The organism is Pseudomonas sp. GW821-FHT05H12, from assembly GCF_059419385.1.
In genome coordinates this window covers 104,639-187,572 of sequence record NZ_JBWKRS010000006.1, presented here as the reverse complement: position 1 = coordinate 187,572, position 82,934 = coordinate 104,639, and the positions used below count along the sequence as shown (strand labels likewise).

General features: G+C 60.9%; 80 protein-coding genes (1 of these 80 cut by a window edge). 22 read left to right on the top strand and 58 right to left on the bottom strand.

Translation table 11 applies throughout. The features are described from left to right. Positions 1 to 93 precede the first annotated feature (93 nt). Positions 94 to 1,803, bottom strand: coding sequence for a single-stranded-DNA-specific exonuclease RecJ (gene recJ, locus AC07SU_RS07785; protein ID WP_494996668.1), 1,710 nt, complete (start codon positions 1,801 to 1,803; stop codon positions 94 to 96). A 174-nt stretch (positions 1,804 to 1,977) separates the two neighbouring features. After that, positions 1,978 to 2,520, bottom strand: a complete 543-nt coding sequence (locus AC07SU_RS07780; RefSeq protein WP_494996667.1) for a YaeQ family protein — start codon at positions 2,518 to 2,520, stop codon at positions 1,978 to 1,980. 148 nt (positions 2,521 to 2,668) lie between these two features. On the opposite strand from AC07SU_RS07780, the gene AC07SU_RS07775 reads away from it, so the two are divergent. Beyond that, positions 2,669 to 3,868, top strand: a complete 1,200-nt coding sequence (locus AC07SU_RS07775; RefSeq protein ID WP_494996666.1) for a CaiB/BaiF CoA transferase family protein — start codon at positions 2,669 to 2,671, stop codon at positions 3,866 to 3,868. Beyond that, positions 3,868 to 4,755 (top strand): TIGR02285 family protein, encoded by an 888-nt coding sequence (locus AC07SU_RS07770; RefSeq protein WP_494996665.1) that lies wholly within the window; start codon positions 3,868 to 3,870, stop codon positions 4,753 to 4,755. The genes AC07SU_RS07775 and AC07SU_RS07770 overlap by 1 nt, the downstream gene beginning before the upstream one ends. Positions 4,756 to 4,925: 170 nt before the next feature. On the opposite strand, the gene AC07SU_RS07765 is transcribed toward AC07SU_RS07770, so the two are convergent. Next, positions 4,926 to 5,210 (bottom strand): DUF3509 domain-containing protein, encoded by a 285-nt coding sequence (locus AC07SU_RS07765; RefSeq protein WP_176994382.1) that lies wholly within the window; start codon positions 5,208 to 5,210, stop codon positions 4,926 to 4,928. A gap of 312 nt (positions 5,211 to 5,522) precedes the next feature. Here AC07SU_RS07765 and AC07SU_RS07760 point away from each other — a divergent pair, with 312 nt between their 5' ends. Beyond that, on the top strand, positions 5,523 to 5,723 hold the full coding sequence (locus AC07SU_RS07760; protein ID WP_176994383.1) for a hypothetical protein: 201 nt from the start codon (positions 5,523 to 5,525) through the stop codon (positions 5,721 to 5,723). A gap of 88 nt (positions 5,724 to 5,811) precedes the next feature. Here AC07SU_RS07760 and thrC read toward each other — a convergent pair whose 3' ends face one another. The 10 genes from thrC to ffh form a co-directional block, all read right to left on the bottom strand. Then, positions 5,812 to 7,221 carry a threonine synthase gene (gene thrC, locus AC07SU_RS07755; protein WP_494996664.1) on the bottom strand — a complete coding sequence of 470 codons (1,410 nt, stop codon included), beginning with the start codon at positions 7,219 to 7,221 and terminating at the stop codon, positions 5,812 to 5,814. A 67-nt stretch (positions 7,222 to 7,288) separates the two neighbouring features. Then, on the bottom strand, positions 7,289 to 8,593 hold the full coding sequence (locus AC07SU_RS07750) for a homoserine dehydrogenase (protein WP_010207988.1): 1,305 nt from the start codon (positions 8,591 to 8,593) through the stop codon (positions 7,289 to 7,291). 129 nt (positions 8,594 to 8,722) lie between these two features. Then, complete coding sequence (locus AC07SU_RS07745; RefSeq protein WP_010207987.1) at positions 8,723 to 9,454, bottom strand: thioredoxin fold domain-containing protein; 732 nt, start codon at positions 9,452 to 9,454, stop codon at positions 8,723 to 8,725. Positions 9,455 to 9,596: 142 nt separating this feature from the next. Continuing rightward, positions 9,597 to 10,493 carry a site-specific tyrosine recombinase XerD gene (gene xerD / locus AC07SU_RS07740; protein ID WP_494996663.1) on the bottom strand — a complete coding sequence of 299 codons (897 nt, stop codon included), beginning with the start codon at positions 10,491 to 10,493 and terminating at the stop codon, positions 9,597 to 9,599. 472 nt (positions 10,494 to 10,965) lie between these two features. Continuing rightward, positions 10,966 to 11,379 (bottom strand): acyl-CoA thioesterase, encoded by a 414-nt coding sequence (locus AC07SU_RS07735; RefSeq protein WP_494996662.1) that lies wholly within the window; start codon positions 11,377 to 11,379, stop codon positions 10,966 to 10,968. 81 nt (positions 11,380 to 11,460) lie between these two features. After that, complete coding sequence (gene rplS / locus AC07SU_RS07730; RefSeq protein ID WP_003175895.1) at positions 11,461 to 11,811, bottom strand: 50S ribosomal protein L19; 351 nt, start codon at positions 11,809 to 11,811, stop codon at positions 11,461 to 11,463. A 45-nt stretch (positions 11,812 to 11,856) separates the two neighbouring features. Then, positions 11,857 to 12,630: a tRNA (guanosine(37)-N1)-methyltransferase TrmD gene (trmD, locus tag AC07SU_RS07725; protein ID WP_016977714.1), complete on the bottom strand. Its 774-nt coding sequence runs from the start codon at positions 12,628 to 12,630 to the stop codon at positions 11,857 to 11,859. Then, a complete protein-coding gene (gene rimM, locus AC07SU_RS07720; protein ID WP_003175898.1) occupies positions 12,612 to 13,148 on the bottom strand; it encodes a ribosome maturation factor RimM in 537 nt (178 codons plus the stop codon). The genes trmD and rimM overlap by 19 nt, the downstream gene beginning before the upstream one ends. A 5-nt stretch (positions 13,149 to 13,153) precedes the next feature. After that, positions 13,154 to 13,405 (bottom strand): 30S ribosomal protein S16, encoded by a 252-nt coding sequence (gene rpsP / locus AC07SU_RS07715; RefSeq protein WP_003209587.1) that lies wholly within the window; start codon positions 13,403 to 13,405, stop codon positions 13,154 to 13,156. A gap of 250 nt (positions 13,406 to 13,655) precedes the next feature. Continuing rightward, a complete protein-coding gene (gene ffh / locus AC07SU_RS07710; RefSeq protein WP_003193965.1) occupies positions 13,656 to 15,032 on the bottom strand; it encodes a signal recognition particle protein in 1,377 nt (458 codons plus the stop codon). 220 nt (positions 15,033 to 15,252) lie between these two features. On the opposite strand from ffh, the gene AC07SU_RS07705 reads away from it, so the two are divergent. The 3 genes from AC07SU_RS07705 to AC07SU_RS07695 all read left to right on the top strand — a co-directional run bounded on the left by AC07SU_RS07705 (position 15,253) and on the right by AC07SU_RS07695 (position 18,989). Continuing rightward, a complete protein-coding gene (locus AC07SU_RS07705; protein ID WP_372339912.1) occupies positions 15,253 to 16,065 on the top strand; it encodes a cytochrome C assembly family protein in 813 nt (270 codons plus the stop codon). Positions 16,066 to 16,077: 12 nt separating this feature from the next. Next, positions 16,078 to 17,316 (top strand): transporter associated domain-containing protein, encoded by a 1,239-nt coding sequence (locus AC07SU_RS07700; protein ID WP_176994387.1) that lies wholly within the window; start codon positions 16,078 to 16,080, stop codon positions 17,314 to 17,316. 362 nt (positions 17,317 to 17,678) lie between these two features. Then, on the top strand, positions 17,679 to 18,989 hold the full coding sequence (locus tag AC07SU_RS07695; RefSeq protein WP_494996661.1) for an MFS transporter: 1,311 nt from the start codon (positions 17,679 to 17,681) through the stop codon (positions 18,987 to 18,989). A 93-nt stretch (positions 18,990 to 19,082) separates the two neighbouring features. On the opposite strand, the gene purT is transcribed toward AC07SU_RS07695, so the two are convergent. The 5 genes from purT to AC07SU_RS07670 form a co-directional block, all read right to left on the bottom strand. Then, a complete protein-coding gene (gene purT / locus AC07SU_RS07690) occupies positions 19,083 to 20,264 on the bottom strand; it encodes a formate-dependent phosphoribosylglycinamide formyltransferase (protein ID WP_017139720.1) in 1,182 nt (393 codons plus the stop codon). Between the two features lie 69 nt (positions 20,265 to 20,333). Beyond that, positions 20,334 to 20,801, bottom strand: coding sequence for a preQ0 transporter (locus tag AC07SU_RS07685; RefSeq protein ID WP_494996660.1), 468 nt, complete (start codon positions 20,799 to 20,801; stop codon positions 20,334 to 20,336). Positions 20,802 to 20,952: 151 nt separating this feature from the next. After that, the gene (locus tag AC07SU_RS07680) at positions 20,953 to 21,168 is read right to left on the bottom strand and encodes a DUF1289 domain-containing protein (protein ID WP_178921668.1); all 216 of its coding nucleotides are present in this window, start codon (positions 21,166 to 21,168) and stop codon (positions 20,953 to 20,955) included. Next, the gene (locus AC07SU_RS07675; RefSeq protein WP_259174681.1) at positions 21,165 to 21,689 is read right to left on the bottom strand and encodes a gamma carbonic anhydrase family protein; all 525 of its coding nucleotides are present in this window, start codon (positions 21,687 to 21,689) and stop codon (positions 21,165 to 21,167) included. Before AC07SU_RS07675 ends, AC07SU_RS07680 begins: the two co-directional genes overlap by 4 nt. A gap of 35 nt (positions 21,690 to 21,724) precedes the next feature. Further along, complete coding sequence (locus tag AC07SU_RS07670) at positions 21,725 to 22,327, bottom strand: CoA pyrophosphatase (protein WP_016971944.1); 603 nt, start codon at positions 22,325 to 22,327, stop codon at positions 21,725 to 21,727. Between the two features lie 146 nt (positions 22,328 to 22,473). Here AC07SU_RS07670 and AC07SU_RS07665 point away from each other — a divergent pair, with 146 nt between their 5' ends. The 7 genes from AC07SU_RS07665 to nagE all read left to right on the top strand — a co-directional run bounded on the left by AC07SU_RS07665 (position 22,474) and on the right by nagE (position 30,979). After that, entirely contained in the window at positions 22,474 to 23,022 is a 549-nt protein-coding gene (locus AC07SU_RS07665) for an NUDIX hydrolase (RefSeq protein ID WP_176994392.1), read from the top strand. A 28-nt stretch (positions 23,023 to 23,050) separates the two neighbouring features. Beyond that, positions 23,051 to 23,554 carry a L,D-transpeptidase family protein gene (locus tag AC07SU_RS07660; RefSeq protein WP_494996659.1) on the top strand — a complete coding sequence of 168 codons (504 nt, stop codon included), beginning with the start codon at positions 23,051 to 23,053 and terminating at the stop codon, positions 23,552 to 23,554. A gap of 263 nt (positions 23,555 to 23,817) precedes the next feature. Beyond that, entirely contained in the window at positions 23,818 to 24,576 is a 759-nt protein-coding gene (locus AC07SU_RS07655; protein ID WP_176994394.1) for a GntR family transcriptional regulator, read from the top strand. 10 nt (positions 24,577 to 24,586) lie between these two features. Next, positions 24,587 to 25,693: an N-acetylglucosamine-6-phosphate deacetylase gene (nagA, locus tag AC07SU_RS07650; RefSeq protein WP_494996658.1), complete on the top strand. Its 1,107-nt coding sequence runs from the start codon at positions 24,587 to 24,589 to the stop codon at positions 25,691 to 25,693. Next, on the top strand, positions 25,674 to 26,696 hold the full coding sequence (locus AC07SU_RS07645) for an SIS domain-containing protein (RefSeq protein ID WP_494996657.1): 1,023 nt from the start codon (positions 25,674 to 25,676) through the stop codon (positions 26,694 to 26,696). The genes nagA and AC07SU_RS07645 overlap by 20 nt, the downstream gene beginning before the upstream one ends. A 36-nt stretch (positions 26,697 to 26,732) precedes the next feature. Continuing rightward, positions 26,733 to 29,246: a phosphoenolpyruvate--protein phosphotransferase gene (gene ptsP / locus AC07SU_RS07640; RefSeq protein ID WP_494996656.1), complete on the top strand. Its 2,514-nt coding sequence runs from the start codon at positions 26,733 to 26,735 to the stop codon at positions 29,244 to 29,246. 26 nt (positions 29,247 to 29,272) lie between these two features. Next, the gene (gene nagE, locus AC07SU_RS07635; protein ID WP_494996655.1) at positions 29,273 to 30,979 is read left to right on the top strand and encodes an N-acetylglucosamine-specific PTS transporter subunit IIBC; all 1,707 of its coding nucleotides are present in this window, start codon (positions 29,273 to 29,275) and stop codon (positions 30,977 to 30,979) included. 373 nt (positions 30,980 to 31,352) lie between these two features. Here nagE and AC07SU_RS07630 read toward each other — a convergent pair whose 3' ends face one another. The 4 genes from AC07SU_RS07630 to purL all read right to left on the bottom strand — a co-directional run bounded on the left by AC07SU_RS07630 (position 31,353) and on the right by purL (position 36,459). Beyond that, positions 31,353 to 31,640 carry a HigA family addiction module antitoxin gene (locus AC07SU_RS07630; protein ID WP_494996654.1) on the bottom strand — a complete coding sequence of 96 codons (288 nt, stop codon included), beginning with the start codon at positions 31,638 to 31,640 and terminating at the stop codon, positions 31,353 to 31,355. A 14-nt stretch (positions 31,641 to 31,654) separates the two neighbouring features. Further along, on the bottom strand, positions 31,655 to 31,933 hold the full coding sequence (locus tag AC07SU_RS07625; RefSeq protein ID WP_494996653.1) for a type II toxin-antitoxin system RelE/ParE family toxin: 279 nt from the start codon (positions 31,931 to 31,933) through the stop codon (positions 31,655 to 31,657). A gap of 313 nt (positions 31,934 to 32,246) precedes the next feature. After that, on the bottom strand, positions 32,247 to 32,558 hold the full coding sequence (locus AC07SU_RS07620) for an NGG1p interacting factor NIF3 (protein ID WP_494996652.1): 312 nt from the start codon (positions 32,556 to 32,558) through the stop codon (positions 32,247 to 32,249). 4 nt (positions 32,559 to 32,562) lie between these two features. Further along, positions 32,563 to 36,459 (bottom strand): phosphoribosylformylglycinamidine synthase, encoded by a 3,897-nt coding sequence (gene purL / locus AC07SU_RS07615; protein ID WP_494996651.1) that lies wholly within the window; start codon positions 36,457 to 36,459, stop codon positions 32,563 to 32,565. A gap of 287 nt (positions 36,460 to 36,746) precedes the next feature. Here purL and mltF point away from each other — a divergent pair, with 287 nt between their 5' ends. Next, a complete protein-coding gene (gene mltF / locus AC07SU_RS07610) occupies positions 36,747 to 38,207 on the top strand; it encodes a membrane-bound lytic murein transglycosylase MltF (RefSeq protein ID WP_176994401.1) in 1,461 nt (486 codons plus the stop codon). Between the two features lie 123 nt (positions 38,208 to 38,330). On the opposite strand, the gene AC07SU_RS07605 is transcribed toward mltF, so the two are convergent. The 5 genes from AC07SU_RS07605 to treP form a co-directional block, all read right to left on the bottom strand. After that, positions 38,331 to 38,609: a PTS sugar transporter subunit IIB gene (locus AC07SU_RS07605; protein WP_176994402.1), complete on the bottom strand. Its 279-nt coding sequence runs from the start codon at positions 38,607 to 38,609 to the stop codon at positions 38,331 to 38,333. Between the two features lie 2 nt (positions 38,610 to 38,611). Continuing rightward, the gene (gene ptsP, locus AC07SU_RS07600; RefSeq protein WP_494996650.1) at positions 38,612 to 41,137 is read right to left on the bottom strand and encodes a phosphoenolpyruvate--protein phosphotransferase; all 2,526 of its coding nucleotides are present in this window, start codon (positions 41,135 to 41,137) and stop codon (positions 38,612 to 38,614) included. Between the two features lie 163 nt (positions 41,138 to 41,300). Then, positions 41,301 to 42,521, bottom strand: a complete 1,221-nt coding sequence (locus tag AC07SU_RS07595; RefSeq protein ID WP_494996649.1) for a maltoporin — start codon at positions 42,519 to 42,521, stop codon at positions 41,301 to 41,303. Positions 42,522 to 42,653: 132 nt separating this feature from the next. Continuing rightward, positions 42,654 to 44,300 carry an alpha,alpha-phosphotrehalase gene (gene treC, locus AC07SU_RS07590; protein WP_494996648.1) on the bottom strand — a complete coding sequence of 549 codons (1,647 nt, stop codon included), beginning with the start codon at positions 44,298 to 44,300 and terminating at the stop codon, positions 42,654 to 42,656. 117 nt (positions 44,301 to 44,417) lie between these two features. After that, on the bottom strand, positions 44,418 to 45,860 hold the full coding sequence (gene treP / locus AC07SU_RS07585; protein WP_176994406.1) for a PTS system trehalose-specific EIIBC component: 1,443 nt from the start codon (positions 45,858 to 45,860) through the stop codon (positions 44,418 to 44,420). A 271-nt stretch (positions 45,861 to 46,131) separates the two neighbouring features. Between treP and treR the strand changes: the two genes are divergently transcribed. From treR to AC07SU_RS07570, 3 genes are all read left to right on the top strand, one after another. Continuing rightward, positions 46,132 to 46,836 carry a trehalose operon repressor gene (treR, locus tag AC07SU_RS07580; RefSeq protein WP_176994407.1) on the top strand — a complete coding sequence of 235 codons (705 nt, stop codon included), beginning with the start codon at positions 46,132 to 46,134 and terminating at the stop codon, positions 46,834 to 46,836. Positions 46,837 to 46,953: 117 nt separating this feature from the next. After that, entirely contained in the window at positions 46,954 to 47,241 is a 288-nt protein-coding gene (locus AC07SU_RS07575) for a DUF1120 domain-containing protein (RefSeq protein WP_494996647.1), read from the top strand. 3 nt (positions 47,242 to 47,244) lie between these two features. Further along, positions 47,245 to 47,577, top strand: a complete 333-nt coding sequence (locus AC07SU_RS07570) for a hypothetical protein (RefSeq protein WP_494996646.1) — start codon at positions 47,245 to 47,247, stop codon at positions 47,575 to 47,577. A gap of 85 nt (positions 47,578 to 47,662) precedes the next feature. On the opposite strand, the gene guaA is transcribed toward AC07SU_RS07570, so the two are convergent. The 4 genes from guaA to AC07SU_RS07550 form a co-directional block, all read right to left on the bottom strand. Then, on the bottom strand, positions 47,663 to 49,240 hold the full coding sequence (gene guaA, locus AC07SU_RS07565; RefSeq protein ID WP_028617834.1) for a glutamine-hydrolyzing GMP synthase: 1,578 nt from the start codon (positions 49,238 to 49,240) through the stop codon (positions 47,663 to 47,665). Positions 49,241 to 49,321: 81 nt separating this feature from the next. Beyond that, a complete protein-coding gene (guaB, locus tag AC07SU_RS07560; RefSeq protein WP_494996645.1) occupies positions 49,322 to 50,791 on the bottom strand; it encodes an IMP dehydrogenase in 1,470 nt (489 codons plus the stop codon). Positions 50,792 to 51,012: 221 nt separating this feature from the next. After that, positions 51,013 to 51,561: a sugar ABC transporter ATPase gene (locus AC07SU_RS07555; RefSeq protein ID WP_494996644.1), complete on the bottom strand. Its 549-nt coding sequence runs from the start codon at positions 51,559 to 51,561 to the stop codon at positions 51,013 to 51,015. A gap of 142 nt (positions 51,562 to 51,703) precedes the next feature. Continuing rightward, the gene (locus tag AC07SU_RS07550) at positions 51,704 to 52,471 is read right to left on the bottom strand and encodes a sulfite exporter TauE/SafE family protein (protein WP_494996643.1); all 768 of its coding nucleotides are present in this window, start codon (positions 52,469 to 52,471) and stop codon (positions 51,704 to 51,706) included. 99 nt (positions 52,472 to 52,570) lie between these two features. On the opposite strand from AC07SU_RS07550, the gene AC07SU_RS07545 reads away from it, so the two are divergent. The 4 genes from AC07SU_RS07545 to leuA all read left to right on the top strand — a co-directional run bounded on the left by AC07SU_RS07545 (position 52,571) and on the right by leuA (position 57,783). Further along, positions 52,571 to 53,461 carry a LysR family transcriptional regulator gene (locus tag AC07SU_RS07545; RefSeq protein WP_494996642.1) on the top strand — a complete coding sequence of 297 codons (891 nt, stop codon included), beginning with the start codon at positions 52,571 to 52,573 and terminating at the stop codon, positions 53,459 to 53,461. Positions 53,462 to 53,471: 10 nt separating this feature from the next. Further along, positions 53,472 to 54,851: an exodeoxyribonuclease VII large subunit gene (xseA, locus tag AC07SU_RS07540; RefSeq protein WP_494996641.1), complete on the top strand. Its 1,380-nt coding sequence runs from the start codon at positions 53,472 to 53,474 to the stop codon at positions 54,849 to 54,851. Between the two features lie 3 nt (positions 54,852 to 54,854). After that, positions 54,855 to 55,676, top strand: coding sequence for a peptidoglycan DD-metalloendopeptidase family protein (locus tag AC07SU_RS07535; protein ID WP_176997032.1), 822 nt, complete (start codon positions 54,855 to 54,857; stop codon positions 55,674 to 55,676). A gap of 427 nt (positions 55,677 to 56,103) precedes the next feature. Next, positions 56,104 to 57,783 carry a 2-isopropylmalate synthase gene (gene leuA / locus AC07SU_RS07530; protein ID WP_494996640.1) on the top strand — a complete coding sequence of 560 codons (1,680 nt, stop codon included), beginning with the start codon at positions 56,104 to 56,106 and terminating at the stop codon, positions 57,781 to 57,783. Between the two features lie 159 nt (positions 57,784 to 57,942). Here the strand turns inward: leuA and AC07SU_RS07525 are convergent, their stop codons facing one another. The 21 genes from AC07SU_RS07525 to trmJ all read right to left on the bottom strand — a co-directional run bounded on the left by AC07SU_RS07525 (position 57,943) and on the right by trmJ (position 76,737). Next, the gene (locus tag AC07SU_RS07525) at positions 57,943 to 58,734 is read right to left on the bottom strand and encodes an amidohydrolase (protein ID WP_494996639.1); all 792 of its coding nucleotides are present in this window, start codon (positions 58,732 to 58,734) and stop codon (positions 57,943 to 57,945) included. Continuing rightward, positions 58,722 to 59,870, bottom strand: coding sequence for a pyridoxal phosphate-dependent aminotransferase (locus AC07SU_RS07520; protein WP_494996638.1), 1,149 nt, complete (start codon positions 59,868 to 59,870; stop codon positions 58,722 to 58,724). The genes AC07SU_RS07525 and AC07SU_RS07520 overlap by 13 nt, the downstream gene beginning before the upstream one ends. Before the next feature lie 115 nt (positions 59,871 to 59,985). Beyond that, entirely contained in the window at positions 59,986 to 61,455 is a 1,470-nt protein-coding gene (gene der, locus AC07SU_RS07515; protein ID WP_178921631.1) for a ribosome biogenesis GTPase Der, read from the bottom strand. Between the two features lie 134 nt (positions 61,456 to 61,589). Beyond that, positions 61,590 to 62,741: an outer membrane protein assembly factor BamB gene (bamB, locus tag AC07SU_RS07510; RefSeq protein ID WP_494996637.1), complete on the bottom strand. Its 1,152-nt coding sequence runs from the start codon at positions 62,739 to 62,741 to the stop codon at positions 61,590 to 61,592. After that, positions 62,734 to 63,375, bottom strand: a complete 642-nt coding sequence (locus AC07SU_RS07505) for a YfgM family protein (RefSeq protein ID WP_176997026.1) — start codon at positions 63,373 to 63,375, stop codon at positions 62,734 to 62,736. Before AC07SU_RS07505 ends, bamB begins: the two co-directional genes overlap by 8 nt. A gap of 41 nt (positions 63,376 to 63,416) precedes the next feature. After that, complete coding sequence (hisS, locus tag AC07SU_RS07500) at positions 63,417 to 64,706, bottom strand: histidine--tRNA ligase (RefSeq protein WP_494996636.1); 1,290 nt, start codon at positions 64,704 to 64,706, stop codon at positions 63,417 to 63,419. 23 nt (positions 64,707 to 64,729) lie between these two features. Beyond that, a complete protein-coding gene (ispG, locus tag AC07SU_RS07495; protein WP_025859271.1) occupies positions 64,730 to 65,839 on the bottom strand; it encodes a flavodoxin-dependent (E)-4-hydroxy-3-methylbut-2-enyl-diphosphate synthase in 1,110 nt (369 codons plus the stop codon). A 2-nt stretch (positions 65,840 to 65,841) separates the two neighbouring features. Then, positions 65,842 to 66,849: a RodZ domain-containing protein gene (locus AC07SU_RS07490; RefSeq protein ID WP_494996635.1), complete on the bottom strand. Its 1,008-nt coding sequence runs from the start codon at positions 66,847 to 66,849 to the stop codon at positions 65,842 to 65,844. Further along, positions 66,849 to 67,607, bottom strand: a complete 759-nt coding sequence (gene pilW / locus AC07SU_RS07485; RefSeq protein WP_494996634.1) for a type IV pilus biogenesis/stability protein PilW — start codon at positions 67,605 to 67,607, stop codon at positions 66,849 to 66,851. Before pilW ends, AC07SU_RS07490 begins: the two co-directional genes overlap by 1 nt. Before the next feature lie 12 nt (positions 67,608 to 67,619). Next, entirely contained in the window at positions 67,620 to 68,768 is a 1,149-nt protein-coding gene (gene rlmN / locus AC07SU_RS07480) for a dual-specificity RNA methyltransferase RlmN (protein WP_176997022.1), read from the bottom strand. Between the two features lie 29 nt (positions 68,769 to 68,797). Next, positions 68,798 to 69,223, bottom strand: a complete 426-nt coding sequence (gene ndk / locus AC07SU_RS07475; protein ID WP_060754319.1) for a nucleoside-diphosphate kinase — start codon at positions 69,221 to 69,223, stop codon at positions 68,798 to 68,800. 88 nt (positions 69,224 to 69,311) lie between these two features. Further along, on the bottom strand, positions 69,312 to 69,512 hold the full coding sequence (gene iscX, locus AC07SU_RS07470) for a Fe-S cluster assembly protein IscX (protein WP_494996633.1): 201 nt from the start codon (positions 69,510 to 69,512) through the stop codon (positions 69,312 to 69,314). Positions 69,513 to 69,526: 14 nt separating this feature from the next. Next, positions 69,527 to 69,868 carry an ISC system 2Fe-2S type ferredoxin gene (gene fdx / locus AC07SU_RS07465; RefSeq protein WP_017736823.1) on the bottom strand — a complete coding sequence of 114 codons (342 nt, stop codon included), beginning with the start codon at positions 69,866 to 69,868 and terminating at the stop codon, positions 69,527 to 69,529. A gap of 3 nt (positions 69,869 to 69,871) precedes the next feature. After that, complete coding sequence (hscA, locus tag AC07SU_RS07460) at positions 69,872 to 71,734, bottom strand: Fe-S protein assembly chaperone HscA (protein ID WP_176997021.1); 1,863 nt, start codon at positions 71,732 to 71,734, stop codon at positions 69,872 to 69,874. 53 nt (positions 71,735 to 71,787) lie between these two features. Then, entirely contained in the window at positions 71,788 to 72,309 is a 522-nt protein-coding gene (gene hscB / locus AC07SU_RS07455; protein ID WP_038848811.1) for a co-chaperone HscB, read from the bottom strand. A gap of 8 nt (positions 72,310 to 72,317) precedes the next feature. Beyond that, entirely contained in the window at positions 72,318 to 72,641 is a 324-nt protein-coding gene (iscA, locus tag AC07SU_RS07450; protein ID WP_003175963.1) for an iron-sulfur cluster assembly protein IscA, read from the bottom strand. Between the two features lie 28 nt (positions 72,642 to 72,669). Then, positions 72,670 to 73,056: a Fe-S cluster assembly scaffold IscU gene (gene iscU, locus AC07SU_RS07445; protein ID WP_028617851.1), complete on the bottom strand. Its 387-nt coding sequence runs from the start codon at positions 73,054 to 73,056 to the stop codon at positions 72,670 to 72,672. A 99-nt stretch (positions 73,057 to 73,155) separates the two neighbouring features. After that, positions 73,156 to 74,370: an IscS subfamily cysteine desulfurase gene (locus AC07SU_RS07440; RefSeq protein ID WP_176997020.1), complete on the bottom strand. Its 1,215-nt coding sequence runs from the start codon at positions 74,368 to 74,370 to the stop codon at positions 73,156 to 73,158. A 50-nt stretch (positions 74,371 to 74,420) separates the two neighbouring features. After that, complete coding sequence (gene iscR / locus AC07SU_RS07435; RefSeq protein ID WP_003194020.1) at positions 74,421 to 74,912, bottom strand: Fe-S cluster assembly transcriptional regulator IscR; 492 nt, start codon at positions 74,910 to 74,912, stop codon at positions 74,421 to 74,423. A gap of 269 nt (positions 74,913 to 75,181) precedes the next feature. Then, positions 75,182 to 75,964: a serine O-acetyltransferase gene (gene cysE / locus AC07SU_RS07430; protein ID WP_176997019.1), complete on the bottom strand. Its 783-nt coding sequence runs from the start codon at positions 75,962 to 75,964 to the stop codon at positions 75,182 to 75,184. Positions 75,965 to 75,966: 2 nt separating this feature from the next. After that, positions 75,967 to 76,737: a tRNA (cytosine(32)/uridine(32)-2'-O)-methyltransferase TrmJ gene (gene trmJ, locus AC07SU_RS07425; protein WP_494996632.1), complete on the bottom strand. Its 771-nt coding sequence runs from the start codon at positions 76,735 to 76,737 to the stop codon at positions 75,967 to 75,969. Between the two features lie 145 nt (positions 76,738 to 76,882). On the opposite strand from trmJ, the gene suhB reads away from it, so the two are divergent. Then, on the top strand, positions 76,883 to 77,698 hold the full coding sequence (suhB, locus tag AC07SU_RS07420; protein WP_003175971.1) for a type III secretion system regulator SuhB: 816 nt from the start codon (positions 76,883 to 76,885) through the stop codon (positions 77,696 to 77,698). A 197-nt stretch (positions 77,699 to 77,895) separates the two neighbouring features. On the opposite strand, the gene AC07SU_RS07415 is transcribed toward suhB, so the two are convergent. The 6 genes from AC07SU_RS07415 to queA all read right to left on the bottom strand — a co-directional run. Beyond that, positions 77,896 to 78,438, bottom strand: coding sequence for a glycine zipper 2TM domain-containing protein (locus AC07SU_RS07415; RefSeq protein ID WP_176997017.1), 543 nt, complete (start codon positions 78,436 to 78,438; stop codon positions 77,896 to 77,898). 123 nt (positions 78,439 to 78,561) lie between these two features. Continuing rightward, positions 78,562 to 79,476, bottom strand: coding sequence for a protein translocase subunit SecF (gene secF, locus AC07SU_RS07410; RefSeq protein ID WP_176997016.1), 915 nt, complete (start codon positions 79,474 to 79,476; stop codon positions 78,562 to 78,564). A gap of 9 nt (positions 79,477 to 79,485) precedes the next feature. Next, positions 79,486 to 81,354 (bottom strand): protein translocase subunit SecD, encoded by a 1,869-nt coding sequence (secD, locus tag AC07SU_RS07405; protein WP_176997015.1) that lies wholly within the window; start codon positions 81,352 to 81,354, stop codon positions 79,486 to 79,488. A 62-nt stretch (positions 81,355 to 81,416) separates the two neighbouring features. After that, positions 81,417 to 81,755 carry a preprotein translocase subunit YajC gene (gene yajC / locus AC07SU_RS07400; protein ID WP_003175975.1) on the bottom strand — a complete coding sequence of 113 codons (339 nt, stop codon included), beginning with the start codon at positions 81,753 to 81,755 and terminating at the stop codon, positions 81,417 to 81,419. Between the two features lie 43 nt (positions 81,756 to 81,798). After that, positions 81,799 to 82,914 (bottom strand): tRNA guanosine(34) transglycosylase Tgt, encoded by a 1,116-nt coding sequence (gene tgt, locus AC07SU_RS07395; RefSeq protein WP_032803964.1) that lies wholly within the window; start codon positions 82,912 to 82,914, stop codon positions 81,799 to 81,801. Positions 82,915 to 82,919: 5 nt separating this feature from the next. Next, positions 82,920 to 82,934, bottom strand: the final stretch of a protein-coding gene (queA, locus tag AC07SU_RS07390; protein WP_494996631.1) for a tRNA preQ1(34) S-adenosylmethionine ribosyltransferase-isomerase QueA. It continues 1,035 nt past the right edge of the window; only the last 15 of its 1,050 coding nucleotides appear in the window; its start codon lies off the right edge, out of view — the gene reads right to left on this strand; its stop codon occupies positions 82,920 to 82,922.

The following is an 82,934-nucleotide window of genomic DNA, read 5'->3' as shown; positions in this document are numbered from 1 at the left end:
ACGCCCCCCCCCCCCCCCCCCCCCCCCCCCCCCCCCCCCCCCCCCCCCCCCCCCACCCCCGCTCCCACATTTGTTTTGTGGTGTTGCTGAGATCTAGCGTGGCTCGATGTGGGCAATCAGCAACTGCACGGTTTCATTCCCGCGAAACTCGTTCACATCCAGCTTGTAGGCCAATTCCACCCACTTCACCGTCGGGTTCGGCCAGACCTCGCGGTCCACCCCAAACGCAATCCCGTCCAGCTTCACCGACCCGCACTCGGTCTTGAGTACCACTTTGAGGTGGCGCTCCCCCACCACACGCTGCTCCACCAACTGGAACACCCCGTGAAACACCGGCTCGGGAAAGTGCTGGCCCCAGGGACCTGCGTGGCGCAGTGCGCGGGCCAGTTCCAGGTGAAACTCTTCCACGGCCAGGGTGCCATCGGACAGCAGGCGCCCAGTCAGGTCTTCTTCACGCAGTTGGCGACGCACTTCAGCATCAAAGGCTTCGGCAAACAGTGGGAAGTTTTCCTCAGCCAGCGTCAGACCTGCCGCCATGGCGTGGCCGCCGTATTTGGCGATCAGGTTGGGATGCTGGCTAGCGACCACCGCCAGCGCGTCACGGATGTGAAAGCCCTGTACCGAGCGCCCAGAACCCTTGAGCAGGCCGTCACCGGCGTCGGCGAAGGCGATCGTCGGGCGGAAATAACGCTCTTTCATGCGCGACGCCAAAATCCCGATCACGCCCTGGTGCCATTCCGGATCGAACAGGCACAATCCATAAGGCATTGACTCCACCGGCAGGTCCTTGAGCTGGGCCAAGGCCTCGCGCTGCATGCCTTGCTCGATGGATTTACGGTCCTGGTTCATGCCGTCCAGTTGCGCGGCCATTTCACGCGCGGCAGCAAAATCCGTGGTGAGCAGGCATTCAATGCCCAGGCTCATGTCATCCAGGCGCCCGGCTGCGTTCAGGCGCGGCCCGAGGATAAAACCGAGGTCGGTAGAAGTGATGCGCGCCGCATCGCGCTTAGCCACTTCGAGGATCGCCTTGATCCCCGGCCGCGCACGCCCGGCGCGAATGCGCTCCAGGCCCTGGTGCACGAGGATGCGGTTGTTCGCGTCCAGGGGCACCACATCGGCCACGCTGCCCAGGGCGACGAGGTCGAGCAGTTCGCCAATGTTGGGCTGCGGCTTGTTCTCGTACCAACCCAGGCTGCGCAGGCGCGCACGCAGGGCCATCAGCACGTAGAAGATCACGCCCACGCCGGCCAGGGCCTTGCTGGGGAACTCACAGCCGGGCTGATTCGGGTTGACGATAGCGTCGGCCAGCGGCAGTTCGTCGCCGGGCAAGTGGTGGTCCGTCACCAGCACGCTCAACCCCGCGGCTTTCGCCGCCGCCACGCCTTCGACGCTGGAGATACCGTTGTCCACGGTGATCAGCAACTGCGGCCTGCGCTGCAGGGCCACGGCGACGATTTCGGGGGTGAGGCCGTAGCCGTATTCGAAGCGGTTCGGCACCAGGTAATCGACATGGGCCGCGCCGAGCAGACGCAAGCCCAGGGTGCCCACTGTGCTGGCCGTGGCGCCGTCGGCGTCGAAGTCACCGACGATCAGGATGCGCTGGCGCTGCTCCAAGGCGGTCACCAGCAAGTCCACGGCAGCATCAATGCCCTTGAGTTGCTGATAGGGAATCAGCCGCGCCAGGCTTTTATCCAGCTCGGCTTCCGACTGCACCCCGCGTGCGGCATAGAGACGGGTCAACAGCGGCGGCAATTCACCGAGAAACGGCAGGACAGCAGGCAAGGGGCGGGGATCGATACGCATGGGGTGAAAGGTGCTTCTCTTCTAATACAGCGGTTAAACAGCAATTCTGAATACAACACAAATCAACTGTGGGAGCTGGCTTGCCTGCGATAGCGGTGGGTCAGTTGGCACATCTGCTGCCGATACACCGCTATCGCAGGCAAGCCAGCTCCCACACAAAGAGTTCCTGCCCGTTCAGTCGCGTCCGCCGACAAGCCATTGCAATTGCACTTCATGCTGGCCACGGTCGTCGGTGACGAAGATCGTGCCTTCGCTGATCATCACGTCCCACTTGATCACCCGAGGCATGTCCTTGGCCAGTGTCTCGAGGACTTCCTGCGGTACGGCGGCGATGTGCACGTTTTTCAGGTTGTTCGCCACTGGCACGACCTTGCCTTCCCACACACGCAGGCTGCCGTAGGCCAGCAGGCTGGTGCGTTCGGTACGACGCGAGCACCAGGTCAGGCGGTCGGCGTCGGGTTGGCCGACTTCGATCCAGTGCAGCACCCGGTCATCCAGGCTTTTTTCCCACAGGGCGGGTTCGTCTACGTCCGACAGGCCACGTCCGAACGATAGCTGCTCGTTGTACCAGAGGGCGTAGGCCAGCAGGCGCACGGTCATGCGTTCTTCGGTTTCCGAAGGATGGCGGGCGATGGTCTGTTTGACACTCTCGTACACCGAGCGGTCGAGGTCGGTGAGGTTGAGTTCGAATTTATAGGTCGTGGACGGCTGGGCCATGAACGGGCTTCTAGAGACAGGGAAAGGCGGCCAGTCTAACCGATGGCGAGGTCATTCAACGAATACTGAGCTGCATCATCCTTATCACTGGGCCCCTCGCCTATGTTAAAAGGCATTCCACCACAGCCCTGCACAGACAAGGATCCTCATGTCGTTTAACGCCAAACCGCTTGCCGGCCTGAAAGTCATCGAACTGGGCACCCTGATTGCCGGGCCGTTCGCCTCGCGTATCTGCGCCGAATTCGGCGCCGAGGTGATCAAGGTCGAATCCCCGGATGGCGGCGACCCGCTGCGCAAATGGCGCAAGCTGTATGAAGGCACTTCGCTGTGGTGGTTCGTGCAGGCCCGTAATAAAAAATCGCTGACGCTGAACCTCAAGCACCCGGACGGCCTGGCGATTCTCAAGCAACTGCTGGCAGACGCCGACATCCTGATCGAGAACTTCCGCCCTGGCGTGCTGGAAAAGCTCGGCTTGAGCTGGGAAACCCTGCATGCACTGAACCCGAAATTGGTGATGGTGCGGCTGTCGGGCTTTGGCCAGACCGGGCCGATGAAAGACCAGCCCGGGTTCGGCGCCGTGGGCGAGTCCATGGGCGGGTTGCGCTACATCACCGGGTTCGAGGATCGCCCGCCCGTGCGCACGGGCATTTCCATCGGCGATTCGATTGCGGCCTTGTGGGCGGTGATCGGTGCGCTGATGGCGTTGCGTCACCGCGAGGTCAACGGCGGGCTCGGCCAGGTGGTGGATGTGGCACTGTACGAAGCCATTTTCGCCATGATGGAAAGCATGATTCCGGAGTTCGACGTGTTCGGTTTCATTCGCGAGCGCACCGGCAACATCATGCCCGGCATCACGCCCTCTTCCATCCACACCAGTGCCGACGGCAAGCACGTGCAGATCGGCGCCAACGGTGATGCGATCTTCAAGCGTTTCATGAGCGCCATCGGCCGTGACGACCTGGCCAACGACCCCGCGCTGGCCAGCAATGATGGGCGTGACAGCCGCCGTGATGAGCTATACGGCGTGATCGATCGCTGGGTCAATTCGTTGCCGCTGGAGCAGGTGGTCGAGCAACTCAACAAGGCCGAGGTGCCCGCCAGCCGTATCTACAGCGCCGAAGACATGCTGGGCGACCCGCAGTTTCTGGCCCGGGAAATGTTCCTCAAGGCGCAATTGCCAGGCGGCAAAGATTTCAAGATGCCCGGTATCGTGCCCAAGCTTTCCGATACGCCCGGCAGTTGTGAATGGGTGGGCCCGCAATTGGGGGAACACAACAGCGTGGTGCTCAATGAGCTGGGCTACGACGCCCTGGCCATCACCCGCTTGCGTGAGGCTGGCGCGATCTGATGACTCGCCGCGCCAGGCGCTGGTTCAGGCAAGTGTGCCTCGCCATGGTCATGCTCTGCAGTGGGTGGCCACTCTTGGCCAACGCCGAGGACACCTTGATCTGGCTGCTGCGCGACTTGCCGCCACTGACCATTTTCGAAGGACCACAGAAAGGCCAGGGCGCGCTGGACGCGCTGTTGCCGATGCTCAAGGAGCGGCTGCCGGAATATCGGCACCAGATCCTGCACGTCAATCGCGCCCGTGGCACGCAAATGCTGCGCGAGCCCTCGTTCACCTGCGACCCTTCGCTGCTGTGGACACCTGAGCGGGCCAGCTACGTGGTGTTTTCGGACCAGGCCTTTGTGGTGGTCAGCAACGGGGTGATGATCCGCCGCAGCAAAGAGCAAGCGATGGCGCCCTATATCGTCGACGGCCAGTTTGACCTGCAGGCGTTTCTCGAAGCGCGCAATGCACGCCTGGGGGCAATTGCCGAGCGCAGCTATGGCCCGGCCATCGACGAGCGGCTCAAGCACGCCGCGCCTCATCGACTGGCCCTGCATTACGGTAACGACGCGCTCGGTAGCCTGTTGCAGATGCAGCGTCTTGGCCGACTGGAGGCGGTACTGGGCTATTGGACGGAAATTCGTTACCACGCTCAGCAGCAGGGTATCGACCCCCAGGATCTGGTGTTCTTCCCGATCAAAGGCTCCGCGACCTACCAGCGCACTTACATTGGCTGCTCCAACACCGCCCAAGGGAGACAGGCCATCGAACGCATCAATGCGGTACTGCGAGATATCCCACAAGGGGAAGTACAGCAGTCTTACGCTTCCTGGCTGGACCCTGCCACACGCGAGCGTTACCTGTTGGATAACCCGAGCTTTTTCCAGGAAGCCCCTGCGCCCTGACAAATCCCAGGCAAAAAGAAACCCCGAAGAGTGGGGAGACACTTCGGGGTTAAACGTGGCCTACAAAGACCAGTACGACAAGCCACAAACACCGGAGCACAATGCTTGCTCTTGCCGTTATAAAATCTGACCGGCCATGGTGTAGGAAGTTTCCTCGGATAAACTTTTCTTCATGCCACGGCAGCGTTGCGTGTTTGGGCAGCGTTTCTCAGGGCAGCGATGACGGAAGGTTCCAGGCGCCCTTCGGCGATTTTCAGGTCTCGCAGCAAGCAGTCCACTACATCCACCAGCACGCGCTTGTCCATCAATTGCGCCCGGTCGACTTCACGCTCGACGACGATAGCGCCAGCAGGATTCTTCACGGTCACCAGGCACTCGCCCTGCACACCTGAGGTGGTCAGCGTAACCTGATAAGGGCTCAGTGCTTCTTCGAGCAATAGGCTGATACTTTCCATCTCGATCACCACTCAATAGTTCGGGAACAATCGGTTCAACGGGAGCTGCATCTATCCTAAGTGACTGTTTGTGACGTAGGAAAGTTCGCTTTATCGTCTTTATGGGGTCGTCAGGGGTGACGGATTCCAGCATGCGCTTGCAACATGACAACGAAAAAACGGCGCACATACCTGCTTACGCAATGGGCGGCTGTTTTGGGGTTTGCCGAAGGCTGCTAGCTGAGGTGAATCCTATACTCGGTGAGCGCTGAACAGGCTGTTATGCCGATAAAAGCGCATGTCAAAAGGCCCTTATTGCGAAGGATGAAGACAATGCTGGAACACGACAAAGAGCAAGCGGCGTTAGAGAAGATTCACGCCGACATATCACGCATCTATGCGGAGCAACGCAAACTCACGGCTGAAACACACAAGATAACCCGTGAAAATTTCTGGTACCCCCTGGGGGTGGTAATGGCCATGTTTACGGCGTTCAGCACCGTGTTGGCCATCGCGCAGAAACTTCTAACGTAGCCGCTCACGCCAAGCCGGGCCTGCCAGAAACAAAAAACGCCGCTGCCCCAAGGAAGGGACAGCGGCGTTTTTGTCTACGTGGCTTGCCTTACAGCGGCTTGCCCCGGTTGCCATGCTGGCTCACAAACGCCTGCACCGCCTTCAGGTCACTGGCCAGCACTGTGCAGCGCTCTTCACGCTCGAACAGGTCAGCCAGGTGCACCGGCAATTCCAGTGCCTTGCCAACACCAGCCTTCTCCACGGCCTCCGGGAATTTCACCGGGTGCGCAGTGCCCAGGATCACCATCGGGATATCCAGGCTGCGACGGCATTCGCGGGCGGCCTTCACACCGATGGCGGTGTGCGGGTCGAGCAGTTCGCCGGTCTGGGCATAGACTTCTGCGATGGTTTCGCAGGTCTGCGCATCGTCCACGGCCAGCGAGTCGAACAGCTTGCGGGTTTCGGTCCAGCGCTCTTCATCCACGCTGAAGCCGCCGCCGCTCTTGAAGGTGTCCATCAAGCCGGCAATCGCCGCACCGTTGCGACCGTGCATGTCGAACAGCAGGCGTTCGAAGTTCGACGAAACCATGATGTCCATGGACGGCGACAGCGTGGCGTGCAGGGTTTCCTTGACGTACTGGTTGCCGCTCATGAAGCGGTGCAGGATGTCATTGCGATTGGTGGCGACGATCAACTGGTTGATCGGCAGGCCCATGTTGCGCGCCAGGTAGCCGGCGAAGATGTCACCGAAGTTACCGGTTGGCACCGAGAACGACACCGAACGCGCCGGGCCGCCCAACTGCAGGGAGGCGTGGAAGTAGTAGACGATCTGGGCCATGATCCGTGCCCAGTTGATCGAGTTCACCGCCACCAGTCGCGTGCCCTTCAGGAAGCTCTGGTCAGCGAAGCTGTTCTTGACCATTTCCTGGCAGTCATCGAAGTTGCCTTCGATGGCGATGTTGTGGATGTTGTCACCAAAGATGGTGGTCATCTGGCGACGTTGTACTTCCGACACGCGCTTGTGCGGGTGCAGGATGAAGATGTCGACGTTTTCGCAGTGCTTGCAGCCTTCGATGGCGGCCGAACCGGTATCACCGGAGGTGGCACCGATGATCACCACGCGCTCGCCGCGTTTTTGCAACACGTAGTCCAGCAGGCGACCCAGCAGTTGCAGGGCGAAGTCCTTGAACGCCAGGGTCGGGCCGTGGAACAGTTCCAGCACCCACTCGTTGCCGTTCAGCTGGCGCAGAGGCGCGATGGCGTTGTGGGAGAACACGCCGTAGGTCTCTTCCAGGATCTTCTTGAAGTCTGCATCCGGAATGCTGCCGGTGACGAACGGGCGCATCACGCGGAAAGCCAGTTCGTGGTACGGCAGGCCGGCCCAGGAGGCGATTTCTTCCTGGGTAAAGCGTGGCAGGTTTTCCGGCACGTACAGGCCGCCGTCAGTGGCAAGGCCTGCCAGCAGGACGTCTTCGAAATTCAGGGCCGGTGCCTGGCCGCGGGTACTGATATAACGCATGACTGGCTCCTCTAGAGCATTCTTGAACAAGGGCCGCCGAACCTGCGGGGCCCTTGCAGCAAAACCATTAGTTCAGGTGTTCGACGCGGATCCGCACCACCGGGCCGACCACGCCTTGCAGGGCTTCGAGGGCGGCGATGGCGTCGTTGATGTGCTGCTCGAGCACGCGGTGGGTCAGCAGGATCATCGGCACCTGGCCGTTTTGCTCCTCGACTTCCTTCTGCATGATCGACTCGATATTGATGCCGCGCTCCGACAGGATGCTGGCGACCTGGGCCAATACGCCCGGGTGGTCCTGGGCCTGGATGCGCAGGTAGTAGGCGCTCTCGCAAGCTTCGATCGGCAGGATCGGATGGGCCGACAGCGAGTCCGGCTGGAAGGCCAGGTGCGGCACGCGGTTTTCCGGGTCGCTGGTCATGGCGCGGACCACGTCCACCAGGTCGGCGATGACCGACGAAGCCGTTGGCTCCATGCCGGCGCCGGCGCCGTAGAACAGGGTGGAACCTGCCGCATCACCGTTGACCATCACCGCGTTCATCACGCCATTGACGTTGGCGATCAGGCGGTCGGCCGGGATCAGCGTCGGGTGCACACGCAGTTCGATACCGGCCGGTGTGCTGCGCGCCACGCCCAGGTGCTTGATGCGGTAGCCCAGCGCTTCGGCGTAGTTCACGTCGGCAGTGGTCAGTTTGGTGATGCCTTCGGTGTAGGCCTTGTCGAACTGCAGCGGAATACCAAAGGCGATGGAGGCCAGGATGGTCAGCTTGTGCGCTGCGTCGATGCCTTCCACGTCGAAAGTCGGGTCGGCTTCGGCGTAACCCAGGGCCTGGGCTTCGGCCAGCACGTCTTCGAACGTACGGCCCTTCTCGCGCATTTCGGTGAGGATGAAGTTACCGGTGCCGTTGATGATGCCGGCCACCCAGTTGATACGGTTGGCGGACAGGCCTTCACGGATCGCCTTGATCACCGGGATGCCACCGGCCACGGCGGCTTCGAATGCCACGATCACGCCCTTCTCGCGGGCCTTGGCGAAGATCTCGTTGCCGTGCACGGCGATCAGCGCCTTGTTGGCGGTGACCACGTGCTTGCCGTTCTCAATGGCCTTGAGCACCAACTCACGGGCCACGGTATAGCCGCCGACCAGTTCGATGACGATATCGATCTCAGGGTTGGTGGCAACAGCGAACACATCGTTGGTAATCGCAATACCGGTCGTTTCGAACTGAGGCTTTGGCGAACGTGTGGCAATTTGTGCCACTTCAATCCCGCGACCTGCACGGCGGGAAATTTCCTCAGCGTTACGCTGAAGTACGTTAAAGGTGCCGCCACCGACGGTCCCTAACCCACAGATGCCTACTTTGACCGGTTTCACTGAAGAACTCCCCATGAAACGGCCGACACGAGGTCGGCCGTGGAAAACAGCCGCACGACTGCGGCTTTCAATTAGTGGCCCGCCGACTCATCAGCGGGCCATGATCGTCAAAGGTTCGACGATGCTGGTTTATTTGGCACTCAGCGCCAGTTTGGCAACTTGTGGTGCCGGCTGGTAGCCCGGAATCACTTGGCCGTCAGCCAAAACGATGGCCGGTGTACCGTTCACGCCAATGGACTGGCCCAGGGCGAACTGCTTGGAAACCGGGTTGGCGCACTTGGCTGCCTTGATTTCCTTGCCATCGACCATCTTGTCCATGGCCGCTTTCTTGTCGGCCGAGCACCACACGGCTTGCAGCTGCTCGTCACCCGGCGAGCCCAGGCCCTGGCGCGGGAACGCTACGTAGCGCACTTCCACACCCAGCTTGTTCAGCGCAGGCACTTCGGCGTGCAGCTTGTGGCAGTACGGGCAAGTGGTGTCGGTGAACACGGTGATGTGGGTCTTGGTCTCGCCGATGGCCGGGTAAACCACGGTTTCAGCCACCGGGATGCCGTTGATCAGCTTGGACACGCCCAGGCGCTCGGCTTTCTCGGTCAGGTTGACCGGCTTGCCGTCCTTCAATTGGAACAGGTAGCCCTGGACGATGTACTGGCCATCGGCACTGGCGTACAGCACACGGCTGCCCTTGAGCTTGACTTCATACAGGCCGGCCATGGGGCTGGCGCTGATGCTTTCGATCGGGGTATCGAGCTGCAGGTTGGCCAGGCTCTTGCGGATGGTCTGCTCGGCAGCGTCATCGGCAAACGCAAAGGTGGAAACCAACGCAATGGCTGCGGCGGCAATAATCTGGGTCAAGCGCATGGGAACTCCTGAAGGCAGATGCAGGGACGGAAGCAGTTGCACCGATGTGGAAACCCGGGCATGGGCCGTCCCCTTTGCTAACCGGCAAAGCCTACCACAGTTGGGCCGCAGGGCAGCCCGTGGCGGGATAAATTGGCGGTTTTCAGCCTCGTGGGTGATGTTTGGCGTGCATATCCTGCAAACGTGCGCGGGCCACATGGGTATAGATCTGGGTTGTGGATAAATCGCTGTGGCCGAGCAGCATCTGGACCACACGCAAATCCGCACCGTGGTTGAGCAAATGCGTGGCAAAGGCATGGCGCAACGTGTGGGGCGACAGTGCCTTGCCGATCCCGGCGACCTTGGCCTGGTGCTTGATGCGGTGCCAGAAGGTTTGGCGCGTCATCTGCTCGCCGCGCAGGCTCGGAAACAGCACATCACTGGGCCGCCCACCCAGCAGTTCGCTACGCGCATCGCGCATGTAGCGCTCGACCCACACAATCGCCTCCTCGCCCATGGGCACCAGGCGCTCCTTGCTGCCCTTGCCCATCACCCGCAACACGCCCTGGCGCAGGTTGACTTGCTCCAGGGTCAGGCTGATCAGCTCGGTGACGCGCAGGCCACAGGCGTACAGCACTTCGAGCATCGCGCGGTCACGCTGGCCGATGGCTTCGCTCAGGTCAGGGGCAGCGAGCAAGGCGTCGACGTCGGCTTCTGACAGGGATTTGGGCAATGGCCTGCCAAGCTGCGGCATATCGACCTGCAGGGTGGGGTCGAGGGCGATCAGCTTTTCGCGCAGCAGGTAGCGATAAAAGCCACGCACGCCAGAGAGGAATCGTGCGGTAGAGCGGGGTTTGTAGTTCTGCTCCAGGCGCCAGGCCAGGTGGTCGAGGATCAACTCGCGACCGGCATTGACCAGTTCCAGGTTTTTTTCCTGCAGCCAGCCGTTGAACAGGGCCAGGTCACTGCGGTAGGCCTGACGGGTGTTGTCGGACAGGCCTTTTTCCAGCCACTGGGCGTCGAGGAATCGGTCGATCAAGGGGTGGTCAATGGCGGGCATGGGGGCTCAGACGCTGAAAAGAATAGGCAGATGCTACCGCATGTGGGCGCTGGCTTGCCGGCGATGGCAGTTTCAAATATTGCGGCGCTGTTGCGGGCCTCATCGCCGGCAAGCCGGCTCCTACGGGGGTTTTGTGTGTGGCCGCTGATGGGTGACCGACACTGGGCAAATGTGGGAGCTGGCTTGCCTGCGATGGCGGTTTCAAATATTGCGCCGTTGTTGCGGGCCTCATCGCCGGCAAGCCGGTTCCTACAGGGGGTTTGTGTGTGGCCGCTGATGGGGGACCGACACCGGGCACATGTGGGAGCTGGCTTGCCTGCGATGGCGGTTTCAAACGTTGCGGCACTGTTGCGGGCCTCATCGCCGGCAAGCCGGCTCCTACAGGGGTTTTGTGTTTGGCCGCTGGTGTGTGATCGACATCGAGCACATGTGGGAGCTGGCTTGCCTGCGATAGCCACGACCCGGTTTCAGATCAGTCAGCAAAGCCTGGCAGCACCGGAACGGGGCGCTTGTCGGCATCGATGGCCACAAAGCTGAACACACCCTGGATTGCCTTCTCGCGACCATCGGCACTCATGCTCTCAACGAACACTTGCACTTCAACCTTGAGGCTGGTGTTGCCGACCTTGATCACTCGGCCGATCAGTTCAACGATGGAGCCGGCAGGAATTGCGTGGTTGAAGTCGATGCGGTCGGTAGACACGGTCACCAACGGCAACCGGCAAAAACGCGTGGCCGTAATGAACGACACTTCATCCATCCAGGCCAGGGCGGTGCCGCCGAACAGGGTGTTGTGGTGGTTGGTGGTCGGCGGGAACACGGCCTTGGTCACGTGGGTGACGGAGAGGTCGGTGCGGCGCTGGATTTCTTCAAGGCGGGTGGTCATAAACAAATACCGGGACTAGACAAATTTCAGGCACAAAAAAGCAGCCCGTAGGCTGCTTTTTTCTGCATCGGGAAGCTGGACTTAAGCCAGTTTTTCCTTGATGCGAGCTGCTTTACCGGACAGGTCACGCAGGTAGTACAGCTTGGCTTTACGTACGTCACCGCGACGCTTGACGGCCATGCTGTCGATTTGCGGGCTGTAGGTCTGGAAAGTACGCTCTACGCCAACACCGTTGGAGATTTTACGAACAGTGAAAGCACTGTTCACACCACGGTTACGCTTGGCGATTACCACGCCTTCGAACGCTTGCAGACGCGAACGGTCGCCTTCCTTCACTTTCACCTGAACGACAATGGTGTCGCCCGGGGCAAAGGTAGGGATCTCTTTGGTCATCTGCTCTGCTTCGAGTGCAAGGATGATTTTGTTAGTCATGCTGTGCTCCTAAGGTAAGTCAATGGACCTACCATCGATACGTTGTTAACTATCGTCCCGCGCGAGGATGTATTCCTCGAGCAGCTTCTTCTCTTCTCCAGAAAGCGAGCGGCTTTCCAGAAGATCGGCGCGTCGTTCATAGGTCCTACCAAGGGACTGCTGTAAACGCCAACGCCGGATGTGTGCGTGATTGCCACTTAGCAATACGTCGGGAACACGCTGATCCGCATACACCTCCGGTCGGGTGTAGTGCGGGCAATCCAGCAAACCATCCGTGAAGGAATCTTCCTCCGCGGAGTCCGCATGCCCTAAAGCTCCAGGCAGCAGTCGTGTAACCGCATCTATCAGGACCATCGCCGGCAGCTCGCCGCCAGACAGGACATAGTCCCCAATCGACCACTCTTCATCGACATGAGCTTCAATAAACCGCTCGTCAATGCCTTCATAGCGACCGGCAATCAGGATCAGTGCTTCCTCATTCGCCAGTTCGCGGACCCCAGCCTGTTTCAGCTGACGGCCTTGAGGGGACAGGTAAATTACCTTCGCCTTCTCCCCGGCAGCTGCCTTGGCCTGAACCAACGCGTCTTCCAGGGGCTTGATCTTCATCACCATGCCCGGGCCACCGCCAAATGGGCGATCGTCCACAGTGTGATGTCGATCCGTCGTGTAGTCTCGCGGGTTCCAACAGGTGAGCTGCAAGAGCCCCTGTTTCACCGCCCGACTGGTGATGCCGTACTCGCTGATGGCGGAAAACATCTCGGGAAACAAACTGATCACTTCAATGCGCAAATTAGCCACGCTTAGAAGTCCGCGTCCCATTCCACCTTCATCTCGCCCGCGGCCAGGTCGACGGCCAACACGCATTGCTCGGTATACGGCAACAGGCGTTCGCGATCATCCAGGCTGCCAGCGCAAGGCTTGACCACCATTACATCATTGGCGCCGGTTTCCAGAAGATGATCGATTTTCCCGAGCAATTGCCCCAGTTGATCAATAACCTTCAGACCTTCCAGCTGGTACCAGTAGTACTCGCCGTCGGTCAATTCAGGGAACAGGTTGCGCGGCACGCAGATCTCATAACCAGCCAGAAGACGAGCTTCTTCACGATCATCAAGACCCTTGAGCTTTGCGACCAGGAACTTATCGCTCCCGCGTCCACTGACCAGCTCGACCTGTTTCACACTCCCTTCGCGCTTGAGCGTCCAGGTCTTGTACTGCAACAGGTTTTCAGTCGGATCAGTAAAGGAATACACCTTCACTTCGCCGCGAACGCCATGAACAGAGTAAATCTTGCCGATAACGATCAAATCATCAGCAACAGCTGGCGTCGCGTTCATATCGCTCAGGCCGCAGCCTTAGAAGCGTCCTTCAGCAACTGAGCAACGCGCTCAGAAGGTTGTGCACCAACGCTCAGCCAGTAGGCTACGCGCTCTTGGTTCACGGACAGACGAACTTCTTGACCACGAGCGATCGGGTTGAAGAAGCCAACTTGTTCCTTGTGAGAGCCGTCACGTGGGTTGCGGCTGTCAGTTACGGTCAAGTGGTAAAACGGGCGCTTTTTGGAGCCGCCAAGGGCAAGACGGATTGTTAGCATGTGAACATCGTTCCTGTAGTCGGTGCTGCAAATCTAAATGCACAGCGGGCATAGGTGCCCGAAAGGCCGCATATTCTAAGGAATATCCGGACTTTTGCAAATGTCTTTTTCTGGCGCCTATCGGCATGCCATTCAGATCTGCTATAGAGCCGTCGGTTAAAACGGCGAGTCAGCCCCCGCCAACGGCGGGTTTGCTGGAGATCCCACATCCCTGTGGGTCGGAGCGCAAGCGGGCTTGCGCTCGAATTCTTTACATCTTGGGCATGCCGCCGCCGGGCAACATACCGCCCATGCCGCGCATCATCTTGGCCATGCCGCCTTTGGCAGAGAATTTCTTCATCATCTTCTGCATCTGCTTGTGCTGCTTGATCAAGCGGCCGATGTCCTGCACCTGGGTGCCGGAGCCCATGGCGATCCGACGTTTGCGCGAACCGCTGATCAGCTCAGGGTCGCGGCGCTCGGCCGGGGTCATGGAGTTGATGATGGCTTCCATCTGCTTGAACTGCTTCTCTGCCGCGCCCTGGGCATTGCCCATCTGCGCCAGGTTCACACCGCCGATGTTCGGCAGCTTGTCCATCAGGCCGCCAAGGCCGCCCATGTTCTTCATTTGCTGCAGCTGGTCGCGGAAGTCTTCGAGGTCGAAGCCCTTGCCCTTCTTCAGCTTCTTGGCCAGCTTGTCGGCCTTGTCCTTGTCGAGCGTGGCTTCGGCCTGCTCGATCAGGCTGAGCACGTCGCCCATGCCAAGAATGCGCGAAGCAATACGCTCAGGGTGGAACGGCTCGAGCGCTTCGCTCTTCTCGCCCATACCGATGAACTTGATTGGCTTGCCGGTGATGGCACGTACCGACAGCGCCGCACCGCCACGGGCATCGCCGTCGACCTTGGTGAGGATCACACCGGTCAGTGGCAGTGCGTCGCCGAATGCCTTGGCGGTGTTGGCGGCGTCCTGGCCGGTCATGGCGTCGACCACGAACAGCGTCTCGACCGGGTTGATCGCGGCATGCAGCGCCTTGATCTCGCCCATCATCTCTTCGTCGATGTGCAGGCGACCGGCGGTATCGACGATGACCACGTCGATGAACTTGAGCTTCGCTTCTTTAATAGCAGCGTTGGCGATATCAACCGGCTTCTGGCTCAGGTCGGACGGGAAGAAGGTCACGCCCACTTCGCCTGCCAGCATTTCCAGCTGCTTGATCGCGGCCGGACGGTAGACGTCAGCCGACACCACCATCACGGACTTCTTCTTGCGCTCTTTAAGGAAGCGCGCCAGCTTGCCGGCGGTGGTGGTCTTACCCGCACCCTGCAAACCTGCCATCAATACGACGGCCGGTGGCACGGCGCTGAGGTTCAGGTCTTCGTTCGCTGCGCCCATCAGGCTTTCGAGTTCGGCCTGGACGATCTTCACAAAGGCCTGGCCCGGGGTCAGGCTGCGGGACACTTCGGTGCCCACCGCGCGCTCTTTGACCGAATTGACGAAGTCCTTGACCACAGGCAAGGCCACGTCGGCTTCCAGCAACGCCATGCGCACTTCGCGCAGGGTGTCTTTAATATTGTCCTCGGTCAGCTTGGCCTTGCCGGTGACATGGCGCAGCGTCTGCGAGAGACGGTCAGTCAGATTTTCAAACATGCGCGATCCTTTCAGGCCCTATTCATAGACCGAGGTAATGGCGGCCCAGGCTGTGGTAAATCGCTATTAAAAACAGCGCTCGGCGAGCCTGCGGCGTGGGCAGGTCGCGGATTATAGCGAAGACTGCGCCAGTGCACACCCGCTGTCTGGCCCGGGAGTCTTTCGTGGAACGCAGGGGTATGCCAAACTCAGCGCCTTTCGGGCTTGTCTATCAGGATTTATGGTCCCCTTGTCACCCAGTTTGCTACCCAGCCTCGCCGCCGCCATTCTGTACGCCGCTGCGACCCTCTATCAGGGCACTCGTCTGGCCCAAGGCACCAAAGCGGACAAACGTCTGCTGGTGGGCCTTGGCGTCCTCGCCCTGCTGGCCCATGCCACGAGCCTGTTCACCCACCTGATGACACCGGTCGGCCTGGGCCTGGACTTTTTCAGCGCCGCCAGCCTGATCGCTGCCGCCGTCATCGCGCTGACCCTGCTGGCCTGCTACCGCATTCCCGTCGAGAACCTGCTGGTGCTCCTTTTCCCACTGGGCATGTTGACGGTACTGCTGGCGCATTTCACCCCGACCGGCACCGTGCAGGTCATTGATGAAGAGCCAGGCATCCTCGCGCATATCCTGCTGTCGATCCTCGCCTACGGCATGTTCACCATCGCGGTGTTCCAGGCGCTGCTCCTGCTGCTGCAGGACCACCAGCTCAAAAACAAACACCCGTCCGGGCTGATCAAGAACTTCCCACCGCTGCAAACCATGGAAAGCCTGCTGTTCGGTTTCCTGTGGGCCGGCTGGACGCTGCTGTCGCTGTCGCTGATCTCCGGCTGGCTGTTCGTCGAAAACCTGTTCGCCCAGCACCTGGTGCACAAAACCTTGCTGGCGTGCCTGGCCTGGGTGGTGTTCAGCGTACTGCTGTGGGGCCGCAACCGCCTCGGCTGGCGTGGGCACAAGGCGATCCGCTGGACCCTGGCCGGTTTCTGCCTGCTGATGCTGGCCTATTTCGGCAGCAAGCTGGTTCGCGAATACATCCTGCATATCTGACGGGCAGCGATCATGGACAACTTGCCCCTAGGGCCGATGCTCGCCGTAATTGCCTTGCTGGTGTTATGGGCCGCGCTGTTTACTGCCATCGAAGCCGCACAGCAGCACCTGCTGGCCCTGCGCCCCGGTACACGCCAGGGCGACAAGGCAGCCGCACGCCTGAGCTTTCCGCGCAACAGCCTGATCTTGTGCAACAGCCTGTGCCGCGCCGCCGTGGTGATTCTCTGCACTCTGCTGGCCATCTACGCCTGGGCCCAGAACGGCCCGTGGCTCGGCTGGCTGATCTCCTGCGCGATCCTGCTGATCCTGGCCGACTACCTGCCCCGCACCCTGGCTACTCGCCACCCGCAAGCCGTGCTGGGTTTCGGCAATACGCTGCTGGGCGTGCCGCTGAAAATCCTCTACCCCTTGGCCTGGCTGCTCAATGGCACCAGCCTGCTGTTGCTGCGCCCGTTCACGCGCACCTCCGGCGTGGTGAAAAAGAGCGACGAGCCGCTGCCCGAGCATGACGACGAGCCGGAACCCGAGGCCGATGCAGGCCGCACTCCTGGCATGCCCGGTATCCATGCCCTGGACAACATCACCGTCAATGACATCCTCGTGCCGCGCAGCGAAGTGGACGGCATCAACCTGGACGATTCGGTCGAGGAAATCATCGAACAACTGCGCACGTCCCAGCGCACGCGCCTGCCGGTGTTCCACAGCGATATCAACCAGGTCGAAGCAGTGCTCAACACCCGGCAGATCCAGCACCTGCTGCCGGATGCCAGCCTGACCAAAGAAGCATTGCTTGCGGCCTGCCACGAGCCCTACTTCGTGCCGGAAAGCACGCCGCTGCAGTTGCAACTACTCAACTTCCACAAGCAGCAGCGGCGCCTGGGCATGGTGGTGGACGAATACGGCGAAGTGCTGGGCATCGTCACCCTGGAAGACATCCTCGAAGAAATCGTCGGCGAATTCGAAAGCGAGCAGAGTGCAGACAACCCGCACATCGAAGCGCAACCCGACGGCCGCTACATCATCGACGGCGCCGCTTCGATCCGCGAGCTGAACAAAAGTCTGGGCTGGCACCTGCCCAGCGACGGCCCCAAGACCCTCAACGGCCTGGTCACCGAAGCACTGGAGACCATTCCCGACTGTGCGGTGTGCCTGAAAATCGGCCGCTACCGCCTGGAAATCCTCGAAACCGAGGACAACCGGGTGAGCAAAGTGCTGATCTGGCACACCAGCCGAATGCCCGTCGCCGCCTGACCCCTCTGTAGGCGCTAGCTTGTGTGGGAGCTGGCTTGCCTGCGATAGCATCGCCTCGGTGCAACTCATCAACCGAGTCGCCTGCATCGCGGGCGAGCCCGGCTCCCACACAAGCCGGCTCTTACAAAGATCCGCAGCCAGCCCCTTGTTGGATCCGCAAACCCCTTCCTATAATCGCTGCGGCTTACCAGAGCCCCGCCCGACCGCGTGCTACCCGCACCCAGCGTGTCCAGGCACCGTTTTACCGTGTCTGACCGGTGTTTGCTCCCATCCCGAGCCGCCCCGCGCACAACCCTGATCCATGGGTGTTCGACCAATAACAATCCGCGTCCTAACGCGCACTGACCATCAGGGATACCCGCATGAGCACCACCTATAACGAGGCTGCGACCGCCGCCCCGACCAACTCGACCGCACGGGTCGCCACGGCGAGCATCGTCGGCACCGCCATCGAGTTCTACGACTTCTATATCTACGCCACCGCCGCCGCGCTGGTGATCGGCCCGGTGTTCTTCCCACAGACGTCCGGCACGGCGCAGATGCTCGCGTCGTTCCTGACCTTCGGCATCGCCTTTATCGCCCGCCCGCTGGGCTCGGCGCTGTTCGGTCACTTCGGCGACCGCATCGGGCGTAAATCCACGCTGGTGGCTTCCTTGCTGCTGATGGGCGTGTGTACAACGCTGATCGGTTTACTGCCCGGCTATGACAGCATTGGGGCCTGGGCGCCGATCCTGTTGTGTGTGCTGCGCTTCGGCCAGGGCCTGGGCCTTGGCGGGGAATGGGGCGGCGCTGCGCTGCTGGCCACCGAGAACGCGCCAAAGGGCAAACGCGCCTGGTTCGGCATGTTCCCGCAATTGGGCCCATCGATTGGGTTCCTGGCGGCCAACGGCCTGTTCCTGATCCTGGCCATGAGCCTGAGCGATGAGCAGTTCCGCAGCTGGGGCTGGCGTATCCCGTTCATCCTCAGCGCAGCCTTGGTGATGGTTGGCCTGTATGCACGCCTGAAACTGCATGAGACCCCGGTGTTCGCCAATGCTGTCGCCAAAGAAGCCCCGGTGAAGGTGCCGCTGGTGGAACTGTTCAGCCAGCATTGGCTGCCGGTCTTGCTGGGCGCAGCATCGATGGTGGTGTGCTACGCGCTGTTCTACATCACCACCGCGTTTTCACTGAGCTACGGCGTGTCGACGCTGGGCTACAGCCGCGAAACCTTCCTCGGCCTGCTGTGCTTTGCCGTGCTGTTCATGGGCCTGGCGACACCACTTGCCGCCATGGCCAGTGATCGCTACGGGCGCAAGCCGGTGCTGATCGTAGGGGCGGTCCTGGCGATTCTGTCGGGCTTTACCATGGAGCCGTTGCTGACCCACGGCACTACTTGGGCAGTTGCGCTGTTCCTGGCGTTGGAGCTGTTCCTGATGGGCGTGACCTTCGCGCCAATGGGCGCGATGCTGCCGGAATTGTTCCCGACCCGCGTGCGTTATACCGGCGCATCGGCGGCATATAACCTGGGTGGGATTGTGGGCGCGTCGGCGGCACCGTTCTTCGCGACCAAGCTGGTGGCGATGGGTGGGCTGAGTTATGTCGGTGGGTATGTGTCGGCGGCAGCGTTGCTCAGCTTGATTGCGGTGCTGTGCCTGAAAGAAACGCGTAACAACGATTTGAATCGAGTCGCCTGATAGATCGAATCGCCGGCAAGCCGGCTCCTACAGGTTGAATTGTGAATACCTTCAAATGTGGGAGCTGGCTTGCCTGCGATAGACGCGCCGCGGTTACAGCTCTACTACAACAGCCTTCGAAGCACGGGTCGCCTTGGCACGAGCCGCTTCAATCGACTCATCCCGCGCCAACGCCACACCCATGCGGCGCTGACCATTCACTTCCGGCTTGCCAAACAGGCGCAACGCCGTGTCCGGCTCGCTCAAGGCTGCACCCAGGTTGGCGAACGCCGTCTGGGTCGACTGCCCTTCCACCAGAATCACCGCCGAGGCCGAAGGCCCGAACTGACGGATCAATGGGATCGGCAAGCCGAGGATGGCGCGCGCGTGCAGGGCGAACTGCGACAGGTCCTGGGAAATCAGGGTCACCAAGCCGGTGTCATGCGGACGCGGCGACACTTCGCTGAACCACACCTGGTCACCCTTGATGAACAGCTCCACGCCAAACAGGCCACGGCCGCCCAAGGCTTCGGTCACCGCCTTGGCAACGCGCTCGGACTCAGCCAGGGCAATCGGGCTCATGGCCTGAGGCTGCCAGGATTCCTGGTAGTCGCCCTTCTCCTGACGGTGACCCACCGGCGCGCAGAAGGTGGTGCCGCCAATATGGCGCACGGTCAGCAGGGTGATTTCGTAGTCGAAGTCGATAAAGCCTTCGATGATCACCCGGCCCTTACCGGCACGGCCACCTTCCTGAGCGTAATCCCAGGCTTTCTGCACATCATCGGCGCTGCGCAGCAGGCTCTGGCCCTTGCCCGACGAGCTCATCACCGGCTTGACCACACACGGGAAGCCCAGGTCCTGCACGGCCTTGCTGTAGTCTTCGAAGGTGTCGGCGAAGTGGTACGGCGACGTCGGCAGGTCCAGCTCTTCGGCGGCCAAGCGACGGATGCCTTCGCGGTTCATGGTCAGCGAAGTAGCGCGGGCGGTCGGGATCACGGTGAAGCCTTCGGCTTCCAGTTCCACCAGGGTGGCGGTGGCGATGGCTTCGATTTCCGGCACGATAAAGTGCGGTTTCTCGGCTTCGATCACCGCACGCAGGGCGGCGCCGTCGAGCATGTTGATCACGTGGCTACGGTGCGCCACCTGCATGGCCGGCGCGTTGGCGTAGCGATCCACGGCAATCACTTCAACGCCCAGGCGTTGCAGTTCGATTACCACTTCCTTGCCCAGCTCACCGCAGCCACACAGCAAAACGCGGGTCGCGGTTGGCGACAATGGAGTTCCGATTCGGGTCATCTCAGGTCCTCAGGGGAGCGGATCATGTGGAGAAAGGCCGGCATTTTACATGAACTGTAAAAATTGGCCTCAGTTGGCGACGGCTCGCTTGCGGATACGCCAGGCCATGACCAGCCACACCACCGTGACTCCGGCGAATTTGGACACCAATGCAGTGCCGGCCACCGCAGGCGTCAGCGCGCCGATCAGGCCGAAGAAGATAAAGGTGTCGAGGGGAATGCTCAGCGCCGAACTTATCCACAGGCGGTCGTGGAGCGGGCGCTTGGTGATGCTGAACACCAGCCAGTCAATGCACTCGGACACCGCGAAGGCCGTGGCGCTGGCCAAGGCAATGGCCGGGTCGGAGGTGACGTACGACAGCACCAGCGCCGCCAGCATCGCGACGATTGCGCCGTGGCCGAAGCGGGTTTGCACCATGTCGCGCAGGATGAAGACCAGGCCACCCCAGGCGGACCAGATGACGTCCAGGTGCGGGGCGGTGGAGAAGGCGAAGTTGATCAGCACGACGCTGCTGATGTAGGCGATCAGGAAGAGCATGGGAGTGTGGGCCTGTGGACAAGGGGCACAGGGTACTTCACATTTGGAAATATGTCGTCTGGACGGGCCCTATCGCAGGCAAGCCAGCTCCCACAGTTTGAATTGTGAATACCTTCAATGTGGGAGCTGGCTTGCCTGCGATAGCGATCTATCAGGCGCCCGATTTCCCAGGAATCATCCACACCAACCCACTGGCCTTCGCCCGCTCATGACACAACCCCAACACCACCCGGCGCTCGGCATTGTCCATGCGGCTCCAGCGCGTGATCTCATCCACCGTGCGCTGGCAGCCGGTGCAAATGTCGTCGTCATCCAAGGCGCAAATGCTCACGCACGGCGACGCGACGGGGCGTTCAATCGGGTTCATTCTTCCTGCTCAGCCAGGTCGCGCGCATAGCGCTGGGAGTTATGCACATAGTGCGCGGCACTCGCTTCCAGCATGCGTTTTTGCGCATCGGTCAGCTCACGCACCACTTTGCCCGGCGAGCCCATCACCAACGAACCGTCAGGGATTTCCTTGCCTTCGCCGATCAGCGAATTGGCGCCGATGATGCAGTGCTTGCCGATCTTGGCGCCGTTGAGGATCACCGCGTTGATGCCGATCAGGCTGTAGTCGTCGACGGTGCAACCGTGCAGCATCGCGTTATGGCCGATGGTCACGCCGGTGCCCAGGGTCAGCGGGTAGCCCATGTCGGTGTGCATCACGCTGCCATCCTGCACGTTGCTGTTTTTGCCGATCAGGATCAGTTCGTTATCGCCACGCAATACCGCGTTGAACCAGACGTTGGCTCCCTCCTCCAGCTTGACCTTGCCCACCAGCGTGGCATTGGGAGCCACCCAGCTCTGTGGATGAGTCTCGACGCGGGCGTCGCCCAGGCGGTATTTCATGGTTTTTCCTCACGGCTGGCCATTCAAGCGATGGCTTAGATATTGATGAAGCTCTTGGGCGGCTGGTGCAGGCTGATCTTGGCATCGTCATAGAGCAGGTTGATCAGCTCGACGATCATGATTGCCGTCAGGCCCCAGATCTTGTATTCGCCGAACCGATAGCTGGGCACGTACCAACTGCGGCCCTGGTAATCGATCCGGTGGGTATGTTCGCGCGGGTCCTGGCGGAAAAAATCCAATGGCACGCTGAAAACAGCCGCGATTTCTGCATCGTTGGCCAGATATTCGACATAATCGGGGATCACGCCCACATACGGCGTCACGCGGATACCGTGCAGGGAGATCAGCGGGCTCAAGGGGCCGATCACCTCGACCAGCCCGGGAGGCAGGCCGATTTCTTCTTCGGCTTCGCGCAGCGCGGTGAAGATCAGGTCCGGGTCTTCGGGGTCACGTCGCCCGCCCGGGAACGCCACTTCGCCACCATGGGTCGACAGGCCACTGGCGCGCAGGGTCAGGATCAGCTCAGGTTCGTCACTGCGGGTAATCGGCACCAGCACGGCGGCCTCGGGGAAACGCCCGTCAGTCTCCAGTGTATGGGGGGTGTGATTGCTTACCCGGCGAAGTAGCTCGTCCAGCATGAGTCATCTCGGTCTGTTGGCTACCTTGCATCATGCACCAAAGCGTGCGGGTGCCCAACCCCAAAACCTTGGCCGTGTCGCGAAACGACAACTTGCAGGGCCCTGCCCGCCAAGCCAAGATAGGCCCACTCTCCAGGAACCCCAGCATGAACTTCTGCAGCCAGTGCGGTAAACCGGTTACCCAGCGCATTCCCGAAGGCGACGGCCGCCTGCGCTACGTGTGTGATCACTGCTCGACCATCCACTACCAGAACCCCAATATCGTCGCCGGCACCGTACCGGTGTGGGGCGACAAAGTGCTGCTGTGCCGCCGCGCCATCGAACCGCGCCTGGGTTACTGGACCCTGCCCGCAGGCTTCATGGAAAACGGCGAGACCGTGGAACAGGCCGCCGCCCGCGAAACCCTGGAAGAAGCCTGCGCCCGCGTGCGCAACCTGAGCATCTACACCTTGATCGACGTACCGCACATCAGCCAGGTGCATATCTTCTACCGCGCCGAACTGGTCGACCTCGACTTTGCCGCAGGCCCCGAAAGCCTGGAAGTGAAGCTTTTTGACGAAGCCGACATCCCTTGGTCAGAGCTGGCTTTCCGCACGGTCGGGCGTACCTTAGAATACTTTTTCGCCGACCGTCGGCAGCAGGCGTACCCCGTGCGCAGCGAAGCCGTCCCCCCCATGGGCAAGCCCACCCAATAAAAACCCGGCACACAGGGATACCGTTTTAATGCGTTGGTTGCTTGCTCTTATCTGCTTGTCGTTCGCTACCCTGTCTTGCGCCTCCACGGTGGAAATCATCGGCGGCAAACCCGTCGAGAAAATCCTGGTGCTCAAGTCCGCCCGTCAGCTACAACTGATCAACGACGGCAAGCCCCTCAAGACCTATCGCATCTCCCTGGGCAAGAACCCCAAGGGCGCCAAGCTGATCGAAGGTGATCGCCGCACGCCAGAAGGCTTCTACTGGATCGACTGGCGCAAGACCAGCGACCGCTTCAACTTGGCCATGCACATCTCCTACCCCAATATCAGCGACGCCGCCCGCGCCCGCCGCGAAGGCGTGAAGCCGGGCAGCATGATCATGATCCATGGCACCCCCGACACCGAAGACTACCCGGAGCAGTGGTTCCACACCCTGGACTGGACCGACGGTTGCATCGGCATGCGCAACGTCGACATGCGCGAAGTCTGGAACCTGGTCAAGGACGGCACCATGATCGAGATTCGTCCGTAATCCTCGACCGTTCGTAAAATAATCCAAAAAAAATTCCTGCCGTGTGCAGCGCCTGCCGGTGAATACCAGTTCACCGCGCCGGGCTGCGCTGTTCTGCGCGCAATAAAGACCTCTCTAATACCACTTGATACCAGGCCCCATTACAGCGCCCTGAAACGGCTATTTGCACCGTTTTGGCTGCATTGACATGGTATTTAAGTGGTATTAATTTCCGGCCCATACCGGGCGACAACACTCCAATAACCGCATCGGAAACCTGAACGATGAACCCGATACTGGCCTTGCGCCCTGACGACAAACAATCCACGCCGCTGTACTTGCAATTGGCGCGCAAACTGGAAGCGGCGATCCACGCCGGCCAGTGGACGTCCGAGCAGGCGCTACCGTCGGAACGCGCGCTCAGCGAGCAATTGAGCATTTCCCGGGTCACCGCCCGCAAAGCACTGGAAGTGTTGTTCGACCAAGGCTTGATCCGTCGCAGCCAAGGCTCGGGCACCTTTATCACGCCACGCCTGGAACAACCGTTGTCGCGCCTGTCGGGCTTCAGCGAGATGTTGCGCCTCAAGGGTTTCGTGCCCAGTTCCCTGTGGCTGGAGCGTGACATCACCCCACCGACCCACGAAGAACTGATCCGCCTGTGCCTGTCCACCAGCGACAAAGTGGCCCGGCTCAAGCGCCTGCGCAAAGCCGACGACACGGTGATGGCGATTGAAATGACCGTGGTCCCCGCCTCGGTGCTGCCGCAACCCCAGGCCTTGGGCAGTTCGCTGTACGAATACTTTGAAAGCATCGGCAAGCCTATCGTCCGCGCCCTGCAGCATGTGCAGGCGATCAACGCCTCGGACGAGTTCGCGCGCCTGGTGGGCATCGCCCCCGGCACCGCGATGCTGCTGATGACGCGGGTCGGCTACACCGCCGACAACACGCCGATTGAAATCACCGACACCTACTGCCGCAACGACTACTACGACTTCGTCGCAGAGCTGCGCCGTCACGACTATTCCGCTGAACTGCGAATTTAGAGAACTGCCCATGTCCGAAGACAACATCCTCACGCCCAGCGGCTGGATTCGCGGCCGCCTGGTGCACGCGCACGGCAAGGTCATCGCCGTCGAAGGCACGCCTTGCGACCCGGCTGACAATGACCTGCCTTATTTGCTGCCCGGCTTCATCGACCTGCACGTACACGGCGGCGGTGGCGCCGACATCATGGAAGGCCGTGAAGCGTTCGAGACCATCACCCGCACCCACGTGCGCTTTGGTACCACCTCCCTGCTGGCCACCACCATGACCGCGCCGGTGGAGGAAATTTCCCGCGTGCTCGGCCAGCTCGGCACCTTCTGCGAACAGCGTCCTGCCGGCAGCGCCCGCGTACTCGGCGTGCACCTGGAAGGCCCTTACATCAACCCAGGCAAGCTCGGCGCCCAACCCAACTTCGCCCACACCGCGTTGATGGCAGAAGTAGAAGCCTACCTGCGCCTGGCGCCGATCCGCGTCATTACCATCGCGCCGGAAATCGCCGGCCATGGCGCCCTGATCCGCGCCCTCAGCGAACGCGGCGTGCGCATGCAGATCGGCCACACCCTTGGCAGCTATGAAGAAGGGGTCGCCGCGATGGCCGCCGGGGCCACCAGTTTCACCCATTTGTACAACGCCATGAGCCCGCTGCATCACCGCGAACCCGGCATCGTCGGCGCGGCGTTGGCCCATGCCAAATACGCGGAATTGATCCCCGACTTGCTGCACGTGCACCCCGGTGCGATGCGCGTGGCCTTGCGCTCGATTCCTTGTCTGTACTGCGTCACCGACTCCACCGCCGCCGCCGGCATGCCCGACGGTGAATACAAGTTGGGCAGCCACACCGTGACCAAATGCCTGGGCGGCGTACGCCTGGCCGACGGCACCCTGGCCGGCAGCACGCTGACCATGGACCAGGCGCTGCGCAACCTGGTGAAGATCGGCCTGCCCATCAGCGAAGCCTCACAACGCCTGTCGCAGTTTCCTGCGGACTACCTGGGCTTGGAAGAACGCGGCCGCCTGCAACCGGGCAGTTTTGCCGACTGCGTACGCCTGGACCGCTCCCTGACACTCACCGACGTAATGGTCGAAGGAGAAACCATTGACTTCAAAAATGCTTGAAGAGGCCCTGGCCTCCTGCGACGCCGTCGCCGCCCAACTGCAACGCCTGGACCCGTTGCTGGAAGAGGTCGCCGGCCGCCTGCGCCGCCAGCCGCCGCAAGTGGCGATGACCATCGCCCGTGGCAGCTCCGACCATGCTGCCAGCTATTTTGCCTACCTGACCATGCAGCATGTGGGTGTGCCGGTGGCGTCGTTGCCGATGTCGGTGGTGACCTTGCTGCAAGCGCCGTTGAAAGTCAGCGGCCAGGTGGCGTTCGGTTTTTCGCAATCGGGGCAAAGCCCGGACCTGGTCAACAGCCTGCGCCTGCTGCGCAAACGTGGCGCGCTGAGCATTTCTATGGTCAACGCCGAAGACTCGCCGCTGGAAGCCGCCTGCGAATTCCATGTGCCGCTGTGCGCCGGGCCGGAACAAAGCGTCGCGGCCACCAAGAGCTTTATTGCCACCCTCAGCGCCAGCGCGCAATTGATCGGCCACTGGAATCAGGAAGCCGAGTTGCTGCAAGCCTGCCACGCCCTGCCCGATGACCTGCGCGCCGCCGCCAAACAGGATTGGAGCAGTGCCATCGAAGCCTTGCGCGGTTGCCAGCAACTGATGGTGATCGGCCGTGGCGCCGGGTTTGCCATCGCCCAGGAAGCCGCGCTCAAGCTCAAGGAAACCTCGGCGATCCAGGCCGAAGCCTTCAGCAGCGCCGAAGTGCGTCATGGCCCCATGGCCTTGATCGACAAGAACTACCCGCTGCTGGTGTTCGCCCCACGCGGCGCCGAGCAGGCCGGCCTGTTGAGCCTGGCGGCCGACATGCGCCAACGCGGCGCCCGCGTCTTGCTGGCCGCACCCGACGACATCGCCGAACGCGACCTGACCTTGAGCCGCGCCGAACACCCGAGCCTGGACCCGATCCTGGCGATCCAGAGCTTCTACGTGATGGCCGCCGGTTTGGCGCACGCTCGGGGCATGGACCCGGACCAACCGCGCCACCTGAGCAAAGTCACCCGCACTCACTGAGTCGATTGCTGTGTTTTCCTGATGAGTACCGTGCCCATGTCCAACAACAATAATGCATTGACCCTCAGCGCCCCGTTAAGCGGGCCGCTGCTGACCCTGGGCAACGTTCCCGATGAAGTGTTCGCCAGTGGTGCCATGGGCGACGGCATTGCCATCGACCCGCTGAACGATTGCCTGCACGCGCCCTGCGACGGCGTGATCATCCACGTCGCACGTACCGGCCATGCGCTGACGATCCGCGCCGAGAACGGTGCCGAAGTGCTGATGCATGTGGGCATCGACACGGTTGAACTCAATGGCGAAGGCTTTGCCTTGCTGGTCAAGGACGGCGCCCGGGTGAGCAAGGGCCAGGCCCTGGTGCAGTTTGACCTGGACCGCATTGCGCGCCAGTGCAAGAGCCTGGTCAGCCTGATCATCCTGACCAATGGCGAACGGTTTGAGCTGCGGCCGGTGGCCGGGAACAGCGTCAAGGTCGGCGAGCCGTTGTTGCAGATCGTGACGCGTTCGACGGCGCAAGCCCAGACAACTGTGGATAACTCGGTCGCGGAAGCCAGCGCCCGTGTGCGCATCACTCACCGTGGCGGTTTGCATGCACGCCCGGCCGCCTTGGTGCGCAAGGCCGCCCAGGATTTCAGCAGCCAGGCGTGGTTGCACTACGGTGACAAATCCGCCTCGTGCGACAGCCTGATCGGCTTGATGGGCCTGGGGATTGGCGAAGGCGATGAGGTGCGCGTGACCTGCCGCGGCAAAGACGCCGACGCCGCCGTGCAGGCGTTGGTGGCCGCCTTGTCCGCCGCCATCCAGGAAGAACACCACGCCCCCGTCACCGCCGTTGCGCCGCGCAAGGCCAGTACCGAAGTTGGCGTGTTGCAAGGCGTATGCGCCGCACCGGGATTGGTCTGCGGGCCGCTGTTCCGCCTGACCGGCATTGAACTGCCAGCCGACGCCGGCAACCACGCCGCCGACGAACAACTGCAACGCCTGGACACCGCGCTGGAGCAAGTGCGCAGCGAGATCCGCAAGACCCTGGACCACGCTCGCCAGCGCAAGAACATCGAGGAAGAGGACATCTTCGCCGCCCACCTTGCCCTGCTGGAAGACCCTAACCTGCTGGAAGCCGCGACCGGTTCCATCGAACAAGGCAGCGCAGCGACGCACGCCTGGCGCGATGCCATCCAGGCGCAGTGCGCGGTATTGCTGGCCCTGGGCAAACCACTGTTTGCCGAGCGCGCCAACGACCTGCGCGACCTGCAACAACGGGTACTGCGCGTACTGCTCGGGGAAGCCTGGCATTTCGAGTTGCCAGCCGGCGCAATTGTCAGTGCCCATGAACTGACCCCGTCCGACCTGTTGCAACTGAGTGCGCAGCAGGCCGTCGGTATCTGCATGGCCGAAGGCGGCGCCACGTCTCACGTGGCTATTTTGGCCCGTGGCAAAGGCCTGCCGTGTGTGGTCGCGCTGGGCGCCGAAGTGCTTGACGTGCCCCAAGGCCAACGCGTGGTGCTCGACGCCGCCAACGGCCGTTTGGAACTGGCCCCTAGCGAGGCGCGTCACGCCGAGGTGCACCGGATTCGTGATGCACAGACACTGCGCCGCCAACAGCAACATGCCCAGGCCCAACAGCCGGCGCGCACCACCGATGGCGTGACCATCGAAATCGCTGCGAATGTCGCCTCCAGCGCCGAAGCCCGAGTGGCCTTTGAAAACGGCGCCGATGGCGTCGGCCTGCTGCGCACCGAATTCCTGTTTGTCGACCGCCGTACCGCGCCGGATGAACAAGAGCAGCGCCAGGCCTATCAAGCCGTGCTGGATGCGATGGGCGACAAGTCGGTGATCATCCGCACCATCGACGTGGGTGGCGACAAACAGCTTGATTACCTGCCGCTGCCCGTCGAGGCCAACCCGGTGCTCGGCTTGCGTGGCATTCGCATGGCCCAGGTGCGCCCCGAACTGCTCGACCAGCAACTGCGTGCGCTGCTGCAAGTCAGCCCGCTGGAGCGCTGCCGCATCCTGTTGCCGATGGTCAGTGAGGTGGATGAGTTGCTGCAGATCCGCCTGCGCCTGGATGAACTGTGCGCCGAGCTGGAACTGACCTTGCGCCCCGAACTGGGGGTGATGATCGAAGTGCCTGCCGCCGCGCTGATGGCTGAACAGTTGGCCAAGCATGCGGACTTCCTGTCCATCGGCACCAATGACCTGTCCCAGTACACCCTGGCCATGGACCGCGACCACGCCGGCCTCGCCGCGCGGGTCGACGCCCTGCACCCGGCACTGCTGCGACTGATCGCCCAGACCTGCGCCGGCGCTGCGAAACACGGGCGTTGGGTCGGCGTGTGTGGAGCCCTCGCCTCCGACCCGTTGGCCACGCCGGTACTGGTGGGCCTGGGCGTCAGCGAGCTGTCGGTGAGCCCGCCACAGATCGGAGAAATCAAGGACCGCATCCGCCACTTGGACGCGGCGCAATGCCGGCAACTGAGCCAAGGCCTGCTCGACCTGAGCAGCGCCAAGGCCGTTCGCCAAGCCTGTCAACACCACTGGCCGCTGAGCTGACAACAACAAGAAAAGGGAGACTCGCCATGTACCAACATTTCATCGAAGGCCTGCAACGCCTGGGCCGTGCACTGATGCTGCCGATCGCGATCCTGCCGATCGCCGGCCTCCTGCTGCGCCTGGGCGACACTGATCTGCTGAACATCGCGGTGATGCACGACGCGGGGCAAGCAATCTTCGCCAACCTGGCGCTGATCTTCGCCATCGGCATTGCCGTGGGTTTTGCCCGCGACAATAACGGCACCGCAGGCCTGGCCGGGGCGATTGGTTACCTGGTGATGGTCTCCACCCTCAAGGTGATGGACAGCACCATCAACATGGGCATGCTCGCCGGTATCGCCAGCGGCCTGATGGCGGGCGGGCTGTACAACCGCTTCAAGGACATCAAGCTGCCGGAGTACCTGGCCTTCTTCGGCGGGCGGCGGTTTGTGCCGATTGTCACCGGTTTCTCGGCGGTCGCCTTGGGTGTGATCTTCGGCCTGATCTGGCCGCCGATCCAGCACGGCATCAACAGCTTCGGCGTGCTGCTGATGGAAAGCGGCAGCTTTGGCGCCTTTGTGTTTGGCGTGTTCAACCGCCTGCTGATCGTCACCGGGCTGCACCACATCCTCAACAACATGGCCTGGTTTGTGTTCGGCAGCTTCACCGACCCGGTGACTGGCGCGGTGTTGACAGGTGACCTGACCCGCTACTTCGCTGGCGACCCGAAAGGCGGCCAGTTCATGACCGGCATGTTCCCGGTGATGCTGTTCGGCCTGCCGGCCGCGTGTTTGGCGATGTATCGCAATGCGCTGCCGGAGCGCCGTAAAGTGATGGGCGGGATTTTCCTGTCGATGGCGTTGACCTCGTTTTTGACCGGGGTGACCGAGCCGATTGAATTCGCGTTCATGTTCCTCGCGCCGTTTTTGTACCTGATCCACGCGGTGCTGACCGGCCTGTCGATGGCCGTCACCAACATGCTGAACATTCACCTGGGCTTTACCTTCTCCGGTGGGTTTATCGACATGGTGCTGGGCTGGGGCAAGTCCACCAATGGCTGGCTGGTGTTCCCGGTGGGCCTGGCGTACGCGGTGGTCTACTACAGCGTGTTCAACTACTGCATTCGCCGCTTCAACCTGAAGACGCCGGGGCGGGAAGATCTCCAGGTGGTGCAGGCTGAGGCCATGAGTGATAACCAGCGCGCCACGGCCTACATCCAGGCCCTGGGTGGCGCAGAGAATCTACTGAGCGTCGGTGCCTGCACCACACGCCTGCGCTTGGACATGGTGGACCGCAACAAAGCAGTGGATGCCGAGTTGAAAGCACTGGGCGCCATGGCCGTGGTTCGGCCGGGGAATGGCGGGAGTTTGCAGGTGGTGGTGGGGCCGATGGCCGATAGCATTGCTGATGAGATTCGCTTGGCCATGCCGTCGTTTGTTGCCAGTGCGCCTGTCGCCGTTGCGCCTGTGGATAAGCCGGTTGCAGTGAATGTGCAGGAAGCCGAGAAATGGCTGAGCGCCTTGGGTGGCCGGGGAAATGTGCGGCAACTGGAAGCCGTGGCGATGACTCGGTTGCGGGTGGAGTTGGGGGATGATTCGGTGTTGTCGGAAGCGGACCTGACTGCGCTGGGTTGCCAAGGTGTGAGTCAACTGGATAGCGGTGTTTGGCACTTGTTGATTGGTGACAAGGCATCCGGGTTGGGTGAGGCTATGGAGCGGTTGGTCAGCGGCCGTGAGGTCGGGGCCAGGGTTTAAATCATCCCTGTCTGAGCTGCTCCCATCGCAGGCAAGCCAGCTCCCACTTTTGACCTGTGAATACATTCAAAATGTGGGAGCTGGCTTGCCTGCGATTGGCCTTAACTGACTGGTCGCCTGTCATCTGGGACATGGTTTCAGAGGTACTTGATTAAGGTCATACGTTTTCGTGGATCATCGTAAAACTCCATGCGGAAAAGGCTCCTGGTGAGAATTTCAGGCTTGCAGTCCCGGTCACCACATAGATGGCGACCCGGGAAGACTAGTGACGCCAGTTCCGAGGGACAACCTGAAAGGCTTGTCGGAAATCTCCGAGACTTGGAGATATCGCAGACAACAAAAACCCGGCCTAAGCCGGGCGCTTTAATCGCACTTATTCAACCCGAGCAAACCGCTCAATCACAGGCTGCTCTCGATGCTCTGCCTGCCAAAGGTCATAGCTGCTCTGCATGGAGAGCCACATCCGGGCCTTGCTGATGCCAGCACGCTCAAGCCGTACAGCCAGATCAGGGCTGACCGGCGCATGCCCGTGGAGAATTCTTGAAAACGTCTCCCTGGCAAAACCCAAACGCCGCGCCACTTCAGTGATCGTCATTCCCAGCCCGGGAATAACATCCTCAAGCAGTATTTCCCCTGGGTGAGGAGGATTGTGCATATCCATAAACAGACCCCTTCTCAGTGGTAATCCAGATAGTCGACCAGCTCGACTTGATCGTCATACATGCGAAAAATGATGCGCCAGTTACCACTGATGCTCACTGACCAGTAGTCAACCAGGTCTCCCTTCAAGCGATGGAAGTGCCAACCTGGCAGCTCTAGATCGCTCCAATGACTCGCGCTGTTTAAAATCAGCAGAACACGGCGCAGGCGATTTGCATGGTTGGCCCAAATCCCTTTTGTAGAGCCAGTCTCATAAAAAACACGAAGGCCTTTATGCTTCCAGCTAATAATCATGGCGCGATTGTGATGCGATACATCACGCCCTGCAACAGCCGCATATCGGTTCTGGATGTCAGATTCATATCATTCCATCGCCGAGAGAATTCGAAGCGGGAAGGCTAGGAAGGCAGGTTCCGAGGGACAACCTGAATGGTTTGTCGGAAAGGTCCGAAGCGCCTGTATGGATGCCATCGCCGGCAAGCCGGCTCCTACAGTTGATCGCGTCCCTCTGTAGGAGCCGGCTTGCCGGCGATGAGGCACTGACAGGCAACAAAAAACCCGCTGACCAAACGGGCCCAGCGGGTTTCTTGTTTTTGCAGCGTGCGAATCAGAAATCCGCCAACTGCCACACCTCATACGCCGGTGTCTCGTACGGGTGGCTCAGTTTGAGCGCAGCCACGACAGCCACGATCAATTCATCCGCCACCACCAGCTCAACCTTCCATTCCTCAACCACTTCAACCTGGCCAATCTGCCCGAGAAACGGCTGGCTGCCGTCCAACGCGCGGAATTGGCCTTGACCCAGCACTTGCCAGGCGCAGCTGTCGTAGTTGCCGATACGCCCGCCGCCGGCTGCGAAGACGGCGGTTTTCACCGTCTCCACGTGGCTTGCGGGCACAAAGAAGGCGAGCTTGTACACCGTCTTAGTTCACCCACACGCGAGCGTTACGGAACATGCGCATCCACGCGCCGTCTTCGTTCCACTCTTCCGGGCGCCACGAGTTCTGCACGGCGCGGAACACGCGCTCCGGGTGCGGCATCATGATGGTCACGCGGCCGTCGCGGCTGGTAAGGCCAGTGATCCCGCGCGGCGAGCCGTTCGGGTTGGCCGGGTAGGTCTCGGTGACTTTGCCGTGGTTGTCGACAAAACGCATGGCCACGCAACCGGACAGGTCGGCTTCCAGCAACGCTTCTTCGCTGGCGAACTCGGCATGGCCTTCACCGTGGGCGATGGCGATTGGCATGCGCGAACCGGCCATGCCTTGCAGGAAGATCGAGTTGGACTCCTGCACCTGCACCATGGCGACACGGGCCTCGAACTGCTCGGAACGGTTGCGCACAAAGTGCGGCCAGAACTCGCTGCCCGGGATCAGTTCGCTGAGGTTGGACATCATCTGGCAACCGTTGCACACACCCAGGGTGAAGCTGTCGTTGCGCTCGAAGAACCCTTGGAACGCGTCGCGGGCACGGCTGTTGAACAAGGCCGATTTGGCCCAGCCTTCACCGGCACCCAGCACGTCGCCGTAGGAGAAACCACCGCAGGCCACCAGGCCTTTGAATTCGTTGAGGTCAACGCGACCGGCGAGGATGTCGCTCATGTGCACGTCGATCGCATTGAAACCGGCGCGGTCGAACGCGGCCGCCATTTCCACCTGGCCGTTGACGCCCTGCTCACGCAGCACGGCAACTTGTGGGCGGATGCCTTTCTTGATGTAAGGCGCGGCAATGTCCTGGTTGACGTCGAAGCTGAGCTTGGTGCTCAGGCCCGGGTTGTCTTCTTCCAGGATTACGTCGAATTCCTGCTCGGCGCAGTCGGCGTTATCACGCAGGCGTTGGATCTGGTAGCTGGTTTCAGCCCACTGGCGTTGCAGCAGGCGGCGCTGACCTTCGAACACGGTGTCGCCGTTGAAGACGATGTCGATCTGGCCGTTGTTGATCGGCTGGCCGATCACCGCCACGCAGTCGCCCAGGCCAGCGGCGCTGAATTGTGCGAGTACGTCTGGCGTTGCGTCCTGGCGAACCTGGATCACCGCGCCCAACTCTTCGTTGAACAGGATGCCGTTGATTTCGGACGCATCCTCGGCAACGCTGTCGAGCACGATGTTCAGGCCGCAGTGACCGGCGAAGGCCATTTCCACGACGCTGGTCAGCAAGCCACCATCGGAACGGTCGTGGTAAGCCAGCAGGTGGCCGTCGGCGTTGAGGCCCTGGATCACGGCGAAGAAGGCTTTGAGGTCTTCGGCGTCATCGACGTCCGGTGCCTGCTTGCCCAACTTGCCATGGGTCTGCGCCAGGATCGAGGCGCCCATGCGGTTCTGGCCACGGCCCAGGTCAATCAGGATCAGGTCGGTGGTGCCCTTGTCCATGCGCAGTTGCGGGGTCAGGGTCTGACGGATGTCGGTGACCGGCGCAAAACCGGTGACGATCAGCGACAGCGGCGAAGTGACGCTCTTGTCCGAACCGTCTTCGTTCCAGCGCGTGGCCATGGACATGGAGTCCTTGCCCACCGGAATGGTCAGGCCCAGCTCAGGGCACAGCTCCATGCCGACCGCTTTAACGGTGTCGTACAGGCGGGCGTCTTCACCCGGATGGCCAGCAGCGGACATCCAGTTGGCCGACAACTTGATGTCGGACAGCTTGCCGATGCGAGACGCCGCGATGTTGGTGAGGGTTTCACCAATGGCCATGCGGCCCGACGCCGGGGCGTCCAGCAAGGCCAGCGGGGTACGCTCGCCCATGGCCATGGCTTCACCCGTATAGACGTCGAAGCTGGTGGCGGTGACGGCAACGTCGGCCACCGGCACTTGCCATGGGCCCACCATTTGGTCACGGGCCACCAGGCCAGTGATGGTGCGGTCGCCGATGGTGATCAGGAAGCTTTTGCTCGCCACGGCCGGGTGGTGCAGCACGCGTTCGATGCTGTCGGCCAGTTCCAGTGTGCTTGGGTCGAAGTCGTCGCCCAGCTCGGTTTCACGTACCGCCGAACGGTGCATGCGCGGGGCTTTGCCCAGCAGCACTTCGAGCGGCATGTCCACCGGGCTGTTGCCGAAGTGGCTGTCGGTCACGGTCAGTTGCGGCTCGGCAGTGGCTTCGCCGACCACGGCAAACGGGCAGCGCTCGCGTTCGCAGATGGCCTGGAAGCGCGCGAAGTCCTCTGGGCCGACGGCCAGTACGTAGCGTTCCTGGGATTCGTTGCTCCAGATTTCGTGCGGGGCCATGCCCGGCTCGTCGTTTGGAATGTTGCGCAGTTCGAAACGGCCACCACGGTCGCCGTCGTTGACCAGTTCCGGGAAGGCGTTGGACAGACCGCCCGCGCCGACGTCGTGGATGAAGCTGATCGGGTTCTTGTCACCCAACTGCCAGCAACGGTCGATGACTTCCTGGCAGCGACGTTCCATCTCCGGGTTTTCGCGCTGTACGGAAGCGAAGTCCAGGTCTGCCGAGCTGGTGCCGGTGGCCATGGAGGAAGCCGCGCCGCCGCCCAGGCCGATCAACATCGCCGGGCCGCCGAGCACGATCAGCTTGGAGCCGACCAGGATCTCGCCTTTCTTGACGTGTTCTTCACGGATGTTGCCCATGCCGCCAGCCAGCATGATCGGCTTGTGGTAGCCGCGTACTTCATCGCCACGGGGGGTGGTGATGGACTGCTCGAAGGTACGGAAGTAGCCCGTCAGCGCAGGACGGCCGAATTCGTTGTTGAATGCAGCGCCGCCCAGCGGGCCTTCAATCATGATGTCCAGTGCAGTAACGATGCGCTCAGGCTTGCCGTACGGCACTTCCCATGGCTGTTCAAAGCCCGGGATCTGCAGGTTGGACACGGTGAAACCGGTGAGGCCCGCCTTTGGCTTGGCGCCACGGCCGGTGGCACCTTCGTCACGGATTTCGCCGCCCGAACCGGTGGCGGCGCCCGGGAACGGGGCAATCGCGGTCGGGTGGTTGTGGGTCTCAACCTTCATCAGGATGTGCACCGGCTCCTGCACCGCGCCGTACTGGCGGGTTTCCGGGTCCGGGAAGAAACGGCCGGCGACGGAGCCGACGATCACCGAGGCGTTGTCCTTATAAGCCGACAGAACACCTTCGCTGTGCATCACGTAGGTGTTCTTGATCATGCCGAACAGGCTTTTTTCCTGGCTTTCGCCGTCGATATCCCAACTGGCGTTGAAGATCTTGTGACGGCAGTGCTCGGAGTTGGCCTGGGCGAACATCATCAGTTCGATGTCGTGCGGGTTGCGCTTCAAGCCATTGAAGGCGTTGACCAGGTAGTCGATCTCGTCTTCGGCCAGGGCCAGGCCGAGTTCGGTGTTGGCCTTCTCGAGGGCGGCGCGGCCACCGCCGAGCACATCAATCGCGGTCAGCGGTTTAGGCTCGGCGTGGCTGAACAGGCCGGCAGCCTGTTCCAGCTGGCTGACGATGATCTGGGTCATGCGGTCGTGCAGGCTGCTGGCGATCAGCTCGGCTTCGGCGTCGCTGAACTGGCCGGCGACGTAGAAGGCGATACCCCGCTCCAGGCGCTGGATTTTTTCCAGGCCGCAGTTGCGGGCGATGTCGCTGGCCTTGCTCGACCAGGGCGAGATGGTGCCGAACCGTGGCAGAACCAGGAACAAGCGGCCAGTCGGCTCTTGAACGGGAACGCTTGGGCCGTACTTCAGAAGGCGTGCCAGCACTTGCTGTTCGTCGGCGGTCAATACGCCGGTAACGTCGGCGAAGTGAGCAAATTCAGCGTACAGGCCAGTAACAGCTGGAACCTTCTGGCTCAGTTGCTCAAGGAGTTTGCTGTGGCGAAAGGCAGAAAGGGCAGGAGCGCCGCGCAGGATCAACATCTTCGGGACAGCCTCGGGAAGGGGGTGTGCTTTGAGGCCGTGCATTCTAGCGTAAACCATCGCCAACGGCACCCGAAACGGCACCGGTGGCCGCTGCCGGGCGTCAGTTGGCACGGATTGCACGGTATCGGGGCGTTATCCCGGACATTCCGCGCAGTTATTTTAACCGTCACAATTGCCCGCCAAGCCCCATTTCTGCGGGCTGCAGCACGCTTTTGCGGTGGCTAGCAGACAAGTCCCACGCTGTCGAGATATGGCGCCGTGGGCCGTTTGCGTATACTGCGCAGATGTTCTCCCCTACTGCTTTGCGCCCGCGATGCGCCAAATGGCTCTTCGCCACCGGACTCTTCCTGTTGCTCAGCGCCTGTGTTGATAAACCCAGCACGCTCGAGCGAATCAAGGAGGATGGCGTATTGCGCGTGGTAACCCGCAACAGTCCGGCCACTTATTTCCAGGACCGCAACGGTGAAACCGGTTTCGAATACGAACTGGTCAAGCGTTTTGCCGATGACCTGGGGGTCAAGCTGGAGATCGAGACCGCCGACAACCTTGATGACCTGTTCGGCCAGTTGGGCAAGCCCAACGGCCCGGTGCTGGCGGCTGCAGGCCTGGTGAGCAGCGAGCAGCGCCAGCAGCAGGTGCGTTTCTCCCATCCTTACCTGGAAGTGACCCCGCAGATCATCTACCGCAACGGCCAGTCCCGCCCGACCAACGCGGCAGACCTGGTAGGCAAGAAGATCATGGTGCTCAAGGGCAGCACCCACGCCGAGCAATTGGCGGAGCTTAAAAAGCAGAATCCTGCGATCGAATACGAAGAGTCCGACGCCGTTGAAGTGGTCGACCTGCTGCGTATGGTGGACGAGGGCCAGATCGACCTGACCCTGGTGGACTCCAACGAAGTGGCGATGAACCAGGTGTACTTCCCCAACGTGCGCGTGGCCTTCGACCTCGGCAACGCCAGCAACCAGAGCTGGGCCGTGGCGGCAGGTGAAGACAACAGCCTGCTCAACGAGATCAACAGCTACCTGGACAAGGTCGAGAAGAACGGCACCCTGCAGCGTCTCAAAGACCGCTACTACGGGCATGTCGATGTCCTCGGTTATGTCGGCGCCTACACGTTCGCCCAGCATTTGCAGCAGCGCCTGCCCAAGTACGAGAAGCACTTCAGGGCTTACGCCAAGGAAGAGAAGGTCGACTGGCGGTTATTGGCGGCCATCGGCTATCAGGAATCGCTGTGGCAACCAGCCGTCACCTCCAAGACCGGCGTGCGCGGCCTGATGATGCTGACCCAGAACACCGCCCAGGCGATGGGCGTGTCCAATCGCCTGGATGCCAAGCAAAGCATCATGGGGGGCGCCAAGTACCTGGCCAAGATCAAGGACGAACTGGACGACAGCATTGCCGAGCCGGATCGTACCTGGTTCGCCCTCGCCGCCTACAACGTCGGCACCGGCCACCTTGACGACGCCCGCACCCTGGCCAAGCGCGAAGGCTTGAACCCGAACAAGTGGCTGGACGTGAAGAAGATGCTGCCACGCCTGTCGCAGAAGCAGTGGTACAGCAAGACCCGCTACGGCTACGCGCGGGGTGGTGAACCGGTGCACTTTGTGGCGAACATCCGGCGTTACTACGACATCCTCACCTGGGTGACCCAGCCGCAGCTGGAAGGCAACCAGGTGGTGGAAGGCAACCTGCATGTGCCGGGCATCGACAAGACCAAGCCGCCGGAAGATAACCCGCAGCTCTAAGAACACTGCAGAACCCATGTGGGAGCGGGCTTGCCCGCGAAAGCGGTGGATCAGTCAGCATATATAGCGACTGACACTCCGCATTCGCGGGCAAGCCCGCTCCCACATTTTGTCCGCGTCGCCTTATAGACCTGTGATCAGGTGGACGACGCCGCCTGCCAACACCATCACGCCCGGCACGCCGGCTGCCTTCAATGCCTGTTCATCCAACCGCCCCGCATCCTGCAACTGCACCCGCACCCGTGTCAGCGCCACACGCTGCTGCGACTTAAGATTATCCGCACCACCCAGCGCATTCAGCACCCCTGCCGACAACTCATTCTGCACCGGCGCGGCAACCGTCTCGGCAATCAGATCCGGCGTCAGCGCTTTCCAAAACGCTCGCTGCAATTTCTCGAACATGCTCAGTGCTCCAAAACAGGTGAGGATTCAACGGTGGCCGCGTGGTATTGGCTCAAGGCCTCACGCACTTGGGCGGCTTCTTCCAGGCCCAGGATCTGGCGGGCGATGATCTGGCAGTCGGCCAGGTCCAGCTCACGCACAGTGGCCTTGATGGTCGGAATCAGCGGCACGCTGACCGACAGCTCATCCACCCCCAGCCCGATCAACACCGGTACGGCCAAGGCTTCGGACGCCAACGCGCCGCAAACGCCCACCCACTTGCCATGGGCATGGGCGGCCTTGACGGTGGTGGCGATCAGGCGCAGCACCGCAGGGTGAAAGCTGTCGGCCTGGCTGGCCAGGCGCGGGTGATCGCGGTCCATGGCCAGGGTGTATTGGGTGAGGTCGTTGGTGCCGATGGAGAAGAAATCCACATGGGGTGCGAACACATCAGCCATCAGCGCGGCGGATGGTACCTCGATCATGATGCCCAGCTTCGGCAACTCGCTGAGCCCGAGCGCTGCCGCCTCTTCTTCCAGAATCTTGCGCGCCAAATGCAGCTCCGACAGCAGGCTGACCATCGGCAGCATAATGTGCAGCCGCGCAAAACCGGCGCTGGCGAGGATGGCGCGGAACTGCTCGCGCAGCAGTTCAGGACGCTCAAGGCACAGGCGAATGCCGCGTAGCCCGAGGAAAGGATTGGTTTCAGCCTCCATGGGCACATAGGCCAACGGCTTGTCGCCACCCACGTCCAGGGTGCGCACCACCAGGTTGCGCTCGGAGCCCAGGGCACGGGCGATGGCGGTGTAGGTGCCAGCCTGCTCCTCGGGGCTTGGCGCACGATTGCGGTCCAGGTAGAGGAACTCCGAACGCAGCAGGCCGACGCCTTCGCCGCCGAGGGTCAGGGACTGCTCCACCTCTTGCAGCGAGGCGACGTTGGCCGTGACTTCAACGTGATGACCGTCGCGGGTCGTGGCGGGCAAGGATGCCTGGGCGACTTCACGCTGACGGCGCAGCGTCTGCTGTTGGCGTGCGGTTTCAAGCCTCTCGATTTCGGCCAAGTCCGGGTCCAGGTGCAGTTCGCCTTTGTCGGCGTCCAGCAATACCTGTTTGCCGTTGGCCAGCGACAGCACCTGCAGGGGCACACCGCAGATGGCGGGTAGGCCGAGGGCCCGGGCGAGGATCGCCACGTGGCTGGTGGCGCCGCCGCCGACCGTGACAAAACCCAGCACTTTACGCGTATCGAGGCTGGCGGTTTGTGACGGGGTCAGTTGCTCGGCGACCAGGATCGCGCGTTCCGGCAAATCCCAGGCACTGTCTTGAATGCCCAGAATCAGTTTCAGCACACGCTGGCCCACATCGGCCAGGTCTGCCGCGCGTTCGGCGAGCAGTGCATTGCCCAATTGCGTGAACTGCTTGGCGGTGGCGACCGTGGCGCTGTTCCAGGCAAACGCAGCGCTTTTGCCTTCGGCCAGCAGGCCGTGGGCGTGTTCAAGCAGGGTCGGGTCTTCGAGCAATTCCTGATGGGCGCGGAAGATCTCGGCTTGGGCGCTGCCGACGGCCTTGGCTTGCAGGGCTTGCAACGCCTCGTTTGCCGCCAGCAACCCACGCTGCAGCGCAGCGCGTTCGGCGGTTTCACCGGCGCCCTGCTCAGTGATCGCAAGCTCAGGTTCTGCCACCTGAACCACCTGGCCAAAAGCCGAACCCGGCGAAGCACAGACACCGCGCAGCAAGGTTGCCGAAGACTCCGGCGCAACCGCTTCAACCAGCTCACCCACTGCCGCGACCGTCTCGCCGCAACCTTCGGCCAGCAAGGTGACCAGCGCCTTGATCGCCGCCTCGGCCTCCTCACCCGCCGCGCTCACCTGCAAGGTGTCGCCCTGCACGGTTTGCAGCGCCATGATCGCCACCAGGGATTTCGCGTTGGCGCTCTGGGTTTGCTTGTGCAGGTAAATACTCGCGTTGAAGCCTTTGGCCGCCTGGGCAAACACCGCCGCAGGCCGCGCGTGCAAGCCGTTGGCATTGGGCAACGTCAGTGGCTTGGAGAACAGTGCGTCACCCTCCTCCTCATCTGTCGCTTCAATCGCTTCACCCGGAGAAACCTGCATCAGCGGCTGGCCCACGTCCACAAGGCCGTTCGCCAACACCGTGAACGGCTCGCCGCTGACCACCAGCACCAGGGTCAACAGGCTGCGGGCATTGAGCGCCACATAGTCGGCATCGAACTCGATCAGCGGTTGGCCCACCTCCACCCGCTGGCCTTCCTGCACCAGCCGGGTGAAGCCCTGGCCGGCCAGATTCACGGTGTCCAGGCCGATGTGCATCAGGACCTGCACGCCATTGTCATCGGTAACGCTGACCGCATGACCACTGTCCTGGATATTGCTGATCACCCCGGCCAGCGGCGCGCACAGCGTCTGCGACGTGGGGTCGATGCACAGGCCATCGCCGATCAGGCGGCTGGAAAACACCGGATCGGGCACCGTGTCCAGCGCCAGCAGCACACCGGACAAGGGCGCCAGCAGTTCCAGGGGTTGCGTTGCGGTCATGACTTCACCTGCTGTTTTGTTCTGTAAAAATCATAGGGCGAACAACGATCCAATGTGGGAGCTGGCTTGCCTGCGATGGCATCACCTCGGTCCTGATGAAAAACCGAGTCGCCTGCATCGCAGGCAAGCCAGCTCCCACATTAGTCCGCGTACACCCACATTCTTATTTCCACCAATATTCGACTTGCACACCAACGTTGGAGCCATGCCGCGCCGTGCCGTAGGAGCCGGTGTCGGACAACGCCGAGCCTGCCGCCAGTTCATTCGCCGCGCGTTTGGCCGCTTCGTTCCACGTTGCATAGGTGTAGTACAAACGTACTTCCGGCCGCGCCCAGAAATCCGGGCCTTTGGGCGACCAGGTCGGGGCGAAGGTAAATTTGCTCAGTTTGCGCGTGCCGCCGGTAGCGTCGACTTGATCGTGCCCGAGTTCAGTGACGAGCTTGAACTGTTCGCTGATGGCATACGCAGGGCGCACCCCGATGGACATCCATGTCTGGTCCTGGCTGCCTGGGCGAATGTCTTTCTGGTACACCGCCTCGATCTGCCCGCCAAAGCGCGGGGTCACCTGCCAGTCGAAAAACTCCACGGCGCGGTAGCTTTTGCTGCTGTTGTCCAGGGTGGTGTCGCCGGTGTAGCCCAGCCCAGTGCCGGGGCCTTCACCGTATTGCAGGGCGAATTTGTTCTTACCGCCCAGGAAAGGTTTTTGCACATGCTGCGCCGTGATCGCCCAACCGCTGTTGGTGTCGCGGCCACCGGCTTTTTCGATGTAGCTCAAGCCGAACTCCAGCTCACCGCCGGGGTTGGTCTTGAAGCCCGCCACGTTGAAGTCGTGACGGGTGGCGTATTCCTTCTGGTACAGGTTGTCCTTGCGGGAAATGGCGTAGCTGTATTTGAGGTCGCCGATCAACACGTCCTCAATACCACCGCCCGTGGCGCTCTGGTTCCAGTAGTAGAAGTCGGAGATATGGATGTCATTACGTTTGTAGTAACGCCGACCGGCCCACACCGAGCCGCCATTGAGGCTGGGCAGGTTGGACCACTGCGCATACATCTGCGGCATGCGCGCCGAGCCGTTGTCGTCGCCCTGGAACTTAAGGGCACGGTCGTATTTGTTGTAGAGGGACGCCATGGCGTCGACGCTCAGCACCGAGCCATCGTCGAGGGTCAGCAGGTCCTGACGCAGTTCCAGCTCGGCATACTGTTCGCATTCGTTGCCCAGACGGTACTTGGATTGCGCCCCCGGCAACTGGAAGCATTGCTGCTTGCCACTGCCCGTTGAGGTACCCGCGCCGCTGCGCAGGTAACCGGCAAATTCCAGGGCCTGAGCGCCCAGTGGCAGGCTCAGACAAGATGCAACGAGGCCCAGCTTTATTGTTGTTTTCATGAAGCACTCCTAATGTTTTTCTTATTGTTATTGCGTGGTGCACGCCCCCCTTGTAGGAGCCGGCTTGCCGGCGATGGCGATTCAACTGACGCTATCGCCGGCAAGCCGGCTCCTACAGGGGGTAGCGGTGTTTCAGTCCTTGAGGTGCAGGACGAAGGATTCGTAAGGGCGCAACGTGATCGTGGCGTTGCGCTGCGGGCAGTCGGGGTAGTTGCTGATCAGAAGGCGTTGCTCGGCGGCCGGGTTGATCACGTTGTCCGGCAGCTGGATTTCACAAGGCGTGCCGTAGAAGTTGTTCAGCACCAGCAAGCGCTCACCGTGGCCTTCGCGCAGGTAGGCCCAGACCTGTAAGTGGTCTTGCAACAGCTCGCGGTAAACACCTTCCTGGATCAGCGGTTCACGGCGGCGCAAGGCAATCAGCGCGCGGTAGTGATGCAGCACCGAATCCGGGTCATCCAATTGGCTTTCGACGTTGATCTGCGCCGCGTTGGCCGGGATGCCGATCCACGGTTCGCTACGGCTGAAACCCGCGTTGGCCTGGGTGTTCCACTGCATCGGTGTGCGGCTGTTGTCCCGCGATTTCTGTTTGATCGCCGCCATGCTCGACGCTTCGGGCTCGCCCGCATCACGCTTGAGACGGAAGATGTTGAGCGTCTCCACATCGCGGTACTGCGCGATGCTGTCGAAGCCCGGGTTGGTCATACCCAGTTCTTCGCCCTGGTACACGTACGGTGTGCCCTGGAGGAAGTGCAGCGCGGTGCCGAGCATCTTGGCCGAGACCACACGGTGTTCACCGTCGTCACCAAAGCGCGAGACCACCCGTGGCTGGTCGTGGTTACACCAGAACAATGCGTTCCAGCCGCCACCGGCCTGCATGCCCAGTTGCCAGTCCGAAAAAATCTGCTTGAGTTGCAGGAAATCGAAGTCGGCCTTCACCCACTTCTGCAGGTTCGGGTAATCGACTTTCAGGTGATGAAAGTTGAAGGTCATCGACAGCTCTTTCGATTCCGGCCGCGAGTAGCGGATGCAATGTTCAAGGCTGGTGGATGACATCTCGCCAACGTTGATCAGGTCATGCCCTTCGAAAACTTCGCGGTGCATTTCCTGCAGGTACTCGTGCACGTTCGGACCGTCGGTGTAGAAGCGGCGGCCGTCGGTGTTGTCTTCCGGGAAATCGGCGGGCTTGGAAATCAGGTTGATCACGTCCAGGCGGAAACCGCCCACGCCCTTGTCGCGCCAGAAGCGCATCAGCTTGAACACCTCGGCACGCACCTTGGGGTTGTCCCAATTCAGGTCGGCCTGGGTGTGGTCGAACAGGTGCAGGAAATACTGGCCGGTTTGCGCTTCGTATTCCCAGGCCGAGCCGCCGAACTTGGATTCCCAGTTGTTCGGCTGGTCGCGCCAGATGTAGAAGTCGCGGTACGGGTTATCGAGGCTGCTGCGCGCCTGTTGGAACCATTCGTGTTCGATGGAGGTGTGGTTGACCACGATGTCGAGCATCAGCTTGATGCCGCGCTTGGCTGCTTCGCTGATCAGCAGTTCACAGTCGGCCATGGTGCCGTAGCTGGGGTCGATGGCGTAGTAGTCGCTGATGTCGTAGCCGTTGTCACGCTGCGGCGAGCGCAGGAACGGGGTGATCCACAGGCAGTCGACGCCCAGCCATTGGAGGTAGTCGAGTTTGTCCACGATCCCCAGCAGGTCACCGGTGGCGTTACCCGCGTGGCTGTGGAAGCTTTTTGGGTAGATCTGGTAGATCACCGAGTGTTGCCAGGTTTGCATGGGGGGTTCCTTCAGTAGAATTTTGTGCGGGCCTTGAGGGCCTCATCGCCGGCAAGCCGGTTCCTACGGTTGACCGCACTCCTCTGTAGGAGCCGGCTTACCGGCGATAGCGGTCGATCAGGCGACCCGATAACCCGGCCGAACAATCTTCATGCTCAACGCACAGGTCAGGACGAACGGCACGACCATCGCGATGACCATCCCGATCACAAAGCTTGGGATGTACTGCGGAATGATCGAGATGAATCCAGGCAAGCCACCGACGCCGATGGCCGACGCCTGCACCTTGTTCAGCGACAGGAAAATACTGCCCAGCGCCGAGCCCAGCAGCGCGGCATAGAACGGGAACTTGAAGCGCAGGTTCACGCCGAACATCGCCGGCTCCGTGATGCCGAAGTACGCGGAAATCGCCGAGGTGGACGCCATGCTTTTGTCCCGCGCGTTGCGGGTCATGTAGAACACACCGAGGGCGGCACTGCCCTGGGCCAGGTTGGACATGACGATCATCGGCCAGATAAAGGTGCCGCCCTGGGTGGAGATCAGTTGCAGGTCCACCGCGAGGAACATGTGGTGCATGCCGGTGATCACCAGCGGCGCGTACAGCAGGCCGAAAATCGCCCCGCCGAGCATTGGCGCCAGGTCGAACAGGGTGACCACGCCTTCGGTGATCAGGATGCCGAGGTGACGCGTGACCGGGCCGATGATCGCCAGGGCCAGCACGCCGGTCACCACGATGGTGGTGATGGGCACCACCAGCAATTGAATGGCATTCGGCACCCGCGCCCGCAGCCATTTTTCGATAACGCTCATCACGTAGGCGGCCATCAGGATCGGCAGGATCTGCCCCTGGTAGCCCACTTTCTCGATCTTGAACCAGCCAAAGATGTCGAAGTACGGCAGGCTCTGGCCGTCCAGCCCCGCCACGGCCTTGCCGTAGTTCCAGGCATTGAGCAGGTCCGGGTGTACCAGCATCAGGCCCAGCACGATGCCGAGGATTTCACTGCCGCCAAAGCGCTTGGCCGCCGACCAGCCCACCAGCGCCGGCAGGAACACGAACGAGGTGTTGGCCATCAGGTTGATCAGGCTCCACAGGCCATCCAGGTTCGGATACGCCTCCAGCAGCGTCTTGCCCTCGATGAACATGCCCTTGGCGCCCATCAGGTTGTTCACGCCCATCAACAGGCCGGCGATGATCAGCGCGGGCAGGATCGGCATGAACACATCGGAAAATACGCGCACCAGACGCTGCATGGCGTTGGTCTTGTCGGCGCCCTTCTGCTTGACGTCGGCGATGGTCGACACCGCAAGGCCGGTGGCTTCACGCAGGGCGGCGTAGACCTTTTCTACCTCGCCCGGGCCGATCACGATTTGAAACAGGCCGCCGGTAAAAAACGAACCCTTGACCAGATCAACCTGGTTCAACGCGGCGCTGTTGACCCGGCTCGGGTCCTTCAGCGCCAGGCGCAGGCGCGTCACGCAGTGGGCAGCTTGCTCAAGGTTGTCGCTGCCCCCGAGGTTCTCGAGAATCTCGCGGGCGATAGCTGGGTAGTCGTGGCTCATGCTTGTTTTCCACTTTGGTTTTTTTTATTGGGGGGGGCAGTCATTGGCAGCACGCCGAGGGCAAAAGTACTCGTCTGTACGAGTTAATGCAACAACTCGTCTGTACGAGTTGAAAATTGTTGGCCCTGGCTTGCTGGCGATGCTGTTCGTGAGGCCCCCATCGCCGGCAAGCCGGCCCCTACAAGGGCGTTGATATCCGTGGGTCTAATGGACAAACCCCACCCGTGCCACTATGGTTCCTGCCTGAACGCAAAGGCACAGAGCCATCCCCATGAGCAAATACAACCAGATCTATACGGATCTGCTTGCCAGCATCACCACCGAACGCCTGCAACGCGGCACGCGCCTTCCCTCCGAAACAGAATTGATGGACAGCTACCAGGCCAGCCGAGGCACCGTTCGTCGTGCCATCGAGCAGTTGCAAGAGCGCGGGTTTGCGCAAAAGATCCACGGCAAAGGCACCTTCGTGCTGTCACCCAACCCGATCGAATTCCAGTTGGGCGGCATCGTCAGCTTCCACGAAACCCACGCCGACCTGGGCGATGACGTACGCACCGAAGTGGTCGAATTTACCCAGTTCCCGCTGGAAGGTTCACTGCTGCAACACATCGAAGCCGAACCCGGCACCCTGATCACCCGCATCAAACGGGTACGGCGCATCGGCGGCAAACGCGTGATCCTCGACATCAACCACTTCGTCGCAGACCTGATCCCCGGCCTGGACCGCGACATCGCCGAGCAGTCGATCTACGCGTTTATCGAACAGACCTTGCAGTTGCAGATCAGCTACGCCCAACGCACCATCGAAGCCCTGCCCCGCAGCAAGGACGACCAGGCACACCTGGACCTTGACGGGCAAAGCCATGTGATCGTGGTGAGTAACCAGACGTTTTTGCAGGACGGGCGGCAGTTCGAGTACACCGAGTCGCGGCATACGTTGGACAAGTTTTACTTTTCGGATATTGCGCGGCGGTGAAGGTAAGGCGCCGCCGTTATTGTCGTAACTGTTACATTCCGGTAGCCGGTACCTGGCGCTAAGGTTCTGCCCCACCCAGAGGGGCATTATCGCCCCCTTGCCGATACCGAGCCGACCATGAAAAAACTATTCCCCCCCCTCCTCGCGAGCCTGCTGCTGAGCGAGAGCGCCCTTGTGTTCGCAGCCTCTGCCACCGATCTGAGCGTCAAAGGCCGTATCACCCCAAGTGCCTGCCAGCCCAGCCTCACCAATGGCGGGTCTATTGATCACGGTAAATTGCCGGCCAAGGATCTGAATGTTGAAACCAACACGGCGCTGTCCCAACACCGCCTGCGATTGAGCATCCGCTGCGAAGGCGCCACACTGCTCGCCTTGACCACCATTGATAATCGAGCTGGCTCCTAAATTGTGCCCGGTCTCCACGGCCTGGGCCTGATCAACGGTAACGAGAAGCTCGGCTACCTCGTCTTCAGCCTGGAGGACCCCGTCAGTGACTCCGGACAGATGAGACCCATCATGTCCACCAACAACGGCGCTAGCTGGCTCCCCGGCAGCAACTTGACCTATGCGGCACTGGTCGCCGTGACCGGCATGAACAACCCCAGCAACGTGCCTGCCGCCTTCACCACGCTGGATGCTACCGTGGCGTATTACACCTACATCGCCCCCGCCAACACCCTGACCCTCACCCAGGAAGTGCCCATCGATGGCCACGCTACGTTGCAGCTGAAATACCAATAGGCCCGCACCGGACGCGCATAAAAAAGCCGCTTGTCCTCAACAGACAAGCGGCTTTTTTGCCTTGGCGGTTAACCCTTGGAAAGGATCATTCCCACTCAATCGTCGCTGGCGGCTTGCTCGACACGTCATACGTCACGCGCGAGATGCCTTCGATTTCATTGATGATCCGGCCGCTGACGGTTTCCAGCAATTCGTATGGCAGGTGCGCCCAACGGGCGGTCATGAAGTCGATGGTTTCTACGGCACGCAGGGCCACGACCCACGCGTAACGACGGCCATCGCCGACAACGCCAACGGACTTCACTGGCTGGAACACCACGAACGCCTGGCTGACTTTGTGGTACCAGTCGGCTTTGCGCAGTTCTTCGATGAAGATATGGTCGGCGCGACGCAACAGGTCGGCGTATTCCTTCTTCACTTCACCCAGGATGCGCACGCCCAGGCCCGGGCCCGGGAATGGGTGGCGGTAGACCATGTCATACGGCAGGCCCAGTTCCAGGCCCAGACGGCGGACTTCGTCCTTGAACAGTTCGCGCAGCGGTTCTACCAGCTTGAGGTTCATTTCCTCCGGCAGGCCACCCACGTTGTGGTGGGACTTGATCACGTGGGCCTTGCCGCTCTTGGCGCCAGCCGACTCGATCACGTCAGGGTAGATGGTGCCCTGGGCGAGGAACTTGATGTTGTCCAGTTTGTTGGACTGGGCATCGAACACGTCGATGAAGGTGCGGCCGATGATCTTGCGCTTCTTCTCCGGGTCGGACTCGCCGGCCAGGTTGTTCAGGAACTGATCCTCGGCGTTGGCGCGGATCACCTTGACGCCCATGTTCTCGGCGAACATGGCCATCACTTGCTCACCTTCGTGCAGGCGCAGCAGGCCGTTGTCGACGAAGACGCAGGTCAGTTGGTCGCCGATGGCCTTGTGCAGCAGCGCAGCAACCACGGAGGAGTCAACACCACCGGACAGGCCCAGCAGCACGTTGTCGGTACCGACTTGGGCACGGACTTGGGCGATGGCGTCTTCAGCGATCTTCGACGGGGTCCACAGGGCCTCACACTCGCAGATGTCGAGGATGAAGCGCGACAGGATGCGGCCGCCTTGCTTGGTGTGGGTCACTTCCGGGTGGAACTGCACGCCGTAGTAACGACGCTCGTCGCTGAACATGCCGGCGATCGGGCAGCTCGGGGTGCTGGCCAGGATGTGGAAGTCTTCCGGCATCTTGGTGACTTTGTCACCGTGGCTCATCCACACGTCGAGGCCGAACAGGCCGTCGGCGTCGACGTGGTCTTCGATGCCGTCCAGCAGGCGGCTCTTGCCGACCACGTCCACACGGGCATAACCGAATTCACGCAGCTCGGAACCTTCAACCTTGCCGCCCAGTTGCTCGGCCATGGTCTGCATGCCGTAGCAGATACCGAAGACGGGCACGCCCAGGTCGAACACGGCTTGCGGGCAACGCGGGCTGTTGGCTTCGTGCACGGACTCTGGGCCACCGGCGAGGATGACGCCTTTGGGTGCGAATTCGCGGATCGCTTCGTCGTCCATGTCGAACGGATGCAGTTCGCAGTACACGCCGATTTCACGCACGCGGCGGGCGATCAGCTGGGTGTACTGGGAACCGAAGTCGAGGATCAGGATGCGGTGGGCGTGAATGTCGAGGGCCATGAAGTCAGTCTCGTCTAATGAATCAGAAACAACTCGGGGCTGAAAGAACAGCCCCGGTTACTTAACGTTTTGCTGGAAGCCTCAACCTACGCGGTAGTTTGGCGCTTCCTTGGTGATCTGCACGTCGTGGACATGGGATTCAGCCATGCCGGCGCCGGTGATCCGTACGAACTCTGGCTTGGTGCGCATTTCTTCGATGTTGGCGCTACCGGTGTAGCCCATCGAGGAACGCAGGCCGCCCATCAGCTGGTGGATGATGGCGCTCAGGGTGCCCTTGTAAGGAACACGGCCTTCGATGCCTTCCGGTACGAGCTTCTCGGCGCCTGCCGAAGAGTCCTGGAAGTAACGGTCCGAAGAACCTTGAGCCTGGGACATGGCGCCCAGCGAACCCATGCCACGGTAAGCCTTGTACGAACGGCCCTGGAACAGTTCGATCTCGCCCGGCGCTTCTTCGGTACCGGCGAACATCGAGCCCATCATCACGCAGGAAGCACCGGCGACGATGGCCTTGGACAGGTCACCGGAGAAACGGATGCCGCCGTCGGCGATCAACGGAACGCCCGTGCCTTCAAGGGCAGCGGCGACGTTGGCGATAGCGCTGATTTGCGGCACGCCCACACCCGCAACGATACGCGTGGTGCAGATCGAGCCAGGGCCGATACCGACCTTGACCGCATCCGCGCCCGCTTCGGCCAGGGCCTTGGCAGCAGCGCCGGTGGCGATGTTGCCGCCGATCACTTGCACTTCAGGGAAATTCTGTTTGACCCAACGCACGCGGTCGATCACGCCTTTGGAGTGACCGTGGGCGGTGTCGACCACCACCACGTCAACGCCGGCAGCGACCAGGGCCGAAACGCGGTCGCCAGTGTCTTTACCGGTGCCGACCGCCGCGCCAACGCGCAGACGACCTTGGTCATCCTTGCTGGCCAGCGGGTAAGCCTTGGCTTTTTCGATGTCGTTGACGGTCATCATGCCCTTGAGGGCGAATTTGTCGTCAACGATCAGCACGCGTTCGATACGGTGCTTGTGCAGCAGCTCGCGCACATCGTTCTTGTCGGCGCCTTCCTTGACAGTGACCAGGCGCTCTTTCGGCGTCATCACTTCACGGACGGTCACTTCAAGACGGTTTTCGAAACGCACGTCACGGGAAGTGACGATGCCAACCAAGTCGCCATCGTGCAGCACAGGAACACCAGAGATGTTGTGCAGGCGGGTCAGGTCGAACAGGTCACGCACGGTGGCGTCGGCCTCGATGGTGATGGGATCTTTCACCACACCGGCTTCGTAACGCTTGACCTTGCGCACTTCGGCAGCTTGCTGCTCGATGGTCATGTTCTTGTGGATGATGCCGATGCCGCCTTCCTGAGCCATGGCGATGGCCAGACGGGCTTCAGTGACGGTGTCCATGGCAGCAGAAACAAGGGGAATATTCAGCTCGATGCCACGGGTTAGGCGGGTCTTGAGACTGACTTCGTTAGGAAGCACCTCGGAATAACCGGGCACTAGGAGAATGTCGTCGAATGTCAGAGCTTCTTGGCTGATACGCAGCATCGCGGGGGCTCCCGAGCGGGAAAATGGAAGCGCGCCATTATATACATGCACCCTGCCCGGCTCAATGTAAAACTCTGACAAACTTGGTAATACTGATAGATGGAGAAAAACAGGCCCTTGTAGGAGCCGGCTTGCCGGCGATGAGGCCCTTGAGCCTTGTGCCAAACCAGAGAACGCCATCGCCGGCAAGCCGGGCTCCTACAGGGTTGGGTGGCAGAAGATTAGAGCTCGACTTTGACCCAGCTCATCTTCTGGTCCAGCCAGTCGGCAAATTCGTCGATAAAACTTTGCTTGAAGCCCGCTTCAGCCCAATTGTTGAAGATGAAGCCCAGGTTGGAGAAGCCGCACTCCTGCAGGAACAGGAAGCCGTTGATGTCATCTTCATGCCCGCACAACGGGCAGGTGAAGTTGTCGGTGTAGCCGGGCATCCAGTCTTCCAGGCTTTCGAACAGCGCTTCACCGACTTCCTTGCGGCACTCCGGGCAGCCGGCTTCTTCGAGAAAGCCTTTGGCCGGGGTGTAGATGCAGCGCTTGTAGATGATCTCCAGGCCATTGATCGGCTCGTTGAACGGCAGCGCCTGGGGGTGCAGCACCACGGCGCGGGCGCCGTCGGCCAGGGCGTAGCCCATGCGGTTGCCGGTACGGCCGCAGGTGGTCAGTTCTTCCTTGATGATGTTCTTGCGCACCAGCCAACGCACGATCGCCCGGGCGCGGGGTTCGTGGACGGGCAAGGTGGAGATTTTCGGGACAAGGATACTTTGGGAATTCATGAGACCTGAGAGTCCTGCGGTGTGGCCACTGGCGCCATCGCTGGCAAGCCAGCTCCTACAGGGGATCGCATTCCAATGTGGGAGCGGGCTTGCCCGCGAAGGGGCCCTAAAGGCTGGCAGCTTAATCCCTACCCCACACAGGTCAAGTACTCAAGTACCGCCCTATCAACGCAACCCCGCTGGCCAACACCAACCACGTCACCAACCGCACAAACGCCTCCCGCGACATACGCATCGTCAGCCTGCGCCCACACCACAACCCCACTGCCATCGCCGGCAGCAGGCACAGCGCCAGCATCAACAACGGCAAATCCGCATACACCCCAGCGATCAGGAACAGACTCAGGCGCACCACCGTGCTGCAACTAATCAACGCGCTTTGCGTGGCGCGCGCCGCGTCCTTGGGCAGGCGACTGTTCAAATAGATGGCATATAAAAAGCCGCCACTGCCGAACAACGCGCCAAACAAGCCGCCCACCGTCCCCATGGGGATCGACCACCCGGCCGCCAGTTGTGTCGGCCGAGCCTTCACCGCCAGGCTATAGAGTGCGTAGGCACTGATGAACAGGCCCATCAACAGCAGCAACAGGTCCGAATGCAGGTTCAACAAAAACACCACGCCAAGTGTGCAACCGATGGCCATGCACGGCAGCAAGCGCAGCAATTCCGGCTTGTTCACCTCCCGCCGTGATTGCAGCAGGTTGCCGAACGCCGCGACAAAATCCAGCAGCACCAGCAATGGGATGATCTTCGACAACGGCATGAACAGGATCAGCACCGGCCCCGCCACCAGCGCCGTGCCAAAGCCGGCAATGCCGAACACCACATACGCCACGATGATGCCCAGGCCGATCACCAGCCACTCCATACCACCAAACGACCACTGACTCATCAGCTCAACCGGGCTCATGGGCGATTCCTTATTCGAGATGGCGATCACTTTAGCCATCGGCGAGTGTTGCGACTAATATCTTCAAAGCCCTCCACCCATCTCGAAAAGGCATGACGTGTGATCTCAACCCGCCAACTGCGCTACTTCGTTGAAATCGCCGACAGCGGCAGCTTCAGTGCCGCCGCCGAACGCCTGTTCGTGGCGCAATCGGCCCTGAGCCGGCAGATCAAGGAGCTGGAAACCCAACTGCAAACCCCGCTGTTCGAACGCACGGCACGCCAACCCCGGCTGACCGCGGCGGGCGAGGCCTTTTACCCCCGCGCACGCAACCTGCTGAGCGAGTTGCTCAAGGCCAGCGAAATGGCAACGCAAGTGGGCAATGGCGAACGGGGCACGCTGCGCCTTAGCCACTCCAGCACAGTGCCGATGAGCGGCCCGTTGTTGCAAGGCATCAGCACCTGGCTGGAGCGCTGCCCGGGGGTGTCGATGGATATCGTCAAACTGTCCTCCGAGGCGCAGCTGGAGGAAATCGCCGACGGGCGCCTGGAAGTCGGGCTGTTGCGCCTGCCCGTGTTGCGCCAGCGTGAAGGCGTGCGGATCGTGCCGTTATACAGCGAACAACTGCTGCTGGCAGTGCCGCCCTACCATCGGCTGGCGCACAGCGACACACCGGTCGAACTGGCGCAGCTCAAGGATGAGGCGTTTATCTCGATCCCTCATCCCCAGCGCGGAGGTCTGAGCTACCTGTCAGCCGAGTTGTGCATGCGCGCAGGATTTTTCCCCAAAGCAGCGCGGGTCATGTCGCGCAAGACCACGCAGCTGCAGTTGATCCAGGCCGGCTTCGGAATTGCCTTGTTACCAAAATCCATGCAGGACATCGCCCCGGCCAATGTGCACTTTTTGCCCCTGGCCGACCCGGAGTGCCTCAGCACCGTTGCCCTGGCATGCGCACAGACACCCAGTGCGCTGGTAGAGCAGTTCTGTCAAACCTTGCACGATTGCCTATAAACTGCCGCCCATGATTAAAGATCCTTTTGCCCGCCTGGGCCTGGACCGCGAAGTCCTGACTGTCAGCCAGCTCAACGGCCGCGCGCGGGTGTTGCTGGAAGACGTGTTCACCAATATCTGGGTCGAAGGCGAGATCTCCAACCTCGCCCGCCCGGCCTCCGGCCACGTGTATTTCACCCTCAAGGACAGCGGCGCGCAGGTGCGTTGTGCACTGTTTCGCAACAACGCCGCGCGGGTACGCCAGGCGTTGAAGGATGGCCTGGCGGTGAAGGTGCGGGGCAAGGTCTCGCTGTTCGAAGGCCGGGGTGATTACCAACTGATCCTCGATACCGTGGAGCCGGCCGGTGATGGCGCGCTGCGCCTGGCGTTCGATGCGCTGAAGGAAAAACTCAGCGCCGAGGGCCTGTTCAGCGCCGAGCGCAAGGTGCCACTGCCGGCGCACCCTCGCCGCATCGGCATCATCAGTTCGCCGACCGGCGCGGTCATCCGCGACATCATCAGCGTGTTCCGCCGCCGTGCACCGAACGTTGAACTGACCCTGATCCCCACCGCCGTGCAAGGCCGCGAAGCGATCCCGCAGATTGTGCGCGCCTTGAAACTGGCGGATGCGCGGGGCTTTGATGCGCTGATCCTGGCCCGTGGCGGCGGCTCGCTGGAAGACCTCTGGTGTTTCAACGAAGAAGCCGTGGCCCGTGCGGTGGACGCCTGCGTCACGCCAATCGTCAGCGCCGTCGGGCATGAGACCGATGTGTCCATCAGCGACTTCGTCGCCGACGTGCGCGCCCCTACGCCTTCCGCCGCAGCTGAACTGCTCGCGCCAGACGCTAGCCATCTGGTGCGCCAGGTCGAAAACCTGCACCGCCGCCTGGTGATGCTGATGCGCAATCGCCTGAGCCACGACCGCCTGCGCCTGGAGGGCATGGCCCGTCGCCTGCGTCACCCTGGCGAACGCCTGCGCCAACAGGCCCAGCGTCTGGATGACCTGGACATGCGCCTGCGCCGTGCGTTCGAGCGCAGCCTCAATACCCGCCGCGAGCGGTTGATCCGCCTGGAAACCCGCCTCGCCGGCCAACACCCGGGCCGCCAGTTGGCCCTGCTGCGCCAGCGCCTTAACAGCCTCGCCGAACGCCTGCCCCGCGCCATGCGCGAGGGCCTCAAGGCGCGCCGCCTGCAACTGCAAAGCCAGGTGCAGACACTGCACGTGGTCAGCCCCTTGGCGACCCTGGGCCGTGGCTACAGCATCTTGCTGGACGAGCGTGGCCAGGCCATCCGCAATGCCGCGCAGACCCACACCGGCCAGCGTCTCACTGCACACCTGGGTGAAGGCCAATTGCAGGTGCGGGTGGAAGACAACCACCTGACACCCGTCACCCTTTCGTTACTGGATTGATCGATGCCACGTTTTCTCGGTTTGTTGATGCTCGCTTGCCTGACCTTCAATGCCCACGCCGACAGCTACATCACCCGCCTGCTGAACAAGCCGGTGCCCGGTGGCGTGGCGGTGGTCGACCTGGGCACGGCGGCGACCGCCCCCAAGGCCACGTACCTGAACCGGCCCGTGCTGGTGGTCAAGGAGCAGAACAACTGGCTGGCGATCGTCGGTATCCCGCTGACCGTCAAGCCCGGCACCCAGCGCGTTATCAGCGGCACGCAGAACCTGCCGTTTGTGGTGGGTTTCAAGAAGTATCCCGAACAGCACATCACCCTGAAGAACAAAAGCCAGGTGAACCCGGACCCGGCGCAGCTCAAGCGCATCGAGGGTGAATTGGCGGTGCAGCTCAAGGCCTACCGCAGCTTCAGCCCGAACACACCGAGCAACCTGCTGCTGGATAAACCGGTCAACGGGCCGCTGTCGAGCAAGTTTGGCGTGCGCCGGTTCTTCAACGGCGAAGAGCGCAACCCGCACTCGGGCCTGGACTTCGCGGTCGGCGCCGGCACGCCGATCAAGACCCCGGCAGCCGGCAAGGTGATCCTGACCGGCAACTACTTCTTCAACGGCAACACCGTGTTTGTCGACCATGGCCAAGGCTTTATCAGCATGTTTTGCCACATGTCCAAGATCGACGTGAAGGTCGGCGATCAACTGGCCCGCGGCACAGTGGTGGGCAAGGTCGGCTCAACGGGTCGCGCCACCGGGCCGCATATGCATTGGAACATCAGCCTTAACGATGCACGGGTCGACCCGGCGATCTTCATCGGCGCGTTCCAGCCTTGATATGAAGGGTGAGGCTACTGGCCTCATCGCGGGCAAGCCCGGCTCCCACAAGGGAACACCCCCCGACTGTGGGAGTTGGCTTGCCTGCGATGGCGTCAGACCTGTCGCCCCTATTGCGCGGCTAACAAATGCAGCGCAAACAAAACATAACCCCTTGCAAAAAACAGCAATAAAATCTCGTGCAAGGCGCAGATAGCAGAACTTCTCTCAATTTTTCTCGACTGCTTGCCATCTTTCACCTCGGCGGTTAGGGTTGGGCTTATGAAAACCTCTCACACCCTCATTCAGCTCCGCCAGCACCGCAGCCTGTGCCTCGTCAGCGCACGACTGCCAGGCTGAATCGATCTGCCTCGCCCCACGTTTTATCCCAAACAATAGTTACTCGGCAGGCCGCCTTTTCTCGGCCCCTACTACAAAGGATTTCCCGATGAGCATGCTCAAAGACCCTTCTTCGAAGTACCGCGCGTTCCCGACCATCGATATTCCAGACCGCACCTGGCCGTCGAAAACCATCACCGAGGCGCCGATCTGGTGCAGCTCCGACCTGCGTGATGGCAACCAGTCGCTGATCGAACCGATGGATGCGGCGAAAAAGCTGCGCTTCTGGAAAACCCTGGTGGCCGTGGGCGTTAAGGAAATCGAAGCGTCGTTCCCGGCGGCTTCGCAAACCGACTTCGACTTCGTGCGCACCCTGATCGAAGACAACCACATCCCCGAGGACACCACTATCCAGGTGCTGACCCAGGGCCGTGAAGACTTGATCGCACGCACTTTCGAATCCCTGCGCGGTGCCAAGAAGGCCATCGTGCACTTGTACAACGCTACCTCACCGTCCTTCCGCCGCATCGTCTTCAACCAGGACAAGGACGGTATCAAGGCCATTGCGGTCAACGCGGCCAAGCTGTTCGTCAAGTACGCAGCACAACAGCCAGAAACCCAGTGGACCTTCGAATACTCCCCGGAAACCTTCAGCGCCACCGAGCTGGAGTTCGCCAAGGAAGTCTGCGACGCGGTGATCGAGGTATGGAACCCGACGCCTGAGCACAAGGTGATCCTCAACCTGCCGGCCACCGTTGAATGCGCCACGCCGAACATCTATGCCGACCAGATCGAGTGGTTTGGTCGCCATATCAACCGCCGTGACAGCGTGATCATCAGCCTGCACACCCACAACGACCGTGGCACTGGCGTGGCCGCCACCGAGCTGGGCCTGATGGCCGGCGCCGATCGCGTCGAAGGTTGCCTGTTCGGCAACGGCGAGCGTACCGGTAACGTCGACCTCGTCACCGTGGCACTGAACATGTACACCCAGGGCCTGGACCCACAACTGGACTTCTCCGACATCGACGGCGTACGTAAAGTCGTCGAAGAGTGCAACCAGATCCAGGTGCACCCACGTCACCCGTATGTCGGTGACCTGGTCCACACTGCCTTCTCCGGCTCTCACCAGGACGCGATTCGCAAGGGCTTTGCCCAGCAGAAGGACGGCGCGCTGTGGGAAGTGCCGTACTTGCCGATCGACCCGGCCGATATCGGTCGCAGCTACGAAGCGGTGATCCGCGTGAACAGCCAGTCGGGCAAGGGTGGAATCGCCTACCTGCTGGAGCAGGAGTACGACATCAGCTTGCCGCGCCGCATGCAGATCGAATTCAGCCAGGTGGTACAGGCTGAAACCGACCGTGTGGGCCTGGAAATGACGGCGCCGCAGATCTACGCCTTGCTGCAGCGTGAATACCTGCAAGCCAACACCCCGTACGCGCTGGTCAGCCATCGCCTGCAGGAAGAGAACGGCAACAGCTTTGTCGAGGTGGAAGTTTCCGGCAAAGGCCAGGGCGAAACCAACCTGCACTGGAAAGGCAAAGGCAACGGCGCCCTGGAAGCACTGGTGGCCGGCTTGCCGATTGGCGTGGAGATCATGGACTACAACGAACACGCCATCGGTGCGGGTACCAACGCCAAGGCCGCGGCGTACATCGAACTGCGTGTGAACGGCGAACGCCCGGTGCATGGTGTAGGTATTGATGAAAACATCACGACTGCCAGCTTCAAGGCGCTGTTCAGCGCTTTGAATCGCTCGCTGAGCCAGCAGGAAGCCAAGGCGGCGTAAGCTGACGGCTGAAATGCGAAAGGCCCCTGGGTGTGAATCCAGGGGCCTTTTTTTGTTTGGGGTCTTGGGTGATGCTGATGGCCTCTTCGCGGGCAAGCCCGCTCCCACAGGGGAATGCATTCCAAATGTGGGAGCGGGCTTGCCCGCGATTGCGGTGCGTCAGACAAACTGAAAGCTATCAGCATCCAGGTTCGCCGGAAATTTAGTGCGATAGGCCGCCAACTCCGCCGAATTCAGGCTCACCTGAAACACCCCATCCGCCTCCCCCGCACTCAGCAACGTCTCGCCCTGGAAGTCCAGCACCTGGCTGTCGCCGGTGTAGGCAAAGCCCTTGCCGTCGGTACCGACCCGGTTCACCGCCGCCACGTAGCACAGGTTCTCGATGGCGCGCGCGGGCAACAGTCGATTCCAGTGCTGGCGCCGCGCACCGGGCCAGTTGGCGGTGTACAGCAGCAGGTCGGTGTCGTGAGCGTCGCGGCTCCACACCGGGAAGCGCAGGTCGTAGCAAATCAGCGGGCGAATGCGCCAGCCTTTCAATTCGAACTGCACTTGGCGCTCGCCCGGCGTGTAGTGGTCGTGCTCCCCTGCCATGCGGAACAGGTGACGCTTGTCGTAATGCAGCACTTCGCCATCCGGCCGTGCCCACAACAGGCGGTTGCGGTGGCTGCCGTCGGCGGCCTGGATAATCACGCTGCCGGTGATCACCGCGTTGTACTTGGCAGCCTGGGCCTGGAGCCAATGGTGGGTCGGGCCGCGCTCCGGCTCGGCCAGGGTTGCCGAGGCCATGGAGAAGCCGGTGGTGAACATCTCCGGCAACACGATCAGGTCAGCGCCCCTGGCCTGCTCCAGCAGCCCCTCGAAATGCTCGAGGTTGGCCTGGCGGTCGTGCCAGGCCAGGGTGGTCTGGATCAAGGCGATGTTCAGGTCGGGCAGTGCATTCAGATCACGCATAGTTTTTCCGCTGCCTGCTGCAGCGTCTCCTCGCATTTGGCAAAGCACAGGCGCACCAGGCGCTGGCCTTGGGGCGGGCTCTGGTAGAACACCGAGACCGGGATGGTCGCCACGCCGTGCTCGCGGGTCATCCACAAGGACATGGCGACATCGTCCAGGTCTGGGCGAATCTGTGAGTAATCCACCAATTGGAAATAGGTGCCGGTCACCCGGGTAAAGCTGAACCGCGATGGCGCCAGCAAGTCGCAGAACAGGTCACGCTTGGCCTGGTAGAACGCCGGCAGTTCCTCGACGTGTTCCGGGTGTTCGGCCATGAAGTCGGCCAACGCATATTGCAGCGGAGTCACGCCGCAGAAGTTGACGTACTGGTGCACCTTGCGCAGCTCGGCCGTGAGGGCCGGTGGGGCGACTACATAACCGGTTTTCCAACCCGTGACATGGTAGGTCTTGCCGAACGAGCTGACCACGAACGCCCGCTGGTACAGCTCTTCATGGGCCAGCACGCTGACGTGGGCTATGCCATCAAAGACCAGGTGTTCGTAGACTTCATCACTGACCAGGTAAATATCGCGGTCACGGATCAAGTCGGCCAATTGGTCCAGTTCGGCACGGCTGATCAGCGCGCCGGTGGGGTTGTGCGGCGAGTTGAGGATGATCATGCGCGTGCGTGGTGACAGCGCCGCCTTGATCTTCTCAAAGTCCAGCGCGAAGCCATCAAGGCTCAGTTGCACGTGCACGCAGCGGCCACCGGCCAGCTCGACCGAGGGCTCATAGCTGTCGTAGCTGGGGTCAAACACGATGACTTCATCACCGTTGCGAATCACCGCCTGGATCGCGCAGAAGATCGCCTCGGTGGCGCCCGGGGTGATGGTCACTTCACTGTCGGCATTGACCGTGGCGCCATAGCTACGGGCGATCTTGGCAGCCACCTGCTGACGCAATACGGGCAGGCCGGTCATGGGCGCATATTGGTTGTGGCCGAGGGCGATATGCTTGCCCACTGCATCGAGCAAGCCTTGGGGGCCATTGAAGTCAGGAAAGCCCTGGGACAGGTTGAGCGCGCCGGTTTCGGCGGCCAATTGCGACATGGTGGTGAAAATGGTCGTGCCGACGTTCGGCAGCTTGCTGGTGATCATCGAAAGGCCCCTGCAGGTGAACTCCAAGTTTTAAGCTGCCGGCCGCACGGGGTCAAGGCACAAACCTTCGCGCACAAAAAAGGGCTCATCAAGAGCCCTTTTTGCGAGGTCGAAATCAGCGCTTGTCGCGGCGCTTCTTGTCGGCCTTCTTGTGGTGAGTCATCAAACGACGCTTCTTGTTCACCTGGCGGTCAGTCAGCGTGTTTTTGTTGCCTTCGTACGGGTTGTCACCGCCTTTGAACTCGATGCGGATCGGCGTACCGACCAGCTTCAAGACGCGACGGTAGGTGTTTTCCAGGTAACGCACGTAGGACTTTGGCACCTTCTCGATCTGGTTACCGTGGATCACGATAATCGGCGGGTTGGCACCACCCAAGTGGGCGTAACGCAGTTTGATCCGGCGGTTGTTGACCATCGGCGGTGCGTGCTCGCCCACCGCGTCTTCCAGGATCTGGGTGAGACGGTTGGTCGGCCAGCGGGTGACCGCTGACTTGAACGAGTTCTGGACGGACGCGTAGAGGTTGCCCACGCCGGTACCGTGCAGGGCCGAGATGAAGTGGATATCGGCGAACTCGACGAAGAACAGCCGGCGCTGCAGCTCGATCTTGACGAAATCACGCTCGCTCGGCGTCATGCCGTCCCACTTGTTGATCGCGATCACCAGTGCCCGACCTGCCTCCAGGGCAAAGCCCAGCAGGTTGAGGTCGTGATCCACCACGCCTTCGCGGGCGTCCATCACAAAGATCACCACGTTGGCGTCTTTGATCGCTTGCAGGGTTTTCACCACCGAGAACTTTTCAACTTCCTCGTGGATCTTGCCGCGCTTGCGTACACCGGCGGTGTCGATCAGCGTGTACTTCTCGTCGTTACGTTCGAACGGGATGTAGATACTGTCGCGGGTGGTGCCTGGTTGGTCGTACACGATAACCCGGTCTTCACCGAGCATGCGGTTGACCAGCGTGGACTTGCCGACGTTGGGGCGGCCGATGATGGCGATCTTGATACCGTCTTTTTCGCTCGGGCCAGGAATGCGCTTGGCTTCCTCACCTTCGGCAACGATTTCTTCTTCGCCCTCTTCTTCCTCGACGTCATCCTTCGGGAAACTGCTCAGGGCAATTTCCAGCATCTGGGTAATGCCGCGACCGTGTGCACCGGCGATCGGGATCGCATCACCCAGGCCCATCGGGCTGAATTCGGCGCGGGCCAGTTCAGGATCGATGTTGTCGATCTTGTTGGCGACCACGTAGGAACGCTTGTTGCGCTTGCGCAGGTGCTCGCCAATCATCTGGTCAGCAGCGGTGTAGCCCGCGCGGGCGTCCACCAGGAACAACACGACATCGGCTTCTTCAATGGCCAGCAGCGACTGCTCGGCCATCTTTTCGTCCATGCCATGCTCGTCACCGGAGATACCACCGGTGTCGACAATAATGTAGGAGCGCCCTTGCCACTTTGCCTCACCGTATTGGCGATCACGGGTCAGACCGGACAAGTCGCCAACGATGGCGTCACGAGTCCTGGTCAGGCGGTTGAACAAGGTGGACTTGCCGACGTTAGGTCGGCCCACCAGGGCGATTACGGGAACCATGCGGCTCTCCACTTCGTTATTTCAGAAAATACAAAAGCCGCTGCAAGGCAGCGGCTGGTGCTCGGGGCAGCATCGTCAGATGCCGCATGCCCCGCCGAAGCGGGGCCGCCTGGGTGTTACCCCAAGCATAGTTCTTACTTGATGGTCAGCGCTTCCAGCTTGCCGCTGTTGCCAAACACATAAAGCATGTTACCCACGACCAGCGGACGAGCACGCAGGCCGTCGCTGTCGATACGCTCGCGACCGACAAAGCGACCGTCCACCTGGCTCAGCAGGTGCAGGTAGCCTTCGAAGTCACCCACGGCGACGTAGCTGGAGAAGACTTCCGGTGCCGACAGTTGACGGCGAGCCAGGGAGTCGTTGCTCCACAACGCAGTGGTGGAACGCTCGTCGACACTTTCAACGGTGCCCGACGCCAGGCTCACATAGACGCTGCCAAACCCTTGGGCGACACCGGCATAGCTGGAAGCATCACGCTGCCAGTTGATGCGGCCGCTCTGCAGGTCCAGCGCAGCCACGCGGCCCTGGTAGGTCGCGACGTAGATGGTTTCACCCGACAGCAGCAGGCCGCCGTCGATGTCCACTACGCGGTCCAGTTCGGAACGACCTTGAGGGATGGCCACACGGGTTTCCCAGGCCGGCACGCCGTTCTGGGTGTCCAGGGCGACCACTTTACCGGTCGACAGGCCTGCAACGGCCAGATTATTGGTCACAATCGGACCACTGGTGCCGCGCAACGTCAGGACCGCAGGGGTGCTGTCGTACAACCAGCGCTGGGTGCCGGTAGAGGCATCCAGGCCGATCACGCGGTCATCCTGGGTTTGCACCACAACGACGTCGCCGTTGGTAGCCGGTGCAGCCAGTACTTCGCTGGTCACGCGAGCGCGCCACTTTTCTTCACCGCTGCTGGAGTCCAGGGCAATCACATCACCCTTGAGCGTGCCCACCAGCACCAGGCCGTAGCCGACGCCCACACCACCGGAAACCGGCAGTTCGAGGTCTTTTTTCCACTTCACGTCGCCGTTCATGCGATCCATGGAGATGATCACACCCGTGGAGTCAGTGGCGACAATGTTGTCGCCATCGATCGCGGGTTGCAGCAGGTTGTAGAGGTCACCCTGACCATCACCAACCGAGCGGCTCCACTGCTTTTGCAGGATCACTTCTTCCTTGAAGCTGGTCAGCTCGGCAGGAGGCAGTTCTTTTTTGCTGTTGCTGCTGCAACCCGCGGCCAAAACGGCCAGAGCCAGCAATGCTGCATGTTTCCAACGGATCACGTCACGCATCCCCTTTGGCCAAGTCGTCCAGCTTGATTTGTAAGCCACCGACCGCCGCTTCATCAGACAGCGCCGCCTTGGCTTTTTTGTACGCAGCATTGGCTTCGTCGTTACGACCCAGTTGGACCAACAGGTCGCCCTTGAGCTCTTCACGAGTGGCTACGAATGCCTTGTCAGCATCGCCGTCGAGCAGTTTGAGTGCTTCGTCAGCCTTGTTCTGTGCTGCCAATACCTGAGCCAGGCGCTGACGTGCGATTTCACCCAGAGTCGGGTTGGTCGGTTTGTCGGCGATGGCTTTCAGCTCAGCTGCAGCGTCATCCAGCTTGCCGGTGTCGACCGCGACTTTCGCGACGAACAGGCTGCCGTACTGGGCGTAGGTGCTACCGCCGAATTCGCTTTTCAGCTTGCCGGCCAGGTCTGCCACTTGCGCAGGGTCAGGCTTGCCGTCCGGCGTCAGCGTGGTTTCCAGCAATTGCTGATAGAGGATCGAGGCGCCTTGGGACTGGTTGGCCTGATACTTGTGCCAGGCTTGCCAGCCGAACACCACCACTAAAGCCAGCAGGCCGCCAGTTACCAGGGGCTTGCCGTTACGCTGCCACCAGTCCTTCAGCTCGGCCAGTTGCTCATCATCAGTACTCGACACCCCAATACTCCTTAATCGCTAAATTCGGCTGTTCGACAGCTTCAACCCTGCACGACGCAGGTGGCCAAGTGCGCGGCGAGCGCATCAAAGGCAATGTTCTGTTGCTCGCCCTGGCCACGCAGGGGTTTGAAACCTATCACTTGCTGGGCCAGTTCGTCATCGCCCAGGATCAGCGCATACAACGCGCCGCTCTTGTCGGCCTTCTTGAACTGGCTCTTGAAGCTGCCGGCGCCGGCATTGACCTGCAGGCGCAGGTTCGGCAGTTGGTCGCGCACTTTTTCGCTCAAGGCCAGGGCTGCCAGTTCGGCGGCCTCGCCAAAGGCGCACAGGTACACGTCCACCTGACGGGAGATCTCTTCCGGGACCTTCTCCAGGGTTTCCAGCAGGAGGATCAGCCGCTCGATGCCCATGGCAAAGCCCACGCCCGTGGTCGGCTTGCCGCCCATCTGCTCGACCAGGCCGTCGTAACGACCACCGGCACAGACGGTGCCCTGGGCACCGAGTTTGTCGGTGACCCACTCGAACACGGTCTTGCTGTAGTAATCGAGGCCACGCACCAGCTTGGTGTTGATCACGAACGGAATACCGGCCGCGTCCAAACGAACCTTGAGGCCCTCGAAGTGGATACGGGATTCGTCGTCCAGGTAATCGGCCATTTTCGGTGCATTGACCAGCACAGCCTGGGTGTCAGCGTTCTTGGTATCCAGCACGCGCAACGGGTTGGTTTTCAGACGGCGCTGGCTGTCTTCGTCCAATTTGTCCAGGTGGGCCGACAGGTACTCGACCAAGGCCACTTTATAGCGGCCACGGGATTCACTGGTGCCCAGGCTGTTGAGTTCAAGCTTGACCGCGTCACGGATGCCCAACAGGCCCCACAGGCGCCAGGTCAGCACGATCAGCTCGGCGTCGATGTCCGGGCCATCGATGTTGAACACTTCCAGGCCGATCTGGTGAAACTGGCGATAACGGCCTTTCTGTGGACGTTCGTGACGGAACATCGGGCCGATGTACCACAACTTCTGCGGCTGGCCAGCACCGGTAAGACCATGCTCAAGCACAGCACGCACGCACGCCGCGGTGCCTTCCGGACGCAGGGTCAGGGAGTCGCCGTTGCGGTCTTCAAAGGTATACATCTCTTTTTCGACGATGTCGGTCACTTCACCGATGGAGCGCTTGAAGAGTTCGGTGAATTCCACGATCGGCATGCGGATCTGCTTGTAACCGTAGTTATCCAGCAGGCGCGCGACGGTGCTTTCGAAGTAACGCCACAACGGCGTCTGCTCCGGCAGGATGTCGTTCATGCCACGAATGGCTTGCAGAGACTTGCTCACATCAAATCCTTAAATTCGTTCAATCAGCCGCGCGCGATCAGCGCTGCGTCAGCCGCGACCTTCTCGGCCGCTTTCTCGCGGATCAGTCTTTCGAGCTCATCCACCAGATTATCATTCGTCAACTTCTGCGACGGCTTGCCATCGATGTAGATCAGGTTCGGTGTACCGCCGGTTAACCCGATGTGTGCCTCTTTGGCTTCACCCGGGCCGTTGACCACGCACCCGATGACCGCAACATCCAGCGGCACCAGCAGGTCTTCGAGGCGCCCTTCCAGTTCGTTCATGGTTTTCACCACGTCGAAGTTCTGCCGCGAGCAGCTCGGGCAGGCAATGAAGTTGATGCCACGGGAACGCAAATGCAGGGATTTGAGAATGTCGTAACCGACTTTCACTTCCTCTACAGGGTCTGCCGCCAGGGAGATGCGGATGGTATCGCCAATCCCTTCGGCGAGCAGCATACCGAGACCCACCGCAGATTTCACTGTGCCTGAGCGCAAACCGCCCGCTTCAGTGATACCCAGGTGCAGGGGCTGCACGATTTCCTTGGCCAGCAGGCGGTAGGCTTCCACCGCCATGAACACGTCGGAGGCCTTTACGCTGACCTTGAAGTCCTGGAAATTCAGGCGTTCAAGGTGCTCAACGTGGCGCAACGCCGATTCAACCAGCGCAGCCGGCGTCGGCTCGCCGTATTTTTTTTGCAGGTCTTTTTCCAGGGAGCCGGCGTTCACGCCGATTCGGATTGGAATACCGCGATCACGGGCGGCATCCACCACCGCACGCACGCGGTCTTCACGGCCGATGTTGCCCGGGTTGATCCGCAGGCAATCAACGCCCAGTTCGGCTACACGCAACGCGATCTTGTAGTCGAAGTGGATGTCGGCAACCAGTGGCACCTTGACCAGTTGCTTGATGCGACCAAAGGCTTCTGCAGCGTCCATGTCCGGCACGGATACCCGCACGATGTCCACGCCGGCCGCTTCCAGACGGTTGATCTGGGCAACGGTGGCAGCCACATCATTGGTGTCGCTGTTGGTCATGCTCTGTACCGCGATGGGGGCGTCGCCACCCACCGGCACCGAGCCGACCCAGATCTTGCGCGATACGCGACGTTTGATTGGAGATTCGCCGTGCATGACTATTGTCCCAACTTCAGGCGAGCGGTCTCGCCACTGGTGAACGGCGCTACGTCCACAGGCTGGCCGTTGTAGGCCACTTGCGCGCCACGGGCAAAGCCCAGACGCAGCGTCAAAGGAGGCTTGCCGCCCTGGTCGAGCGTATCTCCCTTACGCTTCAGTCCGCTAAACAGCACTTTGCCATTGCCATCGGTGACTTGCGTCCAGCAGTCCGCGATGAAGGTAATCTGGATACGTCCGTCCCCCGCAATCAATGCTGGGGTGGTGGGTGGCGAAATCGCTGGTGCAGCCGGGGTGGCTGGCGCAGGGGTCGCTGGCGCTTGAACCGGCGCGGCAGGCGTGTGGGCCTGGGCAACGGGAGCCGCCGGGGTATGGGCCGGTGCAGCCGGTGTTGCCGGGGCGGGCACGGCTGCGGTGGTGGCAGGCGCGGTTTCAGGCGCTGGCTGCTCGGTGGCAGCAGGTGCTTCAGGCGCGGCTTGGCTCTCGGCCACGGCCTGGTCTTCCGGCTCGTCCAGCGGGTGAATCTGGGTGGTGCCGTCGGCGCTTTCGACTTCGACGTGCTCCATGGCGTTGCTGGTCAGGTCCTTGTTGCGCTGGGACGTCTGGTCTTGCCACCAGACGAAACCGCCGCCGATCACGGCGATCAGCAGCAACAGGCTGACGATTCGCAAAATGGTGTGGGAAACCCGCACAGGCTCTTCGATACGGCCCAGGCCATGCACATTGCTGCCCTGGGAGTCGGTGCCGGTGAACTGGTCGAATTCCTGGACAAGAACAGTCTGGTCAATGCCCAACAGCTTGGCATAAGCGCGGATATAGCCGCGGGCAAAGGTATGCCCTGGCAGCTTGTCGAACGCGCCGGCTTCCAGGTTGGCCAGGGATGTGCTGGTCAAATTGAGCTTGAGGGCCACTTCTGCCAGCGACCAACCATTGCTTTCGCGGGCCTGACGCAAGGTCTCGCCTGGGTTTACGCGATTAGCTGCTACAACTTCCGGGTGCGCCGCTTTCATCATTGCTCCGACAGGTATTGCTGATATTCCGGCGTACCGGGATAGAGTCGTTCGAGTTGCTGGCCAAAACGTGCGGCCGTGTCGCGTTCTTCATGAACCGTCGCCAGGCGCACACCGAGCAATAGACTACGTGCATTTTGCCCGCTGAGCAGGCTAAAACGCTCGTAATAGTCACGTGCCGGCACATAATGCCTGTCTTCGTAAGACATCTCAGCCATTTCGAGCAATGCGCGTGGCTGGCGACTGTTCAAATGCAGGGCTTTTTCCAGCTGCTGGCGGGCGCTGTCGCGCTGGCCGAGGCGCATCGAGGTTATCCCAAGGTTCTCGAATACCCGCGACCGCTCTGGGTAGAGAGCGTCGGCGCTGGCTTGTTGGAAATACTGGGAGGCCTGGTCATAACGTTTCTGCGCGAATAAAAAGCTGCCGTAGTTGTTCAGCAGCCGCGCATCGGCGGGACGGGAGGCCAGGGCCTTCTGGAAATACTGATCGGCCAATTCAGGCTCGGCCTGGGCCTGGAACACCAAGGCCAGCGCCGCATTGGCGTCGGCATCGTCGCTGTCCAGCTCAAGGGCCTTCTTCAACGGCACCTTGGCCTGCTCGCTCATGCCTTGCTGCAGGTAACCCAAACCCAGTTGCACATAGGCAACTCGCGCCTCGTCACGGCCTTTACCGGTTTGCAAAGGGCGGTCATGGCCCGATGAAACACAACCAGCCGACAGGCCGGTAACAAGCAAAAGCAGCGCAAGGCGCAAGGGCATAGAGATCCTCTCTCAGATTCGATTCACAGCAATCAGCGGTAAATCGTCGGCGGCGTTCTGTTCGCGTCCGGCGATATAACGTTCGCTGCGGCGGGTGCGGTCCATCACCTGCCCTACCAATTGGCCACAGGCGGCGTCGATGTCTTCACCACGGGTGGTGCGGACGGTGACGTTGTAGCCAGCCTGGTGCAGTTGATCCTGGAAACGGCGGATGGCGTTGTTGCTCGGCCGCTCGTAGCCAGAATGGGGAAACGGGTTAAACGGAATCAGGTTGATCTTGCACGGCGTGTCCTTGAGCAACTCGATCATCTCGACCGCGTGCTCGACCTTGTCGTTGATGTCCTTGAGCAGTGTGTACTCAATGGTCAACACACGCTTTTCGCCGAGGGTTGCCATGTAGCGCTGGCAAGATTCGAGCAGCATCTTAAGCGGATACTTCTTGTTGATCGGCACCAATTGGTTACGCAATGCGTCATTGGGTGCGTGCAGCGACAGCGCCAGAGAGACGTCGATGTGCTTGGCCAGCTCATCGATCATCGGGACCACGCCGGAGGTCGACAGGGTTACACGGCGCTTGGAGATGCCGTACCCCAGGTCGTCCATCATCAGGTGCATGGCCGAAATGACGTTGTCGAAGTTCAGCAGCGGCTCACCCATGCCCATCATCACCACGTTGGTGATGGCACGGTCGACGGTCGCCGGGACGCTGCCAAAGGATTTGTTGGCAATCCACACCTGGCCGATCACTTCGGCGGCAGTGAGGTTGCTGTTGAAGCCTTGCTTGCCGGTGGAGCAGAAACTGCAGTCCAGGGCACAGCCTGCCTGGGACGAAACGCACAAGGTGCCGCGCTTGCCCTGGGGAATGTACACGGTCTCGACGCAGCTGCCGGACGCCACGCGCACCACCCACTTACGGGTGCCGTCGCTGGAGATGTCTTCGCTGACCACTTCGGGACCACGGACCTCAGCAATGGCCTTGAGCTTGTCGCGCAGGGCCTTGCTGACGTTCGTCATGGCGTCGAAATCGTCGACGCCAAAGTGGTGAATCCACTTCATTACCTGACCGGCACGGAAACGCTTCTCCCCGATTGAGTCGAAGAATTTCTCCATTTCCGGCTGAGTCAGACCCAGCAGGTTGGTTTTAACAGTCGATGTAGTCATGGATTCACCCTCACTCTTTAAGCCGATGCTTAGCGAGCGGTTACTTCAGTAGCAGCGAAAAAGTAAGCGATTTCGCGAGCAGCAGCGGCTTCGGAGTCCGAACCGTGAACAGCGTTGGCGTCGATGGACTCAGCGAAGTCAGCACGGATGGTGCCAGCAGCTGCTTCTTTAGGGTTGGTAGCGCCCATCAGCTCACGGTTCAGAGCGATAGCGTTTTCGCCTTCCAGAACCTGAACAACAACAGGACCGGAGATCATGAAGGCAACCAGGTCGCCGAAGAAACCACGAGCGCTGTGCTCAGCGTAGAAGCCTTCAGCTTCAGCTTTGGACAGTTGCTTGAGTTTCGAAGCTACAACCTTCAGGCCGGCTTTTTCGAAACGAGTGGTGATCTCGCCGATGACGTTTTTTGCAACAGCGTCAGGCTTGATGATGGAGAAAGTACGTTGAACAGCCATGGTGTAACTCCAGAAACGGTAATTTACGAAAAATTAAACCCGCGAATTATACGCGGGTTATTGGGTATTGCCTAACCTGCCGGGATGATCAGTCGATTTCTTCGATCCAGAGTGCCTGGACCGCTTCCAAGACCTTCTCGCCACAGCGGCCAGAAGTATTGTCAAAATCAGGCAGCTCCATGATCCAGTGCTGCAGATCAACGAAGTTGACCGTCAGCGGACTCACGTCCGGCTTGGCTTCAGCGAGTTCTTCAGCAATACGCTGTACATCATTCCAACCATAACTCATGACAGTTCTACCAATCAGTGCGGCGCTTCGGCGGCATGGTTGAGCGAATACTTCGGAATTTCGACAGTGATATCTTCAGTCCCGACCTTTGCCTGACAGCTTAGGCGCGAATGAGCTTCCAGGCCCCATGCGCGATCAAGAAAGTCCTCTTCCAGCTCGTCAGCTTCTTCCAGGGTATTGAAACCCTCACGAATGATGCAGTGACAGGTGGTGCAGGCGCAGACACCGCCGCAGGCACTCTCGATCTCGATGTGGTTGTCATGGGCAACTTCGAGGATGGACTTGCCGGTCTCAGCCTCCACGACCATACCGTCCGGGCAATGCTCGGCGTGTGGCAGAAAAATGACCTGCGGCATTAATTATTCCTCGATTTCATTCAGGTTGCGTCCCGCCAGGGCGGCTTTTACCGTCTGGTCCATACGACGGGCGGCAAAGGCATCGGTCACTTGCGACAGGCGCTTGGTCTGTTGCTCGATGGCGTAACCATCGGAGCCTTTCATCAGTTCGGCCAGTTCCTGCATCTGCAGGTCGATGACCATGCGTTCTTCGGCATCCAGCAGGCGCTCGCCATCAACATCAAGGGCGCCCTGCACCGCTTCAAGCAGGCGCTGAGCATCCACTTGCTGCTCACGCAACACGCGGGCGACCTTGTCGTCACCGGCGTATTGGAAGGAGTCCTTGAGCATCTTGGCGATTTCACCGTCGGTGAGGCCGTAGGACGGCTTGACCTGGATGCTGGCTTCAACGCCCGAACCCAGCTCGCGCGCCGCCACATTCAACAGGCCGTCAGCGTCGACCTGGAAGGTCACGCGAATCTTTGCTGCGCCCGCGACCATGGCCGGGATACCGCGCAATTCAAAGCGCGCCAGGGAGCGACAGTCGCTGATCAGCTCGCGCTCGCCTTGCAGCACATGGATCATCATGGCCGTCTGGCCATCTTTGTAGGTGGTGAAGTCCTGGGCACGGGCGACAGGGATGGTGGTGTTGCGTGGAATCACCTTCTCCATCAGGCCGCCCATGGTTTCCAGCCCCAGGGACAACGGAATCACGTCGAGCAGAAGCAGTTCGCCACCATCGCGCTTGTTGCCGGCCAAGGTATCGGCCTGGATCGCAGCACCAATGGCCACCACTTGATCCGGGTCGATTTCAGTCAACGGCTGACGGCCAAAGGCTTCAGCCACCGCCTCGCGAACGCGCGGCACGCGTGTGGAACCACCGACCATGACCACGGCACCGACGTCTTCCAGCTCGATACCGGAGTCACGCACGGCACGGCGACAGGCTTTCAGGCTACGGGCGACCATCGGCTCGATGAGCGAATCGAAAGCTTCACGAGTCAGCTGAGCCGACCAATTGCCGTAGGAAACCTCGACAGAAGCAGCATCCGTCAGCGCTTCCTTGGCGGCGCAGGCGGTTTGCAGCAGGTTACGCTGTGCGCCCGGGTCCAGGTCAGCCGACAAGCCGGCGCTGCTGATGATCCAGCCTGCAATGGCGTGGTCGAAGTCATCGCCGCCCAGGGCGCTGTCGCCACCGGTGGCCAGCACTTCGAAGACACCGCCGGTCAGGCGCAGGATCGAAATATCAAAGGTGCCGCCGCCCAGGTCATAGATAGCGACCAGGCCTTCGGCGTGCTGGTCCAGGCCATAGGCCACAGCCGCCGCAGTCGGCTCATTGAGCAGGCGCAGCACGTTCAGGCCGGCGAGTTTCGCCGCATCCTTGGTGGCTTGGCGCTGAGCGTCATCGAAGTAAGCAGGCACCGTGATCACCGCACCGACCAGTTCGCCACCCAAGGTGTTCTCCGCACGCTGGCGCAGCACCTTGAGGATATCGGCCGACACTTCCACCGGACTTTTCGGGCCCTGGACAGTGTCGATGAACGGCATATGGGATTCGCCACCGACAAAACGGTACGGCAACTGGTCACCCAATTGCTTGACGTCGGACAGACCACGACCCATCAAACGCTTGACCGACAGTACGGTGTTCAACGGGTCGGTAGAGGCTGCCAGCTTGGCCGACTCACCGACTTCGGTGCGATCGGCGTGGTAGCGCACGGCAGACGGCAGGATCACCTGGCCATCAGCGTCGGGCAACGGCTCGGACAGGCCGCTGCGCAAGGCAGCAACCAGGGAATTGGTGGTGCCCAGGTCAATCCCGACCGCCAGGCGACGCTGGTGCGGTTGAGGGCTTTGGCCGGGTTCGGCGATTTGCAGTAGGGCCATGGTAATCAGGTCTTATCTGTCTATCAGGCGTGCATCACGGGCAGCACACTGGGTTAATCGTCGAGGCGCTCTTCTAGCTGGCGCACTTCGTAGGTGAGCTTGTCGAGGAACTGCATGCGCCGCATCAGGCGCTCGGCCTGCTCGCGTTGCGCTGCATCATCCCAACAGGCTGCGAAGCTTTCGTTGAGCTCATCCTGGGCCGTTTTCAGACGACGCTTAAAGACTGCGACACCCGCCAGGTCGGCTTCGTCCTGCAGGTCTTCGAGCTCTTCGCGCCATTGCATCTGCTGCATCAGGAAGTCCGGGTCGTGCACCGTGACTTCAAGCGGCAACTCCCCACCGTTCATTGCGAGCAGATAGCGCGCACGCTTGGGTGGGTTTTTCAGCGTCTGATAGGCTTCGTTGAGGCTGGCCGACTTCTCCAGCGCCACGCGCTGCTCACGCTCGGAAGCGTCAGCGAAGCGGTCTGGATGCACGCCACGCGCCAATTCTCGGTAGCGCGTGGCAAGCTGCTCGAGGTCCAGGCGAAAGCTCGGCTGCAGCTCGAATAAAGCGAAATGACAAGGAGTACCCACGAATAGCCTCAGATGTTGAAGCTTTCGCCGCAGCCACATTCACCGCGCACGTTGGGGTTGTTGAACTTGAAGCCTTCGTTCAACCCTTCCTTGACGAAATCGAGTTCGGTGCCGTCCAGGTAGGTCAGGCTTTTAGGGTCGATGATCACTTTTTCGCCGTGACTTTCGAACACCTGGTCTTCCGCAACCACCTCGTCGACAAACTCCAGCACGTAGGCAAGGCCGGAACAGCCCGTGGTGCGAACACCCAGACGAATCCCCTCACCTTTACCGCGCCCATTCAGGGAGCGGCGAATGTGCTGCGCAGCCGCTTCTGTCATGCTGATAGCCATCGTTGACTCCTTACTCGTCGCCAAATGCTTAGATCAAGCCTTTCTTCTGCTTGTAGTCGCGAACAGCTGCCTTGATGGCGTCTTCTGCGAGTACCGAGCAGTGGATTTTCACTGGCGGCAGGGCCAGTTCTTCGGCCAGCTGGGTGTTGCTGATAGTGACAGCCTCATCCAGGGTCTTGCCTTTCATCCATTCGGTCGCCAGGGAGCTGGAGGCGATGGCCGAACCGCAGCCGTAGGTCTTGAACTTGGCGTCTTCGATAACGCCCGCGTCGTTGACCTTGATCTGCAGGCGCATCACGTCGCCGCACGCCGGGGCGCCGACCATGCCGGTGCCGACATCTGGGTCTTCCGCGTCCATCTTGCCGACGTTACGCGGGTTTTCGTAGTGGTCGATGACCTTTTCGCTATAAGCCATGGTACTGAATCCTCACTCATCAGGGCCGCTCTGGAACCCTGTAGAAACGCCTGCGTTTTCCGCCACGTTCCTACAGAGCTGGGGTGGCGGCTTCTATAGTTAGTGTGCCGCCCACTCGATCTTGGAAATATCGACACCGTCTTTGTACATGTCCCACAGCGGCGACAGAACGCGCAGCTTGTTGACGGCTTCGCAGACTTTCTGCGCGGCGTAGTCGACTTGCTCTTCGGTGGTGAAACGGCCGAACGTAAAGCGGATCGAGCTGTGTGCCAGTTCGTCGTTGCGGCCCAGGGCGCGCAGTACGTACGAAGGCTCAAGGGATGCCGAGGTGCAGGCCGAACCGGACGAAACCGCCAGGTCCTTGAGCGCCATGATCAGCGACTCGCCTTCGACGTAGTTGAAGCTCAAATTCAGGTTGTGCGGTACACGGGCGGTCATGCTGCCGTTGATGTACAGCTCTTCAAGGCCTTCGACCTGCTTGTAGAAGCGGTCGCTCAGGGCTTTGATGCGGATGTTTTCGGCAGCCATGTCTTCCTTGGCTACGCGGAAGGCTTCGCCCATGCCGACGATCTGGTGGGTCGCCAGGGTGCCCGAACGCATGCCGCGCTCGTGACCGCCGCCGTGCATGGTGGCTTCGATGCGCACACGTGGCTTGCGGCTCACGTACAGCGCGCCGATGCCTTTAGGGCCGTAGGTCTTGTGGGCAGAGAACGACATCAGGTCGACTTTCAGCTTCGACAGGTCAATGTCGACCTTGCCGGTGGACTGGGCAGCGTCGACGTGCAGCAGCACGCCCTTGGAGCGGGTCAGCTCGCCAATGGCCGCGATGTCGTTGATGGTGCCGATTTCGTTGTTCACATGGATCACGGAAACCAGGATGGTGTCTTCACGCAGGGCTGCTTCGATCATGGCCGGGGTGACGATACCGTCGGTGGTTGGCTCGAGGTAGGTGACCTCGAAACCTTCACGCTCCAGTTGGCGCATGGTGTCGAGGACAGCCTTGTGCTCAATCTTGGTGGTGATCAGGTGCTTGCCTTTGGTCGCGTAGAAATGCGCCGCGCCCTTGATTGCCAGGTTGTCGGACTCGGTAGCACCGGAAGTCCAGACGATTTCGCGTGGGTCGGCATTAACCAGGTCGGCGACTTGACGACGAGCGTTCTCGACCGCTTCCTCGGCTTTCCAGCCGAATACGTGGGAACGGGAGGCTGGGTTGCCGAAGTTTCCGTCAACCAGCAGGCATTCGCTCATCTTTTGCGCGACACGCGGATCAACCGGGGTGGTCGCAGAGTAATCAAGGTAAATCGGCAATTTCATGGACTTTCTCCTAAATCAGGCTGGCTGGCGTGCCGTTAGCTCTTCGGCTGTCACTCGACGGCGGACGCTTCAATCTTGTCCAGACGCGGCGCCTTGGTGTTGCAACGGCGCTGGTCCTGACGCTGGGCTACTTCTTGCACCTCACGGCGAGTCACAAGATCAGCCAAGCTGATACCACTCAAAAACTCATGGATCTGCAGGCTCAAGTCACACCACAGGTGGTGCGTCAGGCAGGTGTCGCCGGCGTGGCAATCACCCAAACCCTGGCATTTGGTGGCATCGACGGATTCGTTGACCGCATCGATCACCTGCGCTACCTGGATGCCCTGCATGTCGCGGGACAACTGATAGCCGCCACCCGGCCCACGCACACTGGAAACCAGATTGCTACGGCGCAATTTGGCGAACAGTTGCTCGAGGTAGGACAGGGAAATGCCTTGGCGCTCGGAGATATCGGCCAGGGACACCGGCCCAGTTTGCGCGTGCAAGGCCAGGTCAAGCATGGCGGTCACCGCGTATCGGCCTTTTGTAGTCAGTCTCATGGACAAGTACCAAGGTGTTTCAGAATGGGAGCAAGTATGCGATTCCCGAGTATTTAAGTCAACTATAAGACCTAGTACTTTAGTCAGGATTACCCGTAAAAAGGGCGCGCGAATCATAGCAGGGTGCGAGGGGTAATGGCACATTCAACATCATGTGGCCGATAAAGCGTACGCCTTGTAGGAGCCCGGCTTGTCGAATCGTCGCACCGCGGCGATTGCGACCCTGAAGATGCCATCGCCGGCAAGCCGGACTCCTACAAGGGAGTATTTCAGCTGGCTTGCTGATTGGTTTCGGCCTTGATCTCGGCGAAATCTTCTTCGCGCAGCTCAGGCAGATCTTTCGCACAGTAAGGACTGCCGAGATCCTTCAACGCACCGCACATGCCGTCCAGCTTGCCATCCACGGCCTGCAAATGATCGAGCAGCTGGCCGATGGCCCGGGCCACCGGGTCAGGCATGTCTTCGCTGACGCCATAGGCATCGAAGCCGATTTTCTCGGCCATGGCCTTGCGCTTGGCTTCCTGCTCATCACCTGCTTCGGGCTTGACGATAATTCGACCCGGGATACCGACAACGGTAGCGCCGGGCGGAACCGCCTTGGTCACCACCGCATTGGAGCCGACCTTGGCACCCGCACCGACAGTAAACGGGCCGAGCACCTTGGCGCCCGCCCCCACCACCACGCCATCACCCAGCGTCGGGTGGCGCTTGCCTTTGTTCCAGCTGGTGCCGCCCAGGGTCACGCCCTGATAAAGGGTCACGTCATCGCCGATCTCGGCGGTTTCGCCAATCACGATGCCCATACCGTGATCGATAAAGAAGCGGCGACCCACCTTGGCACCCGGGTGAATCTCGATCCCGGTCAGCCAGCGTCCGAAGTTCGAGACCAGCCGCGCCATCCATTTCCAGCCCATGCCCCACAGGGCACCGGACAACCGGTGAATCCAGATCGCGTGCATGCCCGGGTAGCAGGTCAGCACTTCAAAGGCGTTGCGCGCCGCCGGGTCACGGTGGAAAACACTCTGGATATCTTCTCGCAAACGCTCGAACATTTTTAATCCTTCCGCTTAAGCAGCTCGCCACGGGCCGCTTTCTGGGTTTCCGTGAGGATGCCACGCAATATATTCATTTCTGCCCGGCTGACCGAGCTGCGTCCGTAAAGGCGACGCAGGCGTGCCATCAAGTGCCGTGGTTTTTCCGGATCGAGGAACTCGATGGCCACCAGGGTTTGTTCCAGGTGCTCATAGAATCGCTCCAAATCGTCCATGGTGGCCAACTCACCACTCTTGGTCGACGCAACCTCTTCCTTCTCTACCTTGCTCGGCTGGCCAGCCGCGGCCAACCAGGCCATGCGCACTTCGTAGGTCAACACCTGCACCGCCGCCCCAAGGTTCAGCGAGCTGAACCCTGGGTCCGATGGGATATGCACGTGGTAATGACATCGCTGCAGCTCTTCATTGGTCAGGCCGGAGTCCTCACGACCAAAGACCAAGGCGATTTCAGCGCCGCCTGCGGCCTCCTCGACCACTTTGGTCCCGCATTCACGCGGATCCAGCAGCGGCCAGGGGATGCGACGGTCGCGAGCACTGGTGCCTAGCACCAAATTGCAGCCGACCAAGGCATCTTCCAAGGTGGCGACGACCTGGGCTTTTTCAAGCAGATCATTGGCACCCGATGCACGGGCATCAGCCTCGTGGTGCGGGAACACGCGCGGGTCGACCAGCACCAGGCGCGTCAACCCCATGTTTTTCATGGCTCGCGCCACCCCGCCGATGTTGCCGGGATGACTGGTATTGACCAAGACGACACGAATGTTTTGCAGCAAGGGAGGCGCTCTCGGACACGGGAAAGGGGAGCAAATCTTACAGAACAGCCTAAGGTTATGCCATGAAAGCTAACGTCGTCCTTCACCTGAAGAAAGTTTCTGCTAGAATGCTCGGCTTTCTTTAACAACCTTAGGTGACACATCCATGCAGCCCATGCTGAATATCGCGCTGCGCGCCGCCCGCAGCGCCAGTGAATTGATCTTCCGCTCCATCGAGCGCCTGGATACCATCAAGGTCGACGAAAAAGACGCCAAGGATTACGTATCCGAGGTGGATCGCGCCGCCGAACAGAAAATCATCGACGCCCTACGCAAGGCCTACCCTACCCACGGGATCCTCGGCGAAGAAACCGGCCTGCACAAAGGCAGCGGTGAAGGCGAAGACTACCTGTGGATCATCGACCCACTGGATGGCACCACCAACTTCCTGCGCGGCATCCCGCACTTTGCCGTGAGCATCGCGTGCAAATACCGTGGCCGCCTGGAACACGCCGTGGTTCTGGACCCAGTTCGCCAGGAAGAATTCACCGCCAGCCGTGGCCGTGGCGCCCAACTGAATGGTCGTCGCCTGCGCGTCAGCGGTCGCACCAGCCTGGACGGCGCCCTGCTGGGCACCGGCTTCCCATTCCGTGATGACCAGATGGACAACCTGGAAAACTACCTGGGCATGTTCCGCGCCCTGGTTGGCCAGACCGCTGGCATCCGTCGCGCTGGCGCTGCAAGCCTGGACCTGGCTTATGTGGCCGCAGGTCGCTTCGATGCGTTCTGGGAGTCGGGCCTGTCCGAGTGGGACATGGCAGCAGGCGCTCTGCTGATCCAGGAAGCGGGCGGCCTGGTGAGCGACTTCACCGGTGGTCATGACTTCCTTGAGAAAGGCCACGTGGTTGCCGGTAACACCAAATGCTTCAAGGCAGTACTGACGGCGATCCAGCCGCACCTGCCGGCCTCGCTGAAGCGCTAAGCGAGCGGGCACAAAAAAGCACCCTTCGGGGTGCTTTTTTTATGCCTGGGCTTTAGGAAAACCTAAAAACTACTGAGCAACACACAATTCACTGTAGGAGCCGGCTTGCCGGCGATGGCGATCTATCTGTCAGCGCTCTTAATACTGACCTACCGCTATCGCCGGCAAGCCGGCTCCTACAAGTATTGTGGTGTCAATTACTGCTGGTTCTGACCGAGAATCAGGCGACCTTCTTTGTCGACCGGAATCTGGTTGCCCGGATCACGCTCCATGCGCACCGAGCCCTCTTTGCCATCCAGGGTGTAACGCACGTCATAACCGACCACCTTGTCGCTGATGTCGTTGACGGTGTTACAACGGGTTTGTGTGGTGGTATAGGTATCGCGGTTCTGCATGCCTTCCTGAACCTTGTTACCGGCATAACCACCGCCCACTGCACCGGCCACGGTGGCCAGCTTCTTGCCATTACCGCCACCGACCTGGTTGCCCAACAGGCCACCTGCCAGCGCACCGACCACGGTGCCGATGATCTGATGTTGATCTTCTACCGGCTTCTGCCGGGTCACGGCGACATCCTTGCAGACCTCGCGCGGGGTTTTGATCTGGGTCTTGACCGGCTGCACCGCCAGCACTTGCGCATACTCAGGGCCGCTTTTTACCAGGCTGTAGGTGGCAACAGCACCCCCGGCAGTCACACCGACAGCACCCAATACCGCACCAACCAGCAACGACTTGTTCACGTGAACCTCCTGACCATCACAAACGGACCGAAACGTCCGCGCTATACCCAGCCTTGGAGCAAAAAAAAAGGCACGAGTTCAATACTCGTGCCTTCTTTGTAACAGCAGATCAACAAGCACCCATCAAGGGCGGTCGTCGACCTCCTTGCCAGTTGCAGCAGGAGGGATCAGGTCTTCGCTGTTGAGGTTCAGCCAGATCAACACCACGTTGGCGATGTAGATCGACGAGTAGGTACCCGCCAGAACGCCGATGAACAGCGCCAGGGAGAAGCCCCACAAGTTGTCGCCACCAAAGATCATCAGGGCCGCGATCGCCAGCAAGGTGGAGATCGACGTCGCCATCGTCCGCAACAGGGTCTGGGTGGTGGAGACGTTGATGTTCTCGATCAACGACGCCTTGCGCAGTACGCGGAAGTTCTCACGAACCCGGTCGAATACCACGATGGTGTCGTTGAGGGAGTAACCAATGATCGCCAGCACAGCCGCCAGTACGGTCAGGTCGAAGGTCACCTGGAAGTACGCCAGGATACCCACGGTCACGATCACGTCGTGGATCAGCGATACAATGGCGCCGACACCGAACTTCCACTGAAAGCGGAAAGCCAGGTAGATCATGATGCCGACCAGCGCCATCAGCATGCCCAGGCCGCCTTGGTCGCGCAGCTCCTCACCCACTTGCGGGCCGACGAACTCGACGCGCTTGACCGACGCCGGATTGTCGCCGCCGACCTTCTGCAAGGCCTCGGCCACCTGGTGACCCAGTTGAGGGTCTTCGCCAGGCATACGCACCAACAGGTCGGTGGTTGCACCAAAGCTCTGCACGATGGCTTCGTGATAGCCGGCCTTGACCAGCTCGCTGCGCACCAAGGTAACGTCGGCCGGCTTCTCGTAGGTCAGCTCGATGAGCGTACCGCCGGTGAAGTCCAGGCCGTAGTTCAGGCCCTTATGGAACCAGCTGAACAACGCCAGAACGGTAAGGAGCACGGTGACGCCGAACGCAACGTTGCGAACGCCCATGAAGTTGATTGTACGTAACATGGCAGCCCCTTAAATCCACAACTTCTTGAAGTCACGCCCGCCAAAGATCAGGTTGACCATTGCGCGGGTCACCATGATGGCCGTGAACATCGAGGTAAAGATACCGAGGGACATGGTCACCGCAAAACCTTTGACTGGGCCGGTGCCCATGGCAAAGAGAATCCCGCCGACCAGCAAGGTGGTCAAGTTGGAGTCGAGAATCGCGGTAAATGCCCGGCCGAAGCCTTCGTTGATTGCGCGCTGTACGGTCATGCCCGCCGCGATCTCTTCACGGATCCGCGAGAAGATCAGTACGTTGGCGTCTACCGCCATACCCATGGTCAGTACGATACCGGCGATACCTGGCAAGGTCAGGGTAGCGCCCAGCAGCGACATCAGGGCCAGCAGCATCACCATGTTGCCCGCCAGGGCCACGGTGGCAATGATGCCGAAGAAGCGGTAGATGGCGATGATGAACAGGGAAACGAACAGCATGCCCCACAAGGCCGCGTCGATACCCTTGGTGATGTTGTCAGCACCCAGGCTTGGGCCAATGGTACGTTCTTCAGCGAAGTACATCGGGGCAGCCAGGCCACCGGCACGCAGCAGCAGCGCCAGCTCGGACGACTCGCCCTGGCCGTTCAGGCCAGTGATGCGGAATTGAGCACCCAGCGGCGACTGGATGGTCGCCAGGCTGATGATCTTCTTCTCTTCCTTGAAGGTCTGCACCGGCACGTCTTTCTCGACGCCGTCGACCACTTGCTTGGTGTAAGTGGTGACCGGACGCTGTTCGATAAAGATTACCGCCATGCTGCGACCGACGTTGCTGCGCGTGGCGCGGCTCATCAGCTCACCGCCGTGACCATCCAGGCGGATGTTCACTTCAGGCGTGCCGTGCTCGCCAAAACCCGCCTTGGCATCGGTGACCTGGTCACCGGTGATGATCAGGCTACGCTCGATCAGCGCTGGAGGACGGTTGCCTTCGCGGAACTCGAATTCCTCGGCAGTGGCGCGGGTAGCACCCGGCTCAGCGGCCAATCGGAATTCCAGGTTGGCGGTTTTACCCAGGATACGCTTGGCTTCAGCGGTGTCCTGTACGCCCGGCAGCTCAACCACGATGCGGTTAGCACCCTGACGCTGAACGATCGGCTCGGCCACACCCAGCTCGTTGACGCGGTTACGTACCGTGGTCAAGTTCTGCTTGATGGAGTATTCACGGATTTCCGCCAGCTTGGCCGGGGTCATCGCCAGACGCAGTACAGGTTGACCGTTCAGGTCGGCCGGTACGATGTCGAAATCGTTGAAGTTCTTGCGCACCAGCGCACGGGCCTGTTCGCGGGACGCTTCATCAGAGAAGCCCAGCTGGATGGCACCGTTGAGCTGCGGCAGGCTGCGATAACGCAACTTCTCTTTGCGCAGCAGGCTCTTCACGTCGCCTTCGTAGACCTTCAGACGTGCGTCGAGGGCTTTGTCCATGTCGACTTCCAGCAGGAAGTGCACACCACCGGACAAGTCCAGACCCAGCTTCATCGGGTGCGCGCCAATGCTGCGCAGCCATTTTGGCGTGGTCTGTGCCAGGTTGAGCGCGACTACGTAGTCGTCACCCATGGCCTTGCGCACGACGTCTTTGGCCGGCAATTGGTCTTCTGCCTTGGTCAGGCGCAACAAACCGCCCTTCGCATCAGCCGCCAATGTTGCCGCTTTGACCTGGATGCCCGCGTCGGTGAGCGCTTTGCTCGCGCGCTCCAGGTCAGCCTGATTGACTTGCAGCGAAGTGCTGGCGCCAGTGATCTGGATCGCCGGGTCATCAGGATAAAGATTGGGAGCGGAATAAATAAAACCGATCGCCAGCACCGCCAGGATCAGTACGTATTTCCACAGAGGGTATTTGTTCAGCATCACGCCGCCCGCTTATAACGCGGGGCGCCTTGCGCGCCCCGTCGATTGGTAAAGGTTGTTACTCAGATCGCTTTGAGCGTGCCTTTTGGCAGCGTGGCGGCGATGGCGCCCTTCTGGAACTTCATTTCTACGGTATCGGAGACTTCCAGAACCACGAAAGCGTCGGAAACCTTGGTGATCTTGCCAGCGATACCGCCGGTGGTCACAACTTCGTCACCTTTTTGCAGGCTGCCCAGCAGGTTTTTCTGCTCTTTGGCGCGCTTGGCCTGTGGACGCCAGATCATCAGGTAGAAGATGACCAGGAAGCCGACCAGGAAAATCCACTCGAAACCACCGCCCATAGGACCGGCAGCGGCAGGCGCAGCGGCATCAGCCATGGCGTTAGAGATAAAAAAGCTCATTTAGCACTCCAGTTGCAAATAGTGAATCTTAGGGTCGGAAAACTCAGTCCAAGGGCGGCACAGGGAGCCCGCGCTTGGCATAGAAGGCATCGACGAAGGCGGCCAATGTACCCTGTTGAATAGCCTCGCGCAAACCAGCCATCAGGACTTGGTAGTGACGCAAATTGTGGATGGTATTCAACATGCTACCCAGCATTTCCCCACACTTGTCCAGATGGTGCAGATAAGCACGGGAGAAGTTCTGGCAGGTGTAGCAATCACAGGTGGGATCCAGCGGCGAATCATCATGGCGATGGAACGCGTTACGGATCTTCAGCACGCCCGTATCGATGAACAGATGCCCATTGCGGGCATTACGGGTTGGCATCACGCAATCGAACATGTCCACACCGCGGCGCACACCCTCTACGAGATCCTCCGGTTTGCCAACGCCCATAAGGTAACGAGGTTTGTCAGCGGGCATCAGGCCCGGCAGGTAATCCAGCACCTTGATCATCTCGTGCTTGGGCTCGCCCACCGACAAACCGCCGATGGCCAGGCCGTCAAAGCCGATCTTGTCCAAGCCTTCCAGCGAGCGCTTGCGCAGGCTTTCATGCATGCCGCCCTGCACGATACCGAACAGTGCTGCGGTGTTATCACCGTGGGCATTTTTCGAGCGCTGGGCCCAGCGCAAGGACAACTCCATGGAGATCCGCGCGACGTCTTCATCGGCCGGGTACGGGGTGCACTCGTCGAAAATCATCACGATGTCAGAGCCCAGGTCGCGCTGCACCTGCATCGACTCTTCCGGGCCCATGAACACTTTGGCGCCGTCCACCGGCGAGGCGAAGGTCACGCCCTCTTCCTTGATCTTGCGCATGGCACCCAGGCTGAACACCTGGAAACCACCCGAGTCGGTCAGGATCGGGCCTTGCCACTTCATGAAGTCATGCAGGTCGCCGTGCTTCTTGATCACTTCCGTGCCCGGGCGCAGCCACAGGTGGAAAGTATTGCCGAGGATGATCTCGGCGCCGGTGGCGACGATGTCACGCGGCAGCATGCCCTTGACGGTGCCGTAGGTGCCCACCGGCATGAAGGCCGGGGTCTCGACGGTGCCACGTGGGAAGGTCAGACGGCCGCGGCGAGCTTTACCATCCGTGGCCAGCAATTCAAACGACATACGACTCATGATTGTTCCTC

What these genes read in the sequence shown, in the direction of transcription:
- recJ (WP_494996668.1), bottom strand. Translation starts at nt 1,803, where the DNA reads ATGCGTATCGATCCCCGCCCCTTGCCTGCTGTCCTGCCGTTTCTCGGT.
- AC07SU_RS07780 (WP_494996667.1), bottom strand. Translation starts at nt 2,520, where the DNA reads ATGGCCCAGCCGTCCACGACCTATAAATTCGAACTCAACCTCACCGAC.
- AC07SU_RS07775 (WP_494996666.1), top strand. Translation starts at nt 2,669, where the DNA reads ATGTCGTTTAACGCCAAACCGCTTGCCGGCCTGAAAGTCATCGAACTG.
- AC07SU_RS07770 (WP_494996665.1), top strand. Translation starts at nt 3,868, where the DNA reads ATGACTCGCCGCGCCAGGCGCTGGTTCAGGCAAGTGTGCCTCGCCATG.
- AC07SU_RS07765 (WP_176994382.1), bottom strand. Translation starts at nt 5,210, where the DNA reads ATGGAAAGTATCAGCCTATTGCTCGAAGAAGCACTGAGCCCTTATCAG.
- AC07SU_RS07760 (WP_176994383.1), top strand. Translation starts at nt 5,523, where the DNA reads ATGCTGGAACACGACAAAGAGCAAGCGGCGTTAGAGAAGATTCACGCC.
- thrC (WP_494996664.1), bottom strand. Translation starts at nt 7,221, where the DNA reads ATGCGTTATATCAGTACCCGCGGCCAGGCACCGGCCCTGAATTTCGAA.
- AC07SU_RS07745 (WP_010207987.1), bottom strand. Translation starts at nt 9,454, where the DNA reads ATGCGCTTGACCCAGATTATTGCCGCCGCAGCCATTGCGTTGGTTTCC.
- xerD (WP_494996663.1), bottom strand. Translation starts at nt 10,493, where the DNA reads ATGCCCGCCATTGACCACCCCTTGATCGACCGATTCCTCGACGCCCAG.
- AC07SU_RS07735 (WP_494996662.1), bottom strand. Translation starts at nt 11,379, where the DNA reads ATGACCACCCGCCTTGAAGAAATCCAGCGCCGCACCGACCTCTCCGTC.
- rplS (WP_003175895.1), bottom strand. Translation starts at nt 11,811, where the DNA reads ATGACTAACAAAATCATCCTTGCACTCGAAGCAGAGCAGATGACCAAA.
- trmD (WP_016977714.1), bottom strand. Translation starts at nt 12,630, where the DNA reads ATGGGACGCGGACTTCTAAGCGTGGCTAATTTGCGCATTGAAGTGATC.
- rimM (WP_003175898.1), bottom strand. Translation starts at nt 13,148, where the DNA reads ATGAACGCGACGCCAGCTGTTGCTGATGATTTGATCGTTATCGGCAAG.
- rpsP (WP_003209587.1), bottom strand. Translation starts at nt 13,405, where the DNA reads ATGCTAACAATCCGTCTTGCCCTTGGCGGCTCCAAAAAGCGCCCGTTT.
- ffh (WP_003193965.1), bottom strand. Translation starts at nt 15,032, where the DNA reads ATGTTTGAAAATCTGACTGACCGTCTCTCGCAGACGCTGCGCCATGTC.
- AC07SU_RS07705 (WP_372339912.1), top strand. Translation starts at nt 15,253, where the DNA reads ATGGTCCCCTTGTCACCCAGTTTGCTACCCAGCCTCGCCGCCGCCATT.
- AC07SU_RS07700 (WP_176994387.1), top strand. Translation starts at nt 16,078, where the DNA reads ATGGACAACTTGCCCCTAGGGCCGATGCTCGCCGTAATTGCCTTGCTG.
- AC07SU_RS07695 (WP_494996661.1), top strand. Translation starts at nt 17,679, where the DNA reads ATGAGCACCACCTATAACGAGGCTGCGACCGCCGCCCCGACCAACTCG.
- purT (WP_017139720.1), bottom strand. Translation starts at nt 20,264, where the DNA reads ATGACCCGAATCGGAACTCCATTGTCGCCAACCGCGACCCGCGTTTTG.
- AC07SU_RS07685 (WP_494996660.1), bottom strand. Translation starts at nt 20,801, where the DNA reads ATGCTCTTCCTGATCGCCTACATCAGCAGCGTCGTGCTGATCAACTTC.
- AC07SU_RS07680 (WP_178921668.1), bottom strand. Translation starts at nt 21,168, where the DNA reads ATGAACCCGATTGAACGCCCCGTCGCGTCGCCGTGCGTGAGCATTTGC.
- AC07SU_RS07675 (WP_259174681.1), bottom strand. Translation starts at nt 21,689, where the DNA reads ATGAAATACCGCCTGGGCGACGCCCGCGTCGAGACTCATCCACAGAGC.
- AC07SU_RS07670 (WP_016971944.1), bottom strand. Translation starts at nt 22,327, where the DNA reads ATGCTGGACGAGCTACTTCGCCGGGTAAGCAATCACACCCCCCATACA.
- AC07SU_RS07665 (WP_176994392.1), top strand. Translation starts at nt 22,474, where the DNA reads ATGAACTTCTGCAGCCAGTGCGGTAAACCGGTTACCCAGCGCATTCCC.
- AC07SU_RS07660 (WP_494996659.1), top strand. Translation starts at nt 23,051, where the DNA reads ATGCGTTGGTTGCTTGCTCTTATCTGCTTGTCGTTCGCTACCCTGTCT.
- AC07SU_RS07655 (WP_176994394.1), top strand. Translation starts at nt 23,818, where the DNA reads ATGAACCCGATACTGGCCTTGCGCCCTGACGACAAACAATCCACGCCG.
- nagA (WP_494996658.1), top strand. Translation starts at nt 24,587, where the DNA reads ATGTCCGAAGACAACATCCTCACGCCCAGCGGCTGGATTCGCGGCCGC.
- ptsP (WP_494996656.1), top strand. Translation starts at nt 26,733, where the DNA reads ATGTCCAACAACAATAATGCATTGACCCTCAGCGCCCCGTTAAGCGGG.
- nagE (WP_494996655.1), top strand. Translation starts at nt 29,273, where the DNA reads ATGTACCAACATTTCATCGAAGGCCTGCAACGCCTGGGCCGTGCACTG.
- AC07SU_RS07630 (WP_494996654.1), bottom strand. Translation starts at nt 31,640, where the DNA reads ATGGATATGCACAATCCTCCTCACCCAGGGGAAATACTGCTTGAGGAT.
- AC07SU_RS07625 (WP_494996653.1), bottom strand. Translation starts at nt 31,933, where the DNA reads ATGATTATTAGCTGGAAGCATAAAGGCCTTCGTGTTTTTTATGAGACT.
- purL (WP_494996651.1), bottom strand. Translation starts at nt 36,459, where the DNA reads ATGTTGATCCTGCGCGGCGCTCCTGCCCTTTCTGCCTTTCGCCACAGC.
- mltF (WP_176994401.1), top strand. Translation starts at nt 36,747, where the DNA reads ATGTTCTCCCCTACTGCTTTGCGCCCGCGATGCGCCAAATGGCTCTTC.
- AC07SU_RS07605 (WP_176994402.1), bottom strand. Translation starts at nt 38,609, where the DNA reads ATGTTCGAGAAATTGCAGCGAGCGTTTTGGAAAGCGCTGACGCCGGAT.
- ptsP (WP_494996650.1), bottom strand. Translation starts at nt 41,137, where the DNA reads ATGACCGCAACGCAACCCCTGGAACTGCTGGCGCCCTTGTCCGGTGTG.
- AC07SU_RS07595 (WP_494996649.1), bottom strand. Translation starts at nt 42,521, where the DNA reads ATGAAAACAACAATAAAGCTGGGCCTCGTTGCATCTTGTCTGAGCCTG.
- treC (WP_494996648.1), bottom strand. Translation starts at nt 44,300, where the DNA reads ATGCAAACCTGGCAACACTCGGTGATCTACCAGATCTACCCAAAAAGC.
- treP (WP_176994406.1), bottom strand. Translation starts at nt 45,860, where the DNA reads ATGAGCCACGACTACCCAGCTATCGCCCGCGAGATTCTCGAGAACCTC.
- treR (WP_176994407.1), top strand. Translation starts at nt 46,132, where the DNA reads ATGAGCAAATACAACCAGATCTATACGGATCTGCTTGCCAGCATCACC.
- AC07SU_RS07575 (WP_494996647.1), top strand. Translation starts at nt 46,954, where the DNA reads ATGAAAAAACTATTCCCCCCCCTCCTCGCGAGCCTGCTGCTGAGCGAG.
- guaA (WP_028617834.1), bottom strand. Translation starts at nt 49,240, where the DNA reads ATGGCCCTCGACATTCACGCCCACCGCATCCTGATCCTCGACTTCGGT.
- guaB (WP_494996645.1), bottom strand. Translation starts at nt 50,791, where the DNA reads ATGCTGCGTATCAGCCAAGAAGCTCTGACATTCGACGACATTCTCCTA.
- AC07SU_RS07555 (WP_494996644.1), bottom strand. Translation starts at nt 51,561, where the DNA reads ATGAATTCCCAAAGTATCCTTGTCCCGAAAATCTCCACCTTGCCCGTC.
- AC07SU_RS07550 (WP_494996643.1), bottom strand. Translation starts at nt 52,471, where the DNA reads ATGAGCCCGGTTGAGCTGATGAGTCAGTGGTCGTTTGGTGGTATGGAG.
- xseA (WP_494996641.1), top strand. Translation starts at nt 53,472, where the DNA reads ATGATTAAAGATCCTTTTGCCCGCCTGGGCCTGGACCGCGAAGTCCTG.
- AC07SU_RS07535 (WP_176997032.1), top strand. Translation starts at nt 54,855, where the DNA reads ATGCCACGTTTTCTCGGTTTGTTGATGCTCGCTTGCCTGACCTTCAAT.
- leuA (WP_494996640.1), top strand. Translation starts at nt 56,104, where the DNA reads ATGAGCATGCTCAAAGACCCTTCTTCGAAGTACCGCGCGTTCCCGACC.
- AC07SU_RS07525 (WP_494996639.1), bottom strand. Translation starts at nt 58,734, where the DNA reads ATGCGTGATCTGAATGCACTGCCCGACCTGAACATCGCCTTGATCCAG.
- AC07SU_RS07520 (WP_494996638.1), bottom strand. Translation starts at nt 59,870, where the DNA reads ATGATCACCAGCAAGCTGCCGAACGTCGGCACGACCATTTTCACCACC.
- der (WP_178921631.1), bottom strand. Translation starts at nt 61,455, where the DNA reads ATGGTTCCCGTAATCGCCCTGGTGGGCCGACCTAACGTCGGCAAGTCC.
- bamB (WP_494996637.1), bottom strand. Translation starts at nt 62,741, where the DNA reads ATGCGTGACGTGATCCGTTGGAAACATGCAGCATTGCTGGCTCTGGCC.
- ispG (WP_025859271.1), bottom strand. Translation starts at nt 65,839, where the DNA reads ATGCACGGCGAATCTCCAATCAAACGTCGCGTATCGCGCAAGATCTGG.
- AC07SU_RS07490 (WP_494996635.1), bottom strand. Translation starts at nt 66,849, where the DNA reads ATGAAAGCGGCGCACCCGGAAGTTGTAGCAGCTAATCGCGTAAACCCA.
- pilW (WP_494996634.1), bottom strand. Translation starts at nt 67,607, where the DNA reads ATGCCCTTGCGCCTTGCGCTGCTTTTGCTTGTTACCGGCCTGTCGGCT.
- rlmN (WP_176997022.1), bottom strand. Translation starts at nt 68,768, where the DNA reads ATGACTACATCGACTGTTAAAACCAACCTGCTGGGTCTGACTCAGCCG.
- ndk (WP_060754319.1), bottom strand. Translation starts at nt 69,223, where the DNA reads ATGGCTGTTCAACGTACTTTCTCCATCATCAAGCCTGACGCTGTTGCA.
- iscX (WP_494996633.1), bottom strand. Translation starts at nt 69,512, where the DNA reads ATGAGTTATGGTTGGAATGATGTACAGCGTATTGCTGAAGAACTCGCT.
- fdx (WP_017736823.1), bottom strand. Translation starts at nt 69,868, where the DNA reads ATGCCGCAGGTCATTTTTCTGCCACACGCCGAGCATTGCCCGGACGGT.
- hscA (WP_176997021.1), bottom strand. Translation starts at nt 71,734, where the DNA reads ATGGCCCTACTGCAAATCGCCGAACCCGGCCAAAGCCCTCAACCGCAC.
- iscA (WP_003175963.1), bottom strand. Translation starts at nt 72,641, where the DNA reads ATGGCTATCAGCATGACAGAAGCGGCTGCGCAGCACATTCGCCGCTCC.
- iscU (WP_028617851.1), bottom strand. Translation starts at nt 73,056, where the DNA reads ATGGCTTATAGCGAAAAGGTCATCGACCACTACGAAAACCCGCGTAAC.
- AC07SU_RS07440 (WP_176997020.1), bottom strand. Translation starts at nt 74,370, where the DNA reads ATGAAATTGCCGATTTACCTTGATTACTCTGCGACCACCCCGGTTGAT.
- iscR (WP_003194020.1), bottom strand. Translation starts at nt 74,912, where the DNA reads ATGAGACTGACTACAAAAGGCCGATACGCGGTGACCGCCATGCTTGAC.
- cysE (WP_176997019.1), bottom strand. Translation starts at nt 75,964, where the DNA reads ATGTTCGAGCGTTTGCGAGAAGATATCCAGAGTGTTTTCCACCGTGAC.
- suhB (WP_003175971.1), top strand. Translation starts at nt 76,883, where the DNA reads ATGCAGCCCATGCTGAATATCGCGCTGCGCGCCGCCCGCAGCGCCAGT.
- secF (WP_176997016.1), bottom strand. Translation starts at nt 79,476, where the DNA reads ATGTTACGTACAATCAACTTCATGGGCGTTCGCAACGTTGCGTTCGGC.
- secD (WP_176997015.1), bottom strand. Translation starts at nt 81,354, where the DNA reads ATGCTGAACAAATACCCTCTGTGGAAATACGTACTGATCCTGGCGGTG.
- yajC (WP_003175975.1), bottom strand. Translation starts at nt 81,755, where the DNA reads ATGAGCTTTTTTATCTCTAACGCCATGGCTGATGCCGCTGCGCCTGCC.
- tgt (WP_032803964.1), bottom strand. Translation starts at nt 82,914, where the DNA reads ATGTCGTTTGAATTGCTGGCCACGGATGGTAAAGCTCGCCGCGGCCGT.